The organism is Psychrobacter sp. Ps7, from assembly GCF_022129225.1.
In the GTDB taxonomy this organism is placed as follows: domain Bacteria; phylum Pseudomonadota; class Gammaproteobacteria; order Pseudomonadales; family Moraxellaceae; genus Psychrobacter; species Psychrobacter immobilis_A.
Genome location: NZ_JADQAH010000001.1, coordinates 1 through 85,495, shown reverse-complemented (window position 1 = coordinate 85,495; position 85,495 = coordinate 1). Strand labels below are relative to the sequence as shown.

Below are 85,495 nucleotides of genomic sequence, written 5' to 3'. Positions count from 1 at the left end.
GTTGTTGAGCCTGATGCAAATAATTCTCAGTTAACAACGCAACTTGATGATCCTCGTACTTTGCTGCGTTGCTCACCGCAAGAACTGCTAGGTGAGTGGACACCAGAAAAATGGGATTATTGGCTACAAACGGCTCGTGAAGCGGAGATATTGGCTCAAGACGAATTAGCACTTGCGCGTCAAGGCATGATGACGGGCTTATGTAATGGCAAGGCAATATTTATAACAAGTGTAGATAGTCGGCATTTACAAACCACTTTTCAGCAATTAGCGGCTAAACTGCAACAGCAGTTCACTCAAGCAGAAATTGACTTACAAATCGATGGCAGCGTCATGCAAGCAGAGGATAAGACGCCTGAGCGTCGCCAACAAAAGCGCTTGGTGCAAGCCAAAACGGTTGCAGAAGCAAGACTGCTTGCTACGCCTGTGATGCAGTATTTGAATGAGCGCGGTGAAGGAAAAATGGGTAAGGTTCAGTTGTATTAAACAGTCAGAAAAACTGTTGTTAAAATTATTTAAAAGTCTATATATTTATTAAATACAACTTTCATATAAAATATCAAGGCGATGTTGTACTATCGCCTTGATATTTTTGTTTTTATTGCAGATTAAATGGGCTTTTTTAAACAAGAGAGAAATATTTAATAACGATAAGATAAATTAAGATTCGTTATAATGGTTAAGTTATATTAAAAACTGAAATGAAGTTTAGGTGAGAATATGTTGGATAATTTACGCGGTATGGCTGTGTTCGCCAGTGTGGTTGGACATGGCTCTTTTAGTGGCTCTGCTCGTGAGCTTGGCATTACAACCAGTGCAGTCAGTCAGCAAATCCGCTCATTAGAAAATGAACTGGGCGTCGTGCTATTACACCGCTCAACTCGTAAGCTGAGCTTAACAGAAGCTGGCGAGAGCTTTTATGAAGCCGCAAAAGATGTTGTCAGTGCTGCTGAACAAGGGCGGATTAAGGTCAATCAGTTGCGTGATGAGTTGGCAGGCAGCTTACGAGTGGCGACAACACCGGAGCTTGGCGTTAATCATATTTTGCCGGCACTTTCTACGTGGATGGCGGCACATGATGATCTTAGCATTACCTATCTGGCAGACAACCATTATATTGACATGATTGATGAGCGGATCGATATTGCGATTCGTATGAGTCCATCGATTAATGACTCGAGCCTCAGCAGTCATCCATTGACCGATGTGCGCCAAATGTTGGTTGCTTCACCGCAGTATCTACGTCAACATACCAAACTGCAGACGCCTAAAGATTTGGCTGACCATCAGCTGATTTGTATTGAAATCATGAAAGATGCCAATCAAATTGATCTCATTCAGACAGAAACGGGTAAAAAGACGCGCACGAAAATGAATTCACGTATTTATACCAATAATGTTTTTATGGCGACCACCTTGGCAAAAGAAGGTCATGGCTTGGTTAGAATGATGGAAATGGACATCAAAAAAGAGCTTGAAAATGGTGACTTGGTCGAAGTGTTGACCGGTTATCAATTACCAAGTTTTGTACTATATGCTGTCACCTTAAACCGTGATCAACAGCCAGCCAAAATCACTCGCTGTTTAGAGGTGTTAAAAAAGTACTTTCATGCCAATTAGGTGACGTTTGAATAACGCACCGTAGAGAGTAGTTTAAAGCCTCCAAAAGCAAAAAGCCTATAGACATATTATCTATAGGCTTTTTTTAGTGTTAGCGTTTAGTGTGACCAATTATTTAAAAGGATGGTTTTAGCAAATCAATCAAACGCTCAGCCACTTGTGTGCTCTCATCGCGGCTCATATTAAGCGGCGGTAGCAAGCGCACAACATGCCCACCAGTGACATTGATGATGAGCTTTTGTACATCACGCGCACGATCAACCAGCTGACTACAGTCCATGTCCTCAGGCAAAGCGATACCAATCATCATACCTGCACCACGACTGCTGACGCCATATTGTCCTAGTGTATCGACCAGCGTCTCTCGAATAAACAGCCCTTCGGTCACGGCATTGGTCATGATATCACTGTTAGCCAATACGTCATATACGCTATGTACTACACGACTGGCTAGCGGCGTACCACCATAAGTAGAGCCATGACTACCAGCACCAAACAGGCCATTAGCGCGGCCACGTACCATACATGCGCCTACTGGAAAACCGTTACCCAAGCCCTTAGCCGTCGTCAATACATCAGGACGCGCATTACTATGTTGATAAGCGAAGTATTTACCCGTACGGCCATTACCTGTTTGCACTTCATCCAGCATAAATAGCCAGTTGTGGGCTTCACACTCTGCTTGTAGTTCTTCAAGATACGTAAATCCGTTGGCAGCAGTATTTAAACCCCCTTCACCTTGAATAGGCTCTACAAAGATGGCGCAAATTTCATCATGATCGTGCGCGGCTTGCTTAATCGCGGCAATATCGCCAAAGGGTACACGGATAAAGTCATCATCTAATGTGTAAAACCCTTCACGGGCTTTTGGGTTGGCGGTGGCTGACAATGATAATAAGGTACGACCATGGAATGACTGCTCCATAACGATGACTTTTGGGCGTTTAAAACCTTGCTGATAGGCATATAGACGCGCCAATTTGAGCGCCGCTTCGTTCGCTTCAGCACCACTATTGGCAAAGAACACACTGTCCATTTGGGCGGCTGTACATAGCACTTCACCCGCACGCTCTTGCCAGTCGATACCGAATAAATTACTGGTATGTACTAAAGTCGCTGCTTGCTGCTGAATGGCGTCAGTCACTTGCGGGTGGCAATGCCCTAGACCGCATACGGCAATACCAGTCAGCGCATCTAAATAAGGCGTGTCATCTTTGGTATATAGCCAGCTGCCTGAACCGCGTGTAAAGCTGATTGGCTGACGGTTATAAGTGGGCATCAGATAAGTAGCAGACATATAAAACATCCTTAAGATGATAAATTAGTTAAAAAAGAAGGTGTTGATTATAGCTCGTCAGAAAAAGGCGTGGTTTCTGCAGGTAAGGTATAGTCTTCATTTGCCCATGCACCTAAGTCGATAAGTTTGCATTGACTGCTACAAAACGGCTTGTATTTATTGTCTTGCCATGCTGTTTTAGTGCCGCAACGTGGGCAAGGATAGGTTTTAGGGGAGCTGTGGGGGGTAGATTCAGTCATGATAAGGGTGGGAGTATCCTCAATTTATTTGTATGATGAACATCATTAGCGAGCGGCAGTCGGTAATTGCATATATTTTCATCTCGTATGCACTTGATAGACTACGATAGCGCGTTACTCGCTGTCGCTATATTACTATTGAAGTGGATTGACTATATAATAGCATGCGCCCGAATAATGGCAAAAGACAAATACTTTAAGGATAGTAGATGACCGATAATATTAATCTTACACATCAGCAACAGCGAGCATTTCAACCAGAAAAGCTTTCAGCGCCACGTGATTTTATTATGCCAAATATCATTCACGACAATAAAAGCGCTGTCCCTTTAATATTAGAAATTGGTGCAGGGAAGGGTAAGCATGCGCTTGGTTTCGCCGCAAAAAATACCGATAAGCATTTGATTGCAATTGAACGTACGCGTAATAAATTTGACGCTTTTGCCAAACTGGCAGTGCTACAAGATTCACCGAACTTAACTGCCATTCATGCTGATGCGATCGCATGGATTGTGCATGCCATTAAACCCAATAGTGTCAGTCAAATCTTCATACTGTACCCCAATCCTGAACAGCACAATCCCAACCAGCAATGGCTAAACATGCCTTTTTTCGAGTTTTTATTGTCACGCTTGCAAGTAGGTGGAGAGGTGGTACTAGTAACCAACATCGAAGCCTATATCAATAATGCAGAGCAGCAAGCAACGGAGATATGGTCGTTGCCTAATGAGCGCTATCAAGTCGCTGATGACAGTCAGCGCACGCATTTTGAAATAAAATATTTAGCCCGTGGAGAGGTATGCTGGGAACTTATTATGCGTAAGCCCGAGGGTTATAAAACTAGGTTTGATGAGTGGCAGGCGGATATTGTGAATCAAGTTAAATAGCCTAAGTAATAAATTAAAACCAATATTGCCAATAATAAATGCTAATTTGTAATATATAGAATAGCCTAAGTAAATAAAATGCCACAAAAAGGCGGTTCAAAAATTACTTACTATTCAAAAAAATTCACTTCAATCAAAACTATAAATAAGGTTTTACTAAGGTATCCGAATCAGTATAAGCATCAAGCACCGTCAAAAAGGTATAAGCACCAATAAATTTTCGACTAATAAACATAAATTCTTTTGGTGGTAAGTTAAACTCAAAAGACTGCATCGCTTTTGTGGCTTGTGTTGAGAGGCGAGAGTGGAGTTTGCTGTTCGCCCAAATATAACGGTCGCCCTTATCTAGACAATCGCTAGGAATATCAGGATTGGTCGCTGGATCACTAAACGGTTCGGTTGCCAATAAAAATAGTGACGCCATATCAGAGCGTACTTTATCGCTCATACTATCAAAGAAGTCATAACCCGTCATTGCAAGCATCATTGCTTGATGATCATGGCGGTAACCAGCTTTTAGTAAGCCATGCGCAATGGTCAAAAGGTTGTTATCAAATTGACGAATAGCACCAAAATCTAATAATACTAATTTATCGATATCGCCTTCATTTTCACTGACACGAACCAGATAATTACCAAAGTTGGGGTCCGTCTGCATTTCACCCCACACAAAAATCTCTTGCATCATGATTTCGATGGCTGCCTGACCAATAGCGTTACGACGCTCATGAGGTAATAATTGTAATGCCTCAGAAACTACGGTAATACCTGGCTCATAAGACATACAGAGTAGGCGTTTTTTGGAATAAGTGCGATTAATCTTGGGAACTATGTAACGCGGATCATTACTCAGACGGTCATAAAACCGTTCTGTCGTCGCGGCTTCAGCTTCATAGTCCACCTCATGATGGAGTAGGTCACGTATCTCTTCGAACCAAGCATCGAGCGAACGGGTCTGCGGAACGATATTACTCACTCTTAATAATTGCTTAAATAAAGCAAGATCTGAGTTGATTGCATCAGCAACACCCGGATACTGAATTTTCAATACAACTTGCTCGCCAGTTGCAATCACGGTGGCTCGATGAACTTGGGCGAGCGACGCGGTACCTATAGGAACCGTATCGACATCTAATTCATGTAGTTTTTCACCCAATAATTGCTGTAGGGTTTGTTGCATGGTTGGCCATGATAGCGTAGCGGTATCGTCATTGAGCGTTTGCAAGGCACGGGTGATTTCTGGTGGCAAAATATGTTCGCCATAAATCGCTAGCATTTGACCAATTTTGACGACCGAACCTTTTAGCTTACCTAGCTCTTCTGCGAGGTAGTTTGCTTGGGCTTCCATAAATACTTGGTTGCGTGCTGTGCGAGCTTCTTTATTTAAGAACATGCCAGACACACTATTACCCGCCCAGCGGCGACCAATATTTAAGGAGGTTTTAGCAATCGACATTCGTCTATCAAACCCTGAGGTTTTTAAGTTATCGATGGATTGCTTGGTGCTAGAAGGTTTAGATGTATCATTTGCCATAAATATAATCATTCATCCAGTTGGTATTGATTTGTGGGTTCAAAACCTACAATACAAGGGAGATGCGATGTACGGGTACAAAATTGTATCATATAAAGCACATTTGGTTGATGAGCCTAAGCTTGCTAATAGCAGTTACTTTGTAAGCCGCAGTATATATTTGCAGATTATAATTTCGTAAAAAATAATATCAAAAAATAAGACCTAGCATGATGCTAGGTCGAATCATAAAAGCTAAGAGTAATTTGGTGTATCAGACTAAAACTGCGAACAGCTCTCGCCTGAGTAATATTTATTTTTAACTGTTTTCACGAGCAATAGCATGATGACCAATATCACGGCGATACTGTGCACCATCAAAACTAATCGCACCTGTTACCGCAAGTGCGGCTTGCTGAGCATCTGAAATACTATCTGCAAGAGCAGTCACGCATAATACACGTCCGCCATTCGTCACCACTTCTTTTTCACGGTCTATGGCATCACTGTCAGAAAAAGTAGTGCCAGCATGGAAGACTTTGACAGCGTTGTCATTATTATCATCTAGTTCTGGCAAGCCAGCAATCACATCACCTTTTGATGATGTTTCAGGATAGCCTTTTGAAGCAATGACGATACCGAGGGCAGGGCGGCTATCCCATTGAGCATCACTAGGCAACTGTCCTGCTAGACCTTTTGCCACCAAATCTACCATTGATGATTGTAAACGCATTAAGATTGGCTGAGTTTCTGGATCACCAAAACGGCAGTTAAATTCGATCACATAAGGGTCACCTGCCTCATCAATCATAAGACCTGCATATAAAAATCCCGTATAAGGGTGACCCGCATTATTCATTGCATCAACCACTGGCTGAATGACTTGGGTCATGACTTTTTTATGGACATCTTGAGTGACCACTGGCGCAGGAGAGTATGCTCCCATGCCGCCTGTGTTCGGACCTGTATCGCCTTCAAAAGCCCGTTTATGGTCTTGGCTTGTTGCCATTGGCAAGATATTTTTACCATCAATCATGCAGATAAAGCTGGCTTCTTCACCTTGCAAAAACTGCTCAATCACCACGCGGCTGCCTGCATCACCAAACTTATTGTCCGCAAGCATGTCATCGATGGCCTCATATGCCTGTTCGATAGTTTCTGCAACGATGACACCTTTACCAGCGGCAAGGCCATCAGCTTTGATAACGATGGGCGCGCCTTGTTCATCGATATAAGCTTTGGCAGCTACCGCTTCGGTGAAGCCTTTATAGGCTGCGGTAGGGATATTGTTTTGCTCCATGAATTCTTTGGCGAAGGTTTTGGAACCTTCTAACTGTGCACAGTATGCTGTTGGTCCCCACGCTTGAATCCCAGCATCGCGGCAAGCATCAACGATACCAGTGACCAAAGGCGCTTCTGGTCCAACAATGACCATATCAATGGCATTGTTTTGGCAAAAATCGATGATTGCACTATGCTCACTAACGTTCTCGCCCGTAGATACTAGGACAACGTTTTGGCATTTAGGTTCAAGTGCTGTACCAGCATTACCAGGCGCGACGTAGACATTATTGACCTTATCGTCTTTTGCACATTGCCATGCTAGCGCGTGTTCGCGACCACCTGAACCAATCACCAAAATATTCATCATACGTCTTGCCCTTAGCATTAAAGTTAATTATGAGTTAGCCACACACTCTCAAATATACTGGCATATTCTAACAAAAAAGTCGTACCGATTGCCATGAGTATCCACTTGCCAGCAATTAATCATCAATAAACGGAAAAACCTGTCTCATGAGTAAATGTTATCGACATGTTGCTGATTCATGAAATGATGTTGTACGCTTTAGCTGGCGCGCTATGTACGTTACACTTCACTAAATTAATGGCATTAAATCCCAATTGTGACATATTCCTAAAAATAAGGGTGAAAAAAGGAGAGAAACTTAAAATATCAAGAAAAAACAGAATAAATTGCGTAAATGGATATACTGCTCCGCAGCACCAATAATGTTTCACATATTTATGCGCTGCCATTAGTTAGTACGAATTAATAAACTTAAATAAATGATAAATTAAATCTATAAAAAAGGATGAAGGACATGCCAAACTCCCTCAGTATCGCAAAAGAGCGCATCAGCCAGATAAGCGATATTGCTACCAGTTATGTACAAAGAGACAAATCATTATTTGATCATTTTATTCATAGCTATTATCAGCCATTGCACGCAGAGGCAGCTGAGACTATCAGTAATGCTGACCTAGCGGGCATGGCATTACATCATTTTACGTTGCTCCAGGCCTATGATGGTAGCAAGCCACAACTGAAGGTGCTGAACCCCAAAGCAGAGGAGCAGCATTTTCACAGCTCACATACGGTTATTCAAATTGTTGCCTATGACAGACCGTTTTTAGTCGATACGATTTTGATGAGTCTTGAGTCTGAAGGTATCGATGTTCATCGTACTTATAACATCATTGTCAGTGTTGCACGTGATGATAATGGTCATATTACTCATGTCGAAGGCGCACATGAAAGCGCGACCTCTCATTTGTCTTTGATTCATTGTGAAATTGCCTATCAAGATGATGAAGATCTGGCAGCATTACAGCAAATGTTATTGGCAAAAATTGATACGCTAGATACAGTCGTTGGCGATTGGAAGCAGATGCGTGCGCAGTTGACGGATATCAAAGCTGAGCTATCAAACAAGCCACTGCCAGAAGTTTTTTACTCGCAGCAAGAGATACAAGCGTTTTTAGATTGGATATTAGACGATCATTTTATATTCTTGGGTTATCGTGAATACCGTTTGGAAGGCGGGCAGGCTGTCGAAGTGAATGCTGAACCTGCTGATTTAGATTTATTCGCCATTGGTAATAGCGGTCTTGGTCTATTACGCGGTGCTGAAGAAGATAAACTGTCAGAAAGTTTTAGCCAATTGCCAAAAGTATTAAAGCAACTATTGACTGAACCGAGAGTGTTGATGTTGTCCAAATCAAGCCGTTTATCGCCTGTGCATCGTCCCGTATATATGGACTTTTTGGGTATTCATAAATTTGATGACAATGGTAAGCTGGTTGGTGAATATCGATTTATTGGTCTATTGACCTCACAAGCGTATCAACTAACGGTACAGCAAATTCCGCTATTACGTGACAAAGCCAATAAGATTATGGCGATGGCAGAATTGCCACGTGACGGTCATGCGCATCATAAAATGATGCATGTGATTAACACCTTGCCGCGTGACGACCTCTTTCAAGCCAGCGTTGAAGAGCTATATCCTATCGTTTCTGGTATCAGCCAGTTGCAAGATAAAAAGAGCCTGCGCCTATTCAGCCGTGTGGATCATTATCAGCGTTTTGTCTCCTGTTTGGTCTATATCCCGCGCGACAAGTTCAACACTGAGCTACGTATCAAAGTACAGAACGTCCTAAAAGAAGCCTACGGTGGCACATCATCAGGGTTTACCACCGAATTCAATGAATCAGCTCACGCACGTGTGCATGTCCATGTGCGTACAGTGCCAGGTCAAGTGAAAGACGTCGATACTGTGGCACTTGAAGCAAAACTATCTGCTTTAATGCAATCATGGAGCGACAGCTATCAAAAAATGCTGCTGGATAATGTGGGTGAGCAACAAGCCAATGCTTTAAACCGTCGCTTTTTGAATTATATCCCTGCCGCTTATCAAGAGCGTTTTGATGCCCGTACTGCGGTTGAAGACACCAAGCGTTTGGCTGTATTGACAGCAGAACAGCCGATGATTTGGCATTTATACCAATCAACGGGCGACGCAAGCAATCAATTACACCTAAAACTGTATGGTCGTGAACAGCCTGTTATTTTGTCTAAAGTCCTGCCAATCCTTGAAAACTTTGGTGTGTCTGTCATTTCAGCACAAACCTATGAGTTTGATTTGCCAGAGCAGCCCATTTGGATGCAAGAGTATGAACTGACACTAGAGCATGTCGATACTGTCAACATGCAAGTGGTGCGTGGTCAGTTTGAAGACAGTCTCAAACAGATTTGGGCGGGACATGTTGAGAGTGACTCCTTTAACGAATTGGTATTAACGACCAATTTAGACACTTATGATGTGGTGGTGCTACGAGCATTGTCACGCTATATGATGCAAGCAAAAGCACCATTCTCTAGTACGTATATTCAGCAAACGGTAGTAAAAAATAGCGACATTAGCGTGGCGCTCGGTAGTCTGTTTGATGCCCGTATGAACCCTAAGTACAGTGAAGATGAGCGCACAGAAAAAACCGCGCAGATTCAACAGAAAATCACGGCGGCATTGGCAGGTGTGGATAGCTTGGATGAAGACCGTATCTTACGTTGGTATTTAGATTTAATTAACGCCATGGTACGCACCAACTTCTATCAAACCGATAGCGATGGTCAGCGTAAAGATCGTTTATCGTTTAAGTTTTTGGCAGCAGATATTCCTAACCTTCCAAAACCAAAACCGATGTTTGAGATATTCGTGTATTCGCCACGCGTTGAAGCGGTGCATTTGCGCGGTGGTAAAGTGGCTCGTGGTGGTCTGCGTTGGTCAGATCGTATGGAAGATTTCCGCACCGAAGTGCTTGGTTTGGTCAAAGCACAGATGGTCAAGAACGCGGTGATTGTTCCTGTTGGTTCAAAAGGCGGCTTTATCGTCAAAACCAAAACCATGGCAGATGGTCGCGACTCATTCCAAGCCGAAGGCATTGCTTGCTATCAAGCATTTCTACGCGGCATGCTCGATGTGACTGATAATATCGTTGATGGCAAAATTGTCCCGCCAGCCAACACCGTGCGTCATGATGAAGATGATCCGTACTTAGTGGTGGCGGCTGATAAAGGAACTGCTAGCTTCTCTGATATTGCGAATGCCTTATCTGCTGAATATGATTTCTGGCTCGACGATGCCTTTGCCTCAGGTGGCTCGGTTGGTTACGATCACAAAGCCATGGGTATCACTGCACGCGGTGGTTGGGAGTCGGTCAAACGCCACTTCCGTATGCGTGGTATGGACATTCAAAACCGTGATAACTTTACCGTGGTTGGTATTGGCGATATGAGTGGTGACGTATTCGGCAATGGTATGCTGCTATCAACCCATACCCAGCTGGTCGCTGCATTTAACCATCTACATATCTTTATTGATCCTAATCCAGATGCTGCTGCTTCACATGCAGAACGTGCCCGCTTATTTGACATGCCGCGTTCGACGTGGGATGACTATGAAAAGTCGCTTATTAGCCAAGGAGGTGGCGTTTTCTCCCGCCAAGATAAGAGCATCACGCTCAGTGCTGAGATGAAACAGCGTTTTGATATCGCCGAAGATAGCATGGCACCCAATGAGTTAATCAGTGCGTTGTTAAAATCGCCTGTTGATCTTATTTGGAATGGCGGTATTGGTACTTATGTGAAAAGCGTGAATGAGAGCCATGCTGATGTCGGCGACCGTGCCAATGACGCGGTACGGGTCAACGGCAATGAGCTACGTACGGCTATCGTTGGTGAAGGTGGTAACTTAGGCTTTACCCAGCAAGGGCGTATCGAATATGCACAAACGGGCGGTCGCATTTATACCGACGCTATCGATAACTCAGGCGGCGTAAACTGCTCAGATCATGAAGTGAATATCAAAATCTTACTTGGCAAAGTGGTCGAGCAAGGCGACATGACTTTAAAGCAGCGTAATGAGTTGCTTGAAAGCATGACTGATAGCGTGGCAGAACTGGTATTGCGTCAAAACTACCTTCAACCACAAGCCATTGAGCTTAGCCACATTCGTGCGGCGGCTAACTTAAGTGATCATCAGCGTTTTATTCAGATGTTAGAAGGTGAAGGGCGTCTTGATCGGGCGATTGAATATCTGCCATCAGATGAAGAAATTGCCAAACGTCAAAAAGCAGATACTGGCTTGACCAACCCTGAGCTGGCAGTTGTCATGGCTTATGGCAAAATGTGGGTGTATGACAACTTGTTATCATCAGACTTGCCAGATGATGCGTACTTTATCAATGAGCTGCGTAAGTATTTCCCTGATGAGCTGGCGACGCGGTTCTTTGATGAGATGACTGAACACCGCTTACATCGTGAGATTATCAGCACCTATTTGACCAATAGTGTGGTCAATCGTTTGGGCATTGAAGCACTGTTCCGTCTTTATGAGGAAACAGATCAATCGCTTGCGACCATCGTGCGTGGTTATGCGATTAGCCGTGATGTCTTCAATGTGTCAAAAGCTTGGAACACGCTTGAAGCACTGGACAATCAAGTCGATGCTACATTACTGCTAACTCTTGAGCTGCGTCTACGTGACGCGCTTGAGCAAGGTGTTGTTTGGTTTATAAATGCCTTTGGTCAAGAATTGCAAGTCGCTGACATGATCAGTCGCTTTAGTGATAGTGTTGAGAAATTAACCAAATCAGGCGGCTTTATTGAGCAACAATTTGCAGAATACTTGCAAGAAGATACTACTAGCCTGATGCAGAATGATCTGTCTAATAGTGATGCCGCGTTGTTTGCGATGCTGCCTTATCATGTTGATGCACTTGATGCCGCACTGCTCGCTGAGCAATATGAGCGTCCTGTTGATGAGATTGCAACGTTGTACTTTGATGCCTATCACGTCTTGCAGTTAGATTGGATGATGGACAACATCGCCACGTTACCACAGCAAGACTACTGGGATCGCCGCGCGCGCCATGCGTTGATGAACGAGCTGTCACGTAGTCTACGTCTACTGATGGATGCCATATTATCTAAACCAGATGCCAAGCAAGCGTTTGGTGAATGGCGTTCACGTCACTTGGATCATCTGGAGTCTGTCACCACAGAGATGAGCAAGTTAGATAATCTGCATAGCAATGATGAAAATGGTCAAATTGGTCTTTCAACGTTGTCAGTATTGATGAGTGAGCTAAGCGGTTTAGTAACTAAGTAATTAGTTATTAAGTACTAGTGACTAAGTAAAACGCCTAAATAAATCAATGGTCTTTGACATAAAACCCCACCGTTATAAGCTAACGGTGGGGTTTTTTATTGATTAATACTATCGATCGTATCTACAAAGTACCAAAATTAGATATTTACTCTACTGTTATCAGGGTATTTAAACGTACCAATTTTCCATTGTTCTCAAACCATACTTTATCCGCGTCATCGCGATAACTGTCAAATTTGGGTGTTAGTATCACGTCACCTTTATCATTAATCAGCCCAACCTTGCCAGCCTGTTTAAAGGTATAAAGCTGATGATAGAGCAGTTTTCTAATAGGCGCATTAGAGGAAAAAGTCAGCTTACCATTAGCAGCAACAATGTCGGCACTAATAATATACTCTTGGATATCTTCACTCATAGCAGTCGCTATGTCATCAGTAATCTCATGAGATAAGCTGCTGCGCAAAAATAGTAGTGGATTGGCGTTATTATTAAAGGACTCTATATGCTAATTGGCTGCAAATGGAATGATGACGTCATTATTTTGGTCAATCAGTGCGGTCTCACCTTGCAAACTTACTTGCAGATATAAAGGCTGACCCGTACAAGCGTTAAGCGGATTAATGGCTTCGTACTGCGGCATCACCGCCCAGTAGCCTTTATCATCAAGTAGTCCTGTCAGACTTTTATGATTGCTCGCTGCATTATCCGTTACTAAAAAATAATCTTGGTCATAATCAGGATCATAGTGCGCATGCTGGATATGAGCGTTTGCTAACGGATAAACCCACTCGCCATGACGATTGATAATACCTTGTTTGGTATTGCCCTCTGATGACTTAACGCTGACAATAAAGCTGGTCGTTATATCAGGTTCAGTTTGAATATCGTCATACTCAAAAGGCACAATTATCTTGCCAGCTGCGTTTACGACACCATATTTTCCGTTTTTCTGAGCCAATAAATACTTATCCATCAATATATAGCCGTCTGTCAATCCATCGAGAATAACGGTGCCATTTAAATCTTGTAGCTGCTGCGACCCATCTGTTAATTCGACTAACTTGCCAGCAAAGGGTACGTTAGTTTCAATACGCTCAAAATAGCTATTCGGTAAATAACCAGCGCAGCTGATGGTTGCCTGAGCGGTGCCAGTCGCGATAACCAAGACTCCAACTAAAACAACGGGCAGGGCGTTAGCAATCTTTGCGTTACCCACACTCTGTATAACTCTACTTAGCATCATAATAATATCATCATAGTCCTTTCATCTCTTTCACACTTTAAACAGCATCTTTAGTGGTGACTCTACTACAGCCTTGACCACTTATTTCACTATAACCACCTGAGAGCTTCTTCACGTGAATTTGGGTAAAAATGCGTGCTTTCAGCGCTTGCACATGAGAGATGATACCAATGATTTTACCTTCTTGTTGCAAGTTGGTTAAGGTGTCGAGGGCAATATCTAATGACTCCTCATCAAGCGTGCCAAAACCTTCATCCAAAAACAGTGAATCGACCCGCGTATTTTGGCTGGCCATTTGTGATAAGCCAAGCGCTAGAGCGAGACTGATAATAAAACCTTCGCCACCTGATAGGTTCTTGGTACTACGAATATCACCGCCTTGATAATTATCAATAACGTTGAGCTCTAGCGGATTATTAATATCGGGTGTTAGCAAATAGCGGTCACTCATTTTCTTCAATTGAATATTGGCATGGTCAATCATAATTTTAAAGGTTAAACCTTGTGCAAAATTGCGATATTTTTTACCATCTGCTGAACCGATAAGCTCATACAGCTGCTGCCACACTTGTAAGGCTTCTTTTTGAGCATTTATGGCAATATTTTGCGTTGTTTGCGCCACTTTTTGTTGTTCATTGTCTATTAGTCGCTGCTTAATTGCCCCAATTGCGCCCAATCGCTGCTCATTCTCTAACTTGAGTTCAGTATGCTTACTGGCAAGACTGTCTCGATTCTCATCTGTCAGCTCAGTTAATGCCAAAGATACCTTTTCATCGAATGCATGCTGCGTCTGTTTTAATTGCATGTTGGCATGATTTAAAGCCTGTTCAATAGAGGCGTATTGCTGTTGGAGCGTATCACGTGTCGCTTTCGGCAGACGAGCGTTAAAAAAATCAGTTTCAGTATCGAACTGCGATTGTATTAACACGCTTGAAAACTCACTTTCCTGTGTGCTAAGCGTGATAGAAATCTTACTAAGATCAGTTGATAGTTGTTGGGCACGATTCTGTAGTTGCAACAGCAACTGCTCGTTATTATCTCGTTGCCTTTGTGCTTCTACCTTTTTGGACTTCGCGTTATCAAGTGCTGTATGCAAACGATTGCTTTCTTCATCAGGATCTTTATCAGTGAATTTCTGTGTTCTATCGTCTTGTAATTGCTTAAGCGCTGTTGTTTGTTCTTCGATACTGTTGTTAAGCTTATTAAGCTCAGTATTTTCATTATCCAACTGTACTTGCTTGGCCTCAATTAGAGTGGTTAATTTACTACTTTCCGTTTGTAAGGTTTGGGCGCTGTCTTTTTGAGCATGAAAGTACTGTTTCAGCTGTTTTAAACCCAAACTTAGCTGGCGCAAATGACCAATATATGTATCACTATCCTGTTGATTAACAACTATTTTATCTTGAATGCTATTGTTTAATATTGATAAAGTATTTTTTATTGCAGTAGAATCTGTTATTACACTATGGGTTGAATCATTATCAGATATCTTGCTTAAATGATTTTGATATTGATCAGCCGGATAGGTTTCTACCACAGTCGCTACCGCAGCTATTACTGTGGTCAGCTCCACAAAACTTGCCTGTAGCACGCGATCTATGTCGTCTATTCGTTGAGTGTTGAGCCTAATATCAGTGGTTATCTTATGATTATCATTATGATAGTGCTGCTGTTGTTTTTGAGTATTATCAAGCGCTTCGGTCGTCTCAGACAGTGTTTGAGTGAAGCTGTCATATTGGTTAAGCGTACTTTTGATCCTTTCTTTTTCTTGGCTCAGTGCTGCTTTAACATCGTTGACGGTAGATAATAAATGGCTAAGCAACTGTGGGTCTGTGCTTATACTGTCGGCAGCATCGCCAGCTAAATACTGAGTAACTGACAGTATTTTATTATTCATATCACTTATAGGCTGAACAATAGTGTTGATAGCAGTGTCAGTGTCAGTGTCAGAATTGATATTATTTTCGATATAGCTATTGATATCGCTACAAAGCGTTTGCGCTTGCATGCGTAATGTGGCGAGTTGATTGCTTTCATTTTGCAGCTGGTTTTGTTTGCCAGCATATTGACTTTGACAATCTGATAATTCGTGCGTCATATTATCTATACGCATATCAATATTAATAATCTGTTGCCGTGTTTGTTCCGTTAATGAGGTCTCATGTTGGCTATTATGACTTTCTAATAGTGGGTGCTGCTGTCCGTAGGGGTGTTCAAGCGCTCCGCATAATGGACATGGCATGCCATCCTGTAACTCGATAATATAATTCTCAAGATTAGCAACTTTCTGTAGTGCTTCAAGATAGTCTTGCTTGTCTTGGCGTTGAGTTTTTTCGCCTTTAATAGCTGATTCATGATTAGTTATTATATCTCTAAGCGTATTCAATGCTTGTTGGATATCTGGCACAGCTGCGCTAACAATAGTTATTCTTTCTGAAACGTCAGCCAGTTGCTGGAGTCCAAGGCGTATTTGTTCACTGTGCTGAGTAAGCGTGTCTATATAATCAATATCAGCACGTAGCTCATTTGGTGACTTATCTTCTAATAATGCCGTTTGCTGCTGTTGTAATTCTTTAAGTACTTGTTGTTTTTGCTCAATAAGCTTGTTATCTGCTTCTTGTTGCTGATTGAGAGTCGAAAGTTGTTGTTGCAACTGGCTATTTGAGTGTTGATACGCCTGTTTATTGTCACTTGATTGAATATTGCTCTGTAGCAATGATTTCATACGAGTGCAATTATTATTAAAGGTAATAATATCGCTATCAATATTATTTAGCGCACTACGCTCGCCTAGATAGCTTGCGATACGAGTCAGCTCACTCTTAATATCTTGCTCTGCTGTTTGATGTATCATTATTTCTTGTGATAAGCGCTGGATACTCGATGATAAGATGTTTTTGCGCTGATTATCAGCGGCTAACGTATGTGTGTGCTGCTGTATTTTGGTATCGATTTTTCGCACGCTATCGATGATGGGCTGGGTATCGCGTAGCTCATTTTCCAGTTGGGATTCAGAGGTATTGGCAACGTTAAAAGTCGTGGTCGCTTGCTCTAATAATGTTGTTTGAGTAGGGATTTTATCAAGTAAATCCTGTTGTTCATTGCTGAGTTGTTTGCTTATATCACGACTGTGCGTCAGTGCTTGAAAAGCGCCTTCAATCTCAAGCGCCTTATTGGCCGCATTTAGACGCAAAGCATTGGGAACAAAGTCTTGCTCATCTTGTGTGGCGTTAGTCAGTGCGGTGAGATTTTGCGCTAAGCTTTGCTTTAATTTCGCAACGTCATCTAGCCAGCCCAGTTGCTTAGTGATGGTATCAAAGTCTTGCTGCTGCGTTGTTTGTAAGCTTTGCTGCGTTTGTAGTTCTGTTATCAGTTGTGCTTCGTTTTCAGCACTCAATAAGGGTAAGCTATCCACACCAGCTTGCAATTTAGCAAGCTCATGCTCCTTATCCCGTTTTTTCTCAAAGACATTTTTAGATATTTGCGCATAAATATCAGTGCCAGTTATTTTCTCTAAAATAGCGGCTCTTTCCCATGTATCTGATTTTAAAAAAGCAGCAAAACCACCTTGCGCCAACATAATTGAGCGCGTAAATTGGCTAAAATCCATGCCAATGAGTTCTTTGATAAACGGCGCTGTTTTAGACTTAGCATCCTCTAAGATATCATCTGTTTCAACGTCACTGATCTCATGGATAATAGAGGCAAGCTTGCCTTTGGGTTTTTTATGCGCGCGATGCTGATACCAAAAGCAGCGATAATGCTTACCGCCAATTTCTATAACCACTTCAGCTGAACACTCGCCAGTACCTTGGGTCATCATCTCATTAGATGCACCTGTGATATCACCCAGTCTCGGAGTCTGACTGTATAGCGCTAAGCAAATCGCATCCAAAATGGTAGTCTTGCCAGCGCCAGTATGTCCGGTAATGGCAAAAATACCTTCGCTAATAAAAGCGGGGTCGGTGAAGTCAATAAGCCACTCGCCTTTGAGCGAGTTTAGGTTTTTTAGGCGTAATTCTATTAGGCGCATGGCAGGGTCTTATAAAATTTGGTAGTAAAATTAGGGTGTTTTATTTTTTGTCATCATTATTAAGCAGGGATTCGCTTAAAAGGCTTGATAAAAAAACGGAAAATAAAATTACTTATAGATTTGAATATAGAGGGTTTGTAGTCATCCAAGATGACAATAAGGCTGGGTAACTGAATTAATTTTTGAAAGCTTTTAGGTAGCACTTTAATATTATTGTGTTCAAAATTAAGTACACTGAGGTTAGTTAGCTGGCCAATACTATCTGGAAACTCATTAAGTTGATTGTTGTCTAGTGTCAGTTGCTCTAACTCTATTAAATCACCAATGCTATCTGGAAGTTCAGTGAGTTGATTATTGTCTAGTAAAAGAACTGCTAATTGATGGAGACAGCCTATATTACTAGGCAATGTGGTTATTTGATTGTTTTCGAGTGCTAGAACAGTCAACGTCGATATATTGCCAATACTGTCAGGTAATATGGATATTTTATTACCACTAAGTGTTAATAGACCTACTTGAATGTCATTTGGAAACTCAGTGATTTTATTATTATTCAACGACAATCCGTATAACTCAGAAAAATCCCTAAAACTATTGGGTAATCGCTCAATTTGGTTGTTATTTACGCTAAGCAGTGTTACTTGTGTGCATCTTGGAAGTTCAGTGAGCTGATTAAAATCCAGATTAAGCGTGTGTAATTGTGTCAAATTAGAGATATTAGATGTGATACTTGATATCTGATTATTAGGCAGATGAATATTTACTAGTGAAGGAACATTATACAAAGCTTCAGGAAATTGAGTAAGATTGTTATCGCTAGCATTAATGATAGATAGCTCGGTAAGCTTACTAATATCATTAGGTATGTGAGACAGGTTGTTTTCAGAGATTTCAAGATGCTCTAATAGATAAAGCTCAGTAATGATTTCAGGGAATTGACTGAAGCTGTTGTTACCAATACTCAGTAGTGAAAGCTGGGTTAATTTGTTCATACTATCTGGTAATTCTTTGAGTTTATTGTCAGATAGCATCAGCTCGTCCAGCGCGGTGAGATCACCAATGCTATCAGGCAGAGAGGAGAGGTTATTTTCATGTACACTTAGTGTTTTTAGTTGCTGTAGTGCACCAATCCAGCTTGGTAGTTCAAGTAATCCACAATCAGAAGCTTCAAGAACTTCTAGTTTAGTAAGGTTGTAAATACAACTGGGTAAGTGTGTTAACGTATTATTTGCAAAAGCTAACTGAGTTAGTTGTGTCAGGCTAGCTATACTATCAGGCAGATTCTTCAAACTATTAAAATTCAGGTTAAGCTTAGTGAGATTAATAAGGTTGCTAAAATTATCAGGTAAGGTCGTTAAGTTGTTAAGGCTCACATCAAGCGTAGTAAGGTTAATAAGATTGCCAAAACTATCGGGCAGATCATTTATTTGCTTGGACGCCATATTTATTTCTGTGACTTGATCCAATTGTCTGACGCTTCTTGGAATAATGTCTTCTGAAATATTATTTTTAATAGCCCAATCAATAATCGGTTTTAATTTTTCGTACTTTGTATCCCAATTTTGTTCGGTCATTATTCTGCTCTACTGTCTGTATGATGAATGGCATGCAGTATTTGCTCATAAGCGTCGCGTAGGCTCAGCTTCTGCGCGTCTGTTACCTCATTAAGCGTCAGACAGCGTTCAAATACTTCTAACTCATTTAAATCTTGTAAGGTTTCAGAGGCTGACTCTTGATTGAGCACCTTATCATAAGTGGAAAGGTTTTTGATTTTCAGTACCTCACATGGCAAGCCGTCTACTATAGCTTCTATTTGTTCACGCAGATTGGCAACAATGTCATCGCCAGTATAAATAACTTCAAGCCAAGTTGACTCTAACGATGAGCACGACTGCGTCAGCGTATGAATGGTTGTCTCAATGGTTTGCATATCACCTGAGACTTGCGCTAATGACTGAAAACAAGGAATGGGGACAGAGAGGACTTGCATGTCACGGTCAGTGTCGTGATGCAGCAATGTCGAATCTTTACTAGGGTTTTTATCTCTCGTAAGTTGAGGTAATAACTGGTGATTACTACTTAGAGGGTCGTTACTTTCTGATTCTGATAACGATATAACTTCCTCTTTAGAAGTATCTTCAAAGCCAAATAAGTCATCCATAAAGTCGTTATTGCTCTTAGTACTGCTCAAGGTTTTCTTATTTTCCGCAGGAGTAACTTCCGTTTGTAGGTCTGAGCTATTAATAACACTATCATTCATGAATTTTTCATTACCAAACCGTACCAATAATACCTGTTTTTGCTGGCGAGCTTCGCCAAAACCCATGGCAATAGGCGAGCCTGAATAGCGAATATGCTCACGTCCTCCAACGCGCTGCGGCACATGCAAGTGTCCAAGCGCCACATAATCAAAGCACTCATCAAACATATCGGCAGATATTTTACCTAAGTTACCGACATATAAGTCACGTACGCCATCATCTGCTGTTGTACTGCCACCAGCCGCAAATAAATGCCCTGTAGCAATAATAGGAACATTATGAACATGGTGCTCAATAGTCTCAGTAAGCTCATATTGCTTGGCTTTGGCAATGCTAGCCACTTCATCGTAATGAGCACGAATGCCTTTGATGACATTGGCATCTTTGCTATCAGCCGACTCGCCAGCACCACTACTTCTAACATCACGGTCACGTAAATAGGGGACGGCAGTCACGATACAATACGGAATATCGTGCTCGTCATTTAGAACCAACACTTCATCATTTAAGTCTTCACAAGCCATACCAATGACATGTACGTTTAAAAACTTTAATACTTGATTGGGCGCATCTAAAAATGTAGGTGAATCGTGGTTACCTGCCACAACAACGATATGTTGACAGCATGATTTTGAAACCTTACCTAAAAATCCATAATATAGCGCTTGAGCTCTATTGCTTGGGGTCATGGTGTCAAAGATATCACCAGCAACGATTAGTATATCCACTTTCTGTAGGCTAATGGTGTCTTGCAACCAATCTAAAAACGACTCAAATTCGGCATAACGCATTCGTCCATAAAGCCTGCGCCCCAAATGCCAGTCGGAAGTATGAAGGATAGTGAGAGGTTTGGTAGTAGATACAGGCATAATTGAGTTTCATGATGGATAAAAGACATCGATTATTCTAGCAAGAATTGGTGCGATTTGCTTTGTTATAAACTTACCAGTAAAGCAAAGTAGATAAGAATGAGTAGTGACATTTAGCCGTAAATGAAACGATGATCGTTTATTAAAAATAATGGCTATTTAAAAAAGCTGATTAACAAAGCGGATTTTTAATAGTATTAAGTAACAAATGAATGGTACTAGAAAAGGTCCATATTTAGTAACATCCAAGCCATTATTAATATAAGGGTATGTTATGTCGTTGATCAGATTATGCACATTGGCTTTAATTGCCACTTCCTCTTTGGCTGCTTGTAGCAGTTATGAGCAAGCAAATATGAATAATAAAACCAGTGTGAGTCAAATAAAAGATAGCACCGCGTTTTTCCATTCGATCAAACCGAGTCATTCTGACGCAATCATTGGTCAAGTGATTGACGTCATCTCGCAAGACAGAGAGCAGCAAAAAGTCACTATCGTCGCTCAGGATGGACAGACGTATACCGCAGAAATCAGTAAAGCCAACTTTGCTCAGAAAAACGCCCATCAAATGCAGAAATTAACCATAGGCGATTATGTTGAAGTGATGGGAGAGCAATCGACATTACAATCAGAGATAGATAGTAAGCGCCACATTACTGTCCATGCGATGCCTTATGTTTTACGTAAAATCATCATCGCTGACCATCAAGTAGACTGTGTCGGTGTTGCGCAGCAATCATGTTTACTGACTAAGCCTGCTGAACAAGCTAACGCCGACTGGGAGTATCGATATAGTGGTATAGAAGGTTTTGATTTTGAACCTAATTATGAATACACTTTGCTCATCAAGAATACACCTATTAGCAATCCGCCTGCTGATGCATCATCAATTCATAGCACGCTAATAAAAGTCATTGAGAAACGAAAGACCAAATCTTAATTGTTAAAAACGAATAGCTCATAAAAGATCAATAGCGTTATACTCAAAAGCCCTGCTAATCTACTGGCAGGGCTTTTTGGAAATTTAAAATCATACTTCAACCAATCACTAACTGCTCCAAACCATCATCAGCCGTTGCTAAATTGGCCACCATTGATAACGCATGGGCTTGCTGGCTGGTATGATCTGCCTTTGGTGTAGCCGCTGTGCCACCACGTAGCCAGTTACTAGCTGTAGTGTCACTCTTGTTGTTTTTCTGCTGATTTTGCAAATTATACCAAGCCAAATCATGATGGAGTGCGACCACGTCTCCCATAATGAGCAAGGCTGGCGTGGGTAGCTGATTTTTTTCTTGCAACTCAACGATGTCGGCAAGCGTTCCCGTTAATACCTGCTGATTGGGCATACTGGCATTGGAGACGATGGCGATTGGGGTGTCGCTACTGCGCCCTGCATCAATCAAGCCTGTCGTCAAACGCGCCAGCGAATGCAACCCCATATAAAAGACGACTGTTTCATCCGTATTCAAAAAGCTCTTAAAATTGCTATTGGGTGCGCCAGCCTTTAAAAATCCAGTGACAAAACGCACCGACTGCGAATGGTCACGGTGAGTCAATGGAATGCCAGCATAGCTTGCGGCGGCATTGGCAGCGGTAATACCAGGTACGACTTGATAAGGGATACTGTGCGCACGCAAACTCTCAATTTCTTCGCCGCCACGTCCAAAGATGAAGGGATCACCGCCTTTTAGGCGCACCACACGGCGACCTTCTTTTGCGCTATTGACCAACAACTCATTGATGCCCAATTGCGCCACAGCATGATTGCTACGTTTTTTGCCAACAAACACTTTATCAGCATCACGGCGGCATAGGTCTAATACTTGTGGTGAGACGAGCGCATCATAGTAGACGATATCCGCTTGTTGCATCAAACGCAGCGCTTTAAAAGTGAGCAGCTCTGGGTCACCTGGGCCTGCACCAACGATATAGACTTCGCCTATAGCGTTTTCTGTTTCTATTGGCGCATCTGATATCACGGGAGCAGAGGTTGAAGCGGATTCCGCAACAGTGCTAAGCGCATTATCATCTGCGGTATTTTTTGCAGTGATTGCCGCAGTGGTGCTATCTAGATCTAACTTTAATTGCGCAGCTGCTTCCTTTTCATTACCGGCAAACATCAGCTGACTGACTTGACCCTCAAAGGCACGCTCCCAAAACTGTCGACGTCCCGTCAATGTTGGAATTTTGGCTTTGACTTCACTTCGAAACTCGCCAGCCAGCTTGGCCAATTTACCATAACCTTGCGGAATCAAGGTTTCGAGGCGTGCTCGCAATAGACGTGCCAGCACTGGCGCTTTGCCGTTTGACGATATGCCAATCACGATTGGATTGCGATCAACAATCGCGGGGAAGATAAAATCGCACAAATGGGGCGTATCGACTACATTAACTGGAATGTTTAGCTCAGTGGCATCAGCATGTATTTGATGGTTAAGTGTCTCATCGTCAGTGGCAGCAATAATGACGCGCGAGTCTGTCATATAGGTTTTATTATAGTTTTTATAAATCAATTCGTGCTTGCTATCACTTAACAAGGCTTGTATTTCGTGGCTAATGCTTGGTGCAAGGACAATAATACACGCGCCAGCACGGCTGAGCAAATCCGCTTTACGTAGCGCCACATCGCCGCCGCCGACGATAAGTACTTTGCGACCTTCTAATTTAAAAAATAATGGAAAGGTGTTCATAGGATTACCTGTAATTCATTCAATGTAAGGTATGTCGCTATTATGATGTATCACAGGCATACGCTCACGTAGCGAATTGGCATTAGCATATTCGTTTTTGTCATGTTGGTGAGGGTTTTTGGTGTAAAAGGGAATAGATTAGAATGTGCAATCTTAGTCAATATAAGACATAATTTCAGTCTTGAAATTTAAATAGTGAAGATAAGAACCATGATTCTGAACAATAATCGCAGAAAACCAATAACATATTCTTTTGCTATATTTGGATTATCCTTTGGTTTGATGCTAAATGGTCAAGCCGCAACCAATTTAGAGTCTAAATTAGAGAAAGACGATACAAAGGAAATGGTTTATGAGAGCGATAATGATTTTTATGAAGGGATGGCAAGAATAGAGCAAGATGATAAATATGGTTTTATTGATAAGAATAATAAGATAGTTATTCCAGTTAAGTATGACGATGCCAATGCTTTTTTTAAAGGATTATCGCGAGTCAGCCTGAATGGTAAGTGGGGCTTAATTAACAAAATGAATGAACAAATAATCCCCATAGAATATGATGAAGTGAGTCCCAGCTTTGAATTTAATCTAATAGCCGTCAGTAAAGGTGGGAAATGGGGTTACGTCAATAAAAAAAATAAAGTCGTTATTCCTATAATATATGATGAAGTAGGTGGGTTTTCAGAGGGATTGGTTAGCGTACAAAAGGATGATAAGTGGGGCTTTATGAATGATAAAGGCAAGCTAGTCATACCGATAGAATACGATAATGTAAATTATTTAATAGAAGGTTTGGTTGCTGTTGCTAAAGATGACAAGTGGGGTTTCTTTAACAATAAGGGTGAGCAAATTATTTCTTTACAATATGATTACGCCAGTAGCTTTCAAGAAGGTCTAGCGCCAGTCAAGCTTCACAAAAAATACGGATATATCAATAAACTAGGTGAAGGAATTATTGACTTTTCTTATGATTCCGCTGGTAAGTTTTCTGACGGCTTAGCATTGGTTAATAATGCTTATAAAACAACGTACGAGGTCGGTACAGTCGAAAGATATAAAATGGGATTTATTGATAAAAAAGGCAATATCGTCATTCCTTTAATTTATAATTTGAGTGACAAGTTCTCTGAAGGTCTGGTTGCAGTTCATAAAAATGGTAAAGGTGGTTATCTAAATAAAGCAGGACAGACAGTCATTCCCTTTGATTATGATCAAGTTGACTCCTTCCTTGACGGCAAAGCTTATGTTTATAAAGATGGCGAAGGCTACTATATCGATAAACGAGGACAGCGACTGCATTGATTTAGCTCTTATAACTATTTATTTACAGAAAAATTTGGAGCTAAGCTAAAGTCTGATCTTGTGATGAACTTGACCTATCACGTAAGGCATTTGATTTACGTGATAGGCGTAAGAATATCAAACATCTTTAACCGGATGCCAAAACCTATTCAAACTCACTCAGCATCTTAGTCATACGGGCATCTTTTTGTTGCCAGATATCCTCTAACCAGTCAAACATCATTTTTTTGGTGGTTTCATCACGGTCATAGCCGCCGTCCATGATGGCAGCAAATAATTCGTCTGGTATCTTTAAGCGAGTCACATCGACGCCCAAACGGCGAATATTGCCTTTCCATAAATCATCATAGTCAGGCGCGCCGTCTGGGTAGACAATGGTCACGTCTAAGATAGAATCCAACTCAGTGCCTAACGCATTAATTGCTAATGACAAACCGCCAGCCCGTGGTTTTAACAAATGCTGATAAGGGGATTTTTGTTGGTCATGTTTTTCTTTAGTAAAGCGCGTCCCTTCCAAATAGTTTAATAGCGCGAAAGGTTTGTCCTTTAATTGACGACAAGCACGCTTAGCCTCAAGCAGGTTTTGTTTTTTAAGCTCTGGATTCTTGGCCATCGCTTTGGCAGAAAAGCGCTTCATCATCGGAAAGTCTAAGAAATAAAAGGCTTGACCGATAACAGGAATATAAATCAGATTAAACTTGGTAAAAAACCGTGTCAGAGGCAGCGTATCTTGGCTGATATATTGCACAATGCTGGTGTCAACCCACGATTGATGGTTGCTTACCAATAGATACTGCTTGTCTTCGCTCAGGTCGTCAGGCAGGTTAATGCGCCAGTCTTTATGAGGTAGGGCATGATCAATGACGGCGTTATTACTATTAATCCAGTATTTGGTAATCGCAATCAGCGCATCATCCGCAGCTTTTGCTCCTGTCAATACTTTTGCCGCTCCCAAAGTCCAGATGGGCAGACCCACCATCGCACTATTGGCAGTAAGAACACTCGTACCAGTTAAAAAAGAGGCGGTCTTGCCTACCGCTGGTAGCTTATCGTGCAGTTTTTCATAGAGTGAATCGATTTTTTTTATAAAAGACATAATAAATATCCATATTGATGAGCGCGAGTGCCTATAAGGAAATAAAAAAGGATGAGTAACTTTGTCCATGATGCGGCTTTATAGCGTCGGTTTAATGCCGAGCAGCCACTGAGGCAAGCCATAGAATACCGCAATGTTAGACAATAAAACGTTCAAGAAACGTTAATTATTCAAATGCTGACTTCTTTATACAGATAGAGATATTCAAAAATAATAGAAAATTGTCTATTAAGCGGAGTATTTGCTATAGTTTGGCGGCCTCTAATGAATACTTTATATAATAAGCTATTGTGAGGAAGAGGAGGATGTATGTCATGGTTCACCATAGCGTATTAAGCGAGCTGTTAAAGCAATAAACGGTAGTCAATATGATTGTAGTGCTAATCTAAGGTGTTGAACATTATTCCGCGTGGCGCCGTGCTAAGTTTAGCGTCTGCTTTGTTTGGCATCCTTTTATTATTGGCTTTTGTACTGACTCATCAAATAAGCTGGTCGGTTCTTGGCATCTATCGCTACGATCTCTTGTTGGGATACGCTTTAATTATTCAAGTCTTTTTGGTTTATTTCAAGTTAGAGACACCGCGTGAGGTATGGGTCATTGCTATTTTTCATATCATGGCCATGGCAATGGAGCTGTTTTTAACCCATCCCAAAATTGGTTCTTGGTACTATCCTGAACCAGCAATTTTTAGAATTGCCACTGTGCCACTTTTTGCCGGTTTTATGTATTCGGCCGTAGGTAGTTTTTTAGCGCGTGGCTTAAGATTGTTTAATGCCTCTTTTACCGACTTGCCACGTTTACTATGGGTGAGTGTATTGGTTATTTTTTCTTATGCCAACTTCTTCACTAAGTTTTTTGTCCCTGATATTCGCAATATATTGTTCATCGCTTCAGTAGTTTTATTTTGGAAAACCAGAGTGTTTTTTCAAATCCATCACAAAAATAATCTTCAATTGCGTGATACCAAGCAATATCAATGTCCATTTTTACCATTACTGTTGTTCCTCGCTTTTTTGGTTTGGTTGGCAGAAAATATTGCTACTTTTACCAATATTTGGCGTTATCCGTCACAAGCGAATGTATGGCATATGGTAGGTTGGGGTAAGCTGGGCTCTTGGTACTTATTACTGATGTTAAGTCTAGTGTTGGTTTTGGCAGTCATGGGTAAAAGGGATGAGAAAGGCGGTTGGCAGTTAGCTCGATAATTTTGATACTTGCGTGTGTTCTCATTGTTTTGGCAGTAGCGCTAGCGCTTGGATTATAGATTCAAATTTTGTGGGACTGAATATTGAATCGAATATGAAAATAAAAAAAGCCCTCTTAAATCATAAGAGGGCTTTTACTTTATGGATTGCTGCTAAAATTACAACTGCGTATGCAAACCACACTCACGGCTTTCTTCTACTTTCGTCGGATCAAAGTAATCAAATTCATTCGGCAAGTTATGCTCTTCGAGATAAACATCTAAATCGGCGTCAGTGTTTTCAAACAATGGTGCTACTTTTAACACGCCATCTTTTGATAGGCTAAGTACATCAAGACCTTGACGGAATTCCGTTTGATCTTTACGAATGGCATTGAACCACACGTCAGGCTTTAGCTCATCTAGCGCGCGGCGGAATGGCTCAAGTTTCACTTGTTCAGTGAACTCGCCATGTTGCGGGTTGTCAATGCCTGGGATGCCATTCATGGTGGCGTCACGATGGGCAGCGGTTTGTTTTGGAATATACGTCACGACGTTGAGATCAAGATCACGAATCAATTTGTTGGCAAACTGATAGGTCGCATCGGTGTTATAGCCTGAATCTACCCATAATACGGTGATGTCAGGGCGCTGCTTGGCAACCAAATGCAAGATCGCTGACTCATAAGGACGGAAGTTGGTGGTGATGATTGGGTTTTTGGCTTGCGTCAATGCCCACTCAACGATTTGCTCAGGTGATTTACCTTGCAAATCTTGGTTTGCTTGGTCGATATCTAGGTTTGGGTGTAATTGGCTCATAATACATTCCTTAATAATTGTTAATATAAAAATAGCGATTTGATAGTGAATAATAAAATCAGTTTTTTGAGAACATCGGTAATGCTGAAGCGTCTCGACCATCATAGCTACTGGCTAGGGCAGTGAAGGCTTGGCTAATATCAGATTTAGCATCATGCTCATTGAGTACAAAGCTAGTAGCACCAGCGCGCAGCAAATAAGCGATTTGATCACGACCAAACGCGCCTGCCATGCGAATATCACCTTCATAACCAAGCTGACGCAGGGTCTGTGCAAAACTAAAACCGCGACCGTCTACAAAACTTGGGACATGAATGACGATCAAGTCTTGCGTCAATAAAAATTCTTTTACATCAGGCAGATCATCAGCATCGGTGTTGGATGTGATCCACACACCCAATCGGCTGCTGTGCTGCTTGAGGATATCCAATACTTGCGCGAGCAAACCGTTTGCCAGTTTGCCATCAGCATTTAATAAATCTGCTAGTGGGACAAGTACATCAACTTTTTCTTGTTTGTGTAACAGCTCAAGTAAGGTCAGGTTTGATAACGCGATACCGTCAGGCAGCTGCGCTGTCGCTAGCGCTTGCCAAGTATCTTCGCCACTGATGTCTGCGCCATGGCTATCAAGCACATGATGATTAGCCATAGACCTTCTCCTTAAAGGGGGCGATACCAACGCGGTCAATCACGTCACCAAAACCCTCAACATCTTGTTCGTTAGTGCCGCGTATATCGAGATACACATCTAAAATGGTTTGTAGCGTGCTGGCCACATCATCCGCTGGCACCGCTTTTCCTAAGATTTTGCCCAATTTGGCGTCATTACTAGAGTTACCGCCAAGGCTAATCTGATACCAGTGCTCGCCTTTTTTGTCCACACCCAAGATGCCGATATCACCTGTGTGATGATGGGCGCAAGCATTCATGCAGCCTGACATGTTTAGGCGAATATCACCAAGATCATACAAGTAATCTAAATCATCAAACTGCTTTTCGATTTGTTCAGCGATGTTATGCGTCGTTGCATTGGCAAGCGAGCAGTAGTCCCAACCTGGGCAGACAATCATGTCAGTTAAGGTGTTGATATTGGCGCGCGCTAAATGCAATTCTGCTAGCTGCTGCCACAATTCATAAAGCTCATTGGTTTGCACATCAGCGAATACCAGATTTTGCTGATACGTACCGCGCAATTCACCAAAGCTATAACGATCAGACAAATCGGCAAGCGCATCCATTTGCGCATCACTCAAGTCACCTGATGGCACATAACGACCGTCCACCAGTCCGGCTTTTAAAGAGATCACTACCGCACGGTAACCGTCCACCTTATGTGCCACGGTGTTTTGCTTATACCAATCAGCGAAATCTTTATTGTCTGCCAATTGTGCTTGCAACTCTGATTGTACTGCGAGCGCATCAAATGACTGATAATCAGGCATGCTAAAGTAGCTAGCAGCGGTGTCAAAATTCTCTTCAGTCAAGGTAAGCGGGCCATCTTTAGTATGTGCTTCCCACTCAGCCTCCACCAATTTGCCAAACTGATCGCCACCTAAGCTATCAACCAAAATTTTAATACGGGCTTTGTACTTGTTATCACGGCGACCATGCAAGTTATAAACGCGCAAAACGGCATCGAGATAGCTGAGTAAATGCTCGCGCGGTAAGAACTTGCGAATCGTTTTACCAATAATAGGCGTACGCCCGAGGCCACCACCAACGATCACTTCAAAGCCAAGCTCGCCTGCGTCATTGGTAACGACGTGCAGACCCACATCATGTACTTGTGTCGCAGCGCGATCCGCTTCGGTACCGATGACTGCAATTTTAAATTTACGCGGTAAAAAGGCAAACTCAGGATGAAAGGTTGACCACTGACGGATAATCTCACAATAGGGACGTGGATCAGCGATTTCTTCTTTATGAATACCAGCATATGGATCGGTGGTTGTGTTACGAATACAGTTGCCCGAGGTTTGGATCGAGTGCATCTGTACTGATGCCAGCTCTGCCAAAATATCTGGCACGTCTTCTAGCTTTGGCCAATTCAGCTGAATATTGGTACGGGTAGTGAAGTGTCCATAACCTCTATCATATTTACGGGCAATCTCAGCCAATTTTCGCAATTGGTAGCTGGCAAGTAGCCCGTAAGGAATAGCGATACGCAACATCGGTGCATAACGCTGAATATAAAGGCCGTTTTGTAATCGCAGCGGCAAAAACTGCTCTTCTGGCAGCTCACCTGCCAAAAACCGCTCGGTTTGGTCGCGAAATTGGGCAACTCGTTCCTCTACCAAAGTCTGGTCAGCGTAATTATATTGATACATGACGTAATCTCAGTTTTGTTTTTAATCTTAAAATCAGCGACGAAAATGATTTGCGTGTGTAATAGGTTTTATTGCCGTTCGCAATGTAAATAATTCAGCTATACATCATATAAGCTTGTACCCAGAAACATAAATTCCTTTCAGACATATCCATATCCAAACACAGCATAAATTTTCATAACGAAAGTTAGGTAGCCTATGCGTATCAAATTTAATGCCCAGTCGCTAGTACGCTACTTATTATCTAGCGACGGCTTTCTTCTCAGTTTTGTACATTTAATCGCTTTTGCATTTTTGCTCATCTCTTCCAACCATTCTTTTTATAAGAGGTTTTAATAACTATATGTCTCAAACTCAAAGCCAAACCCAATCACAATTCAAATCAAAGCTGGTTCCACCACATGGTAGTGCAGAGCTTAAGCCACTATTATTAAACGGTGCAGCACGTGATCAAGCATTAGAGCTTGCCAGCACATTGCCGACCATCACTCTAAGCTCACGTGAGCGTGGTGATTTAATCATGTTCGGTATTGGTGGTTTTACTCCGTTAAATGGTTTTATGAATCAAGCGGACTGGCAGGGCGTGGTAGACAACATGCGTCTGCAAAGCGGTGAAAACGCTGGCTTGTTTTGGCCAATTCCTATCACTTTGTCTGCGCCAAAAGAAACTGCGGATAATTTGAGTCAAGGCGACAAAGTGGCATTGGTCGCACAAGATGGCGAAGTTATGGGCATCTTAACAGTAGAAGAGACCTATACCATTGATAAAGAACACGAGTGTCAGCAAGTATTTACCACCACAGATCCAGAGCATCCAGGCGTCCAGCAAGTGTTGGATCAAGATGAGGTCAATATTGCAGGTAGCGTAGAAGTACTGAGCGAAGGCGAGTTCCCAACGCGTTATCCTGGTATCTATAAAACGCCCGCGCAAACACGTCAAATCTTTGAAGAGAAAAACTGGAAGACTGTGGCGGCTTTCCAAACGCGTAACCCGATGCACCGCTCACATGAATATCTGGCCAAAATCGCAATTGAGATCTGCGATGGTGTACTGATTCATTCATTATTAGGCGCATTGAAACCTGGCGACATCCCAGCAGAAGTCCGTCAAGAAGCCATCAAAACCTTGATTGATAATTACTTCAAGCAAGACACGGTGATTCAAGCAGGTTATCCATTAGATATGCGCTATGCTGGTCCACGTGAAGCCTTATTACATGCGTTATTCCGCCAAAACTATGGCTGTAGCCATCTGATTGTTGGTCGTGACCATGCGGGTGTCGGCGATTACTACGGTGCGTTTGATGCGCAAACGATTTTTGAGCACGTTGGTAAAGATGACCTTATCACTCAGCCGCTCAAAATTGGCTGGACGTTCTGGTGTAATGCTTGTAATGCGATGGCCTCTGACAAGACTTGCCCGCATGACGCCTCTGAACACGTTAAAGTGTCAGGTACTAAGCTGCGTAAAGCACTATCGGAAGATGAAGATGTACCAGATAACTTTAGTCGCCCAGAAGTATTACAGATTTTGCGTGACTACTATGCTGGCATCGCAAAAGAAGAGCGTGCTGAGGTTAAATTAACGGGTGCATCTGCCGTATAAAAACTGATCATCAGTATAAAAAACTTGTACTAAGCCAGTCGTAAAAAAGGTGTCAGACTTATAGTCTGGCACCTTTTTGTTTTTATCACTATTTTTAAAATGGAAAACAACTTAACGCATACTAGCGCTGTCTCTTAAATATCTAAACCTGCTGCCAGCTTTTTATATTCTCCCGCAAGCGAGCCTCCACCTGAGCAAAAATAGTTCAGTGCATATTTATCTGGGCTGTCGATGATGAGGGTGTCGCCCTTAAACTGGAAAAAAGCAGTGCTGTCATTTACTTTTGCCTGAAAAATCGTACCGTGAGCAGTATCTTGGCCCATTAATGTCGCCTTACCATCGAAATGACAAGTAGGTTTTTTGATATCGCTGCGTGAGCGAACTTTAATGTCAATCTGTCGATCACCATCTGCTCGTACCATCACGCCAACCCAATCATAGCCTTGTGCTCGTTTGTCGTAGTCGGCAGTAGCGTAATCCGCTGAAACCTTGTCTCCAAGAATATTGTTGTTACTCACTGGCATGGCTAGTGTTTCACTAGTGACTATTTTAACAGCGCTGTGGCTATCACTATTCACCGTAGGCGACATACTATTACAGCCTGTTAAAGCAGCTAGGGTAGCGGTCATAATTATTAGCCCTACAATAGAACGAAATTGACGGTATGAAGTATTCATATAAGGGCCTTTGGTCAAGTAGGAGGGTAAGGTTTGCATAGTAGCGAGATGATAAAAGGATTATTGATACAATAAGCTTTATGACGTACAAATAATGGTACAGCCTACCCAAGTCATAGTCTACTTAATAAACCTGTCAGCAACTACTCAACCCATTTTGTTCTTAATAATGCAAAACGAATGCAAAACGATTGCTCTTATCACTTATGCCAACTTCACTAGTCGATAAGCTAATTCGTCACTAAGCGTTTGCTATTTATGCTGCTAGCATAGCTTGCATCATCCCGACAACCGAACTCAAAAAATTGTAGGCTCTGTGATGATGGTCAAGATTTTGACAAACGCTTCTAATACTTTTATCGAGAGCATCATGCAAAAAAAATTCCAACAAATTAGCATTGCTAGCATTCAATCAACTAATAATAAGCCTGTAAAAGCGCGTGTACTTGCCACCAGCGGCATGCTCGCAGCAGCGATGATAATGACAGGCTGCAGTCCAACCGAAGCGACGCAAGATGACGCGGCAAATAATGCCAGTGGCGAGACGCAAGATGTCAATCTACTCAATGTCTCTTATGATGTGTCTCGCGATTTTTATAGAGACTATAACGAGTTGTTTAGTACCGAGTATCTCAGAACCCATCCAGACAGCGAGGTAAAGGTTAACCAATCGCATGGTGGGTCTAGTAAGCAAGCGCTATCTGTTGCCAATGGTTTACAGGCTGATGTGGTTACTTTCAACCAAGAAACTGACATGAATTTATTGGTTGAAAAAGGCTTGGTCGCTGCTGACTGGCAGCAAGCACTACCAAATAATGCCGTACCGTACACCAGCACCATGGTGCTACTGGTCCGCGCTGGTAATCCAAAAAATATCAAAGACTGGTCAGATTTGGCCCGTAATGATATCGATGTGGTCATCCCGAACCCGAAAACCAGTGGCACGGCGCGTTATGCCTTCTTAGGTGCCTACGGTTATGGTTTGCACCAATTCAAAGAAAACAGTAATGAAAACCCTGTAAAAACCAATGACTTTATCAAAAAGCTGCTGGCAAATGTGGTCACTTATGACAATGGGGCGCGCGCTGCGACGACCAGCTTTACTCAGCGTGGTCTAGGTGATGTGTTGATCACGACCGAAAACGAAGCACATTTGACTGCCCAGCAATTTGCCAAAGGACAGGTCAATATCGTTTATCCCAGTTATTCTATTGTGATTGCCAACCCAGTGGCGGTCGTAACAGCCGTCACTGACAAGGGCGGCAAGACGGCAGCGGCGAATGCTTACCTAAAAGGCTTATGGGACACCCCAGCACAAGAGCTCATGGCAGAGATGTATATGCGTCCAAGTAACCCACAAGTGCTGGCAGCTCACAAAGCAACCTTGCCTGATATTGAGACTTTTGAGCCAGTAGCAGTATTTGGTTCTTGGGAGCAGATTATGGACACTTTCTTTGTCGATGGTGGGCGTTTTGATCAGCTGGCAAGAGTGAAGTAGGGAGCCTTTATCAAGAGATCGTCAATGACCTGATACATGCTCAAAGTGCTCAATTTGTATGAGCCAGAGCGGGTAGTTAGTAGGGTGTCAGCCTTATGTGTTAACGATACTATTTAAGTAATTGATAACCTTGTGTTTATCCCTTTGTTATTCCATTTTGGCAATAACATACGCATATTCATCATTAAACATAATAAGATGGCACTGTTAGCATACTTGCATTACTTAACAGATACCTTTGAGGAATTTATGACATACGCTTTGCACTATCAACAAAAAAGTAAAAAACGTCACGTCTTGAGCATTGCAGGCGTTGCATTAACCTTAGGGCTGGCTGGCTGTAGCAATAGCGAGACAGAAACGACTGCTAATGCAGATGGCACCGCTGCCACAGAAGGTCAAAATATTGAGCTACTGAACGTCTCATATGATGTGGCACGTGACTTTTATAAAGACTACAACCCATTATTCGTTGAGCATTATAAAGCTGAAAATCCAAACAGCAATATTCTAATCAAGCAGTCACATGGTGGCTCAAGCAAACAAGCGCTGTCGGTTGCCAATGGTCTGCAAGCAGATGTCGCTACCATGAACCAAGGCTCTGATATTGAGCTGCTTGAGAAAAAAGGTTTGGTTGAATCAGATTGGGAAAGTAAATTCCCAGACAATGCCGTGCCTTTTACCAGTACCATCGTATTCTTAGTCCGTAAAGACAATCCAAAAGGCATCAATGACTGGGAAGATTTGACCAAAGAAGGCGTTGAGATCGTCATGGCCAATCCAAAAGTGACGGGTAATGGTCGTTATGCGTTCTTGGGCGCTTATGGTTATGGCTTACATGCTTTTGATAAAAACGAGGCCAGTGCCAAAAACTACGTGAAAGACATGCTTAAAAACGTCAAAGTTTATGAAAATGGCGGGCGCGCCGCGACCACCACTTTCGTTCAACGTGGTATTGGTGATGTCCTAGTGACTTTTGAAAATGAAGCCAACCTTGCCGCCACTGATTTCGGTGCGGGTAAAGTAGATATCGTTTATCCTAAATACTCTATTAAATCAGAAAGCCCTGTTGCGATTGTCAAGTCAGTGACAGATAAAAAAGGCACAACGGATGCCGCAAAAGCTTATCTTGACTACTTATGGAGCGAGCCTGCCCAGCAGCTAGCAGCCAATCTATACTTGCGTCCTAGCGTCAAAAGCGTCCTTGATAAAAATGGTGATAAATTACCACCAATCGAAACCTTCCGTCCAAATGATGCCTTTGGCACGTGGGATGAAATCATGGGTACCTACTTCAGCGATGGCGGTGTATTCGACCAGCTAGCCATTAACGCACCGCAGTAATCACTTGCTAAGTGCATAAGAGAAGCTACTGCGCTAGCAAATGCAGTCAGTCACACCGTTAGTCATGCAGAACCTTATAAAGGACATGGTCATATACGCTATGTCCTTTATACCGTAAGCACACTAATAACTACCTGATAGCATGGTTTTATGGACGACATCATCGTTAAATGCTTTCTGTTAAGTGCTCTTTTTAAGTATCAATAGTGAAAACCCACGTGAAGCAATAACAATAAATAGTAATCATCGCTAAGTACGATTGGTTAGGCAATAGGACATCATTATGAGTGCAAAAACATCTCCTGCCAGCGAAGCCCCTGCAAAAAAAGGGTGGTTAACACGTTTGCGCCAACGCAATGTGCTGCCAGGGTTCGGCCTGAGCATGGGTATCACGGTCTTTAGCTTGTCGCTACTGGTGGTATTACCGTTTGCCATGATGGCCTACACCACGACTCAGATGGGTTGGACTGGATTCTGGGAGACGATTAGTCAGCCGCAAGTCACTGCTGCTATCAAGCTAAGCTTATGGATGTCATTTTTGGCGATGCTGACCAACATGGTGTTTGGCACATTGGTCGCTTGGGTACTCGTACGCTACGAGTTCTGGGGTAAGTCGTTGATTAATGCGCTAGTTGATTTACCATTTGCATTACCAACGGCGGTCACGGGCATTTCGCTTGCGACCCTTTATGCCCCTAATGGTTTGATTGGTCAGTGGTTTGATAAATTTGGCATTCAGGTCGCCTTTACACCTATAGGTATTTGGCTCGCCTTGGTTGTGGTCAGTTTCCCCTTTATTGTCCGTGCGGTACAGCCTGTACTCGCTGAGCTATCGGTCGAATTTGAAGAGGCAGCCGCGGTATTGGGCGCCAATCGTTTTACGACGTTTCGCAAAGTAATTTTGCCAGAGCTTTTGCCCGCTTTACTCATGGGTGCAGGCATGATGTTTGCTCGTGCCACTGGCGAGTACGGTTCGGTTATCTTTATCGCTGGCAATATCCCCATGCAATCAGAGATTTTACCGCTCATTATTATTAGTAAACTAGAGCAGTTTGATGTTCAAGGGGCTTCTGCGGTTGCATTATTTATGCTACTGATCTCATTTGTGATCTTATTGACCATTAACATTGTGCAGTGGAAACTGTCGCGCCGTGTAGGAGCTCGCTAATGCAAATATCTAATAGCTATGACTACCAGAGCAATGCAGCGACTAAAGATACGCCATGGATACGCCTTACCTTTATCGTCATCGCAGTGCTATTTATGGTCATCATGTTGGTCATTCCCTTGCTGGCTGTGTTCTATGAAGCCTTTAAAGGTGGCTGGCAGTTGTATATTGCCTCGTTGGTTGACCCAGAAGCCCTGCAAGCCATTAAGCTGACGTTAATTACCGCGGCTATCGTCTTGCCGATTAATATGGTGATGGGTATCGCAATTGCATGGTTAGTGACGCGCTATCAGTTTAAAGGTAAGCAGCTGGTCACCACCTTGCTTGATCTGCCATTTTCAGTATCACCCGTCGTTGCAGGTCTGATGTTTGTTTTACTATTCGGACTCAATTCCACCATTGGCGGCTGGCTTGAAAGCATGGGATTCCAAGTTATTTATGCGGTTCCAGGTATTGTATTGGCAACGCTGTTTGTTACTTTCCCTTTTGTAGCACGTGAGCTGATACCGCTGATGCAGACGCAAGGCGACTCTGAAGAGCAAGCGGCATTGACCTTGGGCGCAACTGGTTGGCAGACGTTTTGGCATGTGACATTACCCAATATCAAATGGGCACTACTTTATGGTTTGATTTTGACCAATGCGCGGGCAATGGGTGAGTTTGGGGCGGTGAGTGTGGTATCTGGTCATATTCGTGGCGAGACCAACACCATGCCACTACTGGTTGAGATTGCTTACAATGATTATAACTTTACCGCCGCTTTTGCCTTGTCAAGCCTACTTGCCGCGCTGGCGCTCGTGACGTTGCTTATTCAACAAGTCATGACTAAGCTACAAGAGCGCAAATTTGCCAAGTCCGAACGGCTGGCAAGTGTGCCTGAATTACTGGTAAGTGCCAACGCTACGAAGGCTACCAATACTACTGATGCAACAACCGCTGAAATTTCGGATAAGTAATACTATCTACACTTGGTCTGAAAGGGCTGGCATTAGATTTAATTTAATAATGTAAATGCGGTAACCAAAAAATCTGCCACCATACCAAAGATATAATAAGAGAACCCATTATGAGCATCGAGATTCGCAACGTTAATAAAAAATTCGGTCAGTTTACCGCCTTAGATAATATCAATATCACCGTGCCGACTGGCAAGCTGACCACTTTACTGGGACCATCAGGCTGTGGCAAAACGACGTTGTTACGCATTATCGCCGGCTTAGAATATGCTGATTCAGGGCAGATATTGTTTGATGAGATGGATGTGACCAATACGCCAGTACAAAAGCGCCATATTGGCTTTATGTTTCAGCATTACGCATTGTTTCGTCATAAAAATATCGCCGATAATGTCGCCTTTGGACTGACCTTGTTACCAAAGAATGAGCGGCCAAGTAAGGCAGATATCAATAAGCGCGTTGCTGAGCTATTAGACTTGGTGCAGTTACCACAAGTTGCCAATGCTTATCCGCATCAATTATCAGGCGGTCAGCGTCAGCGGATTGCGCTGGCACGCGCCTTAGCAGTGAAGCCAAAATTATTGTTGCTCGATGAGCCTTTTGGTGCACTCGATGCCAAGGTACGTAAAGAGCTGCGCACGTGGTTAAAGAACATCCACCATGAGCTTGGTATTACCAGTATCATGGTCACTCACGATCAAGAAGAAGCCCGCGCCGTCTCAGATGAGATCGTGGTCATGAATCAAGGGCGGGTAGAGCAGGTAGGCACATCGGAGGAGCTGATACACCAACCAGCCAATGCGTTTATTAGTGATTTTTTAGATTTGGCATAGTAAAATTTGGTGCAGTTCTTCTATTATCACCCATAAAAAAAGACCTACAATAAATAGGTCTTTTTTTATGGGTTAAAGCAGGTCTCAATTTCATTTGGTATCTAGCGTTATTGAGATCAAATGTTGATAGCAATAATGCTAGATAGTCATCATATCTCAGCAGGCTTGGACATATCGATATCTTTGCTAGATATTTGTTTATAAGTAATATCCAAAATCTCTTGGCACCATTCTGGCAAGTCGTCAGCGACTTCATACCACATCCACGTACCGTCGCGAACACAGCTTAAAATACCGAGTTTCTTTAAATGGTTCAAATGACGCGATATCGTTGGCTGTGGTTGATCTAGTATTTCTACCAACTCGCCAACACAGCGCGATTCTTTGTTAAATAGAATTTGAAATATTTTTAAGCGCGTCGGGTCAGATAAGACTTTAAATAACTCGATAGGTCGTATCGTAAAATTATTATCAGACATAGAACAATTCCAATTGGGCTTTGTTAATAGGGGTTCAATATAACAGCAGTTATCTACAAAATCGATTAAAAAATGGGCTAAATTACAGTTCGTCGTTAATTTACTACCTTTCATCATATTCGGTTACACGCACGCTTATATTCACTTACATCAATTAACTGCGTGCAATATAACTCTACTTTCATGACTGTACTTTTATACCAATAATATATCAAATGCTATTGCAAATGATAATAGTTATCGTTATTATACATCAAGCCATAACAATGACTGTGAATATCAAATAAAACACTGTATTCATCATTTTTATCATCAATGCACTAAATTTATGAGCAATAAAAGCAGTTACCGAATAGCGGTATTCAGAGGAGCCAGACCATGTACGTATGCATCTGTAATGACGTAAAAGAAAAGCAAATCAAAGCAGCCATTGCTTCAGGTATCGATACCCTTGACGGTCTAAAAGATACCCTAGATGTTGCTACTTGCTGTGGCTGCTGCGAACCGATGGTTAACGATTACCTAGATGAGCATCATGCTAGACTCGATGTCTTGGCTTACGCTGTTTAAACGTTATCAAACCAGAGATTTACTACCCAGCTGTTCATCACCTCATTACACAAATATAACTAGTACGCCTCGATACCACATACATTCAATATTCCGCACTTATCCTTTGGTCATTATACATAAAGGGTAAGTTGCGAGCGTCCGTATAACTTTACTCATACACCTACTACAATGATATTGAGCATCATTAGCAGCCATTGTTGCGATAAACCAGTGATTACTAAAGCTAGCTAATTATGATTCTCAATTAGCATCTTATTCTTAGTTCATAACATTACAAGCTGTATAGCGCCTATATGCTACTATATCTGTCTCACGTTGTAAGACGTTTTGTTGATTTTGATCTTTACTGATCAGTTTACCAATAGTACTATCCTTATATGGGTAATTATGAATGTATGGTGATCTGTAAAATATAAATAGGGGAGTATAGGTTATGATAGGTAGCCCAAAAGTCATTGATTATTTGAATTTTTTGTTAGGCGGTGAGCTTGCTGCCCGTGACCAGTATTTTATTCACTCAGAAATGTATGCTGAGTGGCATTATGGCAAATTGTACGACCGTATCCATCATGAGATGGCAGATGAGACGTTACATGCCCAAGCTATTATTCGCCGTATCCTAATGCTGAGTGGCACGCCGAAAATGACGGTCAATGCCATCAATATCGGTGCGACAGTTCCTGAAATGCTGCAACTTGACCTTGAGCTAGAGTATCAAGTACAACAGCACTTAAAAGACGGTATTGCTCTCTGTGAAGCAGAGCGCGATTATGTCACGCGTGAGATGTTGGTAGAACAACTAAAAGACACTGAAGAAGATCATGCGCATTGGCTTGAGCAACAGTTGCGCTTAATTGAGATGATCAGTCTGCCCAATTATCTACAAAGCCAAATGGCTGAAGTCACTCCCAATCTTGTTTAATGTCACGAAGATATGAACAATAACCATAGTATTTAGCATAAATAACGGCATGAAAGGGAGAGAGATAATGAAAGGGGATAAAGAGGTTATTCGCGCTTTAAATAAAGTGCTCGGACAGTCATTGATTGCCATCAACCAGTACTTTTTACATGCGCGCATTGCGCGCCATTGGGGATTAGAAGCCCTCAATGAGAGTTTCTATAAACAATCCATCGCTGAGATGAAATGGTCTGATGAGCTGATTGCCCGGATTTTATTGCTAGGCGGTTTACCAAACTTGCAAGATTACGGCAAGATGTTCATCGGTGAAGATGTGCCAGAGATTATCGAATGCAACTTGCGCCTAGAAAAACAAAAATTCGAGATCATTACCGATGCCATTACTCTATGTGAAACAAAGTCTGACTATGTGTCACGCCAGCTATTGGTGACGCTAAAAGATGGTAATGAAGAGTATCAAGACTGGTTAGAGACTCAAGAAGACTTGATCGAAAGCATTGGGGTTGAGCGCTATATCCAATCACAAATGGATGATGACGCGCCTTAATGGTTCATTGTTGATGCAATGAGCCGTAATATGCTCTAAAAATGCCAGCGTGTCTTGTGGTTTATAATCACTCACATGCTGGCATTTTTATGTCTCATATTTGACAACGCGTGCTATCTGCACTGCTGACAAAATCAACGCTTAATCAATATTTTTTCAAACTCTTTATTCAAAATCCAAATATCAGCGGCTCAGTATAAGCCGCGTCCATCTTCGGGCTTAAGTCGTAAGAAGTAAAGCCCCGAGAGAATGGTCAAGACCCCAAGTATCCAATAGGTGGTTTGAAACGCTGTCAGCGTATCCATTTGTAGGCGTTCACGTAACAGCGTCAGTACCGCTGCCCCAAAAGCAATACCGAAACTAATCGCTAACTGCTGATTGACCGCCATCAAGCTATTGCCGCTACTGGTTTGAGCGCCTTCTAAATCACCGATAGTAATCGTATTCATCGCGCTGAATTGCATAGAATTACAAGCGCCCATTATGGTCAAAATAGGGATAAACCATAACCACTGTGAGGCATCGGTAAACTGTGCCAACACAATGATGAGCGTGCCCATCAAAAACGTGTTGAAGACCAGCACTTTGCGATAAGTATGACGCTGAATAATTTTACTGACCCAGGGTTTAATCCCGATAGCACCGACTGCGATGGGCGCAAGTAGCCAACCTGCCTGCGACGGTGAGTATTCAAACACCACTTGCAGCAACAGCGGCAGCAAAAACGGTACGGCGCTGATGCCTAGTCTGGTAAATAAGTTACCAGTGATGCCAATACGAAAGGTGCGAATGTCAAACAAACTCAAGGGGAACAACGGTGCTTGACGACGCTTGGCGTGCCAGATATAAGCGCCGATCAATAAACTGGCCACCAAACTAAGCAGCAACCCATAAAATCCGCGACCAGTCTGTGAGCCGAACTCTACAGCAAGCGTAAACCCACAAGCAGCGGCAGCAAACAATAAAAATCCTGTCCAATCAAGCCGCTTGGTATCCTCAAATAGTGCCGGAACCAGTTTTTTGCCCATGATAAAGCCAAAAATACCCATCGGTATATTGATCAAAAATATCCAATGCCAACTGGTATATTGTACGATATAGCCACCTAAGACAGGCCCTACTAGTGGTGCTACCAAAGCAGGAATCACCGCAAAGTTCATGACGGTCAGCAGCTTATTGCGTGGGTAGGATTTGACCAAAATTAAGCGAGCCACAGGCGTCATCATCGCCCCGCCAATACCTTGTATAACCCGTGAGCCAATCAAAAAATCCAACGTTGGTGACGCAGCACATAGCAGTGAGCCAATACAAAAGATAATAATCGCTGCCAAAAATACTCGGCGCGTGCCGTATTTATCCGCCAAAAAACCACTGATGGGAATAAATATGGCCAAAGTTAGCGCATAACTGATCACCGCCCACTGCATTTTTAATGGAGACTCACCCAGCGCCTGTGCCATCTGCGGTAATGACGTATTTAATATAGTGGCATCCAAAATTTGCATAAATAGCGCCACCGCTAGCACATAGGGCAAGTATTTATCTTGTGTCGGGGTTAGCGTTACCATGTAAATCTCATTAGATATTCCATCATAAAATGAACAAAATAGTCTATTGACGACTAATTCGCTATACCAACCGAGTAGTATAAGAAAGACTCAATCATAATAAAAGGGAATCAAAGTAACGGCTGGTGGTTGAGGTTATAGAATTCTGTGTTTAGAGGTAATAATATTAACACTGCTTACAAGAGAGGACTTTAATATCAGGGTTGGTTATCGTTATAGTAAACCCTCGCTAACGACTTAAGCCAACAGATATGCAGTATAGTTAATTTCATCTCAATCATATGAGATTGGATTGACTACCGACGATACAACTAGAAGCATCAACAATACGATAAAGATAAACTGAGGATATATTATGAGTCAGGAAAATAACAAAGCTTGCAATCATACCGATGGGCAAAACGATAAATATGTACCGCCAAAGGTTTGGACGCAGGACAAAGAAAACGGTGGTAAGTTTGCCAGTATCAATCGCCCAACAGCGGGTGCGCGCTATGAAAAAGCGTTGCCAGTAGGCGATGCGCCATTACAGCTGTACTCGTTGAATACGCCAAATGGCGTCAAGGTTAATATCCTGTTAGAAGAGCTTGCCGAGATCGGTGTTAAAGGTGCTGAATATGATGCCTATAAAATTGATATCTCTCAAGGAGAGCAGTTTGGTTCTGGCTTTGTAGCCATAAACCCTAACTCAAAAATTCCAGCCTTGGTTGATCATTCTGCTGATATAGCGGGCGAGCCGATAGCACTCTTTGAGTCTGGTGCTATCATGATGTATCTGGCAGAAAAATTTGACCAATTTATGCCTTTATCACTTGGCAAAGCACGGTCAGATTGTTTATCTTGGGTCATGTGGCAGATGGGTAGTGCGCCTTTCTTAGGTGGCGGCTTCGGACATTTTTACGCTTATGCGCCTGAACCGCTAGAGTACCCGATCAACCGCTATACCATGGAAACCAAACGCCAGCTCGATGTGCTGGATACCCACCTAAAAGACAGCACATATATGTGTGGCAATAACGAAGCCGATTATAATATTGCGGATATGATTATTTGGGCATGGTATGGACAATTGGTGCTTGGAAAGCTCTATGATGCCGCCGAGTTCCTACAAGTTGATGACTACAAGCATGTGAAGCGCTGGGCACAGGCAATTGCTGAACGTCCAGCCGTTAAGCGTGCCGTAGACCTGTCATTAAAGCCTATTGACTAAACCTATCGATAAGAGACGCATTAATAAAATCAAGGCTGATAGGCTATTTGCTTATCAGCCTTGATTTTATCCAACATCTTGCTATTCTATATTCATATATGGTTATATTAAAATAGAGATATACTTACCTGTTTACACAATGATACATTAGTACAACAGATAGAAACCTTAGTACGTTAAGATAGCTTGAGTAGCTCAAGCACATAACACCTTAATAAGTGGGTATTTGTACTGCTTATTTAATTGGCTCAATACCATTGGGATACCAGCAAGGCGAATAGAGCGTCTTATAATAGCCTGAGTAAATCAGACAACATATCTGATTGAAATAAGATTGACTATATTGATGGATAACGATTATGAAGGATGATAACCGTAAACGGATCAACTTCTCACGACAGGCGATGGCTAGTGAATTAAAAGTTATCAATACCAAACTCAGCGCCATTTATAACGATCAACAGATAGATGCTGATCGATACTCAATATTGCAATACAAAGCCAACTTAACCACCCATCCTAAAAAAATAAAAAAGATACTCTTATTGATGATAAAAAATAAAATACGATTACCTATGTTTGCTGCTATCAGCGCAGCTTTATTTAGTACAGCGACGATGGCCAGCAATGGCGTTGAATTTACCAATCAAGACTGGCAGGTAGTCTGCGACAATACCCGTACGTGCCGGCTGGCAGGCTATCAAGCAGAAAACAATAGCGAATTTCCTATATCGGTATTACTCATACGCCGTGCAGGCGAAAATGCTGGTGTGGATGGCAAGGTAAAGCTGGGCGGTGCTAAAGAAAGCTCATCTAAAGCCTTGATGCAACTTGGCAATCGTCATCGTATATCATTGTTCATCAATGGTAGAGACTATGGCGAAACCAAGCCGTTTTCAACTGCAGCAGGTAATGCTGATCTGACCCCAACACAAGTCGCAGCGCTACTAGAGGCGCTGACTAAGTCAAGCAAAATTGAGCTAGTGCTACGTAACTCACGCTGGCAACTCTCTGATAAAGGGGCTAGCGCCGTCATGCTCAAAGCAGATGAAGCCCAAGGTCGAGTAGGGACGTCATCTGCCTTTGTCAATACTGATGGTGCCGCCAAATCAAATAGCACTGTATTGCCATCTAAACCTGCACCAAAACTGCGCTTTGTGGCGCCCAATCCGAAAGCCGTCGCTAGCGACAATAGAAAGTTTGTGATGAAATCGTCGCAGCTAGCGGCGCTGATGAAAAGTACAATGAAAGATGCGGATAGTGACTGTCCCAATCTATCAGATAAATCACCATGGCGTGTGAGCCGACTGAATGGCTCACAGCTCTTGGCACAACATGACTGCTGGACAGGTGCTTATAATACTGGTGCAGGCATCTGGGTCATCAATGACAGTAAACCTTATAAACCAACATTGGTAACCACCAACGCCACTGGCTATGATAAGGGTAAAATCACTTCCGTACAAAAAGGTCGCGGCATCGGTGATTGTTTAACCAAGACTGATTGGGTATGGACAGGCAAGGCATTTGAAAAAAGCCATGAAAGCACCACAGGGCTTTGCCGTATGATTGAAGCGGGCGGTGCGTGGCAGCTGCCGACGTATGTCACCGAAGTTAAAATGGTGCGATAGCCGCCAATAATACTGCTGATTGTCTTATTACTCAGCATATTGAACGCGTACATCTATAAGCAAATTTGCTTTATTTACCGAGAAATTTAATAAATAGCTACATATAATATTTTATTGTGCTATACTGCGTCGCCACGTTAGCTTAGGCTTTCGTGAATTATGAGATTGATAACATCGCCTGCGATTTTGGGTCTAGGATGACCATAAGTAATTGTTGCCGATGATTTTGTGTACTTGAATAACCTATAATGAAAATAGCAGTTATTTTTGACTCATATCTTATCTACCGAACCATAAATATGGTTTAAATTGGTTGTTATTCGCGATTATTTGCTTTGGACAAAGCATTAATAATACGCTTATATCAAACAAGGATGAGACACTCGGCACTACCACCAAAATACGTCAGACAGCACGAACGCATTTATTGTAGAGGCTCTAAGCTTTATTGGCTTGGCTTCTGATTATCGACACTTACATGTGGTCCGGTAATTCTTTAATAAAGGCAGCGTGGTGAACGGTTATCAGTGGTATGCATCAAGCTTGCTGAATTTACAGCAACTTATACTTACCAAGGATTCTCATGACTGATATTTTATCTGCAATCGCCGCTGAAAACGGCATCATCGAAAACACTGACACTTCAAATACTGATACTAATAATCAAGCGGCTACTACTGACGCGACTGATGAAGATCAAATTACCTTTGCTGAACTAGACATTGCCAAGCCGATTTTGACCGCGCTTGATCGCAGTGGTTATACCAATCCAACACCTATTCAAGCACAAGCCATTCCTTTTGCACTAGCGGGCCGCGACTTATTATTGTCTGCGCAAACCGGTAGTGGTAAAACTGCGGCATTCGTTATCCCTGTACTTGATCGTTTAAGCCGTGCCACTAGCTTTGACAAACTAACTAAAGCTCTTATCTTAACGCCAACGCGTGAACTTGCTCAGCAAGTACATGACAGCGTACGTACTTATTCTAAAGACATGCGTGGTCTATTCTGCGTACCTTTGGTTGGCGGCGCACCATACAATGGTCAGATCACTGCGTTGAAAAAAGGCGTTCAAGTTATCGTTGCGACCCCAGGTCGTCTACTTGACCATATCAATGCTGGTCGTGTTGACTTATCAAGCCTAGAAATTTTGGTACTTGATGAAGCTGACCGTATGCTAGACATGGGTTTTGCTGATGACATCAGTGACATCCTTCGTGCAGCACCAATTGATCGTCAAACGATTATGTGTTCTGCAACTTGGGACGGCCCAGTAGGTAAAATCGCTGCCAGCTTCACTAAGAACCCTGAGCGTGTATCAATCAAAGTAGAATCTGCACACATCGAAGAAAAAGTGTACTACTGTGATGATTTCGATCATAAAAACCGTTTACTTGACAAAATCGTTTGCCAGCAAGATATGGAACAGATCATTATCTTTGCTGCTACCAAACGTAGCACTGAAAAACTGGCCAAACAGCTACAAGAAGCGGGTCATAAAGCCAGCTTCCTACATGGTGATTTGCCGCAAAGCAAGCGTAACCGTATCGTTCAAGACTTGCGCAATGGTAAAGTTAAAATCCTAGTAGCGACTGACGTTGCTGCTCGTGGTCTAGATATCCCAGCTATCTCGCACGTTATTAACTATGATCTTCCACGTCAGACTGAAGATTACGTCCATCGTATCGGTCGTTGTGGTCGTGCTGGTCGTACTGGTATCGCTATCAGCTTATGTAGCATGGATGATCGTCCACAGCTAAATGCTATCAACCGTTATTTAGATCGTAAAATGGAAGTATGTATCATCGAAGGCATGGAGCCTAAGAAGACTTATGTACCTAGCGAAAATAAAGGTAATGGTCGTGGTCGCGGTCGTGGTCGTTCAAACGGCGGTGGTAATGGTCAAGGCCGTGGTCGCGCGGGTGGTGGTTATCAAGGTAATCCTGCTAATGCTCGCGGTCGTTCAAGCGACAGCGCATCAACTGGTCAACGCGCTAGCAATGATAGCGGTTATCAAGGTAAGCCACGTGACGCGTCAGGCAAACCAAACGAGCGTTCAGGTGGCAAGCCGTATCAAGGCAAGCGCACTGGTGCTCCTAGCCGCGGCGATAGCACTGGCGTTCCACGTGGTGAGCGTGCTGCAACAGGTCGTGGTCGTCCAAGTGGCAGCCAAGGTCGCCCAGCAGGTCGTTCTGACAGCCGTGGCCAAGGTCGTCCAAACGGCGGCAACCGTGGTAACAACTCGTAATACTGTTATATTTGGTGATTGAAATTATTAATTACTTGATCGCCTAAAGATAGCACTAAAAAAGCCAGATACTCGTTATCTGGCTTTTTTGTGTTTATTCGATCGCTGCTTGCGCGTTTTTTTCGCCTTGTCTATACTAACAAGCTTTTATTCATCGTGTGCTGCGGAGCTATTTGATGCCCGATACTTCTCATTTAACCATTGATAGTCTGCCATTAGCCTTTGGCATCATTATGGCCATTATCGGTTTGGTTTTTTATACCCAAGGATTACCCGGTAAATTCTGGCAGCGCTTTTATGCGGTATTGCCGGGTATTGTGCTGTGCTGCTTTATACCTGCAACGCTTAATAGTTTAGGTGTCTTTGCTGACGGTATTGGCTCACAGATTTATGGCTTTACCGCCACGTATCTGTTGCCAGCGAGTTTGCTGTTAATGACCTTGTCGATGGATGTACCGAAGATATTGGGGCTAGGCTGGAAAGCCATTGCCATGTTTTTCGCCGCCAGTATCGCGATTATTATCAGTGGTCCAATAAGCTTGGGTGTCGCTAAATGGATATCGCCTGAGATGTTTACTGATGACACGCTATGGCGTGGGTTTTCGGCGGTGGCGGGTAGCTGGATCGGCGGCGCGGCAAATCAAGCAGCGATGAAAGAGTTGTTTGGGGTCAGCGATAATTTGTTTGGTATGATGATCTTGGTGGATGCCACTAATGCCTCATTGTGGTTATTGGCAATATTAGTAATGGCAAAACACAGCGCAAAGATCGATCGATTCTTGCGAGCTGATACCAGTAGTATTGATAAAGTTATCAAAGCCGTCGAAAGCTATGAGCGCGATCATGCCCGTCCAGCCACCATCAATGATTTGATGGTGATGTTTGGTTTGTGCTTTGCCATGGTAGGAGTCGCGCACTTTGTTGGTGGACAAATTGCTGACTTTTTTGCCCCATATAAATGGGCGGTGCAATATAGTTTTGCCAGTTCATTCTTTTGGATGGTAGTCATTATTACTCTGTTAGGTGTCATTTTTTCTTTTACTAAGATTCGCAGACTCGACCATGTGGGCGCGTCCAAAATGGGTACCGTATTTATCTTCGTGCTGATTGCCGCGATTGGTATGCAGATTAATTTAGCGGGTATTGTCTCGCAGTGGCGGCTATTGCTTATCGGCTTTTTATGGATGAGTATTCACGTCGTGATTATCTTTGCTGTTGCCAGACTTATCCGTGCGCCGTTTTTCTTTTTGGCGGTAGGTTCTAATGCCAATACAGGTGGCGCATCGTCGGCACCGATCGTCGCGACGGCTTTTCATCCATCGCTTGCGCCTGTTGGAGTATTTTTGGGTATTATGGGCTATGCGGTGGGTACGTTTGGCGGGTATATCAGTACCCAATTGATGCGCTTGGTAGTGGGTTAGTATTTAGGTTATCCATATTCTGATAGCATTTTTTCCTCAAAAAACCTGCAATGATTGCGGGTTTTTTTATTATAAGGTGCCTAATGACTTAAGTTGTCGTTTTGTCTATCTATGCTATGGATATGTAAGCCTTGCCAAGCCCTGACATCAGTACGTGTTAACATTTGCACCACTTATAAAAATAACCACAAATTCGTTAGGAACAGTAGCGCTATGGCCCATTCAAAAACATTAGAAGAAACTTCAAATCAGACAGACACGGCGAAACATGGCTATCCTCACTATAACCGAGACATTATCCAAGTCAGAGGCGCACGCGTTCATAATTTAAAGAACGTCGATGTGGATTTACCGCGCAATGCCTTAGTGGTCTTTACGGGTATATCTGGATCGGGAAAATCATCACTGGCATTCGGTACGCTATTTGCCGAGTCACAGCGCCGCTATCTTGATTCAGTATCGCCTTATGCCAGAAGGCTCATCGATCAGGTTGATGAACCCGATGTCGATACTATAGAAGGGTTACCGCCAGCAGTTGCCTTACAGCAGCAGCGGGGTACGCCGTCAGTACGCTCGTCCGTCGGTAGTGTAACAACCATATCTAATGGTCTTCGTATGCTGTACTCACGAGCCGGAGAGTATCCCGCCGGCCAAGAGATACTGTATGCCGATGCGTTCTCGCCCAATACGCCAGATGGTGCCTGTCCCACGTGTTCAGGTATCGGCCGTGTGTTTGAGGTCACCGAGGATCTGCTGGTACCAGATAATACCAAGAGCATTCGCGAGCGTGCCATTGCGGCATGGCCACCGGCATGGCAAGGTCAAAACCTGAGCCGTATATTGACCACACTAGGCTACGATATCGATAAGCCTTGGCACACCCTGCCAAAGAAGACCCGCGACTGGATCTTGTTTACCGATGAGACACCAACAGTGCCTGTTTATCCTGAGTATGATATAGAACAGACACGGGAGGCAATTGAGAAAGGGGAAAAGCCAAACTATATGGGTACGTTTACCAGTGCCAAAAACTTTATTTTGCATTCTTTTGCCACTACTCAAAGCCCGCGCACCAAGAAACGCGTCTCGCAATTTATGCAGATATCCGAGTGTCCAGAATGTCACGGCAAAAAACTTAAGAAAGAATCACTGTCGGTTAAATTTGCAGGACTCGATATCGGTGAGCTATCGCAGCTCACATTGACGGATATGGCCATCAAACTTGAGAAAACAGCACACACCAAAGTGGCAGATGACACACCAAACCGCGAAAAAGCCATCGTTGCCCAGCGTATTGCCAGTGATATTCTCTCTCGTATTGAGGCACTAACAAGGCTTGGTCTGGGCTATCTGTCGCTTGAGCGTACCACACCAACGCTATCGCCTGGTGAGCTACAGCGATTGCGATTAGCGACCCAGATTCGCTCGCAACTGTTTGGCGTGGTTTATGTCCTTGATGAGCCATCAGCAGGTCTGCACCCTGCTGACACGCAGGCGCTACTTGGGGCGCTAGATGAGTTGATCGCGTCTGGTAACTCGGTGTTTGTGGTTGAGCACGACGTGAGTGTGATTGGGCATGCTGATTGGGTGGTAGATGTCGGGCCACAGGCTGGCACGCATGGCGGAGAGATTGTCTATAGTGGGCCTGTAGAAGGGCTACGTGAGGTTGCGCAGTCGCATACGGGTCAATATCTCTTTGCTAACGACACGGCGAATCATCAGTCAAAATCTGACACAAGGCAACCGACAGCGTGGCTGAAACTCGCAAATATCGAGCGCAATAATATAACAGGCTTGGATGTTGAGTTTCCGCTTGGGGTGATGACTAGTGTCACGGGTGTCTCAGGGTCAGGTAAGTCGAGTCTTGTCAGCCAAGCATTGGTAGAGCTTATCAGTGAAGTATTGGGGCAAAAGACGGTTGCTGAAGCGCCTGTAGGTGAGGCAGATTTGCTTGAGCAAGAGCTTGAGACAGCCACTGGTGGTGAAATTGTCGCTGGCATGGAGCAAGTCCGTCGTCTTATTAATATCAATCAAAAGGCGATTGGGCGGACACCGCGCTCAAACCTAGCAACCTATACAGGATTGTTCGATGATGTGCGTAAGCTGTTTGCCGCAACTAAGCAAGCAAAAGCACATGGCTATGACGCTGGACGTTTCTCGTTTAACACCAAAAAAGGCCGCTGTCCAAATTGTGAAGGTTTGGGTTTTGTCAGTGTGGAGCTGCTATTTTTACCAAGTGTCTATGCACCTTGCCAGGTCTGTCATGGGCAACGCTATGACGAAGAAACACTTACCATCACGTATCGAGATAAAAACATTGCTGAAGTATTAAATTTAACCGTTGAAGCGGCTCATGAGTTCTTTGTTGATGAAGCGCCTATCTTGCGCGCATTGGATGCATTGCTGCAAGTGGGGCTTGGCTACTTACGTTTGGGGCAGCCCGCCACTGAGCTGTCAGGGGGTGAAGCACAGCGCATCAAGCTTGCCACTGAACTACAACGCACGCAACGAGGCGATACGCTCTATATCTTAGATGAGCCAACCACAGGTTTACATCCTGCTGATGTATCCATGCTGATGACGCAATTAAACGGTTTGGTCGATGCAGGGAACACCGTCATCATGGTTGAGCATGATATGCAAGTAGCCAGTAATAGCGACTGGATGATTGATATGGGGCCAGGGGCAGGTGATGAGGGCGGGTTAATTGTCGCTCAAGGTACGCCAGAAGACGTGGCCCAATCAGAAGACAGTCGCACCGCACCGTTTTTATTGGTGTGATTTTATTGATGTGACGACCAGCCTTCAAATTGGGTCTAAGGGTGAAGGGTCTATCCCCAATAATTATCAGGGCATTTAGGCAATTCAACTAACGTGCGACGTAACGCATCTGACCATTGATGACGGATGGTATTAAAATATTCATCACGATCATCAATACGGCGACCTTTGGGTAAGATTAAACTGTCATTTTCATAAAGCACAAAATCTATCGGCATACCGACTGATAGATTTGAGTGAATCGTGGAATCAAATGATAGCATCAAGGCACGTGCCGCGTGTCTTACATCCGTGTTATAGCTGACAGAACGATCCAAAATAGGTTTGCCGTATTTGCTTTCGCCCAACTGAAAGAAAGGCGTATCTTCTGTGGCTTTGATGCAATTGCCTTCAGGATAAATTAGGTATAACTCAGGCGGATGTCCTTTAATTTGACCACCAAGCATAAATGAGCTAGTAAAAGCCCCATCGCGACTAGAATTAGCGACTGCTTTTGCATGATTCATAATATCACGCATACATTCGCCAACCATTTGCGCCGCATCAAACAACGTCGCTACCGTATTGAGGTTGCTCTCAGCACGCTGGTCAATGTCGTTTTGTAGTTTATTGAACACTGCCTGCGACGTCGCTAAGCTACCCGCTGTCTGTAGCACCATAAAGCGCTCGCCCTCAACGCTATACTGATATAACTTTTGACTCTAAGACTGCCATTATCGCTACACGCTCTGCAAACTGTGCTTCAGGAGGCTGCTCTCGGAACGAATAACTCAGAACCTTATGTAGAAATCGCTCAAATGTCAGCTCGTCCTCTGATATAGGTGATTCAGGTAACGGATCGGGTTGCTGGGATAATAAACAAAGCTTTTCGACCAAGCTTGGATCTTGTACCTGCCAAGCATGCTGAATTTGTTCGAACGACAGACTCATAGCGGTGTGCCTTAATAATAATGTAGTCAGCGAATGATATTTTGTAAGCACATAAAAGCCTATTTGATAATAAATATCAAAAACTTTTGTTAATTAAAAATAGAAACACGACATCTTATGACGCGCAAATGAACAAGTAAAACTGTGCGACACTAAATGACGCATACATATTAATAGTTACCACTATTGGATAAAGATTGATTGACAGCTTGCTTGAGACTGGGGCAGAATAGGGACGTTGTGAGATTTAGCGTTTCACCGTTTTCGGTGAAGGACGATGCTGCGTCCACGAGTCAAGCCATTGCATTTTACCCAAGGAAGACTGTTTCAGTCCTGCTAATGCACTAGGGGCACTATCTAGGTGCAGTCCAGTGAGTCTTCCATGTACCAGGTTATGAGGTAGATTAAACAACACTGAATGAGACATCGTTATGATGCTATTCAAAACACCAAACCCAAGTCAGTCATTATGTACTGGCTTGGGTTTTTTGTTGTCCTAATTATCATCGATGTACTTAAAAGTTAGATAGCTTAAGATATCGTTATTTTTATTAGATTATAGTGTGTTATTACGCGACGAGAGCTCTTTATGAATAGATCTCTTGCAAAAGTACCAGTTCATTGACTTCCACTGACGGAATTACAAGGGCTGACGATGACTTATGCAAGAAGTCTAATGATGATGCGGTAAAAGTAGAGATATACGAAAGTGCTGATGGACAGACTCGGATTGAGATTCGCTTAGAGCATGATACTTTGTGGCTCTCACAAGCACAATTAGCCACACTGTTTGAAAAGGACTCTGACACGATTGGTTTGCACCTAAAAAACATCTATAAAGAAGGCGAACTCGACCCCGAAGCAACTACCGAGCAATCCTCGGTAGTTCGTAAAGAGGGAAACCGACAAGTGCGACGCAACATTCGCTTTTACAATCTAGATGCCATTATTTCTGTGGGTTATCGGGTTAATTCTAAAAAAGGCACGCAGTTTCGTATATGGGCGACCCAGCGCTTACGTGAGTACTTGGTGAAAGGATATACGCTTAACCAACAGCGCCTTGATAAAAACTCCAATGAATTGCAGCAAGCGTTAAACCTTATCAGAAAGACAGCTCAAAGCCCTGAGTTGAATACCAATGAAGGGCGCGGCCTGATTGAAATAATCAGTCGCTATACACAGACGTTTTTGTGGTTACAGCGCTATGACGTTCAAATCGAGACGTTTGAGCTGAGTGTGAGTAACAAGGTTCATAACAATGTCTATGCTTATCTGAATGGTGATACCACCTTTGCACGTGATGATAAAGACAGCTCAGTACAGTTAGGCTTACAATATCAATTTTAAAACATAATGTATGGATGACAGTCTGCGCCGCTCAGTAATGTATTTATGAGCGGCGTTTTTTATACATTTTAATATAGTAATTATCATGGCGTGCTACTGGTTATCGCTATAATATACGTAGAACGGCTGGCCTATATACTAAGAAGAATAGGGATAAAGTGTATGTTTGACATCATAAAAGACTGGCGCGAGCAGCGCATATTGGACAACAGTGAGTTTACTCATGCTGACTGGCTGCAAGCGGCTCAGCGTATTGTGATACTTGATCGGTTAAATGAGGACGAGCTAACACGCTTGTTTGAGCTGGCGACGCTGTTTTTGGCGGATAAGTCAATCACGGGCGCACAAGGTTTTGAGATTAGCGATACGGTGCGGCAATCCATCGCCTTGCAAGCTTGCTTGCCTATCTTAAACCTTAGCCTTGAGTGGTATGCTGGCTGGTCAGCCATTATTATTTATCCTAGTTCCTACAAGAGCGAAACCACCACTGTCGATGAGCTGGGCATTGTCCATGAGGGCAGTCAGCACCGTAGCGGCGAAGCATGGCTGCGCGGCCCCGTTATTCTGTCGTGGAAGGATGCCAAACACTCAGGGGAGCGCGACGGTCATAATGTCGTCATTCATGAGTTTGTGCATAAACTTGATATGTTAAATGGTCGTGCCAACGGCTTTCCACCGCTACAAGTGGATATGAATCCTGCGCGCTGGACTGAAATTATGACACGAGATTTTGAGGATTTTCAAAGCCATCATAAATCAGGTCTTGATCGTTATGGCGCGACTAATCCTGCGGAGTTTTTTGCGGTACTCAGTGAGGTGTTTTTTGAGACGCCGCAAAAGCTGATCGATGCTTACCCTGATATTTACGACATAATGATGAAGTTTTTTCGCCAAACACCACTTTAATCAAAATCATTAATAGTCACTATTAATGTTCGATAATGAATATATAGGCATGAAAAAGCAATAAAAAAGGGCAGTGCATAGGTTTTATGACACCGCCTTTTTTTTGCTTATTTTTCATTTAAGTCTATGTTTTTATAGATAAAAATTATTTAAGTTGTCCATTGCTCATTCACAATAGCGACCAAATAGCGTTTACCTTGATATTCTTCAAACACTAAACGCATGATACGCCAATCCATACCGGAATATTCCTCTGAGCCTTTATGATAAAACTCGACAACCTCTGAATTGGGATAAATTTTCTTTAGGTTGTTAATCATATTCCCACTGTGTTGGAACTCATTAATACTGATATTGGCATTGTTAAATTGGCTAGCATCAATCCACGTGTCTAAATATGTAGGTAGTGGCGTGACGAGTAGATCGCCCGTACCGTCTTTTTCACCCCAAGTAAAACGAATTTTGGACTGTTGCAAATATTGGGCGAATTGTTCACGGCTAAAGACTTTATCCGTCTCAGGACGCACATAGGCATACATCGAAAAACGGACGCCACGGGTCGGATGAATATCATTGGTGATGCGAGCGAAGTCTTTATTCGCAAGCGCGCGCTGAATACGTAAGGCTTGCTGCTTAAGGGTTTGCTGACTGATATCGGAGACAACGGGCGTTGATGAATGGCCGTTAGATTGATTTGGAGTGGCTATATTGGATTCAGCAGAAGATTGACAGCCAGTTGCTGCTAGCGCCAAAGCCAATGCGCCGCCAACGGTTAATTTAGATGAACGGTCTTTGAAAGTAGATAATAGGGTCATGAAGCATCCTTATCGCAGTGGTTATCGAAATATACGTTACTGTGAATATAATTGGGCAAATTTCACAAGATTACTAAGCAAAAATTTATTATTTAAAAGTTATTAAGTAATAGATCGTTTTTAGTAGATAAACCGGAATGATACGATAATACAGCAGAGTCATAATATGGTTATGATGTAATGGTTTATAACACTTATATCATTGAAGCTCGTAGAGAACGCCATGCCAACACATTATTCACTGACGCTGCTAGCTATGGGACTGATAGCAACCAATTTTGCTATAGCTGATATAGCAGAGTCAACTCAGACTTATGCAGCCATAAAAATAGCGACCATTAGCAACATGTATCAGCAAGACGTCAACAATCAAGGCATGGATAATCCGGTCGTATTGCAACAGTATGCCGACCCAGATCTACAAGCCGCGATGCAGATTGAGCAAGACTATTTTGATAGAGAGCAAATATCTTGTCATGTTGATTATGATGTATTGTGGGATTCGCAAGATCCTGATTATACCCAAGACAAACAGTTTTCGATGACTGACCAAGGATTGGTGCAAGTGAGTTTGGCACATGGCAGCAATGTTTATTATGAGTTGTCATGTAATGGTACCGATGACGATGCTAATTGCCGAGTGGCAGATGTGATTTTAGATGAAGATGGCAAGTCTTTTCGCAAGCATTTACTAGAAACCTGTCGCTAGCCAATGCTGAGCATTATTTTTATTGATACCTAAATATAAAAAGTTATAAACCCTGAATAAAAATCACAGAAATAATCATGAGAGCTTATAAATGGCACTGTATAAAACTATGAGCCTAACTTCTAAAGCCATTGGTTTGTTTTCGCATAATGTATATTATGTTAAATAAGTAGTACCTGATAGCAAATTCATGGGGTTATGTTATGTATCATAAATAACTAGTTAGTTTAGTTAATAACCGTTTCACATGTATTGCACTCATCACTATGGTAAACCTTAACTAAATCTTCTTTATCGCTCATCGAAGCTTTAAAGCTAAACTGTTTGATGAGTTCGTTCTATGTGTCACCATCATATTGGCTACATCTGCCAGAATGTCTAATCAGTACTTTATCCAATTCCTAATTACTAATCATCACCCAATAGCCAATTTCGCTATCATTTTTCAATTGTTAGCATCTTAATCATCTGGCTCTTTGGTACGAATGCTTTTGCAATACGTTAGGCATATAAAGATATCACTACCTATAGATTATTAGCTTAGCTCAAAAATCATAACTCTTTTTGATATCTGTTACTTCATATCAGTTCTAATAGCGCAGGTATGATATTACAATATTCTTACTTGACCTGTCTGCAAGTCTGGTTTAGATATACCTTATAGTGGCGAGTATCATTGCCAACTAAGCTGTAATACTTTTTGTTTTAAGTTATCAAAAACCCCCTCACTATTCGTAATATAATTCCATCTAAAGCACTGAGTTAACAACCGTCAAATTTGCACAGAACAGTACTACGCCCCTAATTTTTATATTCTGTGCACGTACAGGAGCATGGTTTTTGTCGAAAATATGCTCAATCAAATGCTAGGAAAAGCATTCATCTTATATTAACTCCAATTATTTGACCAAAATAACCAGTAATAATAACCTACAGCTCAATAAACGCATAGCCTACTCCTCCTTCAGTCGTTATACTACAATCATCCCCAACCTTCACTTGGGGATGATTGTACTTTACAACCTTCCATTTAAAGGGTTTTGTAAACTCATCAATGAATAACAGTGTCCATGTTGGTGTCCAATAGCTATCTATGTTTCCCAGAAGACGCTTTTCAAGATGTATAAAACGTGCGCAAAGGTTGTTCTAACTCTAAGTATAGAGATAATAGATTAACACTCACAATTTACCTAGCTTATAAAGCTGACGGATGTACCTCATGGCTGTCGATAATTTAAATGATATCAATAAACTTGAATGCCGAGATAAAGATTACTCGGTCAGTGTCTCAGGTATCGCGGGTTTAAGTATTCGTATTTATCCAAATGGTAAAAAGGAATACTACTTACGGTACGCTCATCCCCATATCGATGGTAAGCGCCCTAGAATGATGCTAGGTAAGGTCGAAGATATCAGTCTATATGAAGCTAAGTATAAAGCAGAAACTATACTTAGCATGGTCGCACAAGGCTCCGACCCTAAAGCCATTCATAAAAAAGAACAAGTCAATAGGTATGCTCATCTAAAGAACGCCACATTTTCTGAAATCACACAAGCGTGGCGAGATCACAAAACGTCAAGTCGTCACCATAGTAAATCTAGAAAGCGCGCGTTTAGTGACTCAACCCTCAATTTTTGGGATTTGTGTCTAGGATATATGTGTCGTGAGATTGGCGACTTAAGAATGAACGATATCACAAGCGAGATGATCTTGAGTGTATGTGAGGCGATTCAAAACAATGAAAATCAAGCAACCTTCGTTGGTGCCAGCACTCGGCTTTATACTGAAAAGGTCTTCTCATTTGCTGTCGCAAGAGGATTATGCGATAGAAATGTAGCTATTGATACACGTGGTGAGCTAGCACCTGCCAGTTCAGGCAACCACTTACCAGCCATCACCAAGCCTGATCAGTTTGCCACTCTCCTAAACGATATGTCCTATTTCAAAGGTGCAAGTAAAATCACATTAGAAGCGATGAATTTACTACCGTATGTCTTTGTGCGTAGTATCGATTTGCGGTCTATGCGTTGGCAAGATATAGATTGGGATAATAAGCTATGGGAGTTTTCTCCTACTAAAGGCGAAGGTCGTGATGACATGGTATCTCATTTAGTTGTACCACTAGCCACTCAAGTAATTGAGCGCTTACGAAAAATACAAGCAATCACAGGTCACAAAGAACACGTATTTGCATCGATACGCGCCTCGAGCAATCCTTATATTAGTAAAGCAACGCTAGTGCAAATATTTCATAGGCTTGGATATAAGGATGTTCAATGCGCTCATGGATTTCGAGCATCAGCGAAAACTCTACTAATGGAACAACCTGAGCTGCGTTATTCAGATATCGTGACTGAGCTGCAATTAGGACATCGAATAAAGGATACGCATGGCGGCGCTTATAACCGATTAGATGAAATTGATACCAGAGTGCTAATGATGCAAAATTGGGCTGATTATATAGATAAGCTCCGGGGTTCAACGTAATGATTGCTTTAAGTTGAGGTTATCCTTCAACAATAATATGCCTATTAACTTCACAATGCACAATAAGCCCTTTTCATAGCATCTCATTCCCAGTCATCACATAACAACCAAAACACCCTAACATTCGCTCGTTGGTAGCCTAGATATTGGAATTTCTGCAACCTCGCGCTTGTGTTCAACGACCAAGCCGACGGCTTCTAAGCTCCGGTATCTTATTTGCAATAGCTCACTTCATGTACTGACAAACTCTATAGCATCGGTTTAATTATCCAGCTTTACCAAACAATCAGAATTAATATCAGCAATCGTTTTGGCACCAGTCAAGGTCATTGCGACGCGTATTTCTTTATCTAGCAGCTCTAGCAAATTGCTTACCCCTGCACCGCCATCCGCTGCTAAAGCATAAATAAAGGCGCGCCCTAGCATGCAAATATCAGCGCCCAAAGCCAACATACGCACAATATCTAAGCCATTGCGTATGCCAGAGTCGGCTAAAATTTTAATCTCTCCTTTAACCGCATCAGCAATAGGAGGCAGCGCCCGTGCACTGGATAAAACACCATCCAGTTGTCGTCCACCATGATTGGATACGACTATGCCGTCTGCCCCAAAACGCACCGCATCTTTGGCATCTTCTGGGTCCAAAATACCTTTGATGACCATTGGCCCATCCCAGTATTCCCGAATCCAATCTAAATCCTTCCAAGAAATGGAGGGATCAAAGTTATTGCCCAACCAGCCTATATAATCTTCTAGCCCTGTTGGCTTGCCTAAATAAGTGGAGATATTGCCCAGATCATGCGGACGGCCATTTAGCCCTACATCCCATGCCCATTGCGGATGCGTCACAGACTGGAAGTAACGGCGCATAGCGGCATTTTTACCGCTCATACCAGAGTGCATATCTCGGTAGCGCGCCCCTGGTACTGGCATATCCACCGTAAAAACCAAGGTCGAACACCCCGCCGCTTTGGCACGTTCCAAGGCATTTTTCATAAAACCTCGGTCCTTTAATACATAAAGCTGAAACCACATTGGACGGTTAATTTTAGGCACTACTTCTTCAATCGGGCAAACCGAAACCGTCGACATGGTAAACGGAATGCCTTTTTGATCGGCTGCCATAGCGGCTTGAACCTCTCCGCGACGTGCATACATACCTGTCAGACCCACTGGTGACAACGCGACAGGCATAGACAGGGTTTCATTAAATAACTGCGTCTCTAAGCTCAGTTGTGACATATCATTCAGTACACGCTGCCTAAGCGCAATTTTTGATAAATCTTCAACATTACGCTTTAAGGTATATTCCTCATAAGCACCGCCATCTATATAATGAAATAGAAATGGTGGCAGTCTGCGCTTGGCAGCAGCCCTGTAATCGTTTGGAGATGAAATAATCATATGCTTACCCTTTTTATGCTGTTAGATATCTATATAATATTTTTGAATCTCTAATTATTTATTGATTAGTGCTAAACGATGGATGCAATTGGCTTATTTTTGAAGCGGCAAGCTTAGCCCAAACTGCCCATTACAAACAGCACGAGCAATTACGTTTGGTTTTCGACATTTTGCCAATGCCCGGATTAAAGGTATTGGTTGGGTCTAGGCTTTTATAGAAGTTTTGCAAATCAGGTTCTGCTTCGTATAGATGCCCTACATTATGCTCAGCAGGATATTTGGCTCCACGTTCGTTTAAGAGCTTTAGCATCATTTTTTTAACAAGATGTGCATCACTACCCTTTTTCAAAATATAGTCTTGGTGAAACACATAGCAAAAGAAATGTCCGTAGTACAGCTTCATCTCTAAGTGTTTTTCAATTTCTTCGGGTAGTTTTTCAAGCCACTCTAACTCGTTACGTGGTATGGCAATATCTAACGCTAATATTTCACCAACTTCTTTTTCATGTATAACTTCATAGCGTAATGCGGCACCAGCTGCAGCAAAGCGATTTAAAAGCGCGCTTTCTGACTCTTCTTTACTACATTCAAAATAATTACCTGTGTCCGACGCGTCAAAAAATGTCTTCAGAAAATCCTGTACCTCGGCTATACCTTCATCACTCATTTTTAAGATTAAGTGATGCTCATATTGTTCACGGTACTCCATCATTCGCTTCGGTAAATGCTTTGGAAATAGATTGGCGATGAACTGCATGACTTTGTCAGTGAAATGCTTTGGCATCCATGACCATTTATGGAACTTTGCGTCCATAGCACCTTTGATAGAAAACAATCTAGGTAAGGCATTTGTACCGAGATGCTTAATACTTAAAAACGTATCTTTGCCATATTTGGCAGAGACATCAAATATATCACGGTGCATATACTCACCCAATTCAGGGATATTGTCGAAGCTTGATAATATCTGTCTTCTGAGCTGTGTCAGTTCATTCACACTGTTAGTGCCTATGTAGAAAGTTTTCTCTTTTGCCGCTATTGGATAAGTATCAAGACGTACTGCAAACACGGCAAGCTTGCCAGCACAGCCACTGGCCTCATACAGTCTGCGCTTGTCCGCATTAAAGCGACTGGGTGTGCTTGCATCAACATCTTTTACTCGGGCGATGTACTCTCTGTCAGATGCGAGCTTACCAGTGTCAGGTAATTCTTTTTTATCAAAATGACCGTTTTGCAAATTTGTTAATATTTCTTCTGGAGTATCATCCAACTCGACGTCTAGATGATTGACTAGCACCAGTTGACCGTGTTCATTTATTTGGGCAAACACAGCAAGCTCGGTATAGGCAGGGCCTCTTTTAACTAGCGCCCCACCAGAGTTATTAGATATACCACCAATAATAGACGCTCCCAATGTCGAGGAACCGATGACAGAGTGAGGCGCTCTATTGACAGCATTAAGCTGACTTTGCAACTGATGCAATGTCGCCCCAGGCAAGCTAATCACTTGCTCATTATCATTCACCAAATACAACTTGTTTATGGCAAGCGTATTAATCACCACAACGGGTCTATCATAGTCATTACCGCTCGGTGTTGATCCTTCAGTCAGGCCTGTCTTAGCCGCTTGCATGATAATGATGCAGTCGCCTTCAACGCACACTTCTAGGCTACGCCAAATCTCCAGCAATGTTTGCGGAAACAAAACCGCTAAGGCACTGCCGCCACCAGAGCGCCACCCCATTCTATAGTGCTCATTTTTCTCTGGATCAGCTTGTACATTACTCGCGCCTAGCAAGTTTGTTAGTTTATCTAACACCTGATCAGGACTAAGCATGCTTTGAGAAGCGCGATTTGATGAAGATATATGATGCTCCTTATCTTGTAATGGTGTGTCATTCATCATGCCAAGGGCCCTTGAAAACCAAAAATGTAAATGGCGGCCATGACGATGATGCCACAGAACAATACATAGTATATGGTGGGTAAAATAGTACGCCTAAGTGTGGCGCCCTCCATACCAAGTAAACCCACCGTTGCTGATGCAGCAACTACGTTATGTATGGCAACCATATTACCGGCTGCGGCACCAACCGCTTGCGCCGCGATGATTAGAGAAGGTGAAATATGTAAGCTCATGGCGGCTTCATATTGGAATTGACTGAACATCATATTAGATACGGTATTAGAGCCTGCGATAAATGCACCTAAAGCACCAATGGTTGCACTAATCAATGGAAAAACATTGCCAAAAGTACCTGAAAACAACTCTGCACTGGCGACTGGCATACTCGCTACATCTGATAAGTTTATGCCTGAATTAATAAAAATTCTAACCATTGGAATTGTAAAAATAAGTACAAACCCAGCCCCTAGTACAGTCTTGCCTGATTCTTTAAAGGCACTGTTTAGGGCGCTGACGGGCTTTCTAGTTTGAAAAGCGGCAGCAACCAAAGCACTAATTAGTAACAAGCCGCCTGGTAAGTATAAAGGACTAAAACTGGCACTGATATCTGTCTCACCTAAAATCGAGGTTAGGTCTACTGCCACACTGTTAAGTAAAGACTGAAAGCCTGTAAATACTCTTGAAAACACCAGTAAAAGGGCCACCAGTAAATAAGGAAACCACGCCATAAGGGTGGACATTTTCTTATCACTCAAGGTCAGCGTAATATCTTCTTTACTGACCACTAACTTACCAAGCCATTCACTCGGCCAGTTTTTTTGCGGTTCAAAATCCCATGTGGTTTTTGGCACCAAAAACCCTCTTTTAGCAGCATTAACAACAATAGTAATACTGACCAAGCCACCGACCAGTGACGGAAACTCTGGCCCTAACAAAACACCAGTTATCATATAAGGGATTGTAAATGCCAAGCCTGCAAAAATTGCAAACGGCCAAATCGCAAAGCCTTCCCGCCAGCTTTTGTTTTTACCAAAGAAGCGAGTGAGCATCATCACCATAAAAAGTGGCATAAACGTACCAATGACACCGTGAATGATGGCGACTTGACTGGTAATCAGTTGTAAAAATTCGCCCCACTGTACTCCTTCTTGTGCCAGTTGAGCACTAATGGCAGCTTTATCTAACCCATCATTTACCCCTATCACAATAGGCGTACCGACCGCACCAAATGATACAGGTGTACTTTGTATCATCATTCCCATCAACACCGCACCCAGCGCCGGAAATCCTACTGCCACCAGCAAAGGCGCTGCAATAGCGGCAGCTGTACCAAAACCAGAGGCACCCTCAAGAAAGCAGCCAAAGCACCATGCAATAATAATGGCTTGCACACGCCTATCTGGCGACACATTGGTAAACCCAGCACGGATAACGGCGATTGCACCAGTGTGTTTCAATGTATTCAACAAAAAAATAGCACCAAAGACTATCCACAATACCGAAACCGTAATGACCAAACCCTGAATAATAGATGATGACACTCGGTTAAGCGTCATATCCCATATAAAAATGGCAAGCGCTGCGGTAACCACTAAAATGATAGGCATTGTTTTTTTAGCTGACCATTGCAAACCTATCAGAAAAATACCACAGAGAACGATTGGCAGTAATGCCAAAAGCCCATATATTGTTTGATTCAAAATTACATCCTTTTGATTGTGTGATCTTCCCTGAACCAAGTCATCGAAGCCTTTATTTTGACGAACCTATGATGACTAAGTTGTATTAAATATTCACAAATAGGGACTGCTTATTTACTAAAGCTGTCTTGCAGAAAAAGCCGAGCACGACTTGCGACAGTTTATATCCCAATGTCAAAAACGCCCTGGAATAGTCTACGCCTTGTTAATTCATTGATATATTGCATCAATGGACAATGTTATTTTCCTTTTTTGCTATAATCTAATCCGCATTACGCCAATTGGAGAACAAGTGTGACCAAAGCTGACGACATGATTTTATTCGTTCAGGTTGTTGAAGAAGGGTCATTTTCTAGAGTCGCTGAAAAATTATCATTGACGAACTCAGTAGTGAGCAAGCGCATTGCGAGATTAGAAGAGAACTTAAATACACAACTGCTTTATAGAACCACTAGAAAGTTGAGCTTAACCGATGCAGGCAGAGCGCTTTATAACAAAGCTAAAATTGCTAAATCCGCCTTTCAAGAAGCTGAAAATGCTGTCACGGGTTACGGCGAAGATATGAAAGGCCATATACGTATAACCATGCCTGTGGTCTCTGCGAATTTCATATTTAGCGAATCTATTGCCGAATTCTGTAAACAACACCCTGAAGTGTCAGTAGAGTTACAAATTACCAATCGATTGGTTGACTTGATAGAAGAAGGATTTGATTTGGCACTAAGGACCGCTGTGCTTGAGGATTCTTCACTCATTGCAAGGCGCCTTATAGATAGCCAGTGGATTATATGCGCGACTCCAGCCTATTTAAAGCAATATGGTACGCCTCAAACTCCTGAACAGTTACAGAATCATGAGTGCTTGGTTTATAAGTTTGATAATACGGCTAACAGTACATGGCCGCTATATATAGACGGCAAAGAGCAATTAATATCTGTCTATGGTCGGTTTTATAGCAATCATCTGAGTGCAATTAAACAAGCCGCGCTTAGCGATTTAGGTATCGCTTTTTTACCACAAGTGTTGATCTATGAGGAAATACAGAAAAATACACTCACGCAGATTTTACAATGTTTTACCAGCAAGAAGCTGGGGCTATATGCGGTTTATCCTAAGGCCAGACAACCGGATCAAAAGTTAAAACTGCTCGTTGCACATTTGCGAGACTCATTACATCAAAAACAGGCTTACTACTGCTAAGTAATAAGCCGGTTTTTGATGTGTATAAAAAAACTAATAAAGCGGTCTTAAAATTAAAGAAATGGTGAAGAATTTTTTATGGGCAATAAAAACTGATCTGATATTATTTTTAATAATCCACAGTGTAGCTCAACCCGTAAGTTGTACCCGATGCAGGCAAACGATTCAAGTCGCCATAGGTTGTTTGATGATAGACCGTTAGATAATCTTTATTGAGTAAGTTATAAATCCCATAGTCTACTCGACCTACCGGCATTTTAACTTGTCCTAATACATCAAGTGTCATATAACCTGTGACTGGCAATGCGCTAGAATCAGGGTCTTTTTGTTGATCCTTAAAGGCTTTATTATCACCGCCAATTGCTAATGCTTGTAGACGTATATTACTGCCTTCATCGAAGTTGTATTGCGCAAATGCAGTGCCTTTAAGGGGTGTCAAGCGGACGGCATCCAGCTCCAACCAATCACCATCTTTATCATACTGGCCACGAGTATAGGCAACACTGCCACCCACTTGCCATTGCTCATCAATATCATGGCTGAGCGAACCTTCTATTCCGTAGACGCGCTCATCAGTATCGACCACTTCTACCGTATAGTCATTGGTAAAGCGCACCGTTTTGTCTGATTTATTATAAAAACCGCTCAATCGTACAGCAGTATTGCCATGCTTACCTTGCCAGCCCAACTCGTAATTGTCGATTGCGATAGGTTGCACATTGTCTGAATTGACCACAAAGCCTGCCCGTACATCACGTAGCGCACGCTGAATATCAGCAGTGGTAAAGCCTTGTGAAAAATTGGCAAATACTTGGTCATTTGGGGTTAATTGATAGCTGGTACCGATATTAAATAGGGTTTTATCGTGGTCTGTATTGCCTTTTTCCACTTGACCCGCTTGATAATCAATGCCGTAAGCATCACTAACACCGCTGATGCGAGGATCATTAAAATACTCTTCGAGCAATTGCTCATAAATGGGCGTAAAAGCAGCCGTTTCTGCTTTGAGTTTTTGATAGCGCACGCCAGCACTGGTATGCCATTTATCAGTGATATCTATATCCGCATTGACAAAAGCGCCCCATTTATCGATGGTGGTATCTGGTCCACCATTATAGCTAAGACCATTTGGCTGAGCACTTAGACCGTTACTGGCTTTAAATTTATCTAAGTCTTGACCTTCATAGGTTTGCTCGCTTTTTTCGCGTTCAAAGTCAACCCCGTAGCTAAATAGTGTCTTTTTACCCACGATTTCGCTATCCGTTTGCATGGCGGCGCGTAGACCCATCACTTCAATATCTGCCTCTGATTGAGTGACCAATGTTGCTGCCTCCAACAGCTTACCTAGCGTGGCTTTATCAGTCAGACCATTGGCTTGCCATACTTCAGCAGCTTGGCTTGCTGCACTCTTGGCAGAAGGGTAAAAACGGCCTTTTTCATCTCGATAGTAGCCAGTCACGTTCAGATTTGAGCCTGCAATATCATCATTATTATAATTTAGGTTCACTGATGTTTTTTCCGTAAAAGGCTCATTCTGTATATTGGCACCATCAATGGCTTCTAAGGACGGTTTTGCGCCAAATAATACTTCCAAACCATCACCGTAGTCTGGACCGTCGTCCGTATCCTGCTCATCTTTGTAGTAAGTCACTGCCAAATCGAGACGCTGACTGTCAGTGAGCTCTATACCCAAGCTACCATTAATACTTAGCGACTCGGTATCTTGTTGGTCAGTTTGATTGACGTCTGGACTGATGCGATTATCGTGGCTATCGAATTTGCCGCCCTTACGATCATAATCCACATCTAGGCGACCATAGACTCGCTCACCGCCATAACCCAATGTCTGCCCCACATGATAACCCAAGGAATCTGAGTCAAAATTACGACTGCTACTGACGCCGACTCTGGTTTGCCTGATAGAGCCATAACCCACCATAGATTTTGTGACGAGATTAATCAGACCACCAGCCGCGCCAGCCCCATAAATACTGGTCGCACCAGAGAGCACCTCTACCCGCTCAAGCTGCGCAGGGTCGATACTGTTTAGCTCGCGTGAAAGGCTGCGTGAGCCACTCAATGGCACACCATTCAGCAAAAACTGCACGGGACGGCCATGCATGGTCGTGCCATAGTTACTGGTTGAGCCACTACTTGCCCCCAAACTTGGAATCAGCTGAGCCAATATATCTCCAGTAGTACGATTGCCTGTCGCCTGCATTTGTAGCTCATTTTCGGTAATTACCTGTGTGACGGCGGGCATCTCACTAATTTTTTGTGCCAAAGCCGTTCCTGTCCTTGCTTTAGCAGTGACCGTAATGGTATCTAAAATCACGTTTGGTAACTCACTTGAGGCGGCGTTGACAGCTAAGTCTTCTGAAAGCATCGTATTTGAAGCGATGTCCATAGCACTGACATTGTTTTGTGCATATAGTTGCTGGCTGATACAAAAGGTAAGAAAGGATAGAGCAACTTGATGGTGGCGTTTCATATTCACTTCACTTAATTGGAGGATCAAAGAGTGGTAAAAGTTATATTTAGCTAATAATGCTGTGTGTACTAACTTTGTGAACAATATTGTAAATGATAATCATTTTTGTTTCTATAATTATTTACAATACCGAAAACCCTATTGCTTCCAAAACAATACTGCCCCATCGTCACTCAAGATTCGATATCTAAGCGGTATCCATAATTCAATTGATAGCTCTCTATATAGCTCAACACTGACAGGTTATTCACATCACCCAAGCGCCTGAACAAGGCTTCTTAGATCGTATGATGTCCTTGGTACGATAGAAGATGCCAAACGTACCAGAACGCCAAATTAAATTGCACTGACTATATTGCCGTCCTCTCAAAAGGCAAATTCATTGCTATTTTTATTTCAGCGGCTTTATTAGTTTGCTTAATTTCGACAACGATTGGCGTAGTAGTCATGAGCTGGATGCTCAAGCTAAGGTGATTGTGATTTTTGGATGGGCGGTGGAAGCTGCTGGCGACGTCGATGTACTATGGATTTAGAACAACAATTACCAGAAGTGGCTCGCCGTGGTAGTACGCTACTAATGGTTGCAGATGGTCAGCAGATATTAGGTGTCATTGAAATTAAAGATAGGGTTAAGTCTAGTATCAATTAGCATTAACCAAAGTGACTGTTAGCCTATAGACTTGATTATTTTTCCTCACGGTATAAGATGTTTTTTGCTTCTACTCTAAAATCTTCATGACTAATGGCAGGCTCAATGCTAGCTGTATTTAGGTTTACACGTGAGACAGACGCTTCTGCCTCACGATATAAGATATTCTGTGCTTCCTGTCTAAAATCACCATAACTAATAGCAATCTCGGCTTGAGCATGCTTAGCTTCAACATTAGCCTGATTGTGATTATTTTTAACTTTTGCTAGCTGTGAACTATCTGCTGCCGTCTCGTTGATTTGATGAGTAGCTACCGTAACAGGTAGATGAACACTTACCATGGATGTTTGAGGGATTGTTGAAAAAAAACGAGCCGACACAAATATAGTCGTTAATAACAAGACACCCACTATGGCAAAGCATTTTACATGACTCAGCAAATTGCCTTTTGCTAGCTTTGCTGTGTCGGTTGCTAATAGTGGCTCGTTATTAGAATTACTGGATAAGCCAACACTTTTATTGATATCATTTTTATTGTCTGAGATAGTCATAATTCAATACCGAGTCAATCCATGTTATGAACGGCCTATCACCGTATCCTTGATCTCAGGATACGGGCTCTCGGGTATGTTGCAATGATTTTTGGTATGAGCGATAGAATTGACTGATAAGCGGCTTGAAAGCACTATTATTGTATGGCTAGTTGCTGATGAGCAATTTGAAAAATGGTAATAAAAATGAGATGAATTGCAGTCTAATAAGCAAAATAGCACAGATTATCTCGAGGTATTAAGCAGATATTTAACGCTGCTTGGCAAAATTCAGTCCATTTGAATTGATAACATGCATTAGGTTGAATGATTAGTTGAAATTATGAAGGTCCAACATACTCTAATCATTGGTCTCACGATACAAGGTACTTTGGGATTCTTCTCTAAAGTCATCATAAGTGATGGCTGCATCAGCTGCTGGTATGGTCGTTGGGACTTCCGTAGTCTCTACCCCATTAGGATTAGTATCTGGATTCTCAGTGGGGGATTCCTCTGGTTGCGATATCACTGTCGATTTGTCTATCGCGCCTGTATCAGCAGAAGGTTGGTTGTCATCGGTTACTACTGCTTTGCCAGTGCTAACAGCTGGTGCTGCATCTGTCGTTGTTGTTTTCGTCTCTGCACTATCAGGTGCAATCGTTTTCGTTGAGGTCGATAGAACGCCGGTGAAAATTAGTGTCGCTACAATAATAGCAATCAATAATGAGCCAAATATCATGCCAATAATAAGCGGTTTTTTGCTACTTACTTGCTTTTCCTTTGATTTTGCTAATTGTTTAGCAATGGCACTGTCATTTACAGCGTCGTTATTATTAGATAGTTGTTCGTTTCTAACTTTTTCAGCTGCTGATCTTTCTGAATCTTGACGTTTTAAATCATCAGCATTCGCGCTGTCCGCGATATATAAAGAAGATTTATCGTTATTTGCATCAGAATCTAAAGAGTTGTCAGTATTAGCTATCGGTGCATGATTTGTCGAAAAACCCTCGTCTTTATCGTCATCAGAAAAATCTACATTAATACCTGTGCTCACGCTTTCTTGCTCTAAAGTAGCAAATAATTCTAGCTCTGTGGCGCTTAATGGCTCATACGATGAAAGATGATCGGTATTCTTTAGTGGTTTTAATGCATTTTCTTTGAAAGTAGCGTTTTCCTCATTACTATCGACATTTTCGACACGCGTGATGAAACGCTCGTAGATATTATCTTTACGCATACGCTTACGTGGCTTAGTATTAGCAATTTTGGCTAAATTTGCCTCTAACTGCGCATTAGGGCTATTTTTTTTGTCGCTCATGAAGTAATACCAAACCAGTTTTTACCGCGAAAAAGTAGATAACAGCTAGAATTAAGAATAAAGTTGTTATTGTTTGCTAAAGTGTAACACTAACGTTAACAAACAATATAGTAGCTAGCCTCGTTCGCTTCAAGCATAATTTGTCGCTTACTGCTCTTATTCGGATAAAATAATCAAAATAGCCAAGAGAAGATAAGCCACAAGCAACGGTGACATCATAAATAAGTGAGCATAAAAATATGGATTTAAAACAGCTCAACGCTTTTATTGCTATCGCAGATTCACGGAGCTTTAGTGCCGCAGCGACTAAAACTGGATTGTCACAACCAAGCTTGAGTCGCCTGCTTAAACAGCTTGAAACGGATATGGGTGTAGAATTGGTCGATCGCTACCATAGACCGCTACATCTGACTGAAGCTGGTATATTCTTTTATGACAAAATCAGCGCCATATTGACAGAGATTGATACCGTCACCAGCATGACGCAGCGGCTATCTACGCCCAGTAGCATGCTGAATATTGGCTTTGTCCCATCCGTGCTTTATGGATTGCTTCCTGAAATTATTGCCATGCTAAAGCAATCCAACCCCGATATCGACGTCAATCTCAAAGACATCAGCTCATATCAACAAATAGAGGCGCTCAAATCTGGTGAGATAGACATCGGATTTGGGCGTTTCCCCCATCAAGATCCATGGATTCAGCAAATACTACTGCGTCATGAACGTTATGTCGTCGCCTTACCAAAAGCCCATCCTTTGGCGCATATAAAGGAGCAGCGATTGATAGACTTAGCAAACAATCGACTGATTCTCTACCATCAAACCCATTTACCGATAGCGACGAGCGTAAGGTCAACCAGCGCAAAGCTGGATAATAATACAAAATCCAGACGCACAAGTGCTGAGCAATCCGCACATAGCGCGCCTATTACGGAGCCGTTGCTACACTTATTTGCACAATACGGTATTTCGCCTTTTATGACTACGACGGTGAGTGACTTGCAAGTAGCGCTAGGCTTGGTGGCGGCTGGCGAAGGTATTACCCTTGTGCCTGCTAGCCTAAAGACCGTGCGTACCGACCAAATCAGTTATCAACGTTTGATACACGAAAACGTCACCTCCCCTATTTATCTGCATACACTCAAAGATTTCGTTCATCCCAGCATTTCTGATTTACTGCGCGCCACCTATCAGGTATATGAGCAGCGCGGCATCACTTATCGGCAGCAAAAATTTGTGTCACAGCCTTAAATTATCAGATATTGAATGGATATTGTGTTGTAAAGAACCGCTAAAAAATAATCAGCCTTAATGCTTGATATTAGCAACTGATTATGCTAACTAAAAAGAATGGCAATGCAAACAAATAGTAATAACAACTAGAATAATCATTCTCCTGACTGGCTTCGGTGTGCTAAAGTCGATACAAGATGAATCGTTTTATATTTAAGCAGTTTATAAAGCCCTTCTCTCATGATCATTGGCAAGCTGACACAGGTAAGTGATAATTTGCCGTTTTAACCATTTAGAGGTATTCATGACCACACAACCACTCAATAACCCACGCACCAACCCAAATGCCACTGACGATACCGCGACATCGCAGCAAGAAGGCTTTAGCTGGCGTATCTTTGGCCCCGGTATTTTGATGGCAACCGCTGCTATCGGTGGCTCGCATTTGATTTCATCGACACAGGCTGGCGCTATATATGGCTGGCAACTGGCCATTATGATTATTTTAGCCAACGTTTTTAAGTATCCATTTTTTCGCTTTGCAACCGACTACGTCTATGACACTGGCGAGAGTTTGATTGCAGGCTATGCCAAACGCTCAAAAGTATATCTGTGGGTATATTTTATACTCTCTATCCTATCAGCCGTCATTAGTACGGGCGCGGTCTCATTAATAGCAGCGGTGATACTAGGCTTTATGCTACCCGCCTCCCTTGGTCTGTCGACGATGGCGCTGTCATTGATTATCGTAGCGGTCTCTTGGTTCTTTTTGATTGCAGGGCATTATAAATTGCTCGATGGTGTGACCAAATGGATTATGATTGCCCTGACCACGGCCACTGTTGCTGCAGTCATTATTGCCGCTGGCAAGCCAACGGTTATGGCTGTAGACTTTGTCGCCGCCTCTCCTTGGAATTTAGCAACTTTAGGTTTCATCGTGGCACTCATGGGCTGGATGCCAGCACCGCTTGAGTTTGCCGCCATTACCTCGATGTGGACCTCTGCCAAAGTCAAAGCCGATCACACTACCCATCGCCAAGGTTTGCTTGACTTCAACGTCGGTTACGCCGTCTCAGCGATTTTGGCATTGTTCTTCTTATCATTAGGTGTGTTTGTACAGTATGGCTCAGGACAAGAAATTGAGCTGGTCGGTGGCGCTTATATCAATCAGTTGATTAATATGTATACCGCAACCATCGGCGAATGGTCACGTCTATTGGTCGCTTTCGTCGCCTTTATGTGTATGTTTGGCACGACGATCACCTGTGCAGACGGTTATGGCCGTGCCAACGCTGAGTGCTGGCGTCTAATAAAAGGTGAAAGCGAAATCAACAAAAAGCAAATCGCTTTTTGGACGACCTATGCTATCGGTGGTGGGTTGATGATTATCACTTTCTTTACTGGACAATTAGGTACTATGCTTAAGTTTGCCATGATATCGGCGTTTGTCTCAGCGCCTATCTTTGGCTGGTTAAATTACTCACTGGTTAAAAATCATAAAAAACTGTCTTTTGGTATGAATGCACTCTCTATCGCGGGACTCATCTTCTTAACGGGTTTTGCGCTGTTATTTTTAGCCAATCTTGCTGGACTATTTGGCTAGGTATCGGTTTTAAAAATATCTATTTATATCATAAAAGCCCTTTTAGCTTAGCTATTAGGGCTTTTTGGTAAGCTAAAACCATGAATCGATAAAAACAAGCGCAACCGCTATTGTAAATAAATGTAAATAATGGACTATACGTGTCTTTGTGAATTCAGCAATATGAATAATAGTTTGAGCAAACCATTAATTTATAGATAATACTATTTACATAGTGAATAATATTAATTTTAATAAACTATGTATTTAAATTATTTAAATAATTTTGTTCAAACAATGATTTTCACTCACTGATTATTGAGTATAATCGAACACAATAACGATAATACTATCTCTCTATGCAAGGACACTCACATGACTTCACCTTCAGCAGGCGCACGCTTTCGCAGTGCTTTGACCCAAAAAAACGATAATAACCAGCCACTACAAATTGCAGGTGCTATCAATGCCTATACAGCGATGATGGCGACCCAAGTCGGTCACCAAGCGTTATATCTCTCTGGTGCTGGTGTGGCAAATGCCTCATTTGGTCTTCCTGATTTGGGTATGACTAGCCTTGATAATGTGCTAGAAGATGCACGACGTATCACTGACGCAGTTGATACGCCGTTATTAGTGGATATCGATACTGGTTTTGGCGGTGCGTTTAACATCGCCCAAACCATCAGAAAAATGGAAAAAGCGGGCGTGGCAGCGGTACATATCGAAGACCAAGTGGCGCAAAAGCGCTGTGGTCATCGCCCAAATAAAGAAATCGTCAGTATTTCAGAAATGGTAGATCGTTTAAAAGCGGCATTGGATGCCAAAACGGATCCTGATTTTGTGGTCATGGCACGTACGGATGCGCTATCGGTAGAAGGTCTTGATGCTGCTGTAGAGCGTGCAGTCGCGTTCGCCGAGGCTGGCGCAGACATGATTTTTGCCGAGGCGTTAACCGATATCGAGATGTATCGTAAATTCACTGACGTACTAGATATTCCAGTACTGGCAAACATGACAGAGTTTGGTCAGACCGACCTTTACACCACGGATCAACTGTATAGCGTGGGTGTCGAGATGGTGTTGTACCCACTATCAGCATTCCGTGCGATGAACAAAGCGGCATTAAACGTTTATCAGCATCTATTGACTGATGGCACACAAGAAAAAGTTGTTGATACCATGCAAACCCGCATGGAGCTGTATGATTTCTTAAATTATCATGAGTTTGAGCAGACACTAGACAAGCTATTTGCTAATAAGTAGTTAAGCATTCGTCATTGGCAACACTGAAAAGATAGCTCACCTTTGAGTGTGTTATCTTTTCGAAATCCGTCTTCATTTACTTTTAGGTCATTTATGCCATTTTTTACTGCTAATACTGCTCTTAAAGCGTCACTACTGAGCAGCACGCTTGCGGCGCTGTTATTTATGACGGGCTGTGATAAAACACCAGAAACCGCCGACGATACGACCAGTGGTGCAAGCACTGCTGAAGTTGATGCTACCAAAGAGGCTCCTGCACCTGTCACTCAAAACGACTTTGTCATGACAACGATTACGCTAGATACCGTCGACAGCCTACTATTTGCACCAGTTATCAATAGTGGTGCGCTCAGTGCAGAGCAAGTCAGCTGCCTTGAATCACGCGACAAAGACTTGGGTAAAGCCGAAGTCGATCGTTTCTATAAGAGTCGGTTTACCGATGCAGAGTTAAAAGAGTTGGATGACTTTTATACGTCAGAGGTAGGGAAAAAGTTGATTACGTTTGGTAATGAGCAACTGCGTGTCATGAATGGTGAAGAAGTTGCAACGCCAATGGCTGACCCTACCCCAGAAGAGATGACTGAGATTCAGACATTCATGGAATCACCACTGGGTGTCAAGTACATGAAGATTAATAATGCAGAAGGCGAAGGCAGCGCAATGGAAGTCTTGAATGGCCCTATCGAAGCGGAGTTTGCGCGTTGTAAGGTCGATTTAGATGGTCCGCAGCCTGAACAGCCTGCGTAACACTTAACTGGCGCTATAGTCAGTCATCAACTGATAAATTTATTATTAGAAACTTAGAAACATCGTTTTTCACCCAAAAAGCTACCCACAAAAGGAATTTCATCATGGCAGCACAAAACCCATCAACAAAAGTATTGTCAGGCGCAGGTCTACGCGGACAAGTCGCTGGCAAGACCGCTCTATCTACCGTCGGAAAATCAGGCTCTGGTCTGACGTATCGCGGTTATGACGTGTCAGAGCTGGCGGACAAATGCATCTTTGAAGAGGTGGCCTACTTGCTACTCTATGGTAACTTGCCAAACCAAACTGAGCTTGATGCTTATCAGACTAAGCTCAAAAGCTTACGTGGCTTACCGCAGTCATTAAAAGACGTCCTTGAGCGTATCCCTGCCGAATCGCATCCAATGGATGTATTACGTACCGGTTGCTCTATGCTGGGTAACTTAGAAACCGAAATGAGTTTTGATGAAGAAAACGACCAAGCAGATCGCATGCTTGCGGTATTCCCTTCTATCATCAACTACTGGTATCGTTTTACCCATGACAACGTGCGTATCGAAACTGAAACGGATGATGCGACGATTGGCGGTCATTTCTTACATTTGCTTAAAGGTGAAAAACCAAACGAGCTACACACAAAAGTGATGAACGTGTCTCTTATCTTGTACGCAGAGCATGAGTTCAACGCCTCGACCTTTACCGCACGTGTATGTGCTTCTACGCTATCTGATATCCATTCTTGTATCACTGGCGCAATCGGTTCACTACGCGGTCCTCTGCATGGTGGCGCTAATGAGGCGGCAATGGATATGATTGAAGGCTTTAGTTCACCTGATGAAGCCGAAACCGAGATGATGGGTATGCTGGCGCGTAAAGACAAAATTATGGGCTTTGGTCATGCTATCTATAGCGAATCAGATCCACGTAACGTCGTTATTAAAGGTTGGGCTGAAAAACTGGCAGCGGATATTGGTGATGAAGTGCTATACCCAGTATCAGTACGCTGTGAAGAGGTCATGTGGCGTGAGAAAAAACTGTTCTGTAATGCTGACTTTTTCCATGCCTCTGCCTATCACTTTATGGGTATCCCAACCAAACTGTTCACACCAATCTTTGTTTGCTCGCGTCTAACAGGTTGGGCAGCACACGTATTTGAGCAACGTGCTAATAACCGTATCATTCGCCCAAGTGCGGAATATACCGGTGAAGAGTTGCGCCCAGTACCAGATATGAGTGCGCGTTAGATTATAAATATAAAAAGTTAAAGGCTTTTTGTTGTTTTGCCGAGGCGAGCGGTTTTCCTTATTTAATATTGCTCGTCTTGGTTATTTTTTGGAAAAAATTATGGGAAATAATAAAAATAAGTGCTGGGCTGCATGTTTTGGTGACTGTGAAGGTGAGCTTACAGCTGAACATTTGATTTCAAAATCCCTATTTCCGGATGGAATAGTTTTTGTAGAAGGATTTGGTTGGTGTAAAAATCTTAAAAAAGTTGGAATTAACTCACTTACTCGTAAGATTTTATGTAAAAAGCATAATAATGATTTTTCAGTTTTAGATTCAGAAGCAAAATACGCAATTAATTGCTTTGGAAAAGGGAAAACAGAAAGACCAATCAACGGAATATTATTTGAGCGATGGTTATTAAAAACTGCGATAAATTTAAGTATTGATTGTGAATTTCATATTGGAATGGGGTTTTCTGATTCGGTAAAAGGATATCCATCCCCTTATGCTGTTGCACTTACCTTAGGCAAAGAACCTTTTTCACACAAAATGGGCATGTATTTTCTGGTAAATAAAGAAAGCATTCCTAACGATGCAGCTGAACAATTGATAATGCCAATGACTATGAATGACGAAATTGGATTATTTCTTTTTGGACTACGAGGTGCAAACATTTTATTGAGTTTAGTTCCATCTAATGAAGTTCCAAAGTTATCGGATATAGGTCTTTACGAAAGCTTACCAGTACATATTAAGGATGAGAAACCTATTTACAGGCCTAAAAGCTTTACTAATATGAATATTGAGAGTGGACTCATTAATTCTGTAGAATTTTCTTATCCTTAGCCTAATTATATTTTACATTCTAAACCACATCCCAACCAGCCAACAGCTAAAGGTGACTTATGGACAACGCCCTTGTACAACCGATGAATGAACCCTTTAAAAAGCCATTACCTGGCACAGACTTGTATTACTTTGATACCCGTGCAGCCATCGAAAACATCGAAGCTGGCGCGTATGACAAGCTACCGTTTTGCTCAAAAGTACTATGTGAAAACTTGGTACGCCGTTGCCCGCCAGAAGACTTAACCGCGGCGCTTAAACAGCATATAGAAGGCAAACAAGATTTAGATTTTCCTTGGTACCCTGCCCGCGTGGTTTGTCATGATATTTTGGGTCAGACGGCGTTTGTTGATTTGGCAGGTCTACGTGATGCCATCGCTGAGCAAGGCGGTGACCCATCAAAAGTAAATCCAATTGTACCAACGCAATTAATTGTCGACCATTCACTAGCCGTTGAGCATGCAGGCTTTGAAGAAAATGCATTTGAGAAAAACCGTGCTATCGAAGAACGCCGTAATGATGACCGTTTTCACTTTATCAACTGGTGTCAGTATGCCTTTGATAACGTCAACGTTGTACCACCTGGTAACGGCATCATGCACCAAATTAACCTAGAAAAAATGTCACCTGTGGTACAAGTGGTACAAAACAAAGCCGGGGAACAAGTCGCTTTTGCTGATACCTTAGTCGGTACTGACAGTCATACACCAATGGTTGATGCTTTAGGTGTCATCTCAATCGGTGTTGGCGGGCTTGAAGCTGAAAGCGTGATGTTGGGCAATCCATCATATATGCGCCTGCCTGATTACGTCGGCGTTAAGCTAACGGGCAAACTGCAAAAAGGCATTACTGGCACCGATTTAGTACTCGCTATGACCGAGTTCTTACGTGATGCTGGCGTAGTCTCTACCTATATCGAGTTCTTTGGTGAAGGTGCACGTCAGCTGAGTGTCGGTGACCGTGCTTCTATCTCAAACATGACGCCAGAATATGGCGCAACCGCGGCGATGTTCTATATCGATGAACAAACCATCGACTATTTACGCCTAACTGGTCGTAGTGAAGCTCAAATAAAATTGGTTGAGCAGTATGCTAAGCAGACCGGTCTATGGGCTGATGGTATGGAAAATGCGGTTTATGACCGTGTACTTGAGTTTGACTTGTCCGCTGTTGTCCGTAACATGGCGGGCCCTTCACGCCCGCATGCTCGCGTATCAACCACGGATTTGGTTGCCAAAGGTATCGCTCATGGCGCTGACGAAAAACTGCCTGAACCAAAAGATGGTCTAATGCCAGATGGTGCGGTGATTATCGCGGCTATTACCAGCTGTACCAATACCTCAAACCCACGTAACATGGTTGCTGCAGGCCTCGTTGCTCGTAACGCCAATGCTAAAGGCTTGTTACGGAAACCTTGGGTGAAATCATCATTAGCACCAGGCTCAAAAACGGTAAAAATGTACTTAGAAGAAGCAGGACTGATGCCTGAGCTACAAGAAATTGGCTTTGACGTGGTTGGCTTTGCTTGTACCACTTGTAATGGTATGAGCGGCGCACTTGACCCAGATATCGAAAAAGAAATTATCGATAATGATCTGTTCACCACAGCTGTACTGTCTGGTAACCGTAACTTTGATGGTCGTATCCATCCGTATGCCAAGCAAGCATTTTTAGCATCACCACCATTGGTGATTGCCTATGCTATTGCCGGTAATATCCGTTTTGATATCGAAAAAGACTCATTGGGCAAAGACCAAGACGGCAATGACGTTTATCTAAAAGACATCTGGTTCGATGATGATGAAGTTGATGCCGTCGTGGCTAAAGCGGTAAAACCTGAGCAATTTAACGCTGTTTATATTCCGATGTTTGACGAAGCCAAAAAAGACACCGGCAAAGCATTAAGTCCGCTCTATAACTGGCGTGAACAGACGACTTATATCCGCCGTCCGCCGTATTGGGAAGGCAAAATGGCAGCGATGAATAAGCTAAAAGGTATGCGCCCGTTAGCGGTGTTAGGTGACAATATCACTACTGACCATTTATCGCCATCTAATGCTATCTTAGGTGACTCAGCTGCTGGCGAGTACCTTGATACAATGGGTCTGCCCGCGGAAGACTATAACTCTTACGCAACCCATCGTGGCGACCACTTAACGGCGCAGCGTGCGACCTTTGCCAATCCTAAGCTATTGAATGAGATGGTACGTGACGAGAAAGGTGAAGTAATACAAGGTTCACTTGCTAAAGTAGAGCCAGAAGGTCAGGTCATGCGTATGTGGGAAGCAATTGAGACCTATATGAATCGAGAGCAGCCGCTTATCATCATCGCAGGTGATGGCTATGGTCAAGGTTCAAGCCGCGACTGGGCTGCTAAAGGTGTGCGTTTAGCTGGCGTAGAAGTCGTCGTCGCTGAAGATTTTGAGCGTATCCATCGTCAAAACTTAGTCGGTATGGGAGCGCTACCTTTACAGTTTAAAGAAGGTGTCAATCGTAATACCCTAAATATCGATGGTACTGAAATATTCGATATCGAAGGCGAAGTGTCGGCTGGTGGTGAGATGACATTGGTGATTAACCGCACAAATGGTACTGTCGATAAAGCCTCAGTGAAATGTCGTTTAGATACGGCTGATGAGGTCAAAATGTATAACGCTGGCGGTATGCTCCAGCGCTTTGCCAAAGAGTTTATCGATGGCACGTTAGATATTGTATAAGCATTGATGTTGAGCGCATAAAATATAAAGGAGCCGATGTTGTATAGAAATTCTATATGATGCTGGCTCTTCTTTGTATCTACCACTATACTCAGTCCTTTTTAATGTTTAAACAAACTAAATTCGACTGAAATAAGTAGACCAAAAAATGCATAAAATAAAACAGTTACACATAAAAAACTATAAATCATGTCAAGAAACTACCATAACTCTCGAAAACTATACCCCTTTAGTTGGATATAATAATGCAGGCAAATCAAATATTTTAAAGTGCATCGATGCTCTAGTAAGAGGTAAAGGTCAAAATGAAACAAGTTTCTTTGATAATAAAAAACCTATAGAAATTATTGCGTTACTAGAAGGTCTTGATGAAAATTCTCTTTTGCATCTAAACAAGCAACAAATTACAAGTCTTGAGCCCTATATTGAAGCAGGCTCATTGAGTGTTCGCTTCTTTCAGGAAACTCCCGGTACTGGCAAAAATGCTGTTGTAATGGGTATAAAAAAACCTTCAGAATTAGGAATTGGTGACTGGGTAAACCCTAATGGTTTACCACAAGCAATAACCACCTTGTTTCCTGAGCCAACTTTCATAAACTCTATGGAAGATTCGGCAGAGGACGTCTCTAAGTTCAAAGCTAGTAATACAATAGGGAAACTCATTGTTCACCTGCAAAAAGAAATTATAGATTCTAAAGCAACAGAAATAAATAATGCTCTTGAAGTAGTGGGAAAAAAACTAAACTTAAATGGTAGTGAAAGACTAGACGAGCTATCTAGTTTTGATTCATCCATCAATGAAAAAATTGGTGATTTCTTTCCAGGATTATCGTTAAATATTGATATACCGACTCCAAGTATTGCGGATTTGTTTAAACAAGGAACAATTAAAGTTAATGAAATTGGTACAGCAAGACAGTCCGACTTCATCGATATGGGTCATGGTTCACAGCGTGCTATTCAAATGACTTTGATTAGACATTTAGCAGAAATAACAAAAGATGTCACTAAGCAAGGAAAGACAAACATCCTTCTAATTGATGAACCAGAATTGTTTTTACATCCACAAGCCGTTGAACTTTTACGATCTTCTCTTAAAACTCTTTCTAACAAAGGGTATCAAATTATATTTTCTACACATTCACCTTATATGATTGAACAATCAGACATACCTATCACAAATATTATTCGAAAGAATAATAATGGAACTGTAGTAACTATAAGATTAAAAGAAGCTCTTGAACAAACTTTACTTGATAACGACTCACAAGCTAGGCTGCTATTTGATACGTATAATCTTGGTCAAATCTTATTCTCTGATAAGGTTCTAATTGCTGAAGGAGCTACAGAAAAAACGGTACTGCCAACTCTTTTTAATAGTGTAACTGGCAAGACTTTAGGAGAGCATAAACTAGCTCTAGTTATTGCAGATGGAGCAGGTAATATTCCAAAAATGATAGAAATTCTTGAGAAAATGGGGATTTCCACAAAAGGTCTGGTCGATTTAGACTTTGCCTTTACAGGTGCAATAGGCCAAGGGCTGATAGAACAAATAGATCCGTCTATAGATTCATGCTTAACTATAATAAAGAATATTCAGCCAACACATAACTTTAGTTTAAATGGCAGAAGACCTTGTAAAGGTAACGGTTTTAAGGCATGTGACGTTTATGAGTTGATGGCTGCTGAAAGCGATGCAGATATCCATATTAATGCCATAAGAGAAAGTATGAAAAATCATTCTATTTGGGTTTGGGCTAAAGGTGCTATCGAGCCACACTTATGCCTGAGTACTAAAGAAAATGGAGAATGGCTCAAATTTAGACAAAAATTAACTACAGATAATCTTGAAAATTGTGTAAATGATTTAGATGAAATTAGAGACTTCTTTAATTGGTGTATCAGCTAAATTTTTTAGTCGTTTCACTGTTTTTTTGATCGAAATATTTTATATCGCTTTACCTTGTTGAAAATAATAAACAGGAATTTAAAAAATGTCTAAACCAAAACCTTCTTTCGCTCCGCAAATCTCCGTCCCCGCCACCTATATGCGTGGCGGTACATCAAAAGGTACATTCTTTAAACTATCTGATTTACCAGAGCGTTGCCAAGTCGCTGGCGAGTCGCGTGATAATTTCTTATTACGGGTTATCGGTAGCCCTGATCCTTATGGCAAGCAAATCGATGGCTTAGGTAATGGCAGCTCTAGCACCTCAAAAACAGTCATCTTATCTGAGTCTTCTAGATCAGACCACGATGTCAATTATCTATTTGGCCAAGTCAATATCGCTAAGCCTATGATTGATTGGGCGGGAAATTGTGGCAACTTAACTGCGGCCGTTGGTGCCTGTGCCATTAATATGGGCTTAGTCGATACTGATAAGATCGCAAATAGTGCGAATACTGGCATCTGTGAGGTGCGTATTTGGCAACAGAATATCGGCAAAACCATCATTGCCCATGTGCCTGTCTATTTAGATGAACAAAATAAGGTACAAGTACAAGAAACCGGCGATTTTGAACTAGACGGTGTAACCTTCCCTGCTGCTGAAGTCAAAATCGAATTTATTGATCCCGTTGATTCATCAAGCGACATGTTCCCCACTGGCAACTTGGTCGATGATTTTGATGTCTCTGGCTGTGGTCTAAATACTGATAGCGTTCAGGCAACTTTTATTAGTGCTGGTATCCCAACCATCTTTATGAAAGCAGAAGATTTGGGCTTTACCGGTACTGAGCTACAAGGCGACATCAATAGTAATAGCGAGCTACTTGCCAAGCTTGAAAAAATCCGTGCCAAAGGCGGCGTTGCGATGGGGCTGTTTAAAGATGTGAGTGAGGCACAAACCAGCCAACATATTCCTAAAATCGCTTGGGTTGCTCCTGCGCAAAGTTATACTGCGTCGAGCGGTAAATTTGTCGAGGCGGCAGATATTGATTTAGTCGTTCGTGCTATGAGTATGGGTCAATTGCATCATGCAATGATGGGTACAGCAGCGGTCGCTATTGCCGCAGCAGCGACCACGCAAGGGACATTGGTCAATGAAGCAGCAGGTGCAGGCGAGCTGACCGAGGTGCGTTTTGGTCATCCTTCAGGTACGTTGCTCGTAGGCGGTAAAACCGAGCAAGTCGATGGACGCTGGCAAGCAAAAAAGGTCTCAATGAGCCGCTCGGCACGTCGTATTATGGTTGGTGAAGTTTTTGTGCCAGAAGATGCTTTTTAAGTTTGATTTCATAGTAAGTCATAAGCAGTTCGCCAATCGTTAAAAAGGTTAATCAAGCGACCAAATATGCGTAGGGTGCGCCATGCGCACCCATTAAATGTTATATTCTAGCTACTTACTAGGAAGAACTTTTATGAAAAAATACTTTTTGTTTATATCAGTACTGGTGATTAGTATAGCAGAAGCTAACACTGGACCTATTACACCTGCTGAAATTGATCAAATGATGAATGATCCCGAGGGTTTTAAAATCACACAGGCTATAAATAAATTAAGCTACGATGCTAAACAAAAAGAGCTAGCAAAAAAATCTGAGGTCAAAATTGGCATGACACAAGACCAAGTATTAAATAAAAGTAAGTGGGGTGAACCTCAATATAGAAGAACACTTATTGACAAATCAGGAAAATTTGACACTTGGATTTACGGTATTAGAAAGCACTTGATTTTTAAAAACGATGAATTGGTTTCGATACAGTATTAATTTTAGCAAACAAATAAAAGAATCTATATAGCTGTTATTTCTTTCAACTAGAGCTAAAATGCTTCCGTTATTGTTCTACAATTAACAATAAGACCAAAATCCTAGTATGCCAAAACTACCCAAGCTATCCAAATCGCCACGCGTATTATCAGATAATCCATTTCTCAATACTGCACCACTCAAAAAAACGGAGCGGCGCGCTTTGTTATGGGATATCCTCAAAAAGCTTGCCGTTTTTGCCGCGCCATATAAAGTATTAATTATTGCCACTTTGATATTGACCGTACTGGGTTCGTTTACCGCTCAAGTCAATGCCTTTGTGCTGCGCTATGCCGTTGATACCTTGACCGAAATCGCTACCCTCGCTGAGCCTTGGGAAGCTGGCGTGCGCATGCTGACCATTATCAGTGCGGTACTCTTAACCAAAGAGATATTGTCGATATTCATCTCATTTGGGCAACGCTTCTTTGGTGAAAAGATTCGTATCAATCTATCACGTGATTTATCGCAAAAAATCATTGAGCGCATCCTCACCTATCGGATGGCATTTTATACCAGTAGCGAAAACGACAGCGGCAAGTTGCAAACCCGTATCGACTATGGCGTTAGTAGTCTTACAAGCTTAGTGCAAAACTTTTTTATCGATATGCTGCCACTGTTTGCTAGCGCGATCGTCTCACTCATCATTATGTTTTCGACCAATTTTTGGATAGGCTTGGTCGGGCTTATTATCATTCCCATTTACTTTTTCATCAGTCAAAAACAAGCGCGGCGTCTACAAGGCTTTCGTCGGCAGATGCGTGGCTATAGAGAAGCCAAAAGTGGCTTGGTGATCTCCTTGATCAACTCCATCAGCGTGGTGAAATCCTTTGTTCGTGAGTCGATAGAAGCAGAGAAGCACTTAACCATTCAAAAAGACATGACTGACAATCAGCTGCGTATTCGCAGTATTGGTTTTATTTATGATGCGATAAAGACCTTTATTGAGCAAATTGGCGTGGTGGTAATCATTCTGCTGACATCCTACTTTGTTTTAAAAGGCGAGATGACCATCGGTATGATTTTATTCCATGTCATGCTATTTCAAAACGTCGCCGCCCCTATCCGCCAATTGCATCGTATCTATGATCAGATTAATAATGCCCTGACTTATGCTGAAGGTTTCTTTGATATATTAGAAGATGAAAGCCAAGTTGAAGATATCACGGGCAGAAGTAGTAAAAATCTAAAAGGTCATATTGAGCTGAAAAACGTTGATTTCACGTATCCGAATGGCACGCAAGCACTAAAAGATGTCAGCTTCACTATCAAGCCCAATCGTATTACTGCGCTGGTGGGTTTGAGCGGTGCTGGCAAGAGTACGATTATCAGTTTATTGGTAAAGTTTTATGCGCCAGATAGCGGCACTATATGGCTAGACGGACATAATTTAGCCGACTGCGATACTCATGAATTGCGTCAAAATATCGGTTTAGTGCTACAAAGCAATCATATATTTTCGGGTACGATTAGTGAAAATATCCGCTATGGTGATATGAATGCGACTGAGGAAGATATTATCATTGCGGCAAAAAAAGCCTCCATCCATGAGCAAATTATTAATTTATCAAAAGGCTATGAGAGTACAGCAAAGTCATTGTCTGGTGGTCAACAGCAACGTATCGCGCTGGCACGGATGTTTTTAAAAGATCCGCCCATTGTGTTTTTGGATGAGCCAACCGCTAGCCTCGATGCCATCGCCAGCCAACAAGTGAAGAAGAGCCTAGATCTCATCAAAAAAGATCGTACCGTAATTATGGTTTCGCATAATATTGCCCAAATTATCGATGCGGATGACTTGGTCGTGATAGAAGATGGTCGCGTGGTTGAAACCGGTACGCATGAAGCGCTATATGAGAAACACGGCAAATATTTTGAGATATTCAATGCCATGTCGGACAGCTTAAATTTGGATAAAATCAGCCAGACTCTAAAGGGTT

General features: G+C 42.5%; 64 protein-coding genes and 1 pseudogene. 38 read left to right on the top strand and 27 right to left on the bottom strand.

Annotation, left to right across the window (positions count from 1 at the left end; genetic code table 11):
* Window positions 1–486: pseudogene (locus I3257_RS00320) on the top strand (DNA polymerase III subunit gamma/tau); the annotation flags it as partial.
* 234 nt (window positions 487–720) lie between these two features.
* Window positions 721–1,620 carry a LysR family transcriptional regulator gene (locus tag I3257_RS00315; protein ID WP_045448120.1) on the top strand — a complete coding sequence of 300 codons (900 nt, stop codon included), beginning with the start codon at window positions 721–723 and terminating at the stop codon, window positions 1,618–1,620.
* Window positions 1,621–1,735: 115 nt separating this feature from the next.
* Here the strand turns inward: I3257_RS00315 and I3257_RS00310 are convergent, their stop codons facing one another.
* Complete coding sequence (locus I3257_RS00310) at window positions 1,736–2,917, bottom strand: aspartate aminotransferase family protein (protein WP_238048450.1); 1,182 nt, start codon at window positions 2,915–2,917, stop codon at window positions 1,736–1,738.
* Between the two features lie 47 nt (window positions 2,918–2,964).
* The gene (locus I3257_RS00305) at window positions 2,965–3,156 is read right to left on the bottom strand and encodes a DNA gyrase inhibitor YacG (RefSeq protein ID WP_201540852.1); all 192 of its coding nucleotides are present in this window, start codon (window positions 3,154–3,156) and stop codon (window positions 2,965–2,967) included.
* A 209-nt stretch (window positions 3,157–3,365) separates the two neighbouring features.
* Between I3257_RS00305 and I3257_RS00300 the strand changes: the two genes are divergently transcribed.
* The gene (locus tag I3257_RS00300; protein ID WP_238048449.1) at window positions 3,366–4,043 is read left to right on the top strand and encodes an SAM-dependent methyltransferase; all 678 of its coding nucleotides are present in this window, start codon (window positions 3,366–3,368) and stop codon (window positions 4,041–4,043) included.
* 139 nt (window positions 4,044–4,182) lie between these two features.
* Here I3257_RS00300 and I3257_RS00295 read toward each other — a convergent pair whose 3' ends face one another.
* Both I3257_RS00295 and purD read right to left on the bottom strand, forming a co-directional pair.
* Entirely contained in the window at window positions 4,183–5,577 is a 1,395-nt protein-coding gene (locus I3257_RS00295; RefSeq protein ID WP_238048448.1) for an AarF/ABC1/UbiB kinase family protein, read from the bottom strand.
* Between the two features lie 298 nt (window positions 5,578–5,875).
* Window positions 5,876–7,204, bottom strand: coding sequence for a phosphoribosylamine--glycine ligase (gene purD / locus I3257_RS00290; RefSeq protein WP_238048518.1), 1,329 nt, complete (start codon window positions 7,202–7,204; stop codon window positions 5,876–5,878).
* Window positions 7,205–7,661: 457 nt separating this feature from the next.
* Between purD and I3257_RS00285 the strand changes: the two genes are divergently transcribed.
* Window positions 7,662–12,509 carry an NAD-glutamate dehydrogenase gene (locus I3257_RS00285; RefSeq protein WP_238048447.1) on the top strand — a complete coding sequence of 1,616 codons (4,848 nt, stop codon included), beginning with the start codon at window positions 7,662–7,664 and terminating at the stop codon, window positions 12,507–12,509.
* A gap of 145 nt (window positions 12,510–12,654) precedes the next feature.
* Here the strand turns inward: I3257_RS00285 and I3257_RS00280 are convergent, their stop codons facing one another.
* The 5 genes from I3257_RS00280 to I3257_RS00260 all read right to left on the bottom strand — a co-directional run bounded on the left by I3257_RS00280 (window position 12,655) and on the right by I3257_RS00260 (window position 20,915).
* Window positions 12,655–12,924, bottom strand: a complete 270-nt coding sequence (locus I3257_RS00280) for a hypothetical protein (protein WP_201560876.1) — start codon at window positions 12,922–12,924, stop codon at window positions 12,655–12,657.
* Between the two features lie 90 nt (window positions 12,925–13,014).
* The gene (locus I3257_RS00275; RefSeq protein WP_193216808.1) at window positions 13,015–13,752 is read right to left on the bottom strand and encodes a WG repeat-containing protein; all 738 of its coding nucleotides are present in this window, start codon (window positions 13,750–13,752) and stop codon (window positions 13,015–13,017) included.
* 37 nt (window positions 13,753–13,789) lie between these two features.
* Entirely contained in the window at window positions 13,790–17,785 is a 3,996-nt protein-coding gene (locus I3257_RS00270) for an AAA family ATPase (RefSeq protein ID WP_238048446.1), read from the bottom strand.
* A gap of 59 nt (window positions 17,786–17,844) precedes the next feature.
* Window positions 17,845–19,359, bottom strand: a complete 1,515-nt coding sequence (locus I3257_RS00265) for a hypothetical protein (protein WP_193216806.1) — start codon at window positions 19,357–19,359, stop codon at window positions 17,845–17,847.
* Window positions 19,359–20,915: an exonuclease SbcCD subunit D C-terminal domain-containing protein gene (locus tag I3257_RS00260; RefSeq protein WP_238048445.1), complete on the bottom strand. Its 1,557-nt coding sequence runs from the start codon at window positions 20,913–20,915 to the stop codon at window positions 19,359–19,361. The genes I3257_RS00265 and I3257_RS00260 overlap by 1 nt, the downstream gene beginning before the upstream one ends.
* A 274-nt stretch (window positions 20,916–21,189) precedes the next feature.
* Here I3257_RS00260 and I3257_RS00255 point away from each other — a divergent pair, with 274 nt between their 5' ends.
* Window positions 21,190–21,855: a DUF4377 domain-containing protein gene (locus I3257_RS00255; protein ID WP_238048444.1), complete on the top strand. Its 666-nt coding sequence runs from the start codon at window positions 21,190–21,192 to the stop codon at window positions 21,853–21,855.
* Window positions 21,856–21,952: 97 nt separating this feature from the next.
* On the opposite strand, the gene cysG is transcribed toward I3257_RS00255, so the two are convergent.
* Window positions 21,953–23,605 (bottom strand): siroheme synthase CysG, encoded by a 1,653-nt coding sequence (cysG, locus tag I3257_RS00250; RefSeq protein ID WP_193216803.1) that lies wholly within the window; start codon window positions 23,603–23,605, stop codon window positions 21,953–21,955.
* 210 nt (window positions 23,606–23,815) lie between these two features.
* On the opposite strand from cysG, the gene I3257_RS00245 reads away from it, so the two are divergent.
* Window positions 23,816–24,907: a WG repeat-containing protein gene (locus tag I3257_RS00245; RefSeq protein ID WP_193007374.1), complete on the top strand. Its 1,092-nt coding sequence runs from the start codon at window positions 23,816–23,818 to the stop codon at window positions 24,905–24,907.
* Between the two features lie 145 nt (window positions 24,908–25,052).
* On the opposite strand, the gene I3257_RS00240 is transcribed toward I3257_RS00245, so the two are convergent.
* Entirely contained in the window at window positions 25,053–26,003 is a 951-nt protein-coding gene (locus I3257_RS00240) for an acetyltransferase (protein ID WP_193007375.1), read from the bottom strand.
* Window positions 26,004–26,393: 390 nt separating this feature from the next.
* On the opposite strand from I3257_RS00240, the gene I3257_RS00235 reads away from it, so the two are divergent.
* Window positions 26,394–27,209: a DUF817 family protein gene (locus I3257_RS00235; protein WP_193007376.1), complete on the top strand. Its 816-nt coding sequence runs from the start codon at window positions 26,394–26,396 to the stop codon at window positions 27,207–27,209.
* 158 nt (window positions 27,210–27,367) lie between these two features.
* Here the strand turns inward: I3257_RS00235 and I3257_RS00230 are convergent, their stop codons facing one another.
* Genes I3257_RS00230 through I3257_RS00220 form a run of 3 tightly spaced genes read right to left on the bottom strand, consistent with a single transcriptional unit; the run spans window position 27,368 to window position 30,333 of the window.
* Window positions 27,368–28,006 (bottom strand): phosphoadenosine phosphosulfate reductase family protein, encoded by a 639-nt coding sequence (locus I3257_RS00230; RefSeq protein ID WP_193007377.1) that lies wholly within the window; start codon window positions 28,004–28,006, stop codon window positions 27,368–27,370.
* Window positions 28,007–28,064: 58 nt separating this feature from the next.
* Entirely contained in the window at window positions 28,065–28,655 is a 591-nt protein-coding gene (locus tag I3257_RS00225; protein WP_201560870.1) for a DUF934 domain-containing protein, read from the bottom strand.
* The gene (locus I3257_RS00220; protein WP_193007379.1) at window positions 28,648–30,333 is read right to left on the bottom strand and encodes a nitrite/sulfite reductase; all 1,686 of its coding nucleotides are present in this window, start codon (window positions 30,331–30,333) and stop codon (window positions 28,648–28,650) included. The genes I3257_RS00225 and I3257_RS00220 overlap by 8 nt, the downstream gene beginning before the upstream one ends.
* A 343-nt stretch (window positions 30,334–30,676) precedes the next feature.
* Between I3257_RS00220 and sat the strand changes: the two genes are divergently transcribed.
* Window positions 30,677–31,939: a sulfate adenylyltransferase gene (sat, locus tag I3257_RS00215; RefSeq protein ID WP_193007380.1), complete on the top strand. Its 1,263-nt coding sequence runs from the start codon at window positions 30,677–30,679 to the stop codon at window positions 31,937–31,939.
* Window positions 31,940–32,073: 134 nt separating this feature from the next.
* On the opposite strand, the gene I3257_RS00210 is transcribed toward sat, so the two are convergent.
* Window positions 32,074–32,568 carry a hypothetical protein gene (locus I3257_RS00210; protein WP_238048443.1) on the bottom strand — a complete coding sequence of 165 codons (495 nt, stop codon included), beginning with the start codon at window positions 32,566–32,568 and terminating at the stop codon, window positions 32,074–32,076.
* A 418-nt stretch (window positions 32,569–32,986) separates the two neighbouring features.
* Here I3257_RS00210 and I3257_RS00205 point away from each other — a divergent pair, with 418 nt between their 5' ends.
* The 5 genes from I3257_RS00205 to cysA all read left to right on the top strand — a co-directional run bounded on the left by I3257_RS00205 (window position 32,987) and on the right by cysA (window position 38,415).
* A complete protein-coding gene (locus I3257_RS00205; RefSeq protein ID WP_193007382.1) occupies window positions 32,987–34,114 on the top strand; it encodes a sulfate ABC transporter substrate-binding protein in 1,128 nt (375 codons plus the stop codon).
* A gap of 249 nt (window positions 34,115–34,363) precedes the next feature.
* Window positions 34,364–35,458, top strand: coding sequence for a sulfate ABC transporter substrate-binding protein (locus I3257_RS00200; protein ID WP_193007383.1), 1,095 nt, complete (start codon window positions 34,364–34,366; stop codon window positions 35,456–35,458).
* A gap of 283 nt (window positions 35,459–35,741) precedes the next feature.
* Window positions 35,742–36,626, top strand: a complete 885-nt coding sequence (cysT, locus tag I3257_RS00195; RefSeq protein ID WP_193007384.1) for a sulfate ABC transporter permease subunit CysT — start codon at window positions 35,742–35,744, stop codon at window positions 36,624–36,626.
* On the top strand, window positions 36,626–37,582 hold the full coding sequence (cysW, locus tag I3257_RS00190) for a sulfate ABC transporter permease subunit CysW (protein WP_045456181.1): 957 nt from the start codon (window positions 36,626–36,628) through the stop codon (window positions 37,580–37,582). The genes cysT and cysW overlap by 1 nt, the downstream gene beginning before the upstream one ends.
* Window positions 37,583–37,692: 110 nt before the next feature.
* Entirely contained in the window at window positions 37,693–38,415 is a 723-nt protein-coding gene (gene cysA / locus I3257_RS00185) for a sulfate ABC transporter ATP-binding protein (RefSeq protein WP_083475763.1), read from the top strand.
* A 149-nt stretch (window positions 38,416–38,564) separates the two neighbouring features.
* Here the strand turns inward: cysA and I3257_RS00180 are convergent, their stop codons facing one another.
* Complete coding sequence (locus I3257_RS00180; protein ID WP_045456178.1) at window positions 38,565–38,894, bottom strand: metalloregulator ArsR/SmtB family transcription factor; 330 nt, start codon at window positions 38,892–38,894, stop codon at window positions 38,565–38,567.
* Between the two features lie 378 nt (window positions 38,895–39,272).
* On the opposite strand from I3257_RS00180, the gene I3257_RS00175 reads away from it, so the two are divergent.
* The 3 genes from I3257_RS00175 (at window position 39,273) to bfr (I3257_RS00165) (ending at window position 40,936) form a co-directional block, all read left to right on the top strand.
* On the top strand, window positions 39,273–39,464 hold the full coding sequence (locus I3257_RS00175; RefSeq protein ID WP_045447323.1) for a (2Fe-2S)-binding protein: 192 nt from the start codon (window positions 39,273–39,275) through the stop codon (window positions 39,462–39,464).
* 436 nt (window positions 39,465–39,900) lie between these two features.
* Window positions 39,901–40,389: a bacterioferritin gene (bfr, locus tag I3257_RS00170; protein ID WP_109589803.1), complete on the top strand. Its 489-nt coding sequence runs from the start codon at window positions 39,901–39,903 to the stop codon at window positions 40,387–40,389.
* Between the two features lie 67 nt (window positions 40,390–40,456).
* Window positions 40,457–40,936, top strand: coding sequence for a bacterioferritin (bfr, locus tag I3257_RS00165; RefSeq protein WP_045447317.1), 480 nt, complete (start codon window positions 40,457–40,459; stop codon window positions 40,934–40,936).
* A gap of 191 nt (window positions 40,937–41,127) precedes the next feature.
* Here bfr (I3257_RS00165) and I3257_RS00160 read toward each other — a convergent pair whose 3' ends face one another.
* On the bottom strand, window positions 41,128–42,504 hold the full coding sequence (locus I3257_RS00160) for a DHA2 family efflux MFS transporter permease subunit (protein ID WP_238048442.1): 1,377 nt from the start codon (window positions 42,502–42,504) through the stop codon (window positions 41,128–41,130).
* A 355-nt stretch (window positions 42,505–42,859) separates the two neighbouring features.
* On the opposite strand from I3257_RS00160, the gene yghU reads away from it, so the two are divergent.
* The 5 genes from yghU (at window position 42,860) to uvrA (ending at window position 51,795) form a co-directional block, all read left to right on the top strand.
* Window positions 42,860–43,714, top strand: coding sequence for a glutathione-dependent disulfide-bond oxidoreductase (gene yghU, locus I3257_RS00155; protein WP_238048441.1), 855 nt, complete (start codon window positions 42,860–42,862; stop codon window positions 43,712–43,714).
* A 359-nt stretch (window positions 43,715–44,073) separates the two neighbouring features.
* Complete coding sequence (locus I3257_RS00150) at window positions 44,074–45,345, top strand: DUF1176 domain-containing protein (protein WP_238048440.1); 1,272 nt, start codon at window positions 44,074–44,076, stop codon at window positions 45,343–45,345.
* A 583-nt stretch (window positions 45,346–45,928) separates the two neighbouring features.
* On the top strand, window positions 45,929–47,593 hold the full coding sequence (locus I3257_RS00145) for a DEAD/DEAH box helicase (RefSeq protein WP_238048439.1): 1,665 nt from the start codon (window positions 45,929–45,931) through the stop codon (window positions 47,591–47,593).
* A 176-nt stretch (window positions 47,594–47,769) separates the two neighbouring features.
* A complete protein-coding gene (locus I3257_RS00140; RefSeq protein ID WP_238048438.1) occupies window positions 47,770–49,014 on the top strand; it encodes a DUF819 family protein in 1,245 nt (414 codons plus the stop codon).
* Between the two features lie 213 nt (window positions 49,015–49,227).
* The gene (gene uvrA / locus I3257_RS00135; RefSeq protein ID WP_238048437.1) at window positions 49,228–51,795 is read left to right on the top strand and encodes an excinuclease ABC subunit UvrA; all 2,568 of its coding nucleotides are present in this window, start codon (window positions 49,228–49,230) and stop codon (window positions 51,793–51,795) included.
* Window positions 51,796–51,845: 50 nt separating this feature from the next.
* On the opposite strand, the gene I3257_RS00130 is transcribed toward uvrA, so the two are convergent.
* From I3257_RS00130 to I3257_RS00120, 3 genes are all read right to left on the bottom strand, one after another.
* Complete coding sequence (locus I3257_RS00130; protein ID WP_238048436.1) at window positions 51,846–52,454, bottom strand: peptidase; 609 nt, start codon at window positions 52,452–52,454, stop codon at window positions 51,846–51,848.
* Between the two features lie 19 nt (window positions 52,455–52,473).
* On the bottom strand, window positions 52,474–52,725 hold the full coding sequence (locus I3257_RS00125; protein WP_193007391.1) for a hypothetical protein: 252 nt from the start codon (window positions 52,723–52,725) through the stop codon (window positions 52,474–52,476).
* Between the two features lie 247 nt (window positions 52,726–52,972).
* Complete coding sequence (locus tag I3257_RS00120; protein ID WP_198329928.1) at window positions 52,973–53,152, bottom strand: hypothetical protein; 180 nt, start codon at window positions 53,150–53,152, stop codon at window positions 52,973–52,975.
* Between the two features lie 194 nt (window positions 53,153–53,346).
* On the opposite strand from I3257_RS00120, the gene rhuM reads away from it, so the two are divergent.
* Both rhuM and I3257_RS00110 read left to right on the top strand, forming a co-directional pair.
* A complete protein-coding gene (gene rhuM / locus I3257_RS00115; RefSeq protein ID WP_238048435.1) occupies window positions 53,347–54,072 on the top strand; it encodes a RhuM family protein in 726 nt (241 codons plus the stop codon).
* Window positions 54,073–54,234: 162 nt separating this feature from the next.
* The gene (locus I3257_RS00110; protein WP_193007393.1) at window positions 54,235–54,978 is read left to right on the top strand and encodes a M90 family metallopeptidase; all 744 of its coding nucleotides are present in this window, start codon (window positions 54,235–54,237) and stop codon (window positions 54,976–54,978) included.
* Window positions 54,979–55,127: 149 nt separating this feature from the next.
* Here the strand turns inward: I3257_RS00110 and I3257_RS00105 are convergent, their stop codons facing one another.
* A complete protein-coding gene (locus tag I3257_RS00105; protein WP_198329929.1) occupies window positions 55,128–55,793 on the bottom strand; it encodes a hypothetical protein in 666 nt (221 codons plus the stop codon).
* A 223-nt stretch (window positions 55,794–56,016) separates the two neighbouring features.
* Between I3257_RS00105 and I3257_RS00100 the strand changes: the two genes are divergently transcribed.
* Both I3257_RS00100 and I3257_RS00095 read left to right on the top strand, forming a co-directional pair.
* Window positions 56,017–56,502, top strand: coding sequence for a hypothetical protein (locus I3257_RS00100; RefSeq protein WP_227697649.1), 486 nt, complete (start codon window positions 56,017–56,019; stop codon window positions 56,500–56,502).
* A gap of 1,219 nt (window positions 56,503–57,721) precedes the next feature.
* The gene (locus I3257_RS00095) at window positions 57,722–58,990 is read left to right on the top strand and encodes an integrase arm-type DNA-binding domain-containing protein (RefSeq protein WP_238048434.1); all 1,269 of its coding nucleotides are present in this window, start codon (window positions 57,722–57,724) and stop codon (window positions 58,988–58,990) included.
* Window positions 58,991–59,251: 261 nt separating this feature from the next.
* Here I3257_RS00095 and lldD read toward each other — a convergent pair whose 3' ends face one another.
* The 3 genes from lldD to I3257_RS00080 form a co-directional block, all read right to left on the bottom strand.
* Window positions 59,252–60,394, bottom strand: coding sequence for an FMN-dependent L-lactate dehydrogenase LldD (gene lldD, locus I3257_RS00090; protein WP_238048433.1), 1,143 nt, complete (start codon window positions 60,392–60,394; stop codon window positions 59,252–59,254).
* A gap of 130 nt (window positions 60,395–60,524) precedes the next feature.
* Window positions 60,525–62,231 carry a D-lactate dehydrogenase gene (gene dld, locus I3257_RS00085; protein WP_238048517.1) on the bottom strand — a complete coding sequence of 569 codons (1,707 nt, stop codon included), beginning with the start codon at window positions 62,229–62,231 and terminating at the stop codon, window positions 60,525–60,527.
* A gap of 65 nt (window positions 62,232–62,296) precedes the next feature.
* Window positions 62,297–64,000 (bottom strand): L-lactate permease, encoded by a 1,704-nt coding sequence (locus I3257_RS00080; protein WP_238048432.1) that lies wholly within the window; start codon window positions 63,998–64,000, stop codon window positions 62,297–62,299.
* A gap of 294 nt (window positions 64,001–64,294) precedes the next feature.
* Between I3257_RS00080 and I3257_RS00075 the strand changes: the two genes are divergently transcribed.
* Window positions 64,295–65,200 (top strand): LysR family transcriptional regulator, encoded by a 906-nt coding sequence (locus tag I3257_RS00075; RefSeq protein ID WP_238048431.1) that lies wholly within the window; start codon window positions 64,295–64,297, stop codon window positions 65,198–65,200.
* Window positions 65,201–65,309: 109 nt separating this feature from the next.
* On the opposite strand, the gene I3257_RS00070 is transcribed toward I3257_RS00075, so the two are convergent.
* Window positions 65,310–67,691 (bottom strand): TonB-dependent receptor, encoded by a 2,382-nt coding sequence (locus I3257_RS00070; RefSeq protein ID WP_238048430.1) that lies wholly within the window; start codon window positions 67,689–67,691, stop codon window positions 65,310–65,312.
* 523 nt (window positions 67,692–68,214) lie between these two features.
* On the opposite strand from I3257_RS00070, the gene I3257_RS14130 reads away from it, so the two are divergent.
* Window positions 68,215–68,340: a hypothetical protein gene (locus I3257_RS14130; RefSeq protein WP_269135293.1), complete on the top strand. Its 126-nt coding sequence runs from the start codon at window positions 68,215–68,217 to the stop codon at window positions 68,338–68,340.
* Between the two features lie 35 nt (window positions 68,341–68,375).
* Here the strand turns inward: I3257_RS14130 and I3257_RS00065 are convergent, their stop codons facing one another.
* Window positions 68,376–68,891, bottom strand: coding sequence for a hypothetical protein (locus I3257_RS00065; protein ID WP_238048429.1), 516 nt, complete (start codon window positions 68,889–68,891; stop codon window positions 68,376–68,378).
* Window positions 68,892–69,231: 340 nt separating this feature from the next.
* Window positions 69,232–70,188, bottom strand: coding sequence for a hypothetical protein (locus I3257_RS00060; RefSeq protein ID WP_238048428.1), 957 nt, complete (start codon window positions 70,186–70,188; stop codon window positions 69,232–69,234).
* Between the two features lie 239 nt (window positions 70,189–70,427).
* On the opposite strand from I3257_RS00060, the gene I3257_RS00055 reads away from it, so the two are divergent.
* From I3257_RS00055 to I3257_RS00005, 11 genes are all read left to right on the top strand, one after another.
* Window positions 70,428–71,441 (top strand): LysR family transcriptional regulator, encoded by a 1,014-nt coding sequence (locus I3257_RS00055; RefSeq protein WP_238048427.1) that lies wholly within the window; start codon window positions 70,428–70,430, stop codon window positions 71,439–71,441.
* A gap of 397 nt (window positions 71,442–71,838) precedes the next feature.
* Window positions 71,839–73,026 (top strand): divalent metal cation transporter, encoded by a 1,188-nt coding sequence (locus tag I3257_RS00050; RefSeq protein WP_238048516.1) that lies wholly within the window; start codon window positions 71,839–71,841, stop codon window positions 73,024–73,026.
* Between the two features lie 354 nt (window positions 73,027–73,380).
* Window positions 73,381–74,271, top strand: coding sequence for a methylisocitrate lyase (gene prpB, locus I3257_RS00045; protein ID WP_238048426.1), 891 nt, complete (start codon window positions 73,381–73,383; stop codon window positions 74,269–74,271).
* 93 nt (window positions 74,272–74,364) lie between these two features.
* A complete protein-coding gene (locus tag I3257_RS00040) occupies window positions 74,365–75,018 on the top strand; it encodes a DUF2059 domain-containing protein (RefSeq protein WP_238048425.1) in 654 nt (217 codons plus the stop codon).
* Between the two features lie 104 nt (window positions 75,019–75,122).
* Window positions 75,123–76,262, top strand: a complete 1,140-nt coding sequence (gene prpC, locus I3257_RS00035) for a 2-methylcitrate synthase (protein ID WP_238048424.1) — start codon at window positions 75,123–75,125, stop codon at window positions 76,260–76,262.
* Window positions 76,263–76,362: 100 nt separating this feature from the next.
* A complete protein-coding gene (locus tag I3257_RS00030) occupies window positions 76,363–77,091 on the top strand; it encodes a hypothetical protein (RefSeq protein WP_238048423.1) in 729 nt (242 codons plus the stop codon).
* An 83-nt stretch (window positions 77,092–77,174) separates the two neighbouring features.
* The gene (gene acnD, locus I3257_RS00025) at window positions 77,175–79,808 is read left to right on the top strand and encodes a Fe/S-dependent 2-methylisocitrate dehydratase AcnD (RefSeq protein ID WP_238048515.1); all 2,634 of its coding nucleotides are present in this window, start codon (window positions 77,175–77,177) and stop codon (window positions 79,806–79,808) included.
* A gap of 148 nt (window positions 79,809–79,956) precedes the next feature.
* Entirely contained in the window at window positions 79,957–81,717 is a 1,761-nt protein-coding gene (locus I3257_RS00020) for an AAA family ATPase (RefSeq protein WP_238048422.1), read from the top strand.
* Window positions 81,718–81,802: 85 nt separating this feature from the next.
* Complete coding sequence (prpF, locus tag I3257_RS00015) at window positions 81,803–83,032, top strand: 2-methylaconitate cis-trans isomerase PrpF (protein WP_238048421.1); 1,230 nt, start codon at window positions 81,803–81,805, stop codon at window positions 83,030–83,032.
* 133 nt (window positions 83,033–83,165) lie between these two features.
* Window positions 83,166–83,516: a hypothetical protein gene (locus I3257_RS00010; RefSeq protein ID WP_238048420.1), complete on the top strand. Its 351-nt coding sequence runs from the start codon at window positions 83,166–83,168 to the stop codon at window positions 83,514–83,516.
* 106 nt (window positions 83,517–83,622) lie between these two features.
* On the top strand, window positions 83,623–85,495 hold a 1,873-nt coding region (locus I3257_RS00005; protein WP_346014801.1), incomplete at its 3' end, for an ABC transporter ATP-binding protein.

Bases quoted from the DNA above. Each gene is read 5' to 3' on its own strand.
- I3257_RS00060 (WP_238048428.1), bottom strand. From the start codon at position 70,188: ATGAGCGACAAAAAAAATAGCCCTAATGCGCAGTTAGAGGCAAATTTA.
- I3257_RS00315 (WP_045448120.1), top strand. From the start codon at position 721: ATGTTGGATAATTTACGCGGTATGGCTGTGTTCGCCAGTGTGGTTGGA.
- acnD (WP_238048515.1), top strand. From the start codon at position 77,175: ATGAATGAACCCTTTAAAAAGCCATTACCTGGCACAGACTTGTATTAC.
- I3257_RS00150 (WP_238048440.1), top strand. From the start codon at position 44,074: ATGAAGGATGATAACCGTAAACGGATCAACTTCTCACGACAGGCGATG.
- I3257_RS00120 (WP_198329928.1), bottom strand. From the start codon at position 53,152: ATGTCTCATTCAGTGTTGTTTAATCTACCTCATAACCTGGTACATGGA.
- bfr (WP_109589803.1), top strand. From the start codon at position 39,901: ATGATAGGTAGCCCAAAAGTCATTGATTATTTGAATTTTTTGTTAGGC.
- cysT (WP_193007384.1), top strand. From the start codon at position 35,742: ATGAGTGCAAAAACATCTCCTGCCAGCGAAGCCCCTGCAAAAAAAGGG.
- I3257_RS00110 (WP_193007393.1), top strand. From the start codon at position 54,235: ATGTTTGACATCATAAAAGACTGGCGCGAGCAGCGCATATTGGACAAC.
- I3257_RS00180 (WP_045456178.1), bottom strand. From the start codon at position 38,894: ATGTCTGATAATAATTTTACGATACGACCTATCGAGTTATTTAAAGTC.
- dld (WP_238048517.1), bottom strand. From the start codon at position 62,231: ATGCTTAGTCCTGATCAGGTGTTAGATAAACTAACAAACTTGCTAGGC.
- I3257_RS00095 (WP_238048434.1), top strand. From the start codon at position 57,722: ATGGCTGTCGATAATTTAAATGATATCAATAAACTTGAATGCCGAGAT.
- I3257_RS00140 (WP_238048438.1), top strand. From the start codon at position 47,770: ATGCCCGATACTTCTCATTTAACCATTGATAGTCTGCCATTAGCCTTT.
- I3257_RS00030 (WP_238048423.1), top strand. From the start codon at position 76,363: ATGGGAAATAATAAAAATAAGTGCTGGGCTGCATGTTTTGGTGACTGT.
- I3257_RS00280 (WP_201560876.1), bottom strand. From the start codon at position 12,924: ATGAGTGAAGATATCCAAGAGTATATTATTAGTGCCGACATTGTTGCT.
- I3257_RS00105 (WP_198329929.1), bottom strand. From the start codon at position 55,793: ATGACCCTATTATCTACTTTCAAAGACCGTTCATCTAAATTAACCGTT.
- I3257_RS00065 (WP_238048429.1), bottom strand. From the start codon at position 68,891: ATGACTATCTCAGACAATAAAAATGATATCAATAAAAGTGTTGGCTTA.
- I3257_RS00230 (WP_193007377.1), bottom strand. From the start codon at position 28,006: ATGAGCCAATTACACCCAAACCTAGATATCGACCAAGCAAACCAAGAT.
- uvrA (WP_238048437.1), top strand. From the start codon at position 49,228: ATGGCCCATTCAAAAACATTAGAAGAAACTTCAAATCAGACAGACACG.
- I3257_RS00050 (WP_238048516.1), top strand. From the start codon at position 71,839: ATGGCAACCGCTGCTATCGGTGGCTCGCATTTGATTTCATCGACACAG.
- I3257_RS00300 (WP_238048449.1), top strand. From the start codon at position 3,366: ATGACCGATAATATTAATCTTACACATCAGCAACAGCGAGCATTTCAA.
- I3257_RS00220 (WP_193007379.1), bottom strand. From the start codon at position 30,333: ATGTATCAATATAATTACGCTGACCAGACTTTGGTAGAGGAACGAGTT.
- I3257_RS00210 (WP_238048443.1), bottom strand. From the start codon at position 32,568: ATGACCGCTACCCTAGCTGCTTTAACAGGCTGTAATAGTATGTCGCCT.
- I3257_RS00145 (WP_238048439.1), top strand. From the start codon at position 45,929: ATGACTGATATTTTATCTGCAATCGCCGCTGAAAACGGCATCATCGAA.
- I3257_RS00130 (WP_238048436.1), bottom strand. From the start codon at position 52,454: ATGGTGCTACAGACAGCGGGTAGCTTAGCGACGTCGCAGGCAGTGTTC.
- yghU (WP_238048441.1), top strand. From the start codon at position 42,860: ATGAGTCAGGAAAATAACAAAGCTTGCAATCATACCGATGGGCAAAAC.
- I3257_RS00160 (WP_238048442.1), bottom strand. From the start codon at position 42,504: ATGGTAACGCTAACCCCGACACAAGATAAATACTTGCCCTATGTGCTA.
- I3257_RS00310 (WP_238048450.1), bottom strand. From the start codon at position 2,917: ATGTCTGCTACTTATCTGATGCCCACTTATAACCGTCAGCCAATCAGC.
- I3257_RS00265 (WP_193216806.1), bottom strand. From the start codon at position 19,359: ATGACCGAACAAAATTGGGATACAAAGTACGAAAAATTAAAACCGATT.
- I3257_RS00100 (WP_227697649.1), top strand. From the start codon at position 56,017: ATGCCAACACATTATTCACTGACGCTGCTAGCTATGGGACTGATAGCA.
- I3257_RS00040 (WP_238048425.1), top strand. From the start codon at position 74,365: ATGCCATTTTTTACTGCTAATACTGCTCTTAAAGCGTCACTACTGAGC.
- I3257_RS00020 (WP_238048422.1), top strand. From the start codon at position 79,957: ATGCATAAAATAAAACAGTTACACATAAAAAACTATAAATCATGTCAA.
- prpF (WP_238048421.1), top strand. From the start codon at position 81,803: ATGTCTAAACCAAAACCTTCTTTCGCTCCGCAAATCTCCGTCCCCGCC.
- I3257_RS00285 (WP_238048447.1), top strand. From the start codon at position 7,662: ATGCCAAACTCCCTCAGTATCGCAAAAGAGCGCATCAGCCAGATAAGC.
- I3257_RS00125 (WP_193007391.1), bottom strand. From the start codon at position 52,725: ATGAGTCTGTCGTTCGAACAAATTCAGCATGCTTGGCAGGTACAAGAT.
- I3257_RS00225 (WP_201560870.1), bottom strand. From the start codon at position 28,655: ATGGCTAATCATCATGTGCTTGATAGCCATGGCGCAGACATCAGTGGC.
- I3257_RS14130 (WP_269135293.1), top strand. From the start codon at position 68,215: ATGGATTTAGAACAACAATTACCAGAAGTGGCTCGCCGTGGTAGTACG.
- I3257_RS00200 (WP_193007383.1), top strand. From the start codon at position 34,364: ATGACATACGCTTTGCACTATCAACAAAAAAGTAAAAAACGTCACGTC.
- I3257_RS00260 (WP_238048445.1), bottom strand. From the start codon at position 20,915: ATGCCTGTATCTACTACCAAACCTCTCACTATCCTTCATACTTCCGAC.
- I3257_RS00175 (WP_045447323.1), top strand. From the start codon at position 39,273: ATGTACGTATGCATCTGTAATGACGTAAAAGAAAAGCAAATCAAAGCA.
- lldD (WP_238048433.1), bottom strand. From the start codon at position 60,394: ATGATTATTTCATCTCCAAACGATTACAGGGCTGCTGCCAAGCGCAGA.
- prpC (WP_238048424.1), top strand. From the start codon at position 75,123: ATGGCAGCACAAAACCCATCAACAAAAGTATTGTCAGGCGCAGGTCTA.
- I3257_RS00070 (WP_238048430.1), bottom strand. From the start codon at position 67,691: ATGAAACGCCACCATCAAGTTGCTCTATCCTTTCTTACCTTTTGTATC.
- bfr (WP_045447317.1), top strand. From the start codon at position 40,457: ATGAAAGGGGATAAAGAGGTTATTCGCGCTTTAAATAAAGTGCTCGGA.
- I3257_RS00245 (WP_193007374.1), top strand. From the start codon at position 23,816: ATGATTCTGAACAATAATCGCAGAAAACCAATAACATATTCTTTTGCT.
- cysW (WP_045456181.1), top strand. From the start codon at position 36,626: ATGCAAATATCTAATAGCTATGACTACCAGAGCAATGCAGCGACTAAA.
- prpB (WP_238048426.1), top strand. From the start codon at position 73,381: ATGACTTCACCTTCAGCAGGCGCACGCTTTCGCAGTGCTTTGACCCAA.
- cysG (WP_193216803.1), bottom strand. From the start codon at position 23,605: ATGAACACCTTTCCATTATTTTTTAAATTAGAAGGTCGCAAAGTACTT.
- I3257_RS00295 (WP_238048448.1), bottom strand. From the start codon at position 5,577: ATGGCAAATGATACATCTAAACCTTCTAGCACCAAGCAATCCATCGAT.
- I3257_RS00270 (WP_238048446.1), bottom strand. From the start codon at position 17,785: ATGCGCCTAATAGAATTACGCCTAAAAAACCTAAACTCGCTCAAAGGC.
- I3257_RS00010 (WP_238048420.1), top strand. From the start codon at position 83,166: ATGAAAAAATACTTTTTGTTTATATCAGTACTGGTGATTAGTATAGCA.
- purD (WP_238048518.1), bottom strand. From the start codon at position 7,204: ATGAATATTTTGGTGATTGGTTCAGGTGGTCGCGAACACGCGCTAGCA.
- I3257_RS00305 (WP_201540852.1), bottom strand. From the start codon at position 3,156: ATGACTGAATCTACCCCCCACAGCTCCCCTAAAACCTATCCTTGCCCA.
- sat (WP_193007380.1), top strand. From the start codon at position 30,677: ATGTCTCAAACTCAAAGCCAAACCCAATCACAATTCAAATCAAAGCTG.
- cysA (WP_083475763.1), top strand. From the start codon at position 37,693: ATGAGCATCGAGATTCGCAACGTTAATAAAAAATTCGGTCAGTTTACC.
- I3257_RS00055 (WP_238048427.1), top strand. From the start codon at position 70,428: ATGGATTTAAAACAGCTCAACGCTTTTATTGCTATCGCAGATTCACGG.
- I3257_RS00240 (WP_193007375.1), bottom strand. From the start codon at position 26,003: ATGTCTTTTATAAAAAAAATCGATTCACTCTATGAAAAACTGCACGAT.
- I3257_RS00255 (WP_238048444.1), top strand. From the start codon at position 21,190: ATGTCGTTGATCAGATTATGCACATTGGCTTTAATTGCCACTTCCTCT.
- I3257_RS00275 (WP_193216808.1), bottom strand. From the start codon at position 13,752: ATGATGCTAAGTAGAGTTATACAGAGTGTGGGTAACGCAAAGATTGCT.
- I3257_RS00205 (WP_193007382.1), top strand. From the start codon at position 32,987: ATGCAAAAAAAATTCCAACAAATTAGCATTGCTAGCATTCAATCAACT.